The sequence below is a fragment of the Sulfolobus acidocaldarius SUSAZ genome, from assembly GCA_000508305.1.
In the GTDB taxonomy this organism is placed as follows: Archaea; Thermoproteota; Thermoprotei_A; order Sulfolobales; family Sulfolobaceae; genus Sulfolobus; species Sulfolobus acidocaldarius_A.
Genome location: CP006977.1, coordinates 687488 through 802830, shown reverse-complemented (window position 1 = coordinate 802830; position 115343 = coordinate 687488). Strand labels below are relative to the sequence as shown.

The following is a 115343-nucleotide window of genomic DNA, read 5'->3' as shown; positions in this document are numbered from 1 at the left end:
CCACGAGCATTTACAGCGTCCTTCACTGATATTAAAGTTCTCTTTACTATTTCTGGATCCTCATTGAATGAAGTTACAAACGCAGCTATTTTGAAACCCTTGACCTCATCAACCATTTTAAGGCTGTATCTCTTACTCCTTCTTAAAAGTAGGTAAAAATTGAGGAAAATATAAAATGACGTTACTATAGCTAACCATAGACCGAAGTCTATCCAAACTGTCTCGATCCTAACCCAAGTTAAATAAGTTACGATTGCCGATATTATCAAAGGCGATAAAAAGAACAGCACGTTTAATACCTTAGCCATAAAAACTACACTTCTATGACTTTATCAGCATAAGATTTTACCACATCGCACTCATCTTTAATTCTATCACATATGAATACAATTTTCACATTCTTCTTGTTTCTTATTGAGTTTATAAACGCATTCCAAAACTCATCTAAGTAGGCAGTATTGTCCACAGCAGGAGAAATATCATTAGTCCTGTAAAGAATGATTACTGAATTCTCAAAGTCTTGAATTTTGTAGGTAATATCATTTGCCAACCTATGAGCCAACTTAAGCACGTCAGCAATAGTCTTCATCTTGAATCTCTCTTCCCTGTATTTCGGCAGTATCGACATTCCTATAAATTTTACACCATTTGACTTCAATGTTTCTGCAATTCTCTCCTTAGTGTAGACTACCACAATGTACGACCCCTCCTCTATTGCCTTATTTATAGAATTTATTATTGAAAGAACCCCCATTCCCCCTGGTTCCTGTGTTATCAATGTAACACCACTCAAAGCATCTGCCCTTTGTGCAGATATATACACAGTCCTGTTTTGAAATCTCTCATTTATAATATTCTCTGCTAAATAGTTTATTTCATCGACAACGGGCAAGTCTAAGATATTCTCTTGTGATTTCTCCACAATCTCCCTATATAAAGGGATAGCTATTCCATAAACAACGCCTAGTTCAGTAACTATTTCCCGAAGCTTTTGCTTAATTCTATCCACTTCGTCCAATGAGGGGATCATGTTTATTATGAAAGCTAAAGGAACACCTTTGTAATTGACATCACTTTCAAAGGTCTTCAGATAATGAATTGTAGAGTCTATTATATTTCGGGACGCTGATGAAACGAAAATTCTCAGGACTTTAGGATTAGGCATAATCGAGTAAAATAGTTCAAGTTCGACCTTAAGTGTTAAATCATTGTAACTTATTAACGGTGGATTGTCTGTAATATAGTACTCGTATCCGGGTAAGAACTTATTTGCTAGAATATTAAGTTTTTCCCTCAGTGAAGTATCTGACATAACCTTGTTAAGGTCATCCTTCACTCTTTCTCCATCGCCATAAAGTTTTAATAATGCTAATTCCCCATCCCCAAAGGATAATTTTTTAAAACTTTCTCCAAAATTCTCTTCCCCGTCAGATAATTTAGCCAATATGCCCTTTGCTTTAATTCCTAATGCAAAGGAAGCATAACCAACCATATCCCTTTCAATTAACAGAACCCTTTTCCCTTTTAAGGCTAAAGCCTTTCCAAGCGACAACGCTATTGTAGACTTTCCAATTCCTCCCTTAACACCTAGTACGCTTATTCTATATGTCATCCAATGAGACCTTATCCACTACTCAATTCTCTTGTATTTAAAATTTTTCTCAAATACCATAAAAAAAGATAAACCTTGCATTGGGAAATAATTCATGTATTCAAGGAATATGACATGGTCTTGTAGTATATCCTAACTACTCTGCATAAGACATTACTTTCCCATTAAATTAGCTAGTCTATTATTAGTTACTATCAGATAAAGCTTGTTAAAACCGTATACATATCAAATATATCAACCGGGATTAAAAAATCTCAGCTTACAAAATTTTTTTGGTTAGATATCTTTTGATCATATGTATCGACTACAAATCTATAACGGTCATGAAATAATATTAGTATTAGGTTTTTCTTCAAAATATTTATAAATGTGATAACATGAGGGATCTTTGAGCATGAAAAAATTAGCTTATGTAGTGCTCTCACTCCTAATCTGTGCATTTTGCAGTCATTTTTCAGCTGTCCCCGTTGGAATATCAAGTTATCAGGGGACAATACTCACCCCATCCGTACTAGCTTACGCAAATATAACTTCCTTGCTAGCTTATAGTAACTCATCAGAAAATCCTTATGGAGCATCTCTACAATTTAATGTAATGCTACAAGTGAACACTACCACATCTAAAACCTACTACTTCTGGTTGCAAAATGTTGCATCATTTTTAACTAATGATAAAGTAGTTTATTTTTTAGACAATGTATGGAATGTTACGAAGCCCTTTACCCAAATATCTAACGTTAAAGGAAATGGTCAAGTATACACAATATCCAACGGTCCTTATGGACAAAGCTTCTATGTATACAGTTCAGGTAACCCTATTAGCTATAGTTATCCCTTTTCGTTTTACATGTTTATAAATACCTCATATACCCAATCCCTAGTTACAATTGAGTTTGGGTATGTAATTGTTCAAAATTCAACTGTTGTTCCCCCTCTAGTTAAAACTTATGATGAGGTCCAACTTAGAATGAATGGGGTTAAGAGTGCATTTATAGTTATTAATGACTCTTATACTCCTAGTCAGGTGATAGGAAATGTTCCTTATCTAGGAATGATAGAAGATTGCGAACTTGTCTGGGGAGGACTCTCTAACGGAGAAAAAACTAACTTTGAAAATATGTCGAGTCTTTTGGCAATATATTATTTATCAAATCAGGAATGGAAATCTTTCAAAAATGTCTTTGACTACGGATTTGACACGGCTGAAGGAGCTAACAACCTGAATGTGTCATTAAGTAATCAGGGTTATGCCTTAGTAAGAGTTGGCTCAGAGAACTTCCAGCTACTTGATGCTAACTTTACCCCACCTCAGCCTTCATTTACATATGTTACCATATCAAGTAAGGTACCTTTAGTTGTGAACAATAAGTTACTGAACAATTACTCAAGTTATATTAATTCGCCTTTGGTAATAACAATGTTCAATGACTTCTCCATAAACAGGACAGCTATAGCCATGCTAAAAACTAACAATAATACGATAACCATATACCCCTCCTCATGGTTCAAAAATGTAACTATAATACCAGACTATCAGTTCTTGTATTTCGTCACTGTTAACTCCCAAATACCTACAAGTGCTGAAGTGAACGGCGCAAACACAACTTTAACTACAGGTTTGTACCCAGCAGACACAAGAGTTATAATACAAAATCTCACGTATTACGAATCAAATTATGCGAGAATAATAATTTTAAATGTTACACCATCCTTGAATTTTACCGTAAGTAGTCCTTTAAACGTATCAGTACATACTAAGATTCAATATTTAGTTACCATAAATGGAGTTAGCAAATGGGTTAATAATGGTTCGAAAATAGAAGTAAATGGAAATATACCGTTTTATTATTCAGGTGTTTATGTCGGAACATTAAAACTATACCCAGGGGAAAGCATAATAGTTACAGAACCTATAAATGAGAGCTTAAAATTATATCCTAATTACTTAAACATAGGAACGCTCATAGGTTTGATCTTTGTCATCCTTATCTTATATATCTTAATAAAGAGAAAATAAGATTTACTTAACGCCTCCACCACGTCTCATTATCCTTTCTAATTTCTATTACTCTATGAAGAGGAATTATAGTATCATCTTTTAGATAAATGTAATTATTATCTACAGTTAATATGTCAGAAAATGGAACCTCTATTGAACCCTTCTTTCTGTCCCTCAAGATTAGCCTGAACCTACCTAGAGAACTACTTTCTGTCCAAAAAACCTTATTTATTGCATCTTTTATCCTCATCTTAACTCTCTTTATAGTGCTATATAGTGATATATAAACTCAATATAGTAAATGATAATATATAGCTAGTCTATATTCATATTTTCCCGTCGAAAAGATTAAAATATTGGTTTCCTATTATCTTTTATTATGGATGATAATAATAATAACAACAAAATTGCGTTTATAACTAAGGACAAGAAATTTGTAATAGACGGATCTAAGATAAAGGAGGTCAAAAAAATTCCAGAAGGGTACAAGATTAATTTTGCAAAACCTATGTTAGTTTTCAGACTAGATGGAGTTGATCTTTCTCAGTTTATTGAAAGTTGTGGAAGTGTACTAGTTGGGAGAATCACCATAGAAGGACTGGTAAAGAAGATTGATTACGAGAATTTTCTATTATATGTTGACCATAATAAAAAAGACATTATGGTTTTCGTAAATGGAGAGGTTCATAGCCTATCGTATAATAAATTACCATTTTTAAGGTATGTATTAGGTAGTTTACATTCAGGTATATTATTAGAAAGTGCAAGTTTCAATGAAATTCAGATGTACTCTTGCTAATTTTATTATTTAGGATCGCAGAAATTTAGACGTACGAGCGTGGAGTATTGACTATTTGATGAAGGCATGACTCAAAAATTATTATTTAGTACGCAAAGGGAACAGATAATGAGAAAACTTTCACTTGAGGAATATCTAATCAAATATTTACCTAGGCTTGAAGTAAATGAAACCTATCTGTTTTACCTGATATCTCGAGAGAGAGGTATCAAGGAAAAAATAGGCGTAAATATAGATAAAGTATTGTTTAGGCTAAAGTCAAAGGATCCGTTAAAGACTGTGAGTATTTTATCCGCAATACGAGATAATGTTGAGTTTCAGGTAAGGGGAGTTAAGATAGATAAGGATTGGATTAAAATAATGCATGTACTTAATCCCATAAATATGAAGAAAGCGTCAAGAAACACTGTCAGTAGATATGTAAGTAATTGTGATAAAGAGGATGATATAGAGAAAATATATTATTCAGAATTAGCTAAGAACGTCGATTTCAGGATGTTCATGCTTGATATAGACTCTAAAAATCCATCAATAATTCAACAACTTTCAGGAATAAAGGCTAGACTTGTTGTTATAACCAAAAGGGGATTTCACATCCACGTGTGGAAAGATGATTTAGATAATCCGAAAATACTATTTAACTTGAAGGATGTGGAGATTAAGACTAGAAACGCATTAGAGTATGTACCGTTTATAAGTCAGGGAGGCTTCACCCCTGAGGCTTATGAGCTAGACGATGCAATAGAAGTCATGAATTTGATTTAGAGAATCAAGTTCGAAGTTTGTAATAATATGTACTACCTTTTTAGGAGTATCGGTTATGGTATTACGTTAATGCATACTTATTTAACGTTTTTAAATAATCCTGGGATAACGTTAGTTTAGTGGCGAGAAATGAAAGTAAATTTTACAAAAAAGTTATTACCCCATCATATACATTTTCGAATTTTTTATGAATTTACGATAGTTAACTCCTTATAATATTTTCAACATCTATTTAATTATGAAAGTAGAAGTTACTTTGAACCTTGATGACGAGATAGAAAGAAAGGTCGAAATTTACGCGTTAAGTGAAGGGATAAGCTTTGATGAGGCAATGGAGGAGATAATAAGAACTTTATTATACGACGAAATAGTAGGGAAACTAGCCTCATCAACACAGTCTTGAGAGGGAATTTACAGTTCCTCTCTAAAGAGATTAAGTAATTTTAGCTTCTCTTCCTTCAGAGACAAAATCTAATTCTCTGCTCCTTGTCTCAGGTACAAAGAACATAACTATCAAACTCGAAACAAATGCTACAGAGGCGTAAATTCCTACCATTACTCCTAATCCTACTATGTTGACCAGGGAAGGAAATAACGATATTACTGTAGCAGATGCAGCTCTGTCTACAGCTACACTTATAGCTTGGGAAGTTGCCCTCACTTTAGTAAAGGATAATTCAGGAGCTATCATGCCTGAGCCAATTATTGATGCTGGACCTATTGCTGAAAATAGATAGTTAAGCATGTAAAACGAAAAACCTAAAACAGCACCTGTTCCCTCTAATGTACTCGTCTTAGACAAACCAAATATAAATGGGTCAATCAACAAAAGTGAGTACATCACTAACCACAATGCGACGCCGGCATAACCTAAAACTATGAGCTTCCTCCTACCTATTTTATCCACTAGGAAGATGCAAATTAATTGTCCAGGTATTCCGGCGAAGAATTGGGCGACATAAGTGAACATAATTGGCGATAAGCCCAGGTTTTTGGCTATTGTAATTGGACCATATATTGCAAAGGTGGATGAGTAAATGTCATACAGAACCCAAAGAATTGCTGCAATAATAATGAATCTCATTGACTTTATTAATCTCATTAGGAAGGAAGATTCATCAACGTTAACCTTCACATCCACTCCATCAAATTTCAATCTATTCAGTTCGTTACTATCTGGTTTTACCTTGGTGAGAAATAGTAAAGTCTCGCTCAATTTTCTTCTAGCTAAGATTACACTAAGGGCAGGAATTGCACCCAAACCTAACACTAATCTCCAGCCGAGAGAAGACGGTAAGAGATAAGAGAGTTGAGTTACAAAAGCCGCAGCTACTGCACCTAAACCCCACATTACGGCAAATGTTATGACCATTGCTTTTCCTCTTTTGTCTTTATCTGCATTTTCAGCTACAATAACAGGAGATAACACATAATCTGCACCAATCCCCATTCCTAGCAATAACCTTGATAAGAATAACTCTGTGTAGTTCTGAGAGAATGCCTGCAAAATAGCTCCTATTGTCATTAAAGTCACATCAATTCCATACATCCTTTTTCTTCCCTGAAAGTCGGAAATTAGTCCAAATATCAATGCAGATATGGCTGCACCAAAATAACTTCCAGCTACGAGTAAACCAGACGTTACATTATTCAGCTGAATGAAATTTGATATGGAATATATTACCAAGGAAAGTGAGTAAAGATTATAACCATCAGTGAATACTCCCATACCGGCTATTAAGACGCTCCGCCAAGTGAGCTTCATAACAATTAGTAAATACTCATTGTTTAAAACTTTAATCTCTAAAAATCATAACTGTAGAATCAACAGGATTATTAATTAGCACCATAAAAATTACCTGTGCTAATCAAAAAGCCGGTTAGAATGATCTCCGGAGTAACAATAGTGTCAGTAATGACACATCCCCATAGATGCCCTCATGGAAAATGTATATTCTGCCCAGGAGGTGTTGAGTACGGTACACCACAGAGCTATTATGGAAATGAACCTACATTGATGAGGGCAATAGAGAACAATTATGAACCGTTTTACCAAGTCCAATCTCGCCTCAGGCAATATGAGGCTAATGGTCACAACCCAAGCAAGATCGAACTTATAATCATGGGAGGAACATTTCTTGCTACTCCCATAGATTATCAAGATTGGTTTGTTACTCAAGCCCTAGAGGCTATGAATAGATACCCCTCTAGCCAAAAACCAGGTTTTACGTTCTTAGAGGATGCGCAACTGAGAAACGAGACTGCCTCAATAAGATGTGTTGGATTAACTGTTGAAACTAAACCAGACTGGAGTAAAGAGGTTCATGCGAAGCAAATGCTTAGACTTGGGGTAACAAAAGTTGAATTGGGAGTTCAAACAGTATACGACGATCTGTTGACTCGGAGCAACAGGGGTCACACGGTTAAAGACTCAATAGAAGCTACTAAAATTCTAAAAGACAATGGATTTAAAGTAGTATATCACATGATGCTTGGCTTGCCCGGTAGTGACCCTGATAAGGATCTAGAGTCTTTCAAGAGAATATTTTCTGATCCCGATTTTTCACCAGATATGTTGAAGATATATCCAACTCTAGTAGTGGAGACTGCCCCATTAGCTGAACTGTGGAAGAGGGGTCTTTACAAACCCTATGATACTGAAACACTAATTGAACTTATTTCTGAAATCTATAAGTTGATACCACCTTGGGTGAGAGTAATGAGAGTCCAGAGAGACATACCGGCTACCATTATTATTGATGGTAATAAGAAAGGGAACCTCAGAGAACTAGTTGAGAATAGGGCAAAACAGAAGGGCATTAAAATCAATGAAATAAGACACAGAGAAGTGGGAATAAAATGGATACATACAGGAAAGTTACCCACTGGTGAACCAAAATTAAAGAGATATGAGTATGAAGCCAGTGGAGGTATAGAGGTGTTCTTATCTTACGAATATGACGACGATACACTGGTGGGCTATCTCAGGTTAAGAAAGCCAAGTAATAGAGATGACGTCACTATAGTGAGGGAGTTACATATCTACGGACCAGAAACTCCAGTGGGACTTTGGGATGATTTTTCCTTCCAACATAAGGGATATGGAGGAAGACTATTAGCAGAGGCTGAAAGAATATCAGCAGAGGAATTTGATGTGAAAAAGATTCTAGTACTTTCAGGGATTGGTGTTAGAGAATATTACAGAAAGAAGGGATATCACAACGAATATCCTTACGTTGCAAAGGATTTAAAATGAGTGAAGTACAGCTTTTTTCCACTGCTATTAAGCTCATAATTGAAAGAAAGACGTCTCCTGAAAAGGCTTTCGATATAGCTGTAAAAAGTCTAAACCATAAAGTAAATAGGAGGAAACTATTTAACAAATTCTTAAGAGTTCTATGGAACTACTATTATGCGACCTTTCTATACCCTGAAAGGGATATTGAAGACATCATAAGTGTCTCCTTGAATTCAGACTTTCCATTTAAGCCTCCAAAATGGGCTGAGGAAAGACTACAATCAATAATGGGGGACTTAAATGTGAGGACGCGACAGCAATGGATAAGGGTAAATACACTTAAAGCTGATGTGGAAGATGTGAGGAGGAAACTGGAGAGGAAGGGGGTTGTACTTCAAAAAGATTCGTTTGAATTTTTATTTAGAGTGATAAAGACAAAGGGAAGGATTTCAGATCTAGAGGAGTTCAAAAACGGAGAAATTTTAATTCAAGACAAAGCCAGTGTTTACAGTATTATCTTTCTAGATCCGAAACCTAATGAAAAAATACTGGAGATAGGATGCGCCCCTGGTATAAAGACATCTCTAATACAACAGATTACCAATAATAAGTCCTTGGTAATAGGGATCGACATATCCTCAAAGAGGATAAAGGTCCAGCAAGATCTAATGAATAAACTAGGTGTCGAGAATGTTGAATTAGTTATAGGTGATGGTTCAAATGTTCCCATCACTAAGGCAGACAAAGTTCTTATAGATGCACCATGTACTAATAGTGGAACGTTTGTTGCAGATCCCTCAATTTTCTTACGAATAACCAAAAAAGATTTGATGCGATTAAGCAGACTCCAAAGAAATATTCTATGGAATATAAGGAAATTCAAGGTTCCTACAGTCTTCTCCACTTGCTCATTATTTCCGGAAGAAGGCGAAAAGATAGCTGAAAAGTATGAGGCTTTTCTGACGCCCATATCCATAGATACAACTAATTACGGCTATAAGAGGAGTAAGGTGTGGAAAAGAGTAGTCAGATTTTATCCTAACATCCATGGTACAGAAGGCTTTTTCATTGCAAAATTTAATTTCTCTAAAAACATAACATTAGATGATCAGAATTGAACAGGAAATTACTAGTAAGTAGTGCAATAACTCTGGTAATACTTCCTATATTCTATTATGAGTTAAAATTTTCTCCAGCGTATGTAGGAATAATAACGTTGGGAATTATATTATCCTTTATCTCAGCCTTTATAAAAAGGGTCTCAATAATTGCCGGAATTTTCATAGTAGCAATATCACTTGTTTTCAGTGTCCAAGGTCAAACTGGTAATTACTCATTGTTCACTATTCCTTATTTAGGATTACTATTACCCTTCCTGTTAGGGTTACCTGGAATCGTCATACCTGAAGTATGGGGAATAGTCTGCATTATTGGTGGATTTATATCTTCGTTAGTATTTCCCACATTACAATTACCCATTTACCTTGCTACGTTAACGAGCTTAGCTTACTTTAACTTATCAGGAAGAGGGTATCCAACTACAATAGTAGTAAAGGGTTTACCAAAGGGAGCAGAATGGAGCATAGAAATTAATGGAACTCTTCAGAAAGAGAGGGGAAATAGGGTAACTGTGAAGGAAAAATCTGCTGATTACCTCTTGTGTCCACAATTAGTTGAAAACACTTATTATTTGCCAGATGTAGTTAGTGGGAAAATTAGGAAAGGACAAACAATTGTAATAAAATTCAAAAAGAGCGATACTATACCCTTTGACAAATACCCTCACTGTATAAGTGTGTTCAGGATATCAGGTCTACCGACAGGGATAAACTCTAAACTTAATGTTAATGGACAGGAGTATGATATAATTGAGGGACAACAGCTAGTGGTACCAGCACTAAATGAACAATATCTAAAATGGAAAGTTGAAGAGGTTGCAGTGGGAGATGTTATTTTTAAACCAGTTACAGATAGCGGGATAGCTAAGAGAGGCTCTACTGTTACTATAAATTTTAAGAGCTTATACAAGCCTACACTTAAGCAGAAGATATCTTTACCTCCACCTAATAATTGGGATCCAAGAATATGGATAAACAAAGAAATTTATGGGTATAAGGTTATAGATGTAGTAGGACAGGGAGGAAATGGATATGTAGTGAAAGCAGAGAGAGAAAGTAAATATTATGCTATAAAGATTTTGAGTCCTGAAAATTTATCTAAATCCTCTTTTGACACATTGTTTAAGGAATCTGAGAATTTAAAGGAACTATCCAAGAACGATAAAATAGTTAGTATTTATGGTATATACGCTGACAGTAATTATATTAATTCAATTATCAAAGGAAATGCCGAGGCTTATTTCAATTATCCACCGGCTATAATAATGGAGTTCATGGATGGGGGAACGATCGCTGACGTTATAAATGAAATAAGGAGTAGTCCATATTTTCAGTATATAGTGAAAGCAATAATAAGAGAAGTTGGATTAGCCTTAAAGTATTTGCACAAGAGAGGATATGTGCATTTAGACGTTAAGCCGAGAAACATATTTCTTTCTGTAAAGCCTCCAAAAGATCAGAAGTTGTTACTGGACGAGATAAATAGTAGTGGAATTATAAAACTAGGAGACTTAGGTAGTGCAGTAAGAGTAGGAGAGAAGATCTCACAAGCAACACCAGCCTATTCACCTCCAGAGCAAATAGAGGCAGTAATAACAGGAAAAGGGGCACAACCCTCCATGGATAATTATGCCCTAGGCGTCACTGCCTATTACCTACTTACCGGAAATATAAGCCCCGTCACAAAATATATAGAGAGTGCCGTTGATCTTTACCTTCAAAATAAATTAAATAGTGCACTTGCAGAGATAGACAATTCCAAGAAGGTTTTAGAAGGTTTCAAACCTTCTCTACCAATGAATACTCTTCCTGAGCTTACTAGAGTAATACAGGGAACCATATTAAATGATCCAACTAAGAGGCTGACCAGTGACGATATAGTCCAGATTCTCTCGTAAGCTAACTTAACTCTACTTTTAACTTAACATTAGTCGTTCACAATCAATTATGAGTTATCTCCCAGAATTGCCATAATTTCCTTTATGGTCTTTTCTAGTTCTTCACTACTAATTTTCTTTGCCTCAATCTTTCCATCCTTAACAATAGTTAAGGAGCCAGTTCCAATTGAATCAATGTACAAGCTTATACTATAGTCTTTTTTATTTATGTAGAGTTCCTCTTTCTCCACGTAATTATCCCTAGAATATTTTTGTATTATCTCAAAACCGTTTCTCACTCCCCTAACCTCATGAGACTCAATGTAGATATCGTCAAGAATAGATCTAACTCTCTCATGTAAACCCTTAATACTTACCATTTAACTTCTCCACGTGTACTAACTCGTAAAAGAGTTAAAAATTTCTTTCCTCAGCTTCTGAACGAAATTCGATATATCGTCAATGCTCTTGACAGGTAAGTTTAACTCCTCATTCACAGACCTTATTTGGAAGACATCTTGATTTAGCTTTCCTTCAACGACACCAGGCAAAATCAAATCATTTTTAGCCTTCCCTAGTAAGTTCACAAGTCCCTCGATAGAAAAGACTAACTCCTCCATTAATTCCTTTGGGGAGAGTAGTAGATAATGTGAAACGGTTGAGTAATTTATTCTAGACGAATATATTATATTCCCATTGAAGAGTAGGATAACTGTACCATATTCCCTGGAAACGTTTATTATAATCCTGAAGTCTTTAAAGTCCTCTACCCTAGGTAACATGCTACCGAACTTCTTCAAAAATTCTTTATATACCTCATCTTCAAATTCAAATGGTTTCTTCTCTATTATATCTTTAATAACCTTTATAGGCAAAGAATATTTTAAGGAAAGAGCATTAAAGTCAACTGGAAATATTTTCATTTCTGATAATCTGTTAAAGAGGGACTTCACATCGTTGATTATAACTCCCCATGCCCTTAACTTTACCTTGTCGTTCTCTACCTCAACCATATAACCAAGCTTTACATTTAATGGCGGGCTCACAAATAGCGACTTTATGATTTCATGTGCTTCCTGAACTTTTGTTGGTAACTTATTTACTTTCCCCTCAAATTCAGCTTTCAAACCTTGCGATATTTCTATTTTTCCTCTCACTACATTTCTCTCAAATATTGCAGTGTAATTACCTGTGAACACAATCGCTTTATCCTCATGGTTAATAATGTATGTACCACTAGCCATGGTTTTATCATAAAACACTTGTAATTAAATTTATCATTTTATTGCAGATAAGAGTTTATTTGAGTTTACAATATACCCGTACGTAGGATAGAATTTAATAAACCTTAATTTCTCTAACTTCATTTAATAAATTAATGAGATTCTATTCGTTAGAAAGTGGTTTTGATTATTAAAATTTAATCAGAAACCTTTAATTAGTAACATTTATAGCTATTAAATGATCTATTATTTTGATCTAGTCATGAAAAAAACCGGTAAAAGGTCTAAGAGAGGAATTTCTAGAACTATAATAGCAGTAATAGTAGTGGTCGTAATAATTATAGCTGCAGTAGCTGCCTATTTTCTTATGACGAGTAGATCCTCCTCTTCAATACAGGCGGTAGCACTTGCACCAACATCGTTTGTTATACTTCAAGGCACACCGGAAAATTTTACAGTTTATAATACACAGCCGAATGCGATTATTACAGTTAATTTTGGAGACGGGGTGATCAAAAACTTTACAGCTACTGGGACTTCTACTTCATTTTCATATACATATCAATATCCTGGACACTACCTTGTTCTGATTAACGAGTATGTTAACAATAAACTTGTATCAACAACAAACTCATCATTACTTCCAATTACTGTTGAAGCAAATATTCCATCTAACGAAGCAGGTATTGCATCAGTGCCTTTAATAACATTCAACACAACCAAGAATCCCACTGCACCATTCTTTAAAGCAGGGGAGACTGCATACTTCTATGCTGGATTTTTACAGCCACCAACAGGTCAAAACATGACAATCCAGTCTTATACCTGGAGCTTTGGAAATGGGCAAACTCTAACTATTAAGGCTAATAGTAGCACACTACTTCCGACAATTAATCCCGTTAACATTACATATAACTCCCCAGGCATTTATGTGGTGAAACTAACTTTAACAACTCTAAATGTGAGTTCAGGTGAAGCATATAACTTCTCCACATTATATACTGTTGCAGTAGGACCTTATGCTCAATTCAAGTTCTCAGGAAACGTACCAAACCCAGGTACTATAACAGTGGCTGAAAATGTCCCTGGTGGACCTTATTCATTCGATCCTGATATTGATTATGAGAGCGTAGGCTTCGAGGTAATTAGTAACATTATAGGTACATTATTAATATACAACGGTTCAAGCACGACAAGCTTTATTCCATTTATAGCAGCACAAATTCCAACTGTTCAGAATGGAGGTATCAATAGTAATTACACAACTTACACGTTTAAGATAAGGTCTGGACTATACTTCGCGGATGGAAGTCCAATAACAGCATACGATGTCTGGTATTCTATAGTAAGAGCCTTATTAACTGTAGGCGGTACTCCCGGTACAGGAACATGGATATTGGCACAATACTTGATACCTGGTGCTACTATTGGCGTACCAGTTGTATCAAGCTCTAATCCAACTCAAGGTTTCCAGGAGATCATGAACGCTGTAACATATGATAATGCAACTAATACAGTGACATTCCATCTTTACAAATCGACTCCCCCTAACCTATTCTTCACTGCAATAGCAGATCCATTGACTGCTGGTATATTGAGTGCAAAATGGTTAGAGAGTGTAGGTGATGGAATAACATTTACTCCTCAAGGCTTCTTAGCCTATGAGAATACTTCAATTGAGGGACACTATAACACTCAAGTAGAGAATAATCCATTGGCATCTGGTCCTTACATGATAAAGCAATATGTTCCAGGACAGTATGTTGTATTGACTCCAAATCCCTACTTCCCAGGAGTTCCTGGTATACCAAAACCGAATGATACTGTTGTAATAGAATGGGTAAAGGATCCACAAACTGCTTATAACCTTTTCACGAGCGGACAGGCTGATATTGTTACTGGTCTACCCACAAACTATTTTGCCTCATTAAAGCCTTTAGTTGCACAAGGACAAGCCTCTATATACCAGTTCCCAACTCTGTCAGAGTTCTTCTTCGTATTCAACCTCAACATATCTACAAGTGGATTAAAACAGTTAGGTCCAAACTATAATATACCTCCAAACTACTTCGCTAACTTATATGTTAGAGAAGCGTTTGCATATGCGTTTAACTACACAAACTATATAGAGAACATTTTAGGAAACGCTAAATACGGTTTTGACTTCGGAGAGCCTTACGCGGGAGTTATTATCAAAGGATTACCCTATTACACCCCACCATCAGAATTTACAGGTGTACCTACATTTAACTTGACATATGCTAAACAGCTTTTGATTCAATCAGGAGTGTATAATGAATCTGTATACTTCCCCATAATTGTACCCTCAGGAGATACAGTTGACTATGCAGGTGTACAGATGTTTGCTCAAGCCATGCAGCAAATAGACCCTAACATAAAGATAGAACCATTATACGAACCATTCTCGACAATAATAGGACTACAGGTTCCTGGACAGAACCCTATGCCCATGTATTATCTTGGATGGATTGCAGATTATCCATATCCATCTGACTTTGTTGATGCAATGTATAAAGAGAATGGAACTTATCCTGCACCAGATGGCTGGTATGTATCTTACTTACAACAATTAGGGTATACAAATGAGGCTCAAATGTACCAGCAACTTAACAACTTGATAATTCAAGCTGATAGTGCTACAAATTCTACACAAGCTGCATTATTATACAAACAAGTAGAACAGACTGCAATAAACCTCTACATGTACATATATCTTGATCAACCTAATGCGTTCTGGGTTGTAAAACCATATATGAATGGCTACAATGGACAGATATCGTATGAGGAGAATCCACAGATAGGTGGTGCTGGAGACTCACTTTACTTCTGGTGGGTAAAAGGGTAAATTGAAAGGGGGTTTAGTTAAAAGACATGAATTAATTTTTTAATCTCACACTTAAAAGGTGATTTTATATGAAATTATGGTTATTTATAGCCAAGAGAATTATTTTCGCTTTTATAGCCATAATTGGATTGACTTTTATAGTTTTCATATTGCTACACACTGCAGGTAATAACTTATTACTGTCTGAATATATTAATCCAAGATTGACAGGACCGGCAAGAGAACAAGTTATTCAGCAACTTACCCAAAGATTTCACCTTAACGATCCAATATATGTACAATACTTTTATTGGTTGGCAGCTGTATTTTCAGGTGACTTAGGGTATACGAACACTCCTATTTATAGCGGTCCAGTGTCTGGTGCTATAGCGTTGTTTTTACCTAACACTATTTTACTTACAATTATAGCGTCAATACTAATATGGATAATTGGAATTCCAATAGGTGTTAGGTCTGCTGTAAAACGTGATAGTGCGTTTGACCAGAGTGTAAGAGTTATCTCCTTCGCACTATACTCGATGCCAATCTATCTAGTTGCATTTTTATTAATTCTAGTTTTTGGCGTTTATCTAAGAGTGCTGCCTTTTGCGTTCTCTTTAAGTCCTACAATAGCCTCCAATCTCAACTGGTATGTTAATGGTATATCTTATCCTACACATATTGTAATTATTGATGCTTTAATACACGGAAATCTATCAGCTTTTGCAAACGCAATCTTACACGCAATTTTACCGGCATTAACCTTGGCGTTATCTACTATAGCAGGTGTAATGAGAATACTAAGAGCTTCCATGTTAGAGGTGTTGGATCAAGATTACATAAGGCTTGCTAGGGCGAAGGGAGCCCCTGAAAAGGTGGTGATTAACTTACACGCTAGAAGGAATGCATTGATACCAGTTTTAACTCTCTATGGATATACCGTAGCATCACTTTTAGGTGGAGCAGTTGTCATTGAGGATATATTTAGCTATCCAGGCATGGGATATTGGACTACTCAAGCTCTGCTTAACAATGACGTGGGAGGAATTATGGCTTCCACCCTCATATTTGGAATAGTATTCGTAATTGCCTCGCTACTGCTAGATATAATCTACGCACTAATTGATCCTAGAATAAGATATTAGGGTGAAGTAAATGGAAAAGAGGAGTAGTCAAATTAAACTTAGTTTAAAAATATTCTTTTCAAATCCTACTGCAGTTATTGGGCTTATAATCTTCTTAGCATATGTTATTGACGCTATTATAGTCGAAGTTAGCCCAGGATTATTAGGCATACAGAATCCCAATCAATTACAAATGAATTTCATTAATCCAGTCCCTCAGCCTCCATCTCCTCATCACCCTCTAGGTACAACATATCCAGGAATTGATTTGCTAAAGGGAATTTTAGCTGCCATAAGAATCGACTTGTACTATTCTGTAATTATCGTTATTGGAGGTGCGATAATCGGTTCCGTCATAGGAATTATCGCTGGATATAGAGGTGGAATTATGGATGACATATTAATGAGAATAACTGATATATTCTTTGCAATTCCTTACTTAGTTCTAGCATTAGCTATTGGCTTTGTCCTAGGCAGAACCACTGAAAGTATGTCAATTGCCTTAATTATTGTCTGGTGGCCCCTATATGCTAGATACGCGAGAGCACAGACACTCTCAATTAAAAAGATGCCATTTATAGATGCTGCAAAAGTCTCTAATGTAGGTTCACTAAAGATTATGTTTAAACATGTCCTACCTAATGTGCTTCCACCCATATTTGTTCAGATATCATTAGATCTAGGCTCAATAATGGTTATATTTTCGGTTTTATCTTTCATAGGTTTAATTACAAACCCCAACTTACCAGAGTTAGGTTATCTTACAAGCCTAGGATTACAATACATTCAGACTGCTCCTTGGACTGTAATATTTCCAGGATTAGCCATAACTATATTTGCGTTAGCAGTTAACTTAATGGGAGATGGGTTAAGAGATTTGTTAGACCCGAGAAGGAGGAGTAGCATATGACAAATGTGTTAACCATAAGGGAATTATATTTAAGTTTCGTGACGAGAATAGGGGTATATAATGCGTTAAACGGAGTTGACTTAGACGTTAAAGAAGGGGAAGTTCTTGGAGTAGCTGGCGAAAGCGGTTCAGGGAAATCAACATTAGCCCTAACAATCGCTGGTGTATTACCACCAAATGCATGGATAAAGAAAGGGGAAGTAAGGTTTAAGGATATAGACCTTGTCAGAGAGTTAAGAGAGGTCGGTGACAAAGGTTTTAATAAGAAGAGGAATCAGAGGGCGTTTAAAGAGCTGGATAACAGGCTTCAAGCCTTCCGAGGATCTAAGATAGCAATAGTGTTCCAAGACCCTATGACCTCTCTTAATCCTGTTTTGCAAATTGGTTACCAAATTGGAGAAACCATATACTATCACAACCCAGCCCTACTAGCCAAGAGAATATTAGCTAGAAGCAAAGTTACAAAGGATGAGCTAAGAGAGATAATAAGATTACTTGAGCAAAACAAGGAAACCTATGTGGAAAAGCTAAATGAATTTGTTAAATCTAAAGGACTAGAGGGACTAGAAGACCAGATCCTGTTTATATGGGAGAGAAATGACATTTATAAGGCTAAGAAACAAAAACTAATCTTATCCTTAGAAGGTGAAAAACTCTCAGGTTTTGTACGTAATTTCCTTGAGAACGTAGCAGAGACAAATAGGGTAAGGAATATAAGTAGAATTCCTATAATATCCAGGAGACTTAAATCCACTCTAATCAAGGAGGGATATAGAAAAGCTGTCGAGATACTCACAATGTTGAATGTACCTAATCCTGAGAAAGTAGTATACATGTATCCACATGAACTATCTGGAGGAATGAGACAAAGGGTGGCAATTGCAATTGCAATAGTCAACAACCCTGAATTGATTATTATGGACGAGCCGACAAGCGCATTGGATGTAACAGTACAAGCCCAGGTTTTAGAGCTTGTTAGGTCTCTCAAGAAGAAATATAACTCTACATTTATATTTATATCGCACGACTTATCAGTACTGTATGAAATTTCAGATAGGATAGCTGTGATGTATGCTGGTAGGGTAGTTGAAGTAGGGAATGTAGAAGACGTAGTAACCAATCCTCTACATCCTTATACGCAGTCACTACTCAGAGCTGTCCCAACTATTGATTCGCAAGAGGTATCTCCTATACCTGGAGAAGTACCAGATATGAGGACTCCTCCATCAGGATGCATGTTCCACCCAAGATGTCCATTTGTAATGGAGAAATGTAAGAACTCTGTTCCCTTAATGTATCAAGTTAGGAATGGTCATAAGGTAGCATGTTTCCTATATGGTGGTGATAACAAATGATCATGGCTGGGTATGATATTACAAAACATTTCGTTTCAGGAGGAATGTTTGAAAGGAATAAGGCTGTAGTTAAAGCCGTTCAGGACGTTTACATAAAAATCAAGGAAGAGGAAGTCATAGCATTAGTGGGAGAGAGCGGATCTGGTAAAACTACATTGGGAAGGATGTTAGTAGGGCTAGAGAACCCTACAGGCGGTAAAATACTCTTTAACGTTGAAGATAAGGTGTTAGAAGAATACGAGACAACTGACAACCAATCGAGAAAAGCAGAGATAGAAAGTATTCATGATATATTTAAAGGCAAAATAGCTAAGGAATTTAGAAGACATGTAAATATGGTTTTTCAGGATCCCTATGCCTCCCTTGATCCCAGAATGAAGATTATTGATATTATAAAAGAACCCATGATTTCCACTGGATATTTGAGAGGAGAGGAAGCTAATAAGAGAGTTCTGGAGTTATTAGAGGCTGTAGGTTTACCTAAGAGTTTTGCTGACAGATATCCCCATGAACTCTCAGGTGGACAAAGACAGAGAGTAGCAGTTGCCAGAGCAATATCCACTGATCCAAAATTTGTGGTTTTAGATGAGCCAACCAGTGCTTTAGATGTATCTACCCAAGCTCAGATACTTAATCTCCTTAGAAAATTGAAAAGAGAGCTAAAAATATCCATGTTACTGATCACTCACAATATTGCAGTTGCCTCATATCTGAGCGATAGAATATACGTGATGTATGCAGGACATATCGTTGAAACAGGTACAAAGGAACAGATAATGAAAAATCCTAAGCATCCTTATACAATCTCCCTGCTATCTGCTGTTCCAAAGGTCGGTAGTAAGATGAATAGGATTGTACTCAGAGGAGAGCCTCCAAATCTAGTTGACCTACCTAAGGGGTGTAACTTCCACCCAAGATGTCCATATGCTTTTGGTGACTGTGGATGGACTGCTGAAGAAGTGGCAATAGATCTAAAGTATCTTATAGAAAGTAAATACTACGATCTAACTGAGGGTGAAATTGTAATTGACGTAATAAGTGATAAGGAGATGAAAGTAAGAGGAATAAGTGACGAAAAGTTGAAGATGATAACCTCAAAAGAAAATGAAATTAAGAGCTTTAGTTCCATCAAAAGTATAAATGCTGACGGTTCAGGAGATGTTTCCGTAGTATTGAGAGACTATGAAGAACCTAAACTGTATAATATGAGTGATGGAAGACTTGTAAAGTGTCTCTTATTCAAAGGTAAGAATTGAAAGGATTAACGACGAAAAGTTTTTTAAAGTAATTTTTCACATCTTGATTTTGCTTTGGCTTTAAAATATCATAATTTTTACTTCTAAACATTTAAAAGTTATGACTGGATTCATTAATTATGGTGTTTCCTTTAAAGTCTCTTGAGGATCTAAAGTTAGAAATATCTCAGGATCATGAAATCTTAAGACAGACCATAAGGGAGTTCGCTGAAAAAGAGGTTTCAGGTTATGTAGATAAAGGTGAAAGTGAAAGAGATGTACCTAAAGTGTTAAAAGAGAGAGCTAAAGAATTAGGGCTTTATGGACCTGATGTTCCCACTGAACTAGGAGGTCAAGGAAGTGATTACTTATCTTTACTTGTTATTTCTGAAGAATTATCGAGAGTTTGGACATCTTTCTCCACCTTACTCCTTGTTCATTGGATGTTAAATAGAGCAATATATAAGTACGGGAAGGAAGAGGTGAAGAAAAAATATTTACCTCTTACGGCTACGGGGGAGAAAATAGGTGCATTCGCAAATACTGAACCAGAGGCTGGAACAGATGTAGCAGGTATAAGATCTACAGCAAAAAAAGTAAATGATCACTACATAATCAATGCGAGGAAAATCTTCATAACAAATGGAGATATAGCGGACTATTTCGTCTTAACTGCTAGGACGTCTCCTCCTTCTAATAGTGCAAGGTGGAAGGGGATAACCATGTTCCTTGTGGAGAAGGAATGGGGAGTTAAAACATTGAGCAGAATAGAGACAACAGGGCTAAAGGCTTCCCACACTACTGAAATAATACTTGAGGACGTAAAAGTGCCAGCTGAAAACGTTATAGGAGAAGAAGAGATGGGGTTCAAATATGCAGTAGAGTCCTTTGATTATGCTAGGACAATAGTCTCAGCTCAGGCTGTTGGAATTGGACAAAGTGCCTTTGAGAAACTTGTTAATTACTCCCTTCAGAGGAGGGCATTTGATAAACCTATAGCTGAGTTTCAGATAGTTCAGCAAAAAGTAAGCGAATCATTTGCAGATCTACTAACATCCAGGTTCCTAACGTATTGGGCAGGATCATTATATAATAAAGGTAAGAGTAATGAATATATAGTAGCAGCATCATTAGCAAAATTCTATGCCACAGAAGCTGCAGAGAAAATAGTAATGAGAGCAATGACTGCTCATGGTGGATATGGTGTATCAAATTCAGTAGGACTAGAAAGGCTATTGAGAGATTTACAGATTCTGAAAACGTATGAGGGAACTAATGACATTCAAAGAGTATCCGCGGCAAGGCAATTCTTTTACAGATTCATGGGAATTAAAATTTAGATGACCAGAGAGAAGATTAATAAACTTAAGTTCTAAATCTAGTTTTTTAGTCATCTTCGTCTAAAATTTTTCCCATAACAAAGTTTAACAAAACACAATATTTAAATTTTTAAGCTAGCTCTCAATTTATCTCGTAAATGTGTGTTTTTTGTAAAATCGTGAATGGGGAAGAAGAAGGTTATATAGTTTATAGAGATAATTATTATACAGCATTTTTAGATAAGTATCCTATTGCACCCGGTCATACACTACTGGTTACAAATGCCCACTTCGAAAATATATTAGATACGAGCGAGACTCACCTTAATGACTTAGGAAAAACAATAAAGATGTTGGCAAACTCAATAAAGCGAGCTGTAAAAGCGGATGGAATCAGAGTAGTAAGTAATGCAGGAAGAAGCGCAATGCAAATTGTCTTCCACTTTCATGTACACATAATTCCCACATGGGAAAACGGATATCCGGAGGACTTTGCTGACTTTAAACCCAGAACATTACTTCCGAGAGAATATTATGAAAAGGCACGGACATTAATATATAATGAGGTCAATAGGAGTAACCACAATAGTTATCTAATCGAGTAAAACGATACTTTTTATCTCACAGCTTTATTATAAAAAAGCGGATATGATGAGACGCCTGGATGAACGATGGATGAGTTTAACTTGAGTCCTGCGCTGAATCCACTATTCTTTTGAGAGCATTCTTAGCTCCTTGTTCAAAGTGATCTCTTATCCATCGCTCAAACAATAAATAAGGAAAGTTGAGTTTCACATTCCAGTTAGAACATAATTTTGTTTCATTGACTGAAATTTCCTGTGTACCCTCCATAGGTCCAGAAAGGTAAACTAATCTAACTAATGAGTTCTCGATTTCTATCCTAATTTTCCCTAATGCAGGAAATGCAAAATGCACAGACCCCTCATAGAAATCTCCATTTTTGACCACATTAAGTTCTTTGATTCCTCTCCAAAACTCTGTCATTCTCTTGACATCACTCGCAATCTGCCACACCCGGTTTTTAGTATCTGATGGAAAATCTTTACATACCGTAAATCTGATCATTTGACAAACACCAACCCATAATGATACCTTGAAGGAAAGAACTTATCGGTTAATTTGAATGTTTTAAAATACCTGACATAATCTTCCTCTGAAAATCTAATGTTAACAGGAGGTCCTATTTCCGTTTTCTCCTTTTTCCAGTCCACTACTACAACTTTGCCCTTGTCTTTAAGTATCCTCATAATCTCCCTCACCACTTCTTCCTTATTATCCATATCGTGAAATGAGTTAGCAAGCAACACAACGTCTATCTCTGCATCCAGTATTGAGGTTTTATCAGCTGATTCGCACAAAAATACTGCCTTAGTGTCAACTGACAACTTTGCGGCTTCAAGCGCCCCACAGTCTATGTCGACGCAATAGACCTTCTTAGCTAGTTTAACTAGTTTTTTACAGTAGAACCCGCTTCCGCAACCTAATTCAGCTACTATATCGTTTTGGCTAACATACTTAGATAGAAAATCCTCTTCGTCAGGAGGATGATAAGTATGCCTCATATTCATTACACATGATATATTTTATGTTGTGTAGGTATAAAAAAATCTCTTTTTAGATTATAAAACATCAACAAAAATATCATCACACCTAAAGGCTTACCCTATTGGCGATATTAAAACACACTAATCCTTTTTCCAATTTCTCCAATCACCAAATTTAGAGTCGTATTCGGGGCATCCTCTTCTGTAATTAAAACCGTCAATCCAGTCTACATTAACAAATTTCTCAAAGAACCATTTTTCCTCAGGCTCTCCTTTGGCGTATTGCCTCAACTGTGATATGGCTTCTCTCATCTCCTCTTCAGTGGAGAAATATAATATTATTACCCCCTTCGATAAGAGGCTAAGGGGAAAAGAGAACAAAGAGTATTTACCCACGTAGTTTTTCTCATCTAAAATTTTAAGAAACTGCTCCAAATCTACCTTGAGTGACTTTATTGGAATTCCTAGTTTAAAGCAATTTAAGGAATTTCTATGCTGAACATTATTCTCGTACGCAAACCAACACTCTCTGCATTTATCCCAGCCATTACCAAACCCATTCCATCTTATCAACCTCTCACCCTGTTTATTGCAGTTTTTAACTTTGATAATCCAATTTTAGCCTCTTCTTCACTAATAACTAAAGGAGGAATTATTCTAATTGAACTTTTCCCTGCTGATATCACTATTAAGCCTTCTTTGAATGCTTCTGTCACCACTCTATCCCTAACTTTAGGATCTGGTGTCTTATCGCTTTTTACAAACTCAATTCCCCATGCTAAGCCTAGACCTCTACAGTCATCAACCTTCATCTGACATAACTCCTCTCCAAAAATTTTGCCTACTTCGTTTACATGTGACATTAACTCCTTAATTACCTCAATGACCTTGAGACCAATAGACATGGATAGAGCATTACCTCCGAAAGTATTACTATGTATACCTTTCTTCTTAAAATCTAAATCGGAACGGAATATTGTTGCACCTACAGGAACCAGCCCTCCACCTAATGCCTTTGCCAGGGTTATAATATCAGGCTCTATATTAAAATGTTCTATAGCAAACATTTTACCTGTTCTACCTAATCCCATCTGCACCTCATCATCTATCAAGGGAATATTATACTTCTGGGCCAATTTCCTTAGCTCTACGAAAAAGTTATGAGGAGGAACAACATATCCTCCCTCTCCCTGTATTGGTTCAAATATAATTCCTGCAATTTCCTCTGGGTCTACAACGTGCTGAAATAGCCAAAAATCAATGTATTCTATTACTGCATCGATTAATTCATCAGGATTCTCATATCCATTAATTTTCCAAGGGTTCCTAAACGGATTAGGATAGGGAACATGAAAAACTCCTATTGAAAAAGGACCTGCAGAATACCTTTGTACAGGCTTGCTGGCTGTGAGAGCTAAGGAACCTAAAGTCCTGCCATGAAATGAACCTAAGAAGGCTATAAGATATTTCCTGCCCGTACCCTTGACTAATTTTATTGAGGCTTCAACGGACTCTGTCCCACTATTAGAAAAGAATACTTTTTTAGAGAAATTACCTGGAGATAGTTCAACTAGTCTTTTAGCTAATTCCATCTGGGGTATATTATAGAAATCATTAGCAGCTGCATGAGCTAATCTTGTCATTTGAATCTGGGCAACCTTTATAACGTCTGGATGAGAGGGCCAACCTAGATTATTTACCCCTATACCCGATGTGAAATCTAGATATTTGTTTCCTTCAATATCATAGACCCAAACGCCTTCTCCCCTGTCAATTACTAAAGGTTGGGATTCAGGATCTCTTGTTGTATTAGCCAGGTATTTTTCACTTTCTTCTATTACCCATCTAATCTTTTCCATACTTTTTATTTATCGCCCAAGCTTAAATTAATAGTTTTAATTTTTTCGACGAATTAACTACGATGTTAGATTTCAGAAAACGAATCTTTTGAGGTAATAAGAATCAATTTCTCGTCATGTTACAATGGATGAACATTTAAAGATGAAACTATTTTATTCGATTTCATAAAAGAAAATACTTAATTTTAGTCTATGTTTTAACTCAAATTGATTGCAAAATATTGACATTTTAAAAGTATACAGGATCACTTTTTATTTTTTCAAGCTCCTTGATTGTAAAGACCTATTATCTTAAAGAATATTTCCTCCAAGTTGTTGCTTACCTTTCCAATATCATTAACTCCATACTGTGCTAGATCTGAAAACAGACTCTGCATGTCTCCCTTGAAATCAGATATATAAAGTGTGTTTCCTTCTATTCTAGGTATACCATACTTTTCAGCTACCTTTATTACAGTATCGTCAGGTTTCTGTAATATGACCCTGACATTACTTGAGCCTGCATAATTTCTGATTTCATCTATTGTCATCTCTTTCATTATCCTACCTTTATGAATAAAGATAACCCTATCTGCTATGTTCTCTACTTCGGTTAATATATGGGATGAGAAAAGAACACCCTTTCCTTCTTTCTTAAAACGTATGGCTAAATCTCTAAAAAATGCAATACCCTGTGGGTCAAGACCATTTAAGACTTCATCGAATAAAAAGTTCTTAGGATCTGATAACATAGACACGGCAAGAGCAAACCTCTTTTTCATTCCCTGGGAGTAATTCTTCAATTTATCCTTCTCTCTCCCTTCTAACCCGACCATGCTAAACAATTCCTGCGCCTTTCTTCTCGCCTCTTCGGTACTAATACCGTAAAACCCCGCTAAATAAATGAAGTAATCTAAAGCTTTTGCGTCCTGCTCAAAAATAGGTAATTCAGGAACCCATCCTAAATTTTTTGAGGCGACCCTCTTTTCCTTTACAATACTATGTCCATCAATTTCCACATCTCCTTGATCAGGAGACCTCACACCTGATATAATCTCAATGGTCGTTGTCTTACCAGCACCGTTTAAACCTACGTATCCCACAATTTCTCCATCCTTTACCTCAAAGGAAACATCTTGTATGGCTGTAATCCTACCATATTTTTTCGAAATATTTTTAACCTTAATTGTCATTTTGAACAATGATATTAAAGAATATCGTGTATTTATGTTTATTCATTCAGTAGTCTAAAAAGTAATAATTTAAGGGAAGAGTTAATGAAATAACGTAGCCGAAGGGGAGAAAAATATTTGTATTTATTATTTAAATAAATCATGTAGGCTTTTAATTTTTAGACCTATATTCATAGATGACTTAAATAGTTGTTATGTATAAATTCTATCATGCATAGATATACTGTTATAGGAATAGGGATAATAATACTAGCTATCGTAACGTATCTACTAGTACCAGGACTATTATTTTCTAGCTTAACTACAACACAACAGGGAAAAGTAGTTGTTTTACCTGGAAACGAGTTTAATTTAACATATCCACAGAACCTTTTTGTATCTGTTTATTATTCCGCCACCCCTCCGATGAAGGTAACAATACCTTCAAATGCTACCGAGCAATCTAATGTGATAGCAATTGTAAAAAGTGGACCCGAACCCATTACGTTCTATAATAACAATACTGTAAATGCCACAGTTAACTATACACTCGTCTATGGATCTTTTACAGTAGTATTTGCAGTAGCCATAATAGGTGGATTGTTACCTATAGCATTAGGAGTTATAGGAATTGTACTAATTGTCTTAGGTGTTATAAGAGGCAGGAGAAAAGCAACATAGTCTTAACATGGTTACCAAACAAAACATGAGATAAAAGTATTAAAATAAGAAAGAGCGTTTTCTTTAACTTTCTATATGGGCTTATGCTTTCAGCATTTGCTCAATTTTCTTTATAGGTCCTGTACTTTCTATCTGAACAGATAAAAATGATATCCAACTGCCCAGCAGCCAACCTGCAATTACATCTAATGGCCAATGCACTCCCACATAAACTCTAGAGTAAGAAACAAGTACTGCCTCTATTATACCAAGTATCCACATCCACCTTGGAGATGTTAAGAGCAGTGTAACAGCACCTGTACTAACTATGAGTGCATGTCCAGATGGATAACTGTAATCTGTAGGCTTTGGCTCAAGAAGGTACGTGGGATTTATAAAATTGAATGGTCTCAATTGCGCCATCAAATATTTACTTACCTCCCCTAAAATTATTGCAATTACAAAGGATATTACCAGTGTAATTCCAATTTTTCTAGTCCTCTTGAATATGAGTAGTAATGCAGTAACTGGAATCCAGACATACTCTCTACCGTATTTACTTAAGAACACCATGAGACCATTAAGTGCACTTATTTGATTGTAGTTAATAAGCTTGAACAGTTCTACATTAAACCCTATGTTCTGCTCTCCCCCAATTAGTTTAATGTATATTGAAAGAATTAGAAATAGAAGCAATAAAATCCAGTAATAATATTTGCGCATCAACCTCTAATAAAATAAAGGATATAAAAATCTTTAGGAAATCCTAACCATGAATTTGGTTCATGAGAGTTCTATAGGCTCGATGCTCATTTTAAGCTTATTCTTTCCCCTATAAACTCCCAGTTCTACTTGATCTAATCCCTTCTCCTCGATACCGGCAATAATATCTAACTGACTCTTCACCTTCTTACTATTTATCTCGTAAATTACATCTCCTCTCCTAATTCCAGCCTCATAAGCAGGGCTTCTGGGATCAACGTCTATCACTATTACCCCCTCATCTACTGACAAATTAAAATAGACTGCCATAGCTCTATTCAACTTTATTATTCTAACACCAATGTAGGGTCTGATATACCTCCCGTTTTTCTTTATGTTTTCTATGAAACTCATTACAAGTCTAGAAGGTATTGCAAATCCTATTCCCTGAGCGTATGGTATCATAGCAGTTATAACTCCAACTACTTCTCCCTTGGTATTAACCAGAGGACCTCCACTATTCCCTGGGTTTACTGCAGCATCAGTCTGTATAACATACAAGCTACTTCCAATTGGTGACTGAATAGTCCTATCCACACTACTAACTATACCAAATGTTGTACTATCTAGCCCCAAGGGGCTTCCCACTGCCAAAACGCCTTGACCTACCTTTACGTCATCAGTTAGTTTCAGAGGTGTTAAATCAAGGTCAGTCTTTATTAGGGCTAAGTCATTGAATGGGTTTACAGCAATAATTTCAGCCTCACCTCTGAAACCATCCCTCGTAATTATCATACTACTACTAGCCTGACCAATAACATGGTAAGATGTCATTATGAGACCTTTACCTATAGAAAATCCTGAGCCGAGTCCTTGTGCAACAGAGGGTTGAAGAAAATCATCTAAAGTTATTTGCTTAGTCAGAATGGTAACTACAGATTTTGATACATCGTCTACAACTGCTGAGAAGTCCATAGAAGAAATTTACGCCTTCAATCCTATTAAAGCTATTTGAGGTGAATTTAAGTTGGTAAGAAATCTGGCTATTAGTATGGTAAATATTAAATGCTCAAGGTGTGGAAAGGAAAGAGAAAGTTTACATGAAATAAAATGTAAAAAATGCGGTGGAGTATTTGAGGTAGAGATTGATTTTGAATTCAGAAAGGAAAATCTCAAGGATAATTTTCCCTATATAAAGGAATGGGTAACTTTAGGAGAGGGCAATACTCCACTTATTAGAAGGGAAAAAGTCTGGTTCAAACTGGATTTTTTAAACCCTACAGGTTCCTATAAGGACAGGGGAAGTGTCACACTAATCTCTTACTTGGCTTCTAATGGAATAAAGGATATAGTAGAGGACTCCTCAGGAAACGCAGGAGCATCAATTGCAGCTTACGGAAAAGCAGCAGGCATGAATGTAACTATTTTTGTCCCTGAGACAGCCAGGGGAAATAAGGTTAAACAGATAGAAGCTTATGGAGCAAAATTGATGAAAGTGAGCGGAACAAGAGATGACGTAACTAAGGCAGCAGAAAACTCAGGATCCTATTATGCCTCCCATGTATTTCAACCCCATTTCAGAGATGGAATCAGGAGCTTAGCTTATGAAATAGTCAGGGATCTAAATTGGAAAATTCCTGAGAAAGTATTCATACCGGTCTCTGCTGGTACACTCTTAATGGGAGTCTACTCTGGTTTCAAACATCTCATGGAAAGTGGTGTCATAGAAAAGATTCCTACCATAGTAGCTGTCCAGACTAAACAAGTCATGCCAGTTTGCGCTAAACTTAACAATTTGAGCTATACACCGCCAGCTAAAGTGACTTCAATAGCAGATGCGTTAGTCTCCACTAATCCAGCACTATTAGAGGAAATGACAGATGTGTTACAAAAGTATGGTGAGTGCAGAGTAGTAGATGATAACCAAATAATTGAAGCGTGGAATGAGCTTACTAAAATAGGCTTACTCGTTGAATATAGTTCCGCTACAGTTTATGCGTCCTTAAGAAAAGACGACGAAAATTCTGTCTTAGTACTTACAGGAAACGGGCTAAAGGTTTTATAAAGCCAAAGTGCCATTCAGAATATCTATGCATCTAGTAAGTTGAATTTTATTTGGAGGTAGACAACAGTATATCAGCCATAATTCTGGAGAGGAAAGCCATTAACAAATAGTACATAAGCAGAAATTCAAATGTAATACATTACACTCCACTTTGGTTTACATAATTTTTGCACATAACTAATAATTTCTGTTTCATTATTCTTCACATAATTTAGTATCTCGTTATCATCAAAACCTAACAAACGTAAATATTCCACTAAAAGCACACCTAAAACGCAGTCCCTTATTTTATAAGGGTCACCTTGAAATCCTTCTATAAAAATAGGATTTATATAAATTGTATGTCCTTTTGTTTCTACCACTTTATTCTTATTGTTTATCCTAAATGACGCCTTTACTGCAGACAGCTCCTTACCTGTCTTATTCTTCACCTTTTCCTTAATTTCATTTAATATCTCATCTATCATCCCTGTTCACTTAGTGCCTTGGGTATAAAGAAACATTTATCTTCAATTTTTCCCTGTAAAGCGTCCTCAACGAATTTATATGGATTCTTGACTTCTCTCAAGTGCTTAAGACTTCCACCACGTAGCACTAACATGATTTCTGCCAAAATACTTAATGCAATTTCCTCTGCAGTTTTAGAGCCAATATCAATCCCTACAGGTGCATACAGCCTATCCTTAAAGTCCTCCACTTTTAATCCTCTTTTTATTACCTCTGCTATTATCAATGCGCCTCTTTTTGCACTAGATAAAACACCTACATATTTGGCACCTTTTTTAAGGGCAATGTATGTAGCATAAGCATCATATGGTTTTCCTCCCTCATTTGCAACAATAACCATTGAATTACTGTCAACTATCTGTTCCAATGTCTCTATTTGATTTGAAATAAATGAGGTGAATGACTCAAATTCCTTCTCAGGCAAATCACCATTACCAACTACAGCAACATAATAGCCCATAGCACTTCCTAACTTAGCCAAAGACTTGGCAATCATTCCTGATCCAACTATTATTACTCCTGGTCTAGGTTCAATGGGCTCAATCACTACTCTGCCATAATTAGTGTTCACATCCACTTTAACATACTTCTCTAAAGACTCGTTTACAAGTTCACTTATTTCACTAGGTAGGTTACCAAGTAACGGTTTCCCATCAACAAATATCGTTCTCTCCACCTTGTCTTGTTTAAAAATACTTACTAGAGCAAACCGTTTTCCTTCTGCTCCAAGTTTTGCCATTAAAGGGAAGATCTCACATGAACTCATACTATAAAGTTTGCTCTCTAACAATAAAAATATTAATACCAATCTCTAAATACGCAACTTAATTATCAATTGTGATTGTTCTCAAAATAACAGCCGTATCATAAGGAAAAAATGTCATGATTTAAGGGAGAGGCTAATGGTTCACTGTTGACACAGGCAACTAATTTACACTTATCACCCTCACACTCGTACAAACCATATCCTGAAGTACAAGTAAACGTTTTTCTCACAGTATATGTTTTTCTAGGCATAGATAATGATAAAACTTTACCATTATATATATATTTTATTAAAATAAAAAACTCATACTTTAATCATACTGGAATATTTTAAAATTTTAATTTGAAATTTTAACATAGGTCTGAGAACGATATAGGAGTACCATTAAATCTTTTTTTCAATAACTTTTCAAGAGCTATAAATACGCTGGCTAAGGCTCCAGTTGTTCCCTCTTCCCCGACTCCTCTTGCCTTACTATCGTAAACTGTTGGGGTTTCAATTATTTCCAGGAAAACCTTATAGTCGGCATCAAGTGACGTAGGGACTCCTGCCTCAGCTATAGATGAATATATAGGATTACCGTTTTCGTCGAAAGGTGTTCCCTCTAGATATATTTGCGATAAACCTTGTAGAATTCCACCAACTATCTGACCTTCAACCTCGCTAGGAATTATAGCCCTACCCACATCGTCTATAGCGTAGTACTCAAGAACCTTTGGCTTACACATTTCTCTGTCAAAGTCTACAACTGCAATATGAACACCGGGAGAGTAGATATCTTCAGCCTTCGCAAATACCTCATACTCTATATAACCATCTGAATTGATTGCATCGTTCAAACTCATATTCCTTTTTCTTAGATCAGAAAGTAATTCTTTGCACGCCTTTATTACAGCTAGTCCCCCAGCTGAGGCAGACCTACTTCCAAAGCTACCAACTCCCTCCTTCAATGATAGCGTATCGTTAACTTTGACCTCAATCATGTCTGGCGAAATACCTAAAGTCTCTGAGGCTAAAATCGAAAACGTAGTTTTATGAGCCTGACCATGTGGACCGGTCCCCACAAAAATCTCAACTTTTCCCTTTCCTACTCTAACTTTAGCGCCCTCACCAGGGGAGTTCCTCACTACAGTGGAGAAAAATACTAAAGCTACTCCCTTGTCCTTATATTTATTTTTGACCATATTATAAGTCTCCTTTCCCTTGAGAAATAGTTCCTTATATCCTGCCTTGTCAATTTTATAACCTAAAGGCGTAGTGTGATTACCCTCTATTAAGTTCATCTCCCTGATTTCTATAGAATCCTTCCCTATTTTTTCAGCAAACTCTTCAATAAGTGTCTCTGTAATTAATACAGCCTCTGGTCTACCAGCTCCCCTATAAGGACCTGTAGGAGGTTTATTCGTATATACAGCCAGAGCTCTAAATTTGGAGAATCTAGTTCTGTAAACATTGCCTATGAGACCTGCAATAAATGATGGAGTAGTGGTATTTATTGAATATGCATATGCTCCAAGATCTACAGCTATCTCTCCTTCAAATCCCAGTATTGTACCGTCTCTTTTCCCATAGAGTCTGACTTTAGATTTGACTCCTCTGCCTTGAGTGGGATTTGTTAAATGATCCCTTCTAGTCTCTATCCATTTAACGGGTTTTTTAAGAATTATTGAAGCAATTGAAGCCAAGACATATTCTGCGTGTGCAGGAACCTTGTTTCCGAATCCACCGCCTACGTTAGGAGCTGACCTCACAACAATGTTCTCGGGCTGTAAACCAATTACCTCCTGTAAATCACTTTTCACTCTAAAGGATGACTGGAAACTACCTATGAGATTGAGAGTGCTTCCGTCATAATATGCAACTAAGCCTTTAGGTTCCATAGGATTAGCGACTAATCTGTCCTGGTTTAATTCCCTCTCAATAACAACATCAGCATTCAATTTCTGTTCTAAATCTCCTCCCGCAATTTCAGTATCTAAAGCAATATTTCCATCTGGATGAATTTTCACCTCGTTTTTCAATGCGTCTTCTAAAGACAAAACGGGAGTTAACGGGTCGTAATCTATAGAAACCTCTTCAATCTTGTCCTCAATCTCATACCTGTCCTTTACTATAAAGGCGACTATTGGCTGACCTACAAAGTTAACCACGCCATTTGCAAGAACGGGCATTCTCACTATATTCTTAGCCCTTCTATCAGGTCTGGCAGGAATAAATGATTTCACTCTATCCTGAGTAAGAAATAATTCCACCCCTGAGGGCTCTGTGATTCCTTTAATAATCCCTCTTGCATAGGTGGACCTTACCACACCAAGGTAAACCATATCGTTAAGGACTAAATCGTCAATATATCTTGAATTACCACTTATGATCTCATGATGTTCCTTTAGTCGCATGAAAAATTTTCTACGTCCTACTTATTTAAACTTTTATTAAAACCTAATAGAGAGAAATCCTAAACCGGCTAAATATAATATAACTGAGTAAATGCATATTGATAAAGCCTGCACGAGAAAGGCAATTCTCTTCTTAAATCCTATTAGGAACATGAAAATTGAAGTTGCGTAAACGCCTATTATTGGAGTTAAGAAGAGAAAGATGGTAACTCCAAATGACTTAATGTACTTCTCATATGTCTTACCCTTACTAGCAATCCAGTTAAAGAACTTAGGAAATCTCCTAGAGATATACTCAGCAAAACTTAGAAGTATAGGTATCGGTAAAAGATTAAACGTGGAGCACGTTATTATGGCTATCAATGGATCTAATCCAATAGCTAAACCAATGGGATAAGCAACAAGTAATTCACCCACCGGAGACACAGCTGTCAGTCCCACAATCAGTAGCTTCAATAGTTCCATATCATGTATTTGTAAAGCCTCCTAAAAACATATAATGAGAGACAAAGATTTCTGAGAGGAGCAAGTTTTACCACAAAGGACATAATACACAATGATATACTTCACTGTCATAAATAAGAGAAAAAAGTATTGATGAGAGGAGTACAGTCAAGGTCTTTCAGTAAATTTACGGAGTGAAAAAACTCTTATTTGGAACTGCTTATATTTACATTTTCTACTAGAATGAAAGGGGAATAAGTGGGAAGTGTAGCATCCCACCATCTTATACCGTATTTCTCCTTAGATAGCGCTTTAACATTTCTTAATATATTAGGTAATGTATCAGAGATTCTTATCCTATCCGCAACTCCAATAGGCTTCCCGTCTTTATATACGACTACCGCATCCCTACCTACTGTGGAGAAACTTCCCTCGTAGTAGTTTTGGAATCTTGTATACCATACGTTATTAAGAAGTATCACGTTTCCTGAAGTCATACTTTCTACTTTCATATTTCCTTCCTGCAAGTCTATCGCAAAAGCATTTGGACTGATGATCCCTGCATTACCAGTGCTCTTTTGTCCCATGAGCTGACCTAACTCATTATTAAATAGAAGGGACTGGAATATGCCTGAATCTATAATCTTCTTGTCCCTTGTAAATTCAGCTTCATCATCAAATGATCTAATTCCTGCTCTTATTGGTATATCTGAAATAGTAAGTAGATCACTGGCAATCCTGTCGCCTACTTTAAATTTAGCTAAGAATGATGAACCTGTTATTACGCTAAAGGCTGAGGCAAAATCGGCAAAGAACCCCATTAGGTTTGCTACAACTAAAGGTGACATAACAACATCGTATTTTCCGTCGTCTAACTTCACTCTATTAGTTATTGAGGCGAATTCTACAGCTTTCTTTATAGTGTCTTTTAGATCATTAGGGGATTCGGAGAAAAATGCCCATTGACCTGAATATTCTTTATTAAACGCCCTTACATACCCATCAATTTTATATCGTCTTTCTGAACCGTTGAAGCCATATGAGGTAACTAGATTCGTAGTGGTTTCATACACACTAATTACCCCTGATATAGGCAATTCTGCCTTTCCTATCTCAGAAATGATACCATCTATCTTCTCTTTTTCCACAATTTCTCCCAAATTTTCATTGTTTTGATCTATCACAAACTCCCTGTCGTTTTTGGATAAAATTGGGTATAATTGAGCTCCTGATGAGACCTCAAAACCATTCTTAGCCTCTTCTACGTTCAAGTCTGTGCCTGAGTACATAAAATACCTATTTCCTTTTCTCACTATTATTCCGTAATTTACATCAATTAACTTTTGGACAGTTGCCACTTCACTGTCTACAAATTTTATTAACAGTCTCTTAACCTTGTTCTCGCCTACTTCAACCTCATCAAATCCTTTAAGTTTATTGAGAGCTGAAATTAGGTTCTCATTCATTTCCTCTCACCTTTATAACTACGTTTCTTATTCTCATGTTTGGACCTCCTAACCATACAGGAATACCCTGATCAGGGTCGCCTTTACCACACGTTCCTCCGAAAAATTCAAGAGATTTATCAACTGCATCTATTGACATTAATACATCAAATGTTCTTCCCTCGAAGACAGGGAATAGAACTGGTTCACCAATTTCTCCATTCCTTATCTCATAAGTCTCCAATCCTACATATCTCTGACCTATCCTTAAATCGTCTATATTCCATTCCATGTAAGATTTAAAATATATTCCGTCTTTTATGTCCTCAATCAACTCTTGAAATGAGTAGTCACCTGGCTTAAAATAAGTATTAGACATTCTCACTAAAGGTTCCCTATTGAAAGCTGATGCTCTAGCTGAGCCATTACTCTGCACACCAAACTTATTTGCCGAGAATCTATCCTGTAAGAGTTCATTTATAATTCCGTTTTTAATGAGGTGTTTTGGTCGAGCCTTCACTCCCTCATCGTCTATTTTATAGTATCCTAAACCACCATCGACCAGAGGGTTGTCCATAACATTAACTGCCTCACTACCTATTCGTTCTCCGATCTTTCTACCTACAAGGTAGCTTAGTCCTGCCTGTGCTGACTCTCTACCTAATATCCTGTCAGCCTCAAAAGGATGCCCTACAGATTCATGAGCCATAATTCCTGACAACTCATTACTGAAAACCACGTCCTTCCTTCCTGGAGTTACCGATTTTCCCTTTACCAATACGTTGTCTACTGACTTTAATTTATTTTCTAAATGACCATATGGATCTTTTTCTTTGATTAGCTCGTAACCACCACTTCCACCAACTGCCTCTGAGAATATTGTAGCAGATCTATTCTCATATGTCAAGGTTATCGAATAAAATAGTCTAACTCGCGGAATCTTACTGTTTATCTCTGTACCGTCTTCAAAAACTATCTCCTTATCTTCAATGCTATCCATGTAATAGATGGTAGAGGATACTATCTTAGACCTAAGATCTAAAGAGTATATACTCTTAGCCAACTCACTTAACTCCTTCATTTTGTCTTGGACAGGAATATCCAATAGATTGATCTTTTGGGTAACTTCATACTTACCTGCTTCTCTACTTTCTTCACTAATACCTTTCTCCCACCCCTTTACCTTCAGCTTACTGGCAGTTAAGTGCTCTGGTTTATCTGATGATGAAAAGTAAAGGTAGTTTTCATCGAATACCCTTACTGAATATCCCTCATTAACACTTTTAATATATCCAACAGGACTACCATTCAAAATTATTATTTGGGAATGAGAATTTCTCTGTTTTCTTAATTCAACATACTTGAAAGATGAAAACCGTTTTAGTAGATTAGAAAGCATGAATAATTATCCTTTAATTAGAATTTATATTTTCCAGTAATCTCTTAGTATCCTTCTTGCTTGGTACAAAGTATCCTTAAATTTACTCCTTACCGAATCACTGCTAGGATTCTTCTGGTAAGAAACGTTTTCGTTCTCAAGACCATTTACAAAAGCTCTTGAGCCTCTCTCGAGCCCTATAGTATATCCGCCTTCTAACACTGCAAATCTTTTATATCCTCTACTCAAGAGCCCAAGGTTGTAATAAGTCCATTCTGTTGCTCTTAAATTTGCTAAACCGTCATTTTCAAATCCATCAAAACCTGCAGAATATACGATGTAACTGGGTTTGTAGTCATCGATAACTGATTGTATAATTGGAATTAGTTCCTCATAAAGATCGTCGCCACCTAAAGGAGGAATAATGAGGTTTATTTTAGTTCCCCTAGCCTCTCTCCCTCCAATCATATCAGGAAAACCCGTACCAGGATACAATGTTCTAGGATCTTGATGGATGTCAATGTGGACTACATCTGGGTTTTCCCAAAATATTTCCTGCGTACCATTACCGTAATGAACATCAAAATCTATAATTAAAACCCTCTTCAATTTCAGTTTTACAATCGGATATGCAACATTGTTAAATATGCAGAAACCTAATGTAGGTGCTCCCATAGCCCTCCCTGATACACCTGCGTGATGACCAGGAGGCCTTACCAAGGCAAATGCATCATTCTGAAATGCAACATAAGAGCCACCTAATGCCAATAACGCTGAAGACCACGTAAACTCATTGGTGTATGTATCCGCGTCTAATGGCTCTCCCATCTGTGATGCCACTTTTACCAGCTTAACATAATCCTCATTATGGATTAGTCTTACATCTTCCTCACTAACTGGTTTAGGTTTAATGACTGTCCTACCCTCTAATGCCTTAAGAACTATTTTTAGCCTTTCAGGGTTCTCGACATGATACACTGATGATTTATGCTTTAAATATGTTTCATCATAAATGAGTGATATCATGATGTAACCATTTATATACTCTTATTCAATATAAAATTTCTATGAGGAGCAAATTAGAGCGGGTCAGAGACGAGTTAAGAGCTAGAAATATAGACTATCTTATACTTGCCCCAGGTAGTAACATGATGTATTTGACGGGCTTCAATGAGGAACAAATGGAGAGACCTCTATTCTATATCGTGACACAAAATGAGGAGTTCTTTGTTGTACCTAAGTTATATGAGGAGCAACTAAGTAACCATAATTTGATAATTTATACTGACGGGGAGAATCCCTTTAAGAAGATCCCTATACAAAAGGGTAGAGTGGTGGCTATTGATGATACAATGTGGTCCTCCTTCACAATAGATATCCTAAACTATTTCTCGCCATCACAACTAGTTAAATCAAGTGAAGTTTTGAAAGAAATAAGAATGATAAAGAGTCATGAGGAAATAGAGATACTAAGGGAAGGTGTAAAGATAGCAGAGGAGGCATTCTTAGAGACAATTAACTTAATTAGAGAGGGAATGAAGGAAGTTGAGATCACCAACTTGTTAATTCAAAAATTTTCAGAGAGAGGTGTAAAACCATCTTTCGAGCCAATTATAACCTCTGGTCCTAATACGTCGATGCCTCATCTAAGAGCAACAAATAGAAAGGTCGCTAGGAATGAAGTGATCATATTTGATTTTGGAATTAGATATAAGGGGTATGCGACTGATACCACAAGAGTAGTAAGTATAGGAAAGCCGAATGAGGATGTTTTAAAAATCCATGAAATAGTTAGGGAAGCACAGGAGAGAGCTGAGGAGTATGTAAGTGAAAAAGTTGAGACTTCAGAAGTAGATAAGATAGCCAGACAGACTATTTCTAAGTACGGCTTTGGGGCTTATTTTATACATAGAACTGGACATGGAATAGGTATTGATGTACATGAAGACCCATATATTTCGTCAGACTATAAGAGACCAATTAAGAATAACATGATATTCACCATTGAGCCTGGGATATATTTGCCTGGAGAATTTGGAATAAGAATAGAGGATATGGTGTTTGTGAAAGATAAGGGAATATCAATGAACAAACTTGATAAAAATATTTTCACACTCTAATCCATGCATCTCTTAGTCTTTTAACACCTTCCTTTATCTGTTCCTCAGTAGCCACAGAAATGCTGAGTCTAGCCATAGTTTCACCCCCTCTAAGATAAAAGGGCTTTGCAGGAACGAAGCTTAAACCTAGTTTCACTGCTTCGTTGAAGACTTTCCAACTGTCCTTTTTCAAGTCTAGCAGTAAGAAAAATCCGCATTGCGGTTCATTGAAGTCCTTAAAACCTTTGTCATGTAAGGAGTCTATTAGAGTTTTCATTTTCTCCTTATAATGAGAGTGAAGATTTTTCCTTCTCTCCCTTACAATACCTTTCTTCAGTAATCTGGCTATAACAAACTGATTAATTGTAGATGTAGAGAAATCCATTTGCTCTATTAAGGAGATCTTATTACTCACTTCCTCCGAGGACGATACTATAAACCCTACCCTTAAACCTGGTGCTATGATCTTGCTAAAAGAGCTTATGTATATCACTCTTCCGCTCCTATCTAAACTCTTAATAGTCATAGGAGTCACGCCAGCGATGGGCTTATATGGATCGTCCTCCAGTATGTAGAAATCGTATTTATCAGCTAATTCCACCAAGATCTTTCTCCTTTCCTCACACATAGTTACACCAGCAGGATTGTGGCAATTAGGGATAACGTACAGTAGCCTTATCTTACCCACTTTTAATAAAAGTTCTAGTTCGTCAATCTTGATTCCACCCTCGTCTAGGGATACTGGTAAGACTACGTTACTTCTCAACTTTAATGGGGTAAATGTCTCTATGAATGTGGGATTTTCTACTGCTATGGTATCGTCCTCAAGAAAATATTTAGCTAACAACTCAACTGCATGTTGTGCTCCACTAGTAACTACAACATTTCCTTTGATACCTGAGTCAATATATGGGAGAAAATTGTTTTCTATTTCCTTTTTTAGCTCTTCTTGACCTCCTGCACCAGGATAAAATAAAACTTTGGACCCAAATTCCTCTAAAACTTCGTCATAGGCTTGCCTTATCTCCTTTATGGGCATTAATCTAGGATCTGGAGTTCCGCTGGCTAAATTTATCTCAACTTTCTTTGCTATTTGAGAACCCATCTCTACAGGTGATAATTCTATTTCTTTTCCAATTCTTGAGACCATTTTCCCCTAAGATCTATTTCAACTCCTAACCCATATTTCTTTGCTTTTTCATAGAGTAATTTCATGGTAGCTACATCCTCAAGTCCGATACCAGTAGATTTGAAAATTGTTATCTCGTCATCGCTTCTTCTACCCACTTTCCCGTTGATCACATCTGAAATTAAAACCACCTTATTCCAATCGAGCATTTTCATCTTTTCAGCTAGTATCAGATCCCCTGCCTCCTCTTTAGTCTGTTCTAAATCTTCCACCGCGATTAATGATGAAGCTTTTATAACTTCAGGAAAGAGTTCCGCCCTTTCAGGGAGATTTGAACCTAAAGCGTTGATATGGGTACCGTGGTTCAAGAATTCAAGTTTTAAGAAGGGATCTTTAGAACTGGTAATAGTCACAATAACCTCTGATGTGGAGCATAATTCTTTATAGTCCTTTGCTGGAATAACGTTTAATCCTTGTGATTGGAGCCTCTTAATGTTTTTATCGGTTTTCTCCTTGCTGATTGCCCTAATCGTAACCCCTTTCTTCAGTTCATTAAACGACTTTACCTGAAATTCTCCCTGTTTACCTAGACCAATAATACCAACTGAAGTATAATTCCTATTTGCTAAATAATCACTGACTAAAACTGAAAGTATTCCAGTTCTAATCCTACTTAGTAGGTCTGCCTCTACAACAAGGACAATATCGCCGTCTAAACTATATAATACGCCTAAATATGTGCCTTTTATAAATACTTTGAAACCAAGGTAATTATCAAAAGCTCCAGCCTGATAAGTCATAACACTGCCATGAAATATGGTTCTAATCCTTTTTGTGTTGGAGGCGTTCTTGTTAGATAAGTATTTAAAAGCCTTTTCTAGCGAATCGTATATATCTTTGAAGTTCACTAGTTTCTCTACGTCAACTTCTCGCAACAATATAGCCAACTTCTCCCCTATAAATTATGCCTTATGGCTTAAAAGCAAATTTTCTAAAAAGACAGTACATATGGAACTTACCCCAAGATTGCAGGATATAATCTCAATACTCAAAGAAAAGGGAGGTAGTGTTAACATAAGGGATTTAGCACTACAACTGAAAATTTCACCAAAGACTGCAAAAGGATACGCAAGGGAACTTTACCGGTTGGGATATATTGAAATGGATGAAAACGAGAACATGATATTAAAGAGAGAAAACCCAGAGAACATTACTGATCTTAAGAAGACAGTTGAGACCCATACAGCTGAAATTGAAGCTCTAAAGAAAGAGGTGGAATTCCTTAAAGAAGAACTGAGTAGATTTAGAGGAACTAAGAAAGTGAAAGTTTAAGGACATAAGCAAACCACTTGAAAATTTTTTGAGAATCCAATTTACTTTTCCCCTTCTCTCTATCATGAAAACTTATTGGGACCTCAGCGATTTGTAATCCTGATTTAAATATATGATAAACAGAACATATTTGAAACTCATAGCCGTCTGCACTCTTGCAAGGAGATATTGCCTCAACGGCTCTAGGACTGTAAGCTCTATATCCAGATGTTGCATCTCTCACATCAAATCTAAGCAGAAGTCTCGCTATTGAGTTTGCCCCTGAACTGATTAATCTCCTTTGTAGAGGCCAGTTCTCAATTGCCCCTCCCTTTACATATCGGGAACCTATTACCAAGTCAGCCTCTTTAGATACTAGGTCCGGTATATACTTAGGGTCATGGCTCAAATCTGCATCCATTGTTATTAGTCTCTTAAAACCCATCTTAACCCCTTGCTCTAAACCAAATTTCAGGGCACTCCCTATCCCTCTCTCATCCTTTCTGACGAAAACTATTGCCCCCATCTGCTCTGCTATTCCAGAAGTGTTATCAGGACTATTATCGTCAACTATTATTATATTTATGTTCTTGTCTACCTCCTTAATTCTCGGAATTAACTCACGTATGTTTTCAGCTTCGTTGTAAGTTGGGATTACCACGCCCAGCATTACACATCTCCCATATGTTATCAGACACGTAATGTAAGTTTACGCCGAACTTACCCTTTTTATCTTGAATAGCTTTATCTTTATAAAGAATGACTCTTATTATAGCTATTGGTAAGTTGGTTTTTGTCTTAACTAAGACCACATCCCCTTCTTTACATTCACAATTATAACTTACTATGCCTGGTACAAATAAATCCGCGCCGTCTGTCACTCTCTTAACAGCCCCCTCATCGACTACAACATATGGTAAATCGAGCTTATACTTTTGAACAAAACATAAAGTGGGAATAATTTCTTCTGAGAAGAATGAGAGTACACCATTCACAAAGTAATACAACTCTTTCTTTTCCTTTCCTACCTCTATCTGACCCTCTAACTCAATATTATATTTTTGTTTAACTTTTGATAAAAAATCCCTTTTATCTTTATCAGAAAGGAGATGTCTATTCAATTCAACTCACCAGATCCTCAAATCTTACAGGCATTTTCGAAATCCTCTTCTTCACACACTGCTCTACTGCGTTAATCACAGCTGGTGTAGCTGCTATAGCACCAGCCTCACCTATACCTTTACTTCCAGTAGGATGAGATGATTTTCCATATATTACATTATGCCATTCCACATCTGGAGACTCTACAGCAGTAGGTATAGCATAATCCTGGAAATTAGAAGTGAGTAGTTGACCTTGATCATTAAACACAGTACCCTCTAGTAGTCCTTGCGATAACCCCTGAAGGGCGCCTCCTATTACCTGACCTTCAGCCAACAAAGGGTTGATAACTACACCCACATCATCAATTGCAATATACTTTTTAACGATAACCTTCCCTGTCTCATCAACGTCTACTAAAGCTAAATGAACGCCGTATGGGGTAGTAGGTGGTAAATCGACTTTATATACACTAGTCACATCAAGGCTCTCTCCAAAGGAAAAGGCTTTGCGCGCTATCCTGTTCAAGTCCACTGATTCTCCGGTCCTCTTATGAATAACCTTCCCTTGTTTGTACTCAACCTCCTCTACATCAGCCTTTAGCAACTTAGCACCAGCCTCAATTAATTTCTTCTTCAATTGTTGGGTAGCCAAAACTACTGCAGATCCGCCTATAGTAACTGTCCTACTGCCCCATGTTCCAATACCGTCCTCAATAATTTCAGTGTCTCCCCATCTCACCTCAATATTTTCTATTGGTATCTCCAGAATATCTGCGGCAATTTGAGCAAATGCTGTTGCATCACCTTGACCATGAGGACCTGTACCTGTGACTAAAGTTATTTTTCCGTCATATTTTATGAATATTCTTGCCGTCTCCCAAGGCCCAAAACCTGAAATTTCAGTATATGAAGAGACTCCCACACAACCCTGGGATTTTAGGCTTTCATAGAGCTTTCTACCATATTCAAGTAATCCCTTCACATTTCCTGAGTCATATTTTATGCCCAACGGATTTGTGTAAGGTAGTGAATCAATAGCATTTTTCACTCTTATCTCGTATTGGTCAATTCCTAATTCATCAGCAACTATATTCATTATTCTCTCGATAAAGTATGTTGCTTCTGGTCTCCCTGCACCCCTATATGACTGAGTGGGAGGAACATTGGTATTTAATGCTATGGCTTCGATCTCAATACCCTTTATCTTATATATGCCTGGTAACATTTTTGTTGCGCTTTGAACATTTCCCAACTCATCATCATTCGCATCTGGATAGGGTGCGCCCAAATTACCCACTAGTCTTCCTCTAATTCCTAATACATTACCCTCTCTGTCTACTGCTGTCTCAAACTCCAAGAATTTATCCCTTCCATGACCCGCAGACAGAAACTCCTCTGTTCTCGTCGGTATCCACTTCAGCGGTTTTCTAGTTAGCATTGACAACTTAGCTAATGCGTATTCCTCAGGATGAGCTATTATCTTACTTCCAAATGCTCCTCCCACATCAGGCTGAATCACTCGAATATCCTGAAAGCCAAGAAACTCTGCTAAATTTCTCCGTAAATAGTGTGCAGATTGTGTCGAGGAGTAAAAAGTCAACTTACCTCCGTCATAGAAGGCTAATGCACCCCTAGTCTCAAGGGGAGATGCTACTATACGTTGGTTGTAGAGTTTGCCCTTAATTACCTTGTAGGCACTATTGAAGATTTTCTCCACATCTCCCCCTTTGAATACCTCCCTGTAAACTATGTTGCTCTGACTTTTGCTGTAAACTCTTATCTCATCTTTTAAGGCAACTTCAGGATCTATTACGAAATCTAATGGCTCATATTCCACTTCAATGTTTTCCAGTAGGTCATATGCCTCATACCTATCCTTAGCTATAACCATTGCAATCGGTTGACCTACATAAGTTACCTCCTCTGTGGCAATTGGAAAATCTTTTCCAGGATTAATGTCGTTACCAGTAAAGACACCATCAGTCTTTTTCAACTTAATTTTAGCATGAGGGTATTCACTTCTTAAAAAGGCCACGAAATACGTTCCAGGTATTTGTATATCGTCAACATAGGAACCTTTTCCTGTTATTAACCTCACATCTTCGATTCTCTTGACAGGCTTACCTATATACATAATCATAGATAGGGTTAGAAAGTTTAAAAAATCAGCACACGTGCCTTTACATCACCATTCATTCCCGGTCAAGCTCATCATGAACTTAGGTATTTCCAGGATAGGGTTATTCCTATTATTGACAGTATTAGTGCAAAGACTACTAAATATATGAAGTCGATACCTAAATTCCCTGGAATGCCTAATAGTAAATTCCTTATTATGGAGTTTGAGTGTGTGAGTGGGTTGATCTCAGCAACAGGTTTTAACCACCAGGGCATAGAATCGACAGGGTAGAAAGCGTTACTAGTGAACAGTAGGGGTAAATTGAGAAGGTTCATGATAGCCATTTGTGATTGCCACGTTGTAGCCCTTATTGCCACCATCATAAACAATGACGATAAACCAAATGACATTAGAAATAACGCAGCATAAGACCCTAGAAAGTCTAAAGGAGAGATACCCACTCTGAAACTCATGCCCAATAGGACTGCGATAGCTAGTACTATACTTGACTGAACTAAAGACCTAATAACCGATGAAAATACCTTAGCCATCAATATATTGGCTCTTGAAATAGGAGTAGTTAGCAATCTATCTAAAACACCCAATCTTCTATCCCACACTATAGACATACCACTTTGCATTGAGGTGAATAGAGCAATGAATGATAACATGCCCGCAGCTAAAAATGAGAAGTAATCTGATGTTCCAAATGTTTGCGCTAACACTTGTTGAGCTATCTGGTCTAGAACTTGCTTAGGAATATCTAAGCCAGGGATATTAAATGATGTACCGCTAAATATGCTGGCTAGGTTCATAGCTTTCCCAAATAGTCCTATCCAGAGGATGGGTTGTATTATAGATAACAGTAAGACTACAATGTCCTTATACCACTTTTTAAGCTCTCTGTTTAATAAGGTGAATAGACCGTGCAATGGAGACATGTTTACCCTTTCTTCATTACGTTCTAGTGTCTTCATCCTCTCGCCCTCCTTAAAGTTCTTCTCAACGCAAACATCTCTCCTTCACCTGCTTCTTGATCTCTCATTTTCCTTCCAGTATATTCCATATAGACCTCATCTAAAGTTGGCTCAGTAATGTATAATTTACCGACCTTTATTCCTTTCTTTATTAACTCTTCCATAATTTTAGGTGCTATCTCCTCTCCTCTTTCCACCTTAACCCTTATCATACCATCCATGACTTTCAGCTCCTTTACGCCCTCAACTGCTTTGATATACTGTTGGGCTAACTCATTATCACTTGTACTTAGACTGATGATATCACCACCTATTTTGTCCTTGAGCTCTTTAGGACTTCCAATTGCTATAATTTTTCCGTGATCAATAATTGCTATCCTGTCAGCATAATTGTCAGCTTCCTCTAAATAGTGGGTGGTCACAAATATTGTCATACCTTGTTCTTTTTTAAGTTCTAGAATGTATTTCCAAATAGATACCCTTGTTTGAGCATCTAAACCAATTGTAGGCTCATCTAAAAATAGGATTTTAGGTCTACTAATTAGTGACATGGCTATCTCTAATCTCCTCCTCATTCCTCCTGAGTAAGTCTCAACTTTTCTATTAGCAGCGTTGGTAAGTTCAACTAGTTCCAATAATTCCTTACCTCTCTCATTCGCTATGTCCTTTGGAATACCGTATAAACCAGCCATCATCATGATATTCTCCCAACCCGTTAAATCCTCATCAGCTGTGAACTCTTGAGGTACAACTCCTATAGATCTCCTAACCAATGAAGGCTGTTTAACGATATCATACCCATTTACTATTCCAGTGCCTTCTGAGGGTCTAAGGACAGTTGTCAGCATCTTTACTGTAGTAGACTTACCAGCGCCGTTAGGTCCTAAAAAACCAAATATTTCTCCCTCAAGAACCTTAAAACTAACATGGTCTACTGCGGTAAATTTTCCAAACCTTTTGGTTAAGTTGATCGCTTCAATTATGTTCTCACGCATTTCTTATCACCTCTTCTATTTTCTTTAGTATATCTATAATATTCTCCTTATGGAGCGCTAATTCCTCTCTATTTATTTCCTTGAAGAAATTAAGTAAACCCTGTAGTTCCTCTATGGCATCCTCGGTTTTACTTCTGTTTCTAACCAGTATGAAATGCTCTATTTCCTTTATACCTTTATCCGTTATCTGATATCTATCCCCACCTTCTTTTCTTACCGCTCCTTCCTCCAGAAGCTTATTTAATAATGGATAGACAGAACCTGGAGATGGTCTCCACATACCCCAACTCATTTTATATATATCGTCAATGATATCTATCCCTCTTTTAGGGGACTGATATAAGAGCCAGAGAATTAGGAGTCTTAATCTACCTTTCTGTCTTGCCAGTAACTCACTCATAATATCGAAATCGATATCCTAAAATATAAATCTATCGAAATCGAAAAATAGTTGAAAGAATATACACTAATAGAGAATTCGATCCACGATAACAACTTAGATTAAGTCTAAGTACTAACATCAGTATAACTTATGAAAAAGGAGAAATAGAAAAAAATTATCTTGAGTTAAAAATAAAAATGGTAGGTCACATTATTTCTTTTGTCCACCTGATTGTTGACCAGACTGCTGTTGCTCCTTCTTCTTCTTTGCCATATAGGTCTATTTTTAATTGTGAAATAACAAGTTATTAAGCCATACTCACATAAAAATTGATAAATATTTACGCAAAGTTCGTGGTAAATAATTGAATAATATATAATTTTAGGATCGAGTGGTAACAAAAGAGTTAATCACTCATCGTGGAAAAAATGAAAAAAATTTGTATTCATGCAGTATTACCCCTTAAGTGTTACCATATATCTCCTTCGCCCAAGGTTATTCTTTATCTATAGAAGAATTTCAATCACTTGATAATAATTTTTTGTAAATTCACATTAAAGTTAGATAATATTGTTTACAATTAATTCTTTTTTACCCTCAGAATCCATATTCCTTCTTCATCATCTTTATTTTTTTCCAGTATCTTATATCCCTTAAACATATAAGAAACATCAAGTTTGCTTAACAAAATTAACTCATCGTTAACTCTTAACTTTTTCAATATATTGGACAATTTTTCTTTGTTATTTTCAATTTCTCCCTCGGTTAAAGTGACTACTATTAAGTGATTCATATGCCTAAATTTGAGACTACCTTATAAGACTTTTCCAACTTTTATCTGACAACTAATTTAAATCGACGTGAATTTGAGCAGGAAAATTTTGAAAAATATTCACTTTTGACTATTATTCTTCAAACACTTGATTCTAACAAAAAACATTACTGTAATTCTGTTTTCTAAGATTTCAAAGTAGATTTAAACTTATACGATACTAAATTTAAATTTTCTTAGGAATGTATAAGCAGACTAGGAAGAGAAAAATGGAGGCATACAAAATAGCGATTACTTCTATAATCGGCTACGTTATACCAGCCTATTTGATAGTGTCCTCAGCTTACGTTATAGATCAATTCTCTCTACCTACATGGTTATCCTACGTACTCGTTTCCATCCCGTTTCTCGGAAGGCTAATTGGGGCACTAATATACCAAAGAATAATTCGGATAGTAAAATCGGATATGATATTTTCACTTTCCTTAACAATCCTCGGTATCGTTTCTTTGCTTCTAAGTGTAACTAATGTAAATTATATCCTTATAATGTGGCTTAGATTTACATTAGGGATTATTTTTGGAATAGTAGCTTCATTGTCCATAGATCAAGCTGTCAGATCAGGTAACAGAATAGTTATTGGTCTAGCATTGAGCGGATGGGCAATAGGATGGATATTTGCACAGGCGTCTTATAGTTTATTAGATAATTGGCGCTCAATATATGCTGTCGGAGTCATAAGCTTACCACTAGCCCTTCTAGGAAAATATACTCTCAAATTCAAGGCTGAAGATCATAACATACCAGATAACCACATATCGTTGTACACAATTATGATATTTCTCTTGACACTGGAGCCTAGTTTTATATTAACATTAGCACCACAGATACTTGAAAGACAGGGAGAATTAGAACTACTACTCTTAGCCTATGTTCTTTCACTTCCAATGTACATCGTTAATTCAGTGATCAACTACAAAGTAGCGTTCACCCTTTCAGGCATATCAGCAGGTATATTTGGGTTTTTGTTTTTCGTTACAGGGAGCCCTATTTTAATAATACCTCTTGTAATGTTCGGAATAACCATTACGAGTGTTGTACCTAAAGTATTCAACTCTAAGAACACAGGTGCATCAATAAATATTGCGTCCATAGAAGGTGCAGTAGTCCCGGTTGTAGGTACAGTCAGCGATTATGTTGCAGGTGGAATGACATTATTTTCAATGATTACGTTAGTTGCCATGTATTTTGGTGAGAAGAAGATTTTAGGTAACAAGAGTAGAGCTACAGCATAAACTGACTAAAGCTATAATTTACTTTTTATCGACAGACCGTAATCAGCCTAGAACTTACTACTTTTTACCCCTTCTTAATGCCCAAAATATTAAGAAAAAGATACTTACAAGAGCTATCGGGATAACATAGATGATCACACTCCCGGTAATATTGTTCTTCTCTGTTGAAGGATTAGGGACTATTATTATTGTATTCTGTCCCTGTCTTAAATTGCGAGAAAATGCATAACATTGAAAGACTGTACATACTTAACATGTTGCCCGTTTACGAGTATGTTAAATCTATCATATATCGTGTGGAAGTAAAGTGTTGTAGAGTTGTCACTATGCATATATATGTCAATTATAAGTGCAGTCCCGTTCCACTGCATGTTCGTCGTGTAGTTGAAGTTCCCTAGATTCGAGATATAGTATGGGTACAACGTATCATTAATTGCTGATAGGGACTCAATGGTAGCTACTCCCCAAGGCTGAGTCTCTGAATTTATCTGAAAGTCAGATCGCTGATTGTTCCCCACATACAAGGCTAAGAGACCTGAGTAATTGTAGACGGTCCTCCACCACACGTCAGTGAGAGCTAGGGAGGCTATAGTATAGTTGTCCATAGCTAGAGCAAATTCTGCCGTTAATTCGCTCTTATACGTATAAGCATCGGCATCGACTCTTGAGTAGCTAGCATAGACCCATAACCTATTTGCTTGGAAAGTGTTTATTCCTAACACCTGATACCCTGATTCTGGCACAGGTCCATAGTGGATTGAGTTCATTACCAGTTCTGCCCTCTGCAGATATGTTGTGTTTCCAGTAGTTTTGTAGAGACTGACCTCCTTCCCGCCCTAAAGGGTTCCTTTAGAGCGATTCACAGGTTTATGATTTACCGCCTTCACCCTCATCGTCTCATAACTAGTGAGTATCACCCACCCCACTCCACACATCCAGCGGTAAACCAAAGGCTAGGTCTTCAGCCACTTTACCCCTATCCCTCTGGTCAAACCCTCATTCCACCCTCCTTGAGACTCAAGGATATTGTTTTTCAGCATGAGGACACTTAATTGAACTAATAATACCCATTTCCATAGGTTTCCTCACGCACCATTTTAACCAAATTTAACATCTTAACGATACTATAAAAACCTCACCCCGCCTTAAAAGACAAGGCTTGCCGATTCTCTGTCACTAATGCCAATCCGGAAAGAGCTACTACATCCAATAAGTAAGGCTGTGGGTAGTTCTTCACTGCAGGGTTAGGATTTTCTATTTCAGGTAACGTAAACTCACCAAAAAACGGGTTCTTCCATGAGAGGGGGATGGTTATATTTGATGGTCCATTCGTCGAGTCCACTAACACGTATACTGTGTTAGTGCCATTGATGTTTAACCCTACTATAATAGTGCTAGACGGTGGAGCGTCCACTGTAGTTAGAACCGGGAACCGGATTGTCACAGGATAGAAGAGCGGACTCCCCGCCCCTCCTTGGAGCTTTACGTTAGTCAAAGTTCTGGATCCTATTATCTGGAGTACATTTCCGTTATTAGCGATCTGAACTGTTACAGTGATATTAGCTAAAGTCCCTGCAGTCTGCGCGTTCATCCATAGCGTTGCAGTAAAGGTCCCTGAGACGTTTAACGTATTTTGATAAGTGAATGAGAGGTTACCCTTATCTAGCAAGTAAATAGCATAGCTGGTATTAAGCGGAATATCCTCAAAGAAGTTCACCCTTATTTGGGTCCCGCCCATTACATAACCTACTCACACGCTGCTACTCTGATTGATAATAAATCCGTAACTATTGAATCCATTTACGTTTAAGTCTGTATTTATTTTATGGTACCACATTGGAAAATAATAGTAGGCACATCTGCTCGCATTTTGATATTGCAATAGCCATGAGCCTAATTGGTTAAGAGCTGAAGAGTACTCTGAGCTTCCCATGACCTGATATAACACTTTCGTGGCTAGGATAAAGATGGCTAATGAGGATGTGTAGGTTTATCCGTTGTACTGTTGTAATAACGAATAGTATGCACTCCATGCTTGTTCCGCCATTTGTAAAGCCTGAGAATTCCCGTACTCCCCAAGTAATGCTAGAGCGTAAATTATCTCGCCCTCGTAGTATTCCATCCCTAAGTCTGCATATTCATAGTACTTTGTGCAGTTCAACATTAGATTAACGACGCTATTGGGGGTCTGGGATGTAATCGACGCTAGGATAAAGGTCAAATGTAAAGTACCAAGAACTGTTAGGCGCTCTGTAGGCTACCTGAACACACTGATGCATCCCTGGAGGGGTGCTAAATGTTGAGTTAAAGTAAAGCGTGTTTCTAACCTGGTAGGGGTCCCCTGCATACGCTGAATATCCTAGTACATTGATGTACTGACTAGTGGCAGAGGCGCCTGGGAACACAAACAGTAGCTGTAACGACCCGATCCAATTAGGTGCATAGTTAGTAGAAAGCAACATCCTTTTCCCTACGTTGACATTTGTGAAATAAGACCACGAAATGTTACTGATGTTCTGGTAGTTTTTGATAAGTCCTTGGTTCTGTGTAACTAGTTCCGTGTAACCAGTACTTAACGTCGAGAGTTGATTGAAGGGGAAATATATTGTAGCGTTAGCTAATGGAATGTAACCTAGACCGATGAGCGTATTGCTATCATTCAAGATCCATGCATACCAGAAAGTAACACCATAGTAGTCACTCTTCCAAGATTCGTTCTATATAACAGAATCGTCTTCTTGGGTGATGGAAAATTGAGGACTATAGGTCGTTGGTACATTGGTTAACAAATCCGTAATATAAACCCCGCTGGGTTCAGTTCTAGATGGGAAAGTCCCGCTTATCGATGTTCCTGCAGAGCTTGCAGTAAATCCTACTGCCATCAGGTATGGTGGTAGAGTTATCCCCACGCTTGCGGGAACATCTTGCTGTAAGATAGGTATCGTAATTTGGGTCCATGTATTCGAGTTAACATAAACAGGCACGAATGAGGCATATAAAGTATTGCCGGGATACCCTTGGACATTGGGAGCCCAAATAAATGTGAAATAGAATAATCCATATCCTTGAACAAGGATTGTGAAATTAATTGGAACAAATTTTTGCTGGTAGTTATACTGCCCTCCTACCCCGTTCATGAATTGTATAGGGTATGGGGATTGAAGGCGATTGATTACGGGGAAGTTGACGTAGAGGCTCTCGCTGGGAGTCCCGAAAAATGTTGGTCCTGTTAGGTTCAGGTAAGTCTTTGCATTCTTAATAAGTATAACAATAGAACCGTTTGCAACAGTACCATTAAAAGATATCCATGGAGGATTTTGCCCCTCAGACCCACCAAATCCCCCATCAATAACTATGTTTTCCATTCCCTGATTAACGTTAACAAGAACGCCATTGGGCAACTGGATTATTATAGGCGATAGGAATGTTAGGGGTAAGGCGGGATTATAGTAAGTTGAAATAGAGAAATTTCCAGATAAGGGGTGCCCCTAAGGATTTCAAACCCATTAGTCCACGTATCTGTGCCAAGGTTCTGAAGACTTGGATACTCAAACCTCTTTATAAACAATCCATTAATATCACCTTGCTGTAGAAACTGCAATATTGAGCTAACATAAGTGGAATACGACTGCCAATAAGGAGCAATGCTCTGTAGGAACTTAGCTTGATCATCTAACCAGAAATTATTATTTGCTGTTTATGCCTCCTTGAATGCGTAAAGTCCAGTAGGGTATTTTGCCCACAGCTGATTTATCTGGGTATTTACAGCTTGCGCTAACCACTCTGGCGGAGGGGTTGATGAGGAGCCTATCGTGAGGACTGGGGCAATAGTCCCTTTTAATATATGTAATATTAGGAATATAAAGACGGACTTCATTCTTCCCCATCCTCACCCAGAAGGATTTTAATTGTTGTTTTCTCCCACAATACTATGACGAATAATATTGCAGATAAGTTGGATTCCAGTTCCTATTGGTAAGCTATGAGGTACTTGAGATATTGTTATCATGAAAGCGCTGGCTGTTAGAGTTAATGAAGACAGATTAACGATAACGAGAAATATATCTGGTATTAGAACCCGCTTCACTCTCATTACGTTAATAGAAAAAACTTAGAATTTTAAATGAAGCTAGTCAATTTGTAGGTGTTTTCTTTAGAAAGTGCAAGACGTACTAAATATTACTAAACCGCTTTTTGTAAGCGGATCATTTAGCCTCGTTATGCGTACATCTTATGTGTTGTATATAAGCCATATATGAATCATATGCGCAAATCAAAATTCCACAAATATATTGTGACATGGATCTTGTAGCAATCAATTTGAATTTTATTAACAGAAACTCATCATAACTGACCCTTGAATGCTTTCTTGACTTACGAAGTCTTTTATTTAACTATCTATTTTTCTATCTCATCACTCTTTTTTACACTCTCAGCTAAGCCTGAATTAACTCTCTAGTTTATTGAATAAAAATTCTATTGATAATTATATCTAGTAAAACAGATAATATTACTAACTGGAATTTTTATCGTTCATTTTCAACTCTATGATTAATTAGGGTATTTGCCCCATGTACTAAAGCCTTTATCATAAAAACGTCTGGATTAACATATGGCTTATACAACTTTCGTTGCCTGTTAATATAAGATTCGTCAGAGAAAGAACAAGTATTATGTTTACTCTCTAGAGAAGGTCAAGACGTTAAGGTAAAGGAACATTACTTTGATCCTATAGGCAAGATAGTTGAATTTTACATCAGGAATGGGGGAGTTAGAGTGTCCCCACAATGCGGGGGGTGGGACTTGAACCCACGCAGGCCTACACCAGCGGAGCCTCAGTCCGCCCCCTTTGACCTTGCTCGGGCACCCCCGCACTACCATTAATTATTGAATATGGTACTAAAAATGTTTTCCGCGATTACGATTCAGTCAATCTTATTAGTTAATGAAGGTGTAGATAAAAATGATAAGGGATGAGTCTTTGACAGATACGAGATAAACAGATTAGAATTAAAGGCACTAATAAGAGAATTAAAGAAATGGAGTGCCCCTGCGACTGTATTACTATCGTTGTACATACCACCAGGTCGACCCATTCCTGATATACTTAATCTATTGAGACAAGAAGCTTCCATAGCTCAGAACATAAAACTGAAAAGAACAAGAGATGCAGTAACCACTGCCATTCAAGCTGCTATTGATAGGCTAACACAAATTCCTAAGGTAGATGGTAATGGTTTAGCGATATTTTGTGGTGAGAACTTTAATAATGAGGACTTTAAATGTTTTATGTTCTCACCACCAGAGAAAGTGCCACTGTTCTTCTATAGGACAGACAAATTCTTCCATGTGGAGTTCTTGGAAGACATGGTTGAAGAGAATGAGGTTTTCGGGCTAGTAATAGTGGAAAGGGATTACGCTACAATAGGTGTTCTTAAGGGAACTAAGGTAGAAGTCCTTGACGAGTTCGAGGGATTTGTTCCAGGAAAACATATGATGGGAGGACAGTCACAGAGACGTATTGAAAGAATAATAGAGGAAATGTACCATAACTTCCTTAAAGAGGTAGGTGAAAAGGTAAACCAATACTTTCTGCCTTACATAGAAATGAAGAAAATGAAGGGAATATTGATTGGCGGACCGGGATTTGCAAAGAAAGACCTATATGAATCTGATTTACTGGATTATAGGGTTAAAAAACTAGTATTACAACCTTTATTTGATATTCCAGATCAAGGAGAACCGGGATTAAAAGAGCTGATCATGAAAGCGCAAGATATTCTTAAGAACCAGAAGTATATTGAAGTGGAGAACCTTATGGAAGAGATAAAGTATCATTTAGCTAAGGATGATGGTATGGTAGTATATGGCTTAGAGGAAATTAGAAAAGCATTACAGTTAGGTGCCATTGATGCTCTTATAGTGTATGAAGAACCAGGGAGCGAACTTGAAAAGTTGAGCCAAGAAGCTGAAAATTATGGAACTAAGGTTTATGTTATAGGAGACGAATTACCTGACGGAGAATGGGTTAAAAAGACATTTGGAGGAGCAATCGGTAAGCTAAGATTTAAGATATACTAAAGAAAAGTCTACATCATTTTTCTCCTCTTCATTTCGTCCATTATCTTAATCAAAGGTATAGGAGGCACTATGCCATAGCTCTCTTCAAATTTACTCTCAATGTCTTTCACATCAGACCCTCCGTTACTCAGGATCTTCCTCACTAGGTTAATTTCGTCTTCCCAGTAATTCCAAGGATACATGAACCATTTCCATTCTGTTACCACCATGCCTACATAATCTGGTTTATATTTTGAAACTGACTGAATGTATTGCATTGTAGCAGTTTTCACTTCCCGTGGAAGAAAATTATCCTCAACAAACTTTTTGGCTAAAACTACACTATCACCCGTGTCCGCAATATCGTCAACTAAAAGTACCCTTTTACCCTTAAGATCAAGCTTATAGGGGTATTTTACCTTTGCCTCAGGAGTCTGGGAAGCTGTTTCTACCCAATGTTCAACCTTTATAGATAACATATCTAGAACCCCTAATACATCAGCTACAATCCTCGCAGGGACTAAACCCCCTCTGGCAATCGCAATTATAATATCAGGCTGATATCCTTCCTCCTTTATTGAATCCCCCAGTCTAGTAGACCATTCCACTACCTCCTCCCATGTTACCACTTTCACAGGAATTTTTACCAATTTTAAACTCCCATGACAACTATAAGTTAAGATTTATCAATTTTATGGTTTTTATACCCGGTGATTTTAAGAGATGATTGATGATCACAACAAAAGATAAAGCAAAAATAGGAATAATAGGTGGTTCAGGTCTATATGATCCAAAGATTCTTGAAAACACTAGAGAGATTAAGATCTATACCCCTTATGGAGAACCAAGTGACTACATACTTCTGGGAGAATTGGAAGGTAAGAGTGTGGCTTTCCTCCCTAGACACGGAAGGGGTCACAGGATACCACCGCATAAGATTAACTATAGAGCTAACATATGGGCTCTTAAAGAATTAGGGGTAAAATGGCTAATATCAGTCTCAGCAGTAGGGAGCTTGAGAATGGACTATAAGCCAGGTGACTTTGTGATTCCGGACCAATTTATTGATATGACAAAGGGTAGAGATTACACATTTTTTGACGGACCTGTGGTGGCACATGTAAGTATGGCAGATCCCTTCTGTAACAGTCTAAGAAAAATAATTCTAGATATTGCCAGAGAGATGAAAATTCAAACCCATGAGAGAGGAACATATATTTGTATTGAAGGACCTAGGTTTTCCTCTAGAGCTGAAAGTAGAGTATGGAAGGAAGTATTTAAGGCGGATATAATAGGCATGACACTAGTTCCTGAGGTTAATTTAGCATGCGAGGCTCAGATGTGCTATTCAACTATAGCCATGATCACAGACTATGATGTATTTGCAGAATTACCTGTTACCGCTGAGGAAGTGATAAAAGTTATGGCTGAGAACACTGAGAAGGCGCGAAAATTACTTTATGGAGTTATAAAGAGATTACCAGAAGAACCAGATGAAAGAGAGTGTAGCTGTTGTCATTCCCTGAAAACAGCTTTACTTTAAAAAATAAAGTAAAATTTTACGATCCAGAGGTAAGCTTAACTGGTAATGTTAGTCTAGTCTATTCAGAGAACTCAGAATTGGAAGCCTACACAGTACATAGGGCTCTATCCTCCTTAACAGGGAGGACTATAAGGCTCGTTAACCTATATGATTTTCTCTTTTTCGAGAGCCCTTATGTGGATAGTAAGGACTATACCTTAGGAATTATCCATGACAGGAATCAAATAACAGAATTTTTAGACACGGCTTGGGCTCTAGAGAATCATGGGGCACTAATAACATGTCTAAGTAATGTGAAATCAAAGGGAATGATTCAACTTTTTAATTATAATGACGAGTTATGTGAAATCAACATTGCCCTCTCCCTCTTAAGGAAGATTTCTAAACTCTCTAATGACAAGAGAAGTAGAGAGATTAGTAAGGAACTTGAGGAAATAAATTCATTGGAAGATTGGCTCAAAGAAAAGATAAAGGAGAATAAGCTTGGAAGAGAAATAATTCTCTCCCCTGTATTCGCCCCCGCAAGGCATTTAATTAATAAATTCTTAAGTGTAAACGTTTGGCTCTACAACGATGAACATATACCTAATCAACAAAAAGAAGTTCAGTTCATAACAACTTCCGCTGATATTTTAGTTACTAGGAGGAAGGAGAATGAGCTTCGGAGTAAAGGAATAAACGTTAAAGAAACGTTATTAGATGTAGATCCAATTTTGGCGCCAATATATTTAACCCTTCTAACATACTTATTTAAGGAAGTTAAAGGAGGTTTATAGAGTGGACTTCATAGAGTATTGGATTAAAACTAAGCAACTCATTGACGATGTTATTCAGAAATATCTATCACAAATCAAGGATCTTGACATGTTAGAGGTTAGCAAATACATACTGAAAGACGGAAAGAGATACAGAGCAGTGCTAAATATGTTTTTTACTGAAGCTTTAGGTGGTGAACTGAGTAATTCACTAGACGCTGCCTTAGCCATAGAAATACTACACTCTTCCTCCCTGGCATTGGATGATATAGTGGATTATGATACAACGAGAAGGGGTAAATTATCTGCTTGGGCATTATACACAAATAGGAGGGTTGTTTTCATAACAAATTATCTCATTCCATCTGCATTGAATATTATCTCTAGGTATGGAGAAAATGCGCTCAAGGTTAGTCTAGAGTTATGGAAGGACACTGCAATAGGCGCAATCAAAGACATGTTTGGTCCTGCTGCCTCATATCTGAGCACCATTGAACTAAAGACATCAAGTCTGTTTAAATTGTCCACAGCTTTGGCTGCATTTACAGCGGATAGGGAGAAGGACTTAGACTTACTTTTAGATATGGGGAAATATCTTGGAATTATGTATCAACTTATTGACGATTACATTGATTGTATTAATTTTGAAAGTGGTAAAACTAAGGAGCTTGTAGGTAGTGCCAAACAACTGTATGAGTTGTACGGGAAGAAGTATGGGGAATTTGTTAAAAGTGAATACAACAACGCATCAGCCCAGTACATATCTCTTCTTTCAAAACTGGATGTGAGAGAGAAGTTTAATGAGATAGCTATATCAATACCTGACACACTGTCAATGGGGTTACTTACCGAGGCAGGTATTAAAAAACTATAAAAACATTATTTTCGAGTCAAATCTTGGTGATATGATATTAATATTGCTGTCATTCATGAATCTCAGAAAGTTACAGAGGCTGCTAAGCAGCTATTACTTGAAATAAAAAATGCGGGGCATACAGCAATCTATCTAAGAATATCGAGGCTAAACACCATAATAACTAAAGACGGAGTAGAATATGGTTATGCTGGTAACACATTAGAAATTGATGGTGGTTTAATAAGAAATCTGGGATTTATTTCATCAACTGAACAATTGATAAGAAGATATGATACGCTAAGAAGTATGGAGAAAAGTGGGATAACACTAATCAATAGACCTGATGCTATGTTCGTAGCTAGAGATAAATTTTACAGTCTCGTTAAGCTAAAGAGTGCAGGAATTCCTGTTCCTGAGACGGCTGTGGTTGAAGATCCATTTGAGGCTATGAGACTTGTTATGAAATGGAAGGATGTAGTCATAAAGCCCGTTGTGGGCAGTTTGGGTTTGGGCTCAATAAGAGCTGAAGATCCTGATATAGTTTTTAGGGTTTCAAAATCTCTACTATCAATAAATCAGCCCATTTACATTCAGAAATATATTAACAAACCACAGAGAGATATTAGAATATTTGCAGTAGGGGACAGAATATTAGGAGGAATTTACAGGATAAATAAATCTTCGTGGAAAACTAATGTAGCTCAAGGGTCTCTCACCCAGGTAATTACTGTAAACCAGGATCTTGAAGAGATCACACTTAAATCAATGAAAGTTTTAGGCTTAGACTACGCTGGTATCGACATTGTTGAAGATGAAAGTGGGGATTACAAGATCCTTGAAGTGAATGGTTCTCCCCTGTGGGGAGGATTTTATGAGGCTACAAAGATAAATCCTGCAAAGTATATTGTTGAGCATCTCATTAAAAAGATGAAGAAATGAAGACTAAAAAACCGGCTGAGATAAGTGATGACGAGCTCTCGCACTGATCAGTCAAAATCTATAGTTTTAGCCTCTTTTATTGTCCTTAAAACAAACATGGTATAGGTGGAGGTCACTCCCTCCATATTCCCTATTTCATCTAGAATTTTAGCCAATTCTTCCCTACTTTTTACCCTAACTTTTAGTATTGAATAATATTCACCTGTAATATCAAAAACCTCAAATATACTTTTGAAAGATGCTATCTTCTTCAGAATCTGTTCATATCGTTTAGGATCTGCCTTAATCATTATGAAGGCAACTACATTTAACCCTATAGCTTCAGGGCTTATATCGACGTAAAAACCTTTAATAACGCCTTTCTCCTTTAATCTCCTTATTCTCATATGTATAGTTGATTCACTAAGATTCAACATTTTAGCTATCTTAGAGAAAGGAGTCCTTGCGTCCTCCTGGAGAATAGAGAGTATTTTTTTGTCTATATCATCTAGAATATATGTCATGGTAAAAGTGACCTCCCAAATATTTTAATAAGGTCAAGTTTTCCAAAATCACCTATAGCTATCTTGAGAACTAGATCAGGATCAGTTTTAGTTAACATCTTAGATAAAACATCAGTTCCAATCACTTTCTTCTTTACTCCCTCAATTATCTTGGCTTGAGATTGAATAGTGAAGTACAGTTTTGACGATTTAAACTCAGCCTTAAACTCTTTTCCCTTCAAGAGGGAATCTGCAAGCATCTTAGAACTAAGTATTGAGGGTCTTATGCCCTCACCTGTCAAAGGGTAAACTGCACCTATTGCCTCACCAACATATTTACCGTTAAGTCTATCGTCAAGAATTCCTATGTCCGCTACCCTAGCACCATGAAAGAACAATGTCTTACCCTTAATGACTGAGGAAAGTCTTTGTCTTAGAAAGTCTACACTAGCCCATCCGCCTATACCTATCTTACTCCCATATCTGTCTGGAAACACCCAAGCATATCCTAAAAGGTCTGAGTAAAAATAGAATTCTACTATATCAGAGTCTATCTTATAATCCGTAATGTATTGGATGGCTGGAATGGTTTGATCAAATGACAGTGAGTAATGTCCTGTGGAGTTTATTACCATATCACTCTCTAATTTCTGATTACCATTTACGAGATACTCGCCTTTCCTTTCAGTCACCTTTGAATTATACTGAACGTTTACTTTTTCTGCTATATCCCTGAGGAACAAGGGCTTATCGATTATGTATCCAAGTCTCTTCTTTGACTCTATATCATGGACTATTTTTCCGTTTAGATATATTCTAAATCTCTTTATTTCTCCTATAATGGCTTCTTTTGATATTGGAACTAGTTCTTCAACACCGGTTATTAGTCCCCATGCGCAGGGCTTATAACCCACATTATCTAGACCCTCATAGACTGTTGCATTATATTTTGTTCCCCTTAGAAACCAGGCCAAAGATAAACCCGCTGGACCTCCACCTATAATGCTTACATTCATTAATCTTCACTTCCTAAAGTATAAGAAAACTAATAGTGCAACTACTATAATCCCACTGTAAAGTATTATTAACGAGTAAAATGAAGTTAACATTCTTCCTACTAATGCACCTATTATAATCACTATGAGCATTGGTAAGTATCCATTGCTGAAGTAGATGAGATCCTTGTTAACCAGTTTAGGCAGTATGTCCTTAGCTAGCAGGATAAACTGTACTATAAAGGGAAGTACAAATACTAATCCTGCTAATGCAAATTCTCTAGTTGCAGAATATAATTCCAGGAACTCGCCCAAAACCACACCTGTTGCAAATACGCCGCTAAAGTAAGTGCCTACTACCTTGTTTTTGGTATCTGTCCATGTCCTATTAGAGATCATTATGTAAATTACTATTATAAAACCAATTCCAGATGAAATTACAAAGGCTATGAAGTTTAGTAAGTAAGCAGGGATTAATGGTAGTAATATTAAAACTATTGAAAGTAACGCGACTGTTCTTGTATTCAATTTTACTCATTATTATTGCGTATAGTGAATTATAAAATTCTAACGCTAGCTTATTCAACGAAAGTATAAAAACTGCCTGATTGTTATAATACAAGATTGAGGAATATTGAAAATATTGGTGATGGGAAACATTAGATTTCCAGAGCCCCATATAGAGAGCGCTCTTTCCATGATAATAAAGAGGGAAGAGCCAGAGACTATCGTACTTAATGGGGATACTACTCAGTGTTATTGGGACTATGAGTGTCCAAGAGTTATTGATGTATTATACGTTATAAGAAGTATAGCACCCTGGGCTCAAATCGTTTACATTCAGGGTGATATGGATCCTCATGCAATAAAGTGTATTATGGCAGAACCTAGATACAGAGAAGAGATATTAGCTACAACTATGTACATAGCTGAAGTTTCCTCTGTAAAATACTTCATAGTACATGGACATCAGAACGACATAGACCAATTAAGGAGAAGTATGGGTGCAGGTCCCTGGGATTGGATTGTGCTAGGGCAGTACAAAAGGTTAGAGGTAGATAAGTTAGCGAGAGTAATATATATAGGCGGAATCACTAGGGAATTTCCAACAGATTCTAGAGGTTATTTAGTTATAACGGACTCTAATCATTACCTAAAACAACTCAGGAACTAATACCAATATAGCTTTCCCTAATTAAATCATATATTTTAACATCGTATATAGCATCTCTTATATCTTCACTCTCGTCATCTCGCCAGACAAGGTATGAATTTATAAATATAAGATTCCTCTCTCCTTTTACTAAAATTACCTCAATACCCATTCTTTTAAGAACCCTAATTTTACTTAGAATATTTTCATCAAATCTATTATAATAGACCTGGGCAATCACATATCAATTATTGGACGAAATACTATAAAGAGGATATATCGGGAAAATTAGTAATTTTAAATGCTAGCGAAAAACACTAATACCACATTTATGATGGCTAATTTAATGCCTTATTCATTAATAGCTTCCATTGTAAATGTCACATCTGAGAACCTAGATAATTTTTTCAGAAGAGTCCTCACTGATGTTAGGAAACTCGGAAGCAAAAAGGTTGTTGTAAACATAATTACAGACTTAAAGTTCCACGAGGTCGTAGGATACATTAGGGAAGCTATGCTGGACAATATAGACATAGGTTATGAACTTCACTTGTGGAAAAGAGATGAAGTGAATAAGATGTTAGATAAATTACTTGAATATAACGTAAATGGTATTCTCATTTATTGTGATGAAGAAACAAGACCTATCATGATAAAGATATATAATACTTTTCCTGATAAAATAAAGGCGATAATAACAAAGAACTACTGTGTACAACCATAAGACTCTATATAAAGCTTTAAATAATGATTTTAAGATAAGTTATAGCGTGATAATGGTTGAAGGAACTTAAATATGACGTTCTGATAATCGGAGGAGGTTTTGCTGGTTCTTCAGCTGCTTACCAATTATCCCGAAGAGGTCTTAAAATATTATTAGTGGATAGTAAACCTTGGAACAGAATAGGAGACAAACCTTGTGGGGACGCAGTAAGTAAAGCTCATTTTGATAAACTAGGTATGCCTTACCCTAAGGGTGAAGAGTTAGAAAATAAGATAAATGGAATAAAACTTTACAGCCCTGATATGCAGACAGTATGGACAGTAAATGGAGAGGGTTTTGAACTAAATGCTCCGCTGTACAATCAAAGAGTTCTTAAAGAGGCACAGGATAGAGGAGTTGAGATTTGGGACCTAACGACTGCAATGAAACCCATATTTGGAGATGGTTATGTAAAAGGAGCAGTCCTCTTTAATAGAAGAACTAATGAGGAACTTACAGTATACTCGAAGGTAGTTGTTGAGGCTACGGGATATTCGAGAAGTTTCAGGAGTAAATTACCACCCGAACTACCCGTAACAGAAGACCTAGATGATAAGGATGCAGATGTAGCTTATAGAGAGGTTTTACTGACTAAGGACGAGATAGAGGATCATGACTACTTGAGAATATTTATAGATCAAGAGACCTCTCCAGGCGGTTATTGGTGGTACTTCCCTAAAGGGAAGAATAAAGTCAATGTCGGTCTTGGAATTCAGGGTGGTATGGGATATGCAAGCATTCATGAGTATTATAAAAAATATCTAGATAAGTATGCAGCCGATGTGGATAAAAGTAAATTATTGGTTAAAGGAGGTGCATTGGTTCCCACCAGAAGACCGTTGTATACAATGGCATGGAACGGTATAATAGTTATAGGAGATTCAGGATTTACTGTAAACCCTGTTCATGGTGGAGGAAAAGGTTCAGCCATGATATCTGGATATTGTGCAGCTAAAGCTATACTCTCTGCCTTTGAGACAGGAGATTTCTCAGCTTCAGGATTATGGGATATGAATATTTGCTATGTAAATGAGTATGGAGCAAAACAAGCCAGCCTAGACATATTTAGGAGGTTCCTTCAGAAACTTAGTAATGACGACATAAACTATGGAATGAAAAAGAAGATTATAAAAGAAGAGGATCTGCTGGAAGCAAGTGAAAAGGGAGATCTTCACTTATCTGTTGCTGATAAGGCGATGAGAGTAATCTCTGGTTTGGGTAGACCCTCTTTATTATTGAAGCTAAAGGCAGTTGCAGAGTCTATGAAGAAAATAAAGGAATTATATCTGAATTATCCAAGATCCCCTTCATCTTTAGGTAGTTGGAAAAGAGAAGTTGACAATGTTCTAACAGAGTTTAACAAAAGTTTAAGTTAGTACTATAAAAATAATTGAAAGAAATAGTGGTAAGACTAAAGGTATCCAGAATGTTTTCATAACATAACCTCCTATTTCCTCCAGAGCTACTACGAAAGACGAAATTATTTTACCTATTACTTTTACCCCTTTTAAGTCAAGCCTATTGAAGCCAACCTCACAATCCTGAAGTTTATTTAGAGCATCATTCAAAGCTTTCTCGGCTAATGATGGTAACTCAGGAGAGAATTGGGCTGGAGTATAAAGATTTCCCAACTCAGAGCCTGTGCACGAATGATCGTCTGGAGTTATAAGTAGGGGAATACTTACGTATTTTCCCAAACTCTCTCTTAAAGACTTTGTAAGTGAGGGATCAGCATTGTTAGCATATAAATAAACAATACCCACAGTTGTATTTCCATCAGATAGGGCAGCAACTTTAATTTTATTGCTACAAAGACCTTCAGGATTACTTATGGATCTCTCTTCAATTGCAATTTTTAATGCTCTCTCTACTCTTCTCTCCCTTAGAACATTTTTAGCGTAATTAATCCCTTGCATTATACATTCCCTTGAATTTAACGGCAGTTCCTCCTTAAGATATTCGTTATGACAATCTATTATGTAGTCATTATACTTTACTGAGTTCTCCCATAACTTCACAGGAAGATCATCAATTCCCAGACCTGGTCTCTCCAGGAAAGTTAATGTAGAATCTGAGAACACTAAAGTTACTCCCCTGAAACCACAATTATACCATACATGAATCCCATAAAACTTCTGAGATAACCATTTGCCATCCTTAATTTCATTTCCAATAAAATCTGCTACTCTTCTTGACTCAGAGGAGGTAACTAGATCTAGTTCATGGTCACCAGGTCCATGGAAAACAATAACATTTGGAATTATAGATTCAAGTTGATAGATAAATTTGGAACTTCCTATCTCACCATTTAGACCATAGTGGATTTTGGGTATTATAAAATGATGATTACCTATTTTGAACATACCTACATTGGTTACGATCTTAGTACCTACACCATCAAGGAATTTTTCCACCAGTTTATTATCATTCCTCATTACTGACATCAGAAAAGGGCGTAATAGGGTTAGAGATTTGAACCCTGTAATCCTCTCTCCTCTTACATTAACTATATGAATATAAAAATGAAAAACAACTGCGATTATAAGTGAGTATAGTAACACGTAATAATTTAGTCCACTGATAAGGGATGGAAGAAAGGAGGTCACAAAGACTGAGAGAGTAGCTTTCAACTCAGATAATTTTCCCAGCATAAGATATCCGAAGAAAGGAGCGAGAATACCAAATGCAAATACTGTCTGGTAAGTAAATAATGAAAATATGAGATAAACAAACTCAGTTAATAGCCCAAGAAATATTGAAAGTTTAATCTCTCTAATAATCAAAAGCACGCAAAGTAGGTAAATTAAAAACGGTATTATATACAGTATTCCAAACTCTAAACTTCTAATCAAAAGTAATGCAAATTCTATTACAAATATACTGAAAAGTATCCTAAAGCTAGGTAGCCTTTTTAACTTAGAGTAGTACTTTCTAGCAGTAGTTTCAGAATTCACACTCTCTTACGCCAGCAGGTGAAATTTAAATGTTGCTATCAAAAGATGATATAGGTGTCGATAGGCTTGTTAGACATAAAATTAATGATTGTGAAGTCTACATAGCTGAGAAGAAAGGTAAAGTGATTATAATAGCTTTGTATAGAGGAATACATTCACTTTATTTCAAGGTTACACCCTCTTATGCCGGTTCGTGGGACTGTGAGGAACTGGAATATTATCCATTTGGATACTATGGATTTATAAGAGATGAGAAAGAGCTTGTACCAAAACTCCTAGAAAAAATTAGTGAGCTAGAGAAAAATGAGCTTATATAACTATGATCTAATTATAAGTGACATAGATGGTGTCATACTGAGAGAAGGAGAACCGATATGGCCAAACTTTTTAGCAATCAAGAAATTGTCGGAAGCCGGTAAGAAGGTACTTTTATTAACTAATAATTCAGGCTTCAGTAGAGTCTTACTATCACGGCAATTAAGCTATTTAGGCTTGAAGATAAGTCCAGAATATATTGTTACTAGTGGTACAGCAACTGCGATATATATGAAGGAGCAGACAAACATTAAGACAGTTTTTGTGGTTGGCGAAGAAGGATTAATTGAGGAATTGAAAAACTTTGGATTTGAAGTATTGGGTATAAGAGAAGCTAATGAGGAGACACCTGATGCAGTAGTTATTGGTCTTGATAGGTTAAGTACTTATGAAAAATTGTCAACAGCGATGAGATCAGTATATAAAGGGTCTAAGTTCATAGTCACTAACATGGATAGATTATGGCCGTCTAAGGATGGGCTTAAATTAGGAGCAGGCGCAATAGCCTCAACAATAATTTATGCGTTAAAGAGAAATCCTGATTTCATAGCAGGAAAACCCAACATCTGGATGATAAAAGTAGCATTCAAGATTGCTGGATTGACAGATTTTTCTAGAGCAATAATGATTGGGGATCAGTTAGAAACTGATATAAAAATGGGATTAAATGCTAATATAGACACTGTGTTAGTTTTAACTGGTATAAACACAAGGAAGGACTTGGAGGCATCGGATATAAAACCAAAATTTGTGGTTAATACATTAACAGAGTTGGTATAACAAATACTTTTTATCTTTTAACTAGTTTAAATCAAATATGGAAAAGCTAAGTTATGACGCCGTGATTATAGGAGCTGGTCTAGCCGGTTTAATGGCTGCACATGAGATATCTAAGGCTGGCTATTCTGCTGCAGTAATATCTAAAGTATTTCCTACTAGATCTCACTCAGCTGCCGCAGAAGGAGGTATAGCAGCCTACGTAAATGGTAACTCAGATCCTAATGATAGTCCTGACTATATGGCATATGATACAATAAAAGGAGGAGATTATTTAGTAGATCAGGATGCTGCTGAACTGCTAGCCTATAAGTCGGGTGAAATTGTAGAGTTGCTAGAAAAGTGGGGAGCATTATTTAACAGACAGCCAGATGGAAGGATAGCCTTAAGATACTTCGGTGGTCAGACCTATCCAAGAACTAGATTCGTTGGAGACAAAACAGGTATGGCATTACTTCATACTTTGTACGAGAGGACTTCAGGATCTGGAAAAGTAGACTTTTATTTCGAATGGTTTGCTTGGGAGTTAATTAGAGATGAGAGTAGGGTAAGAGGAGTAGTAGCTTTTGATATGAGAAACATGATACCATTCTTCTTTAAGGCTAAGGCAGTTGTCATAGCCGCTGGAGGTATGGGAATGCTGTATAGACACACCACAAATAGCTATATCGGAACAGGTGACGGTTATGCAATGGCTCTAAGAGCTAGAGTAGCACTGAAGGATCCTGAGTTTGTCCAATTCCATCCCACAGCGTTATATCCATCTGATATTCTAATAAGTGAAGCAGCTAGAGGTGAAGGCGCGGTTTTAAAGAACGCTAAAGGAGAAAGATTTATGACTAGATATGCTCCAAAGAAGTTAGACCTAGCACCAAGAGATATAGTTTCAAGAGCTATAATAACTGAGATTAAGGAAGGACGTGGTTTTCCAGGTGGATATGTAGGGTTAGATATATCACATTTAGGTGAAGAGTACATAAAAGAAAGATTAGCCTTAGCTTATGAGGCAGCAAAGACATTCTCTGGAGTGGACGCAACTAAGGAGTTGATTCCCATAAGACCGGCTCATCATTACTATATGGGAGGAATAGATGTTGATATTACAGGTAAGAACCCAGATGTAATAGGGTTGTTTGCAGCTGGAGAGGCAGCCTGTGTATCTGTACACGGAGCTAATAGACTGGGGTCTAATTCTCTTCTAGAAACATTAGTTTTTGGAAGAGAGACAGGAAATGAGGTAGTTAAATTCTTACAGTCCTTTACAGAACCATCATCAGATATAGACAAAGAGGCTGAAAAGGCTGAACAGAGTGCATATGATATTGTAAAGAAAGAATCTGGTGTTCATTTCGGTGATATATTAGAAAAATTGAGAGATTACATGTGGGAGTTCGTAGGAATATACAGGGATGAAAATGGGTTAAAGAACGCTGTCTCAGAAATCCTAAAGCTGAGGGAACAAATGAAGAATATGTACGTATTGGACAAAAGCAAAGTTTACAATACAGAGTTTTATAACGCCCTAGAACTTAAGAATATGATTGACCTAGGTTTGGTAATCGCAAGTACTGCCTTAAACAGAAAGGAATCAAGAGGAGCCCATTACAGAACAGACTATCCAAAGAGAGATGATCAAAACTGGCTCAAACACACCATAGCATATCTATCAGGAAACACTGTAGAAATAACTTATAAGCCAGTTAAAATGACCAAATGGAAACCTGAAGAAAGGGTGTATTAAGATGTCCCTAAAGAATGAAGAAGCAGAGGTTGTAATAAAAGTTAAGAGATACACACAAGAGAAAGGATTCTATTGGCAAGAATATAAGCTAAAGGTAGATAGGTTCACTCAATTTACTGAGGCACTAAGGAGGATAAAAAGCGAGCAGGATCCAACTTTAGCATATAGAGCTTCTTGCCATATGGCGGTTTGCGGAAGCTGTGGAATGAAAATAAATGGAGAACCTAAATTGGCATGTAAGACTCTAGTACTTGATGTCATAAAGAAATATGGTAGTAATGTTATAACCATTGAGCCCATGGATTATTTCAAACCTGTTAAAGATTTAGTGGTAGATTTGGACGACTTTTATAATAGGATGCATAAGGTAAAGCCTAGATTATATCCAAGTAATGAAGTATTAGAAGGTAAGGCTGAACACAGACTGAAGCCAGAAGATCAAAAAGTATTATGGAAATTTGCCCAGTGTATATGGTGTGGATTATGTGTATCAGCGTGCCCAGCAGTTCAAGAGGATCCTGAGTTCTTAGGTCCAGCTGCCCATGCAAAAGGTTTCAGATTCCTGGCAGATCCTAGGGATACTATAACAGAGGAAAGATTGAAGATACTTATAGACAGTGCTTGGAGATGTACTTACTGTTATATGTGCTACAATGTATGTCCTAGAGATATAGAGCCTGTTACAGCAATAAAGAAAACAAGAGCATTTAGTAGGCTTGCAAAGGATAAGACTGAGGTTATAAAGACAGGTGAGAAACACACTGAGGCAGTTCATAGCTCGATATTTGACTCAGGCAAGATAATGGGTTCCAGAGTTTACTTATCCACGTATGGTCTATTAGGCTCTATGAAAGAAATGATATTCCTTATGCAATCAGGAAAACTTAAATATGCTCTAGTGAAAGAGAAGGCAGTGGAAAACATCCAAGAAGTAAGAAAATTATTAAGGGGATAAGTTATGGCATACGCATATTACCCAGGTTGTACGGCACACGGTTTATCTAAAGATATAGATATAGCTACAAAAAAAGTATTCGAAACATTAGGACTTAGATTAGATGAGGTGAAAGACTGGAACTGCTGTGGCGGAGGATTTTATGATGAATATGATGAAGTAGGACATGTAGCATTAAACTTGAGAAACCTCTCAATAGTCGAAAAGATGGGCTATCAAAAGATGGTTACACCATGCAGTGTTTGTCTACAAAGTCATAGATTAGCCACACATAAGTACAAAGAAAACAAGGACTTGAAAAAGGAAGTAGATGACAGGATAAAAGGAACCAGTGTAAGTTATTCTGGTAGCGCTCAGGCAGAACATATAGTGTGGGTATTAGTAAGAGATGTAGGATTACAAAAGATAAGGGAAAGGATAAAGAGACAACTGACAGGTCTTAAAGTAGGAGCTTACTACGGATGCCAAATGCTCAGACCAGAAGAAATAATGGGTTTCGAGCCTGCATTTAACCCTCATAGTATGGAAGACCTTATCAGAGTGACAGGAGCAACACCAGTCTCCTTTAAAGCAGCAAAATCATGCTGTGGTTTTCCCCTAATGGGTAGCAATCCTAAAGTTGGTTTAAGGTTAGCCTATGGCGTACTTAAGAGTGCAAAGGAGGAGCAAGCAGATATAATAATTCACCCTTGTTCCCTATGTCATTTACAGCTAGACAACTTACAGCTGAGAATAAAAGCTGAATTCAATGTGAATTGGGTGGTTCCAGCAATATATGTAACCCAGTTATTAGGATTAGCATTTGGATTTAGCCCCGAAGAACTAGGAATATCTAAACTAGCCCAAGAGGTTCTTGCATCAAGGGGTATAGTATAATGAGTGTTGAAGAAAATATATCCAATGTAATCACAAAAATTGGCGGAAATGTGAAGAGGAACTGGTACCCAGTAAGTGAAAGACCAGGTAAAGAACCTTTTGCAAAAGAAATTGAATATACGGTTGGAGATCTATATTCAGGAAAGATACACCTAAGAAATGAGGGCGATATTTACGTCTTCGTCGTTTCTAAATATGTTTTTAATTGGAAAGAAAAAACTAAGGACTTGAAAATAAAGGGTGAACTTGTAGATGCTGCAGGAGGATTAATGTGGATTAAAGAAGAAAATGAAAAAAGCTTAGAGGAAGATATGAAGTTTTTACGAGATTACGTTAATTCAGCAAAAAGTTCTTCATCACAACACTAACTCAGTGTTCGGATCGTTCAACATCAATAAATTTTTATCCCATCCCTTTATAAAAATATTATTAACGGCCATACTCAGTTGACACCGTATTAACGGAGAATGATACTGAGGCCTCCTCTAATTTTAAGTTTCAACAACTCTCAATAAATCGTCATGATCAAGTTTGTAAACTACTAGATATTTATCCGCAATCCTACGTAGGTCAGCATTATCTCCCCTAATCATAACGCTTATTAAAACAGAGTTAGCCTCTCTTAATGACCTTCTGACTGTGGTTTCAGCTATCTTATCTTCACCGTCTGTTAGTAATATCACCTCACTAACACCCTTAACATGCCCTTCTTTTATGTCCTCGCATGCTGAAATTATGGATCTACTTATATCAGTACCTCCCCCACCTCTTATTTTGCCTATATATTCAATCATTTTTATTACATCCTTACTCTTAGCGTTCTTCATAACTTTTATCAATGGATATGGTATATTATCAAAAAACCTAATGTAAAAATCTCTATTCTCCCTCCTTGCCCTATTATATAAGGATAGGGCAACGGCTTTTGCCCAAATGATCTTCTCGCCATCCATACTTCCAGATTTATCCAAAAGTAAATATATAGGACCTAACGCTTCCTTAATCTTCTTCTGATATAATAGTAAGTCCGAGTCAGCAAATTTCACATAAAATAACTCGTCAGGTAACGCTAACTCTGAATAAACGATTCTTTCTAAATCGGAACCCTTCTCATAACCGTGTAATTCTCCCCTAGCATATCTTACAGTCCTCTTCTTAGTGTAGCTACCTAACCTTGGCATTCCATTTAGGAACTCCAATATCTTCTTAATCTCGGTGTTTCTCGCCAACCTCAAGACCTCGTGAATCTCTCCTTCAAAGTTAAGTATAGAACCAGTACCTGCACCATTTCCTCCTACTATTCTTTGCATGTTCTTTACTGCCTCAGCGTCTTCCACTGCTTTACTCAACGCTTTTTCATGTACTTGTTTCATTAGTCTCTCCATCTTTTGATTCTCCTCATTATTTTTGGTATTGCTCTCTTTTCCGCCACTCCCCTTCATTAGACCGTTTAATATTTGTTCTGCCATTTCCCTCTCTTCTTGGGATTGCGATGTTCTTTTGATTCTCTCTAGCTCCTCAATCAAATTTTGAATGTAACTTACAGATAGAGCCATACTAACTGCTGAGTTAGCAATGGAGTAGTTTCTATTCTTTATAACCAACTCAGAATCCAACATCATGTTAATGAAGTTATACATTACCTCTTTTCCTTTGTTTACTTCTTCTTTTGTAACTGGAATTGGCATAGGTAAATAGTGAATGTAATAAGTATCTACTAAAAATCCATCTTCTAGTTGAAGATCTTTACCAGTGAGTTTCTTAAGAGTGTAACCTAACCTTTCTCCTCTATATTTAACTAAGGGATCTAAATAATCGACTCCTCTTAAAAAACCATCCTCGCTCAAGGATATATCCCCAGCTTTCTTGCAACTTTTTCTAATAACTTATCTATTTCATTTATTACATCTTTCGAGAATTCTTCCACTTTTTCATCTCCGCTTTCCTTACCTAAAGCGATTACCCTATCCCTCGTAGCTCTTAGGCTCCTTATTAACTCCACTAACCTGGGATCAGACTCATTAGCAGCATCCACATATTTTGTTGCCTCTTTTATGTTAGAGTAGATTTCATTAAGTTCTTTCATGTACTTAATTGGTGTTTTTAATTCCTCTGATAATAGGGCGGACACCTTTTCAAAATCATCAATCTCTTTGGGTGCAATATACTTCAGAACAATCAAGTCCTCTTCTATAGCCTTCAACCTACCATTTAGTAAAGCATGAGATGCAGCTATCTTCAAAACTTTTCCCTTTCTTCTATCCGTTAAATGTATACCTTTTTCCTCTAACATTGCGTAAAGCTTTAGTAGTTTCGATTTTACAGCAGACAGATCTACTTGAGGTATTAGAGAGTATAATTCGTCTAATTGAGATATGGTCATGATTGTTTGACTTATATGCCATTTGTCTGAAAACTCATAGTCCCATGCTGAATTTATAAGGTCCTTCCACTGATCTTCACTTACTGGTCTTGCGTAGTGCCTTAACAACAGTCTATCATATAATGCGTCTAATTCTGGTTCATCTGGAACCCTGTTACTTGCGCTTATTAGTGTTCGTAGAGGAACTTTTATAACGTTATAACCGTCATATATAACTCTCTCATTTAATAAGGATAATAGCGCGTTTAATATAGCAGAATTTGCATTAAAAATCTCATCGAGAAAGGCAATTTCTGATTCTGGTAATCTGTCTTTGGTAATCCTTTTGTATATGCCTTGCTTCAGCGCATTAACATCTAATGCTCCGAATAATTCTGCAGGCTCCGTATACTTGGTTAACAAATACATGAAGAACTTCGCACTCATTAGATCTGCCGCTCTTCTAGCTAAAGCTGATTTGGCAGTTCCTGGCTCACCAATTAGTATTACGTGCTCTTTGGAAAGCAATGCTAATGTTAATACTCTTGCTTCCTCTTCTCTGCCTACAAACGGGGCAGATAGCATTTCTAAAAATTTCTTTGGATAATCTAATAGATGATTGGCATTAACACTATTACTCACAGACTATCCCAATTTAATCTTATAATCTACTAGCTTAAAAACAAATGTTAGTAACTCTCAATAGGATTATAACACAGATTTTTATACCTGAATAGAGAGATATTATTTACAAAATTCGTGAGTCGAGAATAAATGGTAGACAAGGTAAATAGTTTAAAACCTGGAATGGAAAATGTAAATATAACTGTTAGAGTAATAGAAGCAAGCGAGCCAAGAGTTATACAAACAAAGAATGGGACAAGAACTATAAGCGAAGCAGTTGTCGGAGATGAAACAGGTAGAATAAAACTAACTTTATGGGGAAATCTTGCTGGAACTATTAAATCTGGTTCTGTGATAAAAATTGCAAATGCATGGACTACGGCTTATAAGGGTAAAGTACAGTTAAATGCAGGAAGCAAATCTAATGTTTCTGAGGCTGAGGATAACAATATACCCGAGGCTGAATCCATACCTGAAACAACACCTTCTGCAGGAGAATACAGAGGAGGAGGAAGAGGAGGCAGAAGATTCGGAGGAAGAAGAGGTGGATTTAGGCCGCGGAGAGAGAGCGAAGGAGAGGAAGATGAATGAATTTTGATGAAGTAAAAGATCTTAAGCCACAAAAGGTAGGAGAACTGATTGATGTAACTAAAAGTGGAGAAGAAGAAGGCTACGTGATAAAGTTATCCGAAGAGAAGGTTTATGAGCTTGCACCTATAGCTTATTATGTTTGGGAATTATGTGATGGTAATCGAACTGTGACCGAGATTGTTGACAGAGCGAGTAATGATACAAATCTTCCGTCTGATCAAGTTCGAGAGCCAATTTTAACTGTATTGGACGAGTTGAAAAAAGCCGCATTAATCGTTATGTAAGTAAAGATATTATGTAGTTTTTTGAATATATTTTTATGAGAGCGATTCTTAAGGATTCAGAACTACTTTATCCTCAGGATGCTCTAGCTAAATTCCTAAACGAATTTGGAGTAAAGCAATTAGAAGTGGAAAGGATAAATCTTGAAGACTCGTTAAACAGGATTGTAGCTGAGGACATAATATCTGACATACCTTTACCCCCTTTCTCTCGATCCACAGTTGATGGATTTGCGATAAAGCATGACCATTGCCCTGGGGAATTTACAGTAATAGATAAGATTAGAATTGGCGAATATAAGGAGATCAGGATAGGCAATGGAGAAGCAGTCGAAGTGGACACTGGTTCACCAATTCCTGAAGGGGCAACAGCAGTCGTTAAGGTTGAAAATACAGTAATTGAGGGGAACAAGGTAAAGGTAAGTAAGAAATTAAGTTTTGGTGAAAACATAGGTTGGATCGGTACAGACATACCTAAGGGAACATTGGTGGTAAGAAGAGGTGAGAGATTAAACCCTTATAAGATAGCCCTTTTAGCATCAATTGGAATAAGGCAAGTTTTAGTTTACAAAAGACCAAGGATATATATTATTATTACTGGAGATGAATTAGTAGAACCAGGTAAAGACCTTGATCCAGGAAAGATTTATGAGAGTAACTCGTACTACTTGCAAGCTTATTACTTATCTAAAGGCTATGAGGTTATAAAAAGGACACATGTAAACGATGATAAAGAATTAATTAGAAGAGAGATACTGGAAGGCATAGAAAAAGCAGACATCGTCATAGTAACAGGGGGGTCAAGTGCAGGAGAAAAAGATTATGTACATCAAGTGATCAAAGAGGAAGGTAAAATTATAGTTCATGGCTTAAAAATAAAACCAGGAAAGCCTGCAATACTAGCAGAAATTAAGGGTAAACCTGTTTTCGGATTACCAGGAAATATAACATCTACAATGGTGATAAATGAAGAAGTAGTTGATAAATATATAGATATAATGTATAACATTTCTTCCTATAGATATACCATAAAGGCAACTATAATAAATGAAGTAAAATCAGATTATAATAGGACCACATATATTCCAGTCTATTTAATTAAAAAAGATGGAAAATATTATGCTATAGGGATGCCTTTTGACAGCTACATGATAGGAGTTTTTTCTACTGCAGACGGTTACATTATTGTAAACCCAGGCGAAAATATAGAAGAGGGAAGTGAGGTAAGTGTTTACCTTAGATCATTAGATGAGAGACCCGTATACATAGGTGAAGAAGAGCCTACGCTATATCCAAGAGGATTTAGAGTGCTACCCTTTGGATCTTATATAGGACTTAAGGCAATCAAATACGGTATAGGGGATGTTATCGTAATAAGTAATTTATATGATTCTAACTTTAAGGGAGATTTAAGTAAGGAGAGAAACATTATAGAGACAGGCGAAGGTAATGAGTACGTGGGCTACCTAGAGTGGGTAGGATTAAGTAAATTAGTAAAAGACCCTGTAGTCAAATTAAGATATCCTTCAGTTGCCCTACAACTAATGGATAAGGCAAAAATTATTATCCCAGCTACGTTCCATAAGGACGGTAAAGTAATAGGTAAGGAAAAATTAGAAATTATTGTAAGGAATCAAGATATTAAGAAATATTTTAGGGGTTAAACATTTTTAATCTGAAAAGACAGAATCATCAACATGTTAATTAAAGCATACTCCTCTTCAGCTAATCTTGGAGCAGGATTCGACATATTGGCATTAGCACATGACGCCTTCGAAGACAGTGTTGAAATGGAAGCGATTCCAAACTCAACTTTACAAGTTCTCGTCACTGGTGATGGTGTTCCCAATGAGGTAGATAAGAACTCAGCTTCGTATGCAGTATACAAGTTATTGAACGAACTTGATGTGAAAGTCAAAGTTAAAATAAAAGTTATTAAAGGAATACCTGCAGGCTTAGGGCTAGGAAGCAGCGGAGCTTCTGCTGTCGCAGCTGTAGTTGGTGTAAATAATTTGCTTAAATTAGGTTTAGATAAGCAAGAGTTAGTGAGAGCCTCAATGATCGGAGAAATAGCATCCTCAGGCTCTGCTCACCCTGATAATGTTGCGGCAAGTGTTTATGGAGGGGTAGTAGCTGTATTAAATACTGAACCAGTTACAGTTTCGCCCATCCCAGTTAACTTAAATTTCTCCTTATTACTATTCATTCCAGTTTTACAGCTTAAGGATAAAACTAAGAAGGCACGTGAAATGCTTCCCCGTAATGTGGAATTAAGTAAGATGGTTAGAAATTCAAGATATCTTTCCTCTACAATTTTAGGACTTATTAAAGGTGATAGGGACTTATTAAGATTGGGTTTGAATGACGAGATAGTAGAAGTAGCGAGGAGTCCACTTTTCCCACACTATGAAAAACTTAAGAGAATTTCAATAGAGAATAACGCAATTGGTGCATGTGTAAGTGGGGCTGGTCCTACAATTGCAGTGTTCGTTGATGAATATACTGATAAAAACAAAATTAAAAAGGATGGACTTGAAATCTGTGAAACATACTCTCAGAAGTGTTTAGTCAAGGAAGCTAAGATAGCAGGGGGTGCATGGGTTGAGAGATGGAACTAAAGCTACATTTGAAGGAACAGACGAAAAAACTGGCGCTATTACCACTCCAATATATCAGACCACGTCCTTTGAATTTCCTGTTGGAGAGAAATTTAGATATACAAGAGAGGCAAATCCAACTGTACTAAAGTTGGCAGAGATGGTTGCTAATTTAGAAGAAGCAGAAATGGGTGTAGTATTTTCCTCAGGTATGGGAGCAATATCTACGGTAGCTTTTACCCTGTTAAAACCAAATTCATCAGTCCTCATTCATAGGGACATGTTCGGTAGATCGTACAAATTCTTCACTGAATTTATGAAAAATTGGGGTGTAAGAGCTGAAGTTGCTGAACCTGGAGAAGTCATAGAGAAAGCTAAGGAGAAAAAATACGATATGGTATTTGTGGAGAGTATTTCAAACCCCACATTAAGGGTTGTAGATTTGCCTGAGTTGGCTAAAATATGTAAAGAAAATAATATGCTATTGGTTGTAGACGGAACGTTCGCTACGCCAATAAACCAGAAACCTATTGTCCAAGGAGCAAATATTGTAGTACATAGTGGATCAAAGTTCATTGCAGGACATAATGATGTAATAATAGGAGTGGCTTGTGGTAACAACGAATTAATGAATAAAATTGATCTTACCAGAAGGAGTTTAGGTACATCTGCAGATCCACATGCATCATATCTCACTATACGAGGAATGAAGACACTGAAGGTAAGAATGGATGTTATAAATTCTAATGCACAAAAGATAGCGGAGTTTCTCCAAGAGCATCCGAAAGTATCCAGAGTATATTATCCCGGAATAAAGGTGCATCCTGATTATAATACAGCCAGGAAAGTTTTGAAGGCAAACGGGGGAGTTGTGAGCTTCGAAATCAAAGGTTCTCAAGAAGACTCCATAAAATTAATGAATAGACTTAATGTAATACTTTCTGCCCAAACATTAGGGGGTGTGAACTCCACTATATCTCATCCTGCAACAATGAGCCACAGGAGTTTAACACCAGAAGAAAGGAAATTGGCTGGAATTACGCCTAATATGTTGAGACTTTCTGTAGGTATAGAGGAAATAGAAGATTTAATTGAAGACCTGGATAGAGCATTATCAAACCTATAAGATAGCCTTTATCTCATGTTTTAATTCATCTTCTATCAAGGCTTTAATCTCGTCTTTATGAAGACGAAGTAAGTGTAAATAGAGACCCTTCTTAGTAAATGGACCCTTGTTACACAATTTACAGTAAAGTAAATTACCCCTTTCCTCTACTAGCCAAAAAGACACCCTTTGTACTGAGGTTTTTGCAATATTTCTCATTGAAATTCCTACAAGTCTCTCTATCTCCTCGTCCTTAACAGAGATCTTACTAGCATACTTTGTGGTTACCTCAACTAACTTTTCCGCTGTTATTGATATTCCGCTATCCATTTCTGATCCCAAATACTTGCTATCCCTATAGCTAACACAAATATTGAGATAAGCCTCAATAATCGTTTATTAAGATCTCCAGTTATAAATTTTTGAATGTAAGATAAATCTACACCAAGAGCACGCAGGACTTTTTCGGTCCTCACTTCCACCTCCTGATAATTGAAAGGTACTTGACCTTCTTCCAGTTTCCTTTTAGCCTCTATAACAATTTCAAATGTTTCTCCTAGCTCGTCTTCAGATATGTCTGGAAATATCTTAGTCAGTTTCTTATTAATCTTACTCCCTACGACCTCAGCCATGCCGGGGACATAATCTAATGGTGCTACTGCCACTATCCACGCATCAGTATATTTTCTCACCGTCTCTTTTACTTCCTCACTCTCTCCCTCAAGCTCTTCAACTATTGAGGCTGCTGCTACAATATGTGCCAACGCTTCTCCTATTTTTAGGTCAGGTTCATAGGTATAGTAACTTGATACTTCATTTGAATTTAAATCAATTACATCGCTCATTGTATATACGCTATGTACTACATAAAGATTAAAAGTAAGCATCAGATAATACACGAAGAGTAAATCTATTACTATGCTAACTTCTCATTAGCTATACCAAAGTATAAAATGGGATAAGAGTTAAAAATCATGTGAAAGCCTTTATCTTTGGTCTGGGAGGAGGGGGAGATGTAGTATCAGCGTACATCGCTTATGAGTATTACAAACGCCTAGGTTACGATACTATACTTGGAGCAGTTACATGGGAAAGGTATATTGAGGATCCCTTACCTGGACCTATATGCGAGTTCATGAACGCAGATAACTTGAATGATGTAATTACTAAATTGAACAGGAACTCTTATTCTATCAGAAATGGTAGAGTAGTTATCCCTCAGATCGTGAAAGTACTCAAAGTCCTTAATATAAGTGAGGGGTACTCAATTTGTATTCGTGAAGGAATTAGAAAGATAGCTCGAATGATTGATGAATTCGCGTTAAAGGAAGGAATAGATGTAATAGTAGGAGTAGATGCGGGAGGAGACGTAATGGCAAAAGGTTGTGAGGAAACGTTAGGAAGTCCATTGATTGATTTCATCATGCTTAATGTTTTAACCGAAACTAAAACCAAATCTGTTTTAGCCACAATTGGTGCTGGTAGTGATGGTGAACTACAACAAGATTATATCTTAAGGCGAATAGCAGAGATAGCGAGCAGAGGTGGTTTAAAGGATATAAAGGGAATAGACGAGGAAATATCACGAAAGCTAGACGAGATATTAAACGTTGTTACAACTGAAGCTTCTAAGATACCCTTGGAAGCTTTCAGAGGACTATACGGGGAAGTTAGCATAAGAAACAATACTAGACGAGTCTTTGTTACACCCATCTCCGCAGTGATGTTTTTCATGGAACCCAAAATAGTTTATGAGACTTCTCCTATAGCTAAAGTCATCAAAGATTCTGAATCACTAGAGGATGCTAATGAAAAACTAAATAAAATGGGAGTTTACACTGAATATAATTTTGAGCTTGATTTGTTCTCGAGATTCGGAAATGATGCGATAAATGTTAAAGGCGATGAAATATCTAAAATTAGATCTGAAGGAAAAAGAAAACTAGGAGAGACTAAAATTAAATGCTAATACTAAAACTTTTAAATGATTATTAAAAATATATCATGTGAGAATATTAGAAGAGTTAAGACAAGAATATGATTTGACTGATGATGAAATTGAGTACGCGATTGATAAGGCGAGGGGAATAATTCTCGGGTTCGCTATGGAAATGAAAGCAATGAAAGTTTTACAGGATATGAATTTTATGAATGTCAAGTATGTTGATCTACCAACACATGATATAGAAGCAGAAAAAGATGGAAGTAAATATTATGTGGAAGTAAAGGCGACAAAAAAATCACCTACCAGGGAATATAGCGCACATAAGATAGCAATGATAGCCAGATTGGACGGAACCCACTTGACATTGGTCATGACTCCGAGCCCCCATTTATTTAATACGGAAGAGGTCTTGAGCGAACCTAAAAGATTACTGTTTAATGTTTTTAGGTATATTTACAGTAACAATGTAGAAAAACTAAAGGAAATAACTTCTGATGATAAATACAAGACAATTCTTAGCAGCTATGAAAAAGTAATAAAAATCTATACTACAAGATATAACAGGGACGCACTAAGCCTTTTAGAGACCTTCCTTTAAATTTCTATTAGCGTTAGATAACATAGCGTAGCTTTCTGCCTTATCCAAGTACTTGTACACAGTATTGTGCTCTTTACCCTCAATAAGTAATTCGATAGCCCTTTTAGCAATACTTAATTGCTCTATGTTTCCCAAAAGTCCGATCTCATGGTCCTTTACCAGGACAATAACACCTGTGTATTCTTCTATTGTCCTCTTAGTTTTACCTTTTTCACCTATCACCCTACCTTTTATCCTCCTCAAAGAATTTACTGAATTAGTGAATTCCTTTAAGTTTATGATTTCAAGTCCATAATCATCACTCATTAGTCTCATAGCATCATTTGGTTCGAAACCAAAACCTAAGGCGTTTATTACCGATATAACTTTCATGGCGTTATATGAATTATTATCCTTTGGAATAACTCTGATCTGTTTAGTCACCTCGTCAAAATTAATGGTAGTATTACTTATTTCTTCAATACGTTTTGATAAAGTTTTAATTAAATCAAGCCTCTCATCTGGTACAGTCACATACATCATAGTTACTCATATTAAATTTTGATAAAGCGAGTTAATATTTCCGCCTCGCTCATCACATTTATACCATTACTCATAAAGAAAGAATTAATATTTCGAATATCTCTGACTAAAAATTCCCTCGCGTTAGGATGAATCAAATCTATGGCTTGGCTAACATCTATTATATACGGTTTACCATCAAAAACCATAATGTTATATTCACTTAGATCCCCATGAACTAATTCTGCTTTATTCGCCATTATGACAATTTGATCTATTATAGTTTTATACAAGTCCTCATTGACGTCTTCAGAACGTAGTTCCTTCAATAATGGTGCTCTAACACCGTTATCACCTATGAATTCCATAATTAAAATGTTCTTGTGAACGTATATCGGCTTAGGTACTGAGACATGTGAATCATACATTTTAGAGAGATTTTTGAACTCTTTCTTAGCCCATACTTCTATAAGTTTTAATGTATTTGAAGCCCTTACACCTTCAAACCTCGGATCACCAAAAGTATACCTCTCTATGGCTCTTTTGCTTGATGCAGTAGAAACATAATAAATTTTTACTGCATACCACTCTTCATTCTCAGTTAGGGCTGGATATATTTTTGCCTCTTTACCAGCTGAAACTGCACCATAAATAGTTTTTATATTTAATTTTCTTGAAATATAATATAAATCGGAATAAGTTCTTGTATCTAGAGTGGAATCAACCACTTTAAATAAATCAGCATCTTTGATTCTTTTTTCCTCTTTTCTCCTTTTGTTTCGTGACAAAGAATTATCCTCTGAGCTGTTCTATCACATCCTGGCTGATGACCTTGTCTTCCACTAATCTTCTTACTTCACTTTCCGTATACCTATATACTATGTCACACTTATTAGGCTGAAAGTCCCAAGGGGCAGCCAAAACCACATCTCCTTCTCTTATCCAGACTTTCTTTTTGAGTTTGCCTGGAATTCTACCTAGTCTCTCTTTTCCATCAGTACATATGACCTGTACATGTTCTCCTCCAAAAAGCTTCTTTACAACACATATTACCTCGCCTTCTATAGGCTTGACAACCTCTCTTGTAGGTTGCTCTGTATTCGACTTTTTCTTTGCCAAACTAGTCTACCACCAATCATAATTAAAACACAAAACCTAAAAAGCTATAGTAGTTCTACTGCTATTGCTGTGGAACCACCTATTCCGTGACATATACTCGCAATACCGTATTTTCCATTCATTTTCTTCAGAACGTTCAGTAATGTGACAAGTATTCTTGACCCACTGGCACCTATAGGGTGACCCAGTGCTATCGCTCCCCCATAAACGTTCAACTTATCATAAGATACACCTAAATATCTGTTAAACAACACATTATTCACGGCAAAGGCTTCATTGTTTTCAAAATAATCAAACTTAGATAATGGAATGTTAATTTTATCCAGGAGCTTCTTAACTGAATATATTGGCGCCACAGGGAATTTCCAGCTTTCAATACCTATCCAACTATATCCCACTACTCTGGCTATCGGCTCTAACTTGAATTTCCTGACTGCACTTTCGCTCACGAAAACCAGAGCAGCAGCACCATCACTTATTTGCGACGAGTTACCTGCTGTATGAAGTCCGTCAGAACCAAAAGCAGGCTTGAGTTGAAGAAGCTTTTCAGGTGTAGTGTCCGCCCTAATTCCTTCATCCTTATCTACAATACGACCATCCACATTAAGGGGCACTATTTCGTCTTTAAAGTATCCCTTTTCTGTGGCTATGGATGCCCTCTTGTGACTTTCATAAGCAACCTCATCGAGCTCTCTTCTGGTGATTTCATGTTCTCTTGCTACCATATCAGCCTCTTGACCCATAACCTTAAAATTAAAAGGATCAGTAAGACCATCTATTATCATTGTATCGATAATGTCTAATGACTTGTTCATGAGCATTTTCGTTCCCCATCTTATTTCACTACCTATTGCGAATGAAGCTCTACTCATACTTTCCATTCCGCCCGCAACAACGATGTCTGCATCTTCACTTTTTATCATTTGGACTGCATTTATTGTACTTATCATACCTGATGAACAAACCATATCTACACAATAAGCGTCTGTTTTTGCAGGTATACTGGCTTTTATAGATGCCTGCCTGGCTAAATCTTGACCATGACCAGCTCTAAGAACATTTCCCATTATAACTATGTCAATTAGTTTAGGATCAACTTTAGCCCTGTTAACAGCCTCTCGAATTACAACTGACCCTAATTCTGATGGAGAAATATCCTTAAGTAATCCTCCGAATTTCCCCAAAGGAGTTCTAACTGCAGATAATATATATACATTATTCATGTGATGTAGTTTATTTCAATAGTTTAAAATCTTTTAAGAAATAGGTTCGCCTCTTAAATCGTAGAAGGAAGCTTCATTTATTCTCACATTAATTCTTTTTCCTAATTCAACATTTTGCCTTATGACTACAGGAATGTAATTCAGTGTTCTACCAATCACAGAACCCTTTCTTCCATACTCTGTTGTAATTACTGAGGCTATTGAATTTAAATAGTCTGAGTGCACTTCATACGCCAATTCCTCATAAAGCTTATTTGCAATTTGAATTCTCTCTTTTTTCACTGGATCAGGAACTTGTTTCATGGAAGCACTTCTAGTATTAGGGCGTATAGAATACATTGCTAAATGAACACGTTCAAATTTGATATCTCTCATTAGCTCTAAAGTGTTTCTAAAAGCGTTCTCGTCTTCACCAGGGTGTCCAATGATAATATCTGTGGTTATGTTCACAATAGGTACCTTTTTACGTATTTCCTTAACTAAGTCTTTGTACTCATCTACTGTGTACTTTCTATTCATAAGTTTTAAGACATTGTCGTCTCCACTCTGAACGGGCAAATGAATGAACTTGTACACCTTGGTTTCTTTCATCACCTCTATAATTCCATCTATATTTCTCATAGCCTGTTCAGGTGTCATCATACCAATCCTAATCATGAAGTCTCCTTCTACCTCAGTTACTTTCCCCACCAAATCCGAAAGTTTAATCTGACCCAGATCTAGCCCGTAAGCTGCAGTGTCTTGACCAGATAGTTCTATTTCAACTGCTCCTTTCTTAACTGCATCTCTCACACTCTCGACTATCAAATGTGGTGGATAACTCCTTAACTTTCTCCTTGCTAATTTTGTTATACAGAAATTACAATCCCCTGCGCAACCATCAGCTATAGGTAATATAGCAATCTTACCGTCAAATACCTTGGGTGTAATAAGTGGCTTATCCTCATTCAGATAAACTTGACGTTGCTTACTGTTCTCCACTACATCTACTATCTTTTGCACGCTTTGTGGTCCTATAACAGATGCCTCAGGAGCTAAGCTCACTACGACAGCAGGTTCAGCACTTGCTAAACAGCCTGCCACAACCAGTCTTTTGTCATTATATTTTTTCAACTCTTTGATTCGTTGTTTCATTCTTTCCTCAGTCTCTAACCTCACAGCACAAGTGTTTATTACCAAGATTTCGGCATCTTGTATATTGTCAACTATCTCGTGCCCCTTGTCCTTAAGTAAAGTCATCATAATGTAGCTGTCTCCTTTGTTTAGAGCACACCCATAAGTTTCAATGTACACTCGCATAGATTAAGTATTTTAAACTTCAAACTCTTAAGATTAGTTGTGACAATCAAAGTCGATAAGAATTACGAGCAGTTGTTAGATAGATTATATGATAGGCTACCAGACAAGGCACAAAAATCAGGGCAACAAAACTTACCTAACCTAATCGTACTACAAGTGGGAAATACAACGATAATCAGAAACTTCAGCGAATATTGTGATAGGATAAGGAGAGAGGATAAATTATGTATGAGATATTTACTTAAGGAACTAGCTGCACCTGGGAGCTTAGGAGAAAATGGTCAACTTGTGATTCAAGGAAAATTTTCGTCTCAGGTAGTGACTATGCTTATGGAAAGGTTTTTGAAAATGTACGTACAGTGCAGTACATGCAGAAGTTTTGATACTATATTAAAGAGAGATAAGAAGGTTTGGATTATATCTTGCTTAGCCTGTGGAGCTCAAACACCGGTGAAACAGTTTTGAACGATAGAGTAATACTGAACGTCATAAAGAGAGACAATTACACTCTTGTTAACATCTGTGAAAGAGAAACCTTAGGTAAGACATTTGAGGAGAACAATCTTAGACTAGTGGTTAATGAGGAGTTCTTTGGTGGTCAAGAAGTAGGGTTAGAATATGCTTTTTCCCTGATAAATAGTGCTACAGCTGTAAGTATAGTTGGTAATAAAGTTGTGGAGGAAGCTATAAAAAGGGGATTTGTGGCAAAGGAAGGAGTTATTGAAGTGAAAGGAATTAAATTTGCGCAAATATATAACTTAGAATCGTGAGTAGACACTTTTGTGTATCATGCGGAAAAGAAAACGTGGAATTAATTGATAGATTATGCATAGACTGTTACATGAAAATCAAGGAATTAATAACAGTACCAACTGAAATTCAAGGAAAATACTGTAAGGTTTGTGGATCTGAATGGGTCTCAGGAAGGTGGATAAAAAGTACAGATCAAGACCCTTTAACTTCCATAGTTTATCGTGAAATCGATAGGAATATCAAAACAGATCCAAACGTAACTGATGTGGAATATACAATAGTGAAACAATGGTTAGATTATAATGACCATCCATTCATAGATGTAGACATACGAGGAAAAATAGGTAATAGAGATTTTAGACTTACAAGGACCATAAGTTTAAAGGTTGATAGAGTTTTATGCCCTTCATGCCTCAGAAGGAAGTCACGATATTATGAGGCTATAATACAACTGAGAACTAAAACTGGGGAATTCACACAAAGTAAGAGGACTGTATTTGAATCCTTTTTCAATGAGGAAGTCATTACCAATCTGTCAGATGTGATTGAAGGTAGAGAGGGAATAGATTACTATTTCATAAATAAAGGAGTTGCAAAAAGACTAGTGTCCTCTTTAATGTCTACAATAAAGGATATTAAGATTACAGAGAGTTTTCAAGATGAAAGGATGAAAAATGGAAAAAAGAGTGCTAAATTAGTAATATCAGTAAGAATATGATTTTAGTCGGAATCGATGAGGCGGGAAGAGGATCCCTTATAGGACCTATGGTCGTAGCAGGCGTCGCAATAGATAGTAATTTTTTAAAATTTCTGAGTGAAATAGGTGTAAAAGATAGTAAAAAATTAACCAGGAAGAAAAGGGAATATCTTTTCGGCGTGATTTTAGAGTACAGTTATGCTATTTCCGTGGTGAAAGCGTATCCTGAAGAGATAGATTCCGAAAATCTCAATGAAATTACCTATAGGGCTATGATACAGATAATTCACTCCATGTCTGTCTACAATCCTTCCATAGTGACTGTCGATAAAGTTGGTAATGCTAATGCTGTGGAAAGAGAGATCATTAATATCAATTCTTCCCCTAGAGTGGAAAATAATGCTGATGTAAAATATGTAGAGGTAAGTGCAGCGAGTATAATAGCAAAAGTAGTAAGAGACAGCATAATAAATGAGCTAAAGAAGACGTATGGTGACTTTGGAAGCGGATATCCTGGGGATAAAAAAACAGTAGAATGGATTAAAGACCTATATTCGAAACAACCCACATGTGCTTTACCCATAATAAGGAGAAGTTGGAAAATTTTACAAGACATTGCACCTAATTATTATATTAGAAAAAGAGATGGTAACTAACTTACCAGCTGAGGCTAAGGCTAAATGGATAAAATATATGGACGCTAAAACCCCAGAGGAGAAAATCAGGGCTCTTCAAGAGTTCCTTAGTGCAATACCTAAGCACAAAGGGACAGAAAATCTAGTTTACTGGGCGAAAAGAAGACTAGCAGAGCTCAAGGACGAGGCTGAATTAGAGAGGAGGAAGAGCTCCTCAGTAAAAAGGGGTCTCCAATTCTTCATTGAAAAAGAGGGAGCTGGACAGGTTGTGTTATTGGGAGACTACGAGCTTAAAAATAGGTTAATGAGAGAACTCACAAATGTAAAAATAGATCCTCGGGATTTACCAGTACCGGGTATGATGAAGTACCTTGATGTGCAGATTCAATTGCTAAATACCCCTCCGCTAATATTTGAGGCAAAAAGTCTAATAGGAAGAGTTCTAGGACTGACAAAAAATAGCGATGGAATATTAATAGTTGTTAAGGACAAGGAAGAATATAAATCAATAAGAGACAACCTAGAAAACAACGGTATTTTTCTTAGAAAACCAAAGGGGAAGGTAATCATAGATAGAACTAGGTATGGGAGATTAGGGATAAGAATAGTTAATATGGGTAAATTAGTTAACACTAATGAGGACGACGTAAGAAGGTATTTAGAGGGCTTTGGTATTAGAAATGCTTTAGTGAAAATAATAGGCGAGGTAACTCTTGATGATATTGAAAGAGAAGTTTTCGGCACTAGCCTATATAAACCTGCAATAATAGTATCCAACGAAGAATTTACCACAGAAGAGGGGATACTCGTAATAAGAATAAACGATACAGATAGATTAAGAGAGGCAATATTCAAAATACTTGATGTAATAAGGGTTTACACTAAAGAACCAAAGGATAAACCCTCCATGGAACCCTTAATAGTAAAGAGGGGAACCACAGTTGTTGAGGTTGCTAGAAAACTGCATAATGAATTAGCTGAAGGATTTGGGTATGCAAGAGTTTGGGGGAAATCGGTGAAATTCCCTGGTCAGAAAGTAGGTGCGGATCACGTTTTGGAAGACGGAGATATAGTTGAAATTCATTCAGCATGACTAGAAAGATTCAATGAGTGCAACTAATAGAATTACTATACTTGAAAGTACAAAACCCATAGATGCATCGAAAAAGGATATTAAATAAAACGGTATGCTTATTAACGGAATACTGTTATCTTCGATTAATCTACCCCCTTTATCTAATATTTTTGGAGTTACTCTCCACTTATACTTTAAACCGAATAGTCCTTTAAGATATCCAGTCATGGAGGCGTCTAGTATAGTCTTCAATATTTTAATATCAACCCTTTTCTGGTTTAGTACCTGAGAGTAAAAAACAACAGAGATACCATATATAAGGATGAGGAGCAGGAGGTATGTTTGAGTTATATTAAACACGGGTGTAAGTATTCCGTAAACACCAAGAACTGTGAAAAACAGAGGATAAATGACCCATTGTTGGGAATATAGTAAGCCTTCAAATCCTTTGATACCTTTTGTCAGAAGTTTCAATGATGATTTGAGAAGTTGTGAGGAACCATATGACCACCTCTGTATTTGATTATAAAGATCCATTAGTGTATAGGGCGATTTCAAAAATACGACAATATCGTCACAAAATAGGTTCCTAAGGTTGTTCAAATACATTCTTATTCCAAGTTCAAGATCTTCAGCTATCGCGTTTTCCTTCCATCCTCCTATACTCAATAGAGTGTCCCTTCTGATAGAGAAGGCTGAGCCATTTGGAAATATAGGTAGACCTAATTTACTACGCCCTTTAAACATCATATCCATAACCTTCTCTGTAAATTCCGCATAATATGACTGGATACTGGTTGAGATATCATAAATTATTATTTTTAATGAACATGCAACATAGTCTTTATTGTTTAAACGCTCAAGAAAATCTTCCTTAACTCTCGCATCTGCGTCCATAAACACTAGGTAATCTCCTTTAGATATTCTTGAGGCAAAATTAAGTGCTCCAGCTTTACCTCCGCTATTACTCTCTCTCCTTATTAATCTAAAATTTTCTGGAAACTTAATCTCAAGATACTCCCTGAATTTTGACTCATCATCATCAGAAACTATTATAACCTCATATCTTTCATATTTAATTCTCTTTAAATTTTCCACTAATGACTCTATAACTTGTTTACTTTCATCCTTTATAGCAACTATGATACTAAACGTTTTTTTATGTTTATTAAAGGTTGTTTTATGGTCATCCTTCTGCGATTTGCCCAATAAATAGTATATACCTTGCAAAAAATTCCATAAGGATAATATCCCTACAATTACTAACCCAGGGATAAGTAAAAAAAATGTATTCATTGTCCTCCTGAAACTCTCTTTATTGCTAATTGTATACGATTCTTAGCCTCGGTAGCCGATCCCCACCCAGATATCTTAACGTACTTTCCGGGTTCAAGTTCTTTATAATGCTCGAAGAAGTGGACAATCTTATTCTTCGTAGCCTGTGGTAGGTCATTAATATCCTTAATGTTTGAAAAGCTTGGGTCTGTCTTATCTTTAGGCACTGCAACAATCTTAGCGTCCTCTCCCTCTTCATCCTTCATGTATAAAATACCTATGGGTCTTACCTCGATTACGCTTCCTGGATATAACTGATAGTTTGTTATCACTAATACGTCTAATGGATCGCCATCTTCCTCTAGCGTACCTGGGATAAATCCGTAATTGAAAGGATAATTCATGGAAGTGTACAGTACTCTATCAACTTTTATAACTCCTTCCTCATCGTCGTATTCGTACTTTATATTGGAACCCTGAGGAATTTCAACTAGAACGTTAACCACATCTGGTGCATTTTTACCTGGTGAAAGCTTCATAATTATCGCATTTAATATGACTAACGCTAAATTAAATTATTTACTATAGCGTAAATATGATCTTTAACAATTTTGAATGGTTCCTCATTAACTATTCTCTCTAGCTCAGTCTTGTAATTTTCTACGATTTCTTTGACATTATATCCCTGCTTAGAGTATCTTAGGGCTTGAAGATAAGTGGAAAGCTTATCACACAATTTAGCTAACCTACCTTCTACTGTGTTAGAATTATATTCATTAAAGAGTTCCTCACCTATTCCAAGGATTCTGATAGCTTCACTTTCCAACTCTTTCTTATTTCCTATTTTTTCAGTAGCCCATTTTGGCAGATCTCCAAGCAAGGTTTCACCAATATCATGAAATACAGCTATAGTTACTGCTTTTTCGGCATTCACATACACTCCATTTTCCTTAAGTTTGGAGGCAATGTAGTATGCTAGTACACCTGCCTCCCAACTGTGTTGGGATATAGTCTCGCCAACTCCCCCAGGAACTCCCCTTTGCATCCAACCAGTTCTCACTAGATTCTTTCCTCCTGAAAGAACTCTCTCTAAATCCATATCTCATAAATTTTTGGCGAGATATTTTAATGTATCAATCATCTCATCAATCGATGATGTCCAAAATCTAATCATTGCCTCCTTACCCTTAACACCTCTATCGAAAATTACGTTTGGTATTCTCCCATAATTTTCGTGGATATAAGATGCAATCCACTGCATGCTTTTTCCCTCTACATTACTCATTGGCTCTAATTCTCTGTTTATCTCCAACGTATTGTACCCTACCTCTTTGAGAAGATTTACTATCTTATCTTCAAATCTTATGTTCATTAAAACTGATGCCTTGGTCTCATAAGGTAAAATTGATAGCAATAACCTAGCAGTATGCGTAGGTTTTCCAAAAACTGCAGGCAAGCCAACTTTAACTCGGTTATCCCAATTCTTAACAATTCTATCCCTAAATGTTGCAATATCCTCTAATCCACGTACATATTGTGAAGGTATGGAGTGAGCCAAATTAGACTGGACTTCAGGAATTAATTTGTAGAAGCCATCAACTGACTCTACTTCCTGCGAAAACCTAGTCATCTCTTGAATAACATCAAACTTCATACTCTTCTTTACAATAGGAACCATGGGATCTATCGGACCTATACCATGACCGATTTCAAGACCGTAATATATCGAGTCTTGTAATAATGATCTAGCCTGCCTCAATGCGGTAAGAATATCGTTACCTTTTGATAATTCTGCTGAGACTGCAGTAGCAAATACGCTTCCTGTACCATGCGTATGCTTCTGGTTTAATCTCTTATATCCGATACCGTAGTATAAATCCCTGTTAGAATCATATAATACATCAATACTGTAATCGTCCTCAGCATGACCGCCCTTTATTACAACATATGGTATGTTAAAGTCCTTAGATATTGTCTTACATGCCAATTTTACTTCTTCTATAGATGATATTTTCATACTAGAGAGATATGAAGCCTCTGGAATGTTAGGTGTCAGTACAGTCGTATTACGGAGAATATTTCTCTTATACTCTTCTAAATCCTTTATAAGCTGAGTTCCATCTTTAGCAAAGAGTACAGGATCAGTAACTACTCTTTTATCCCTTAAATAATCTCTAACTATAGCAAACTGGTCCTTATTGTAAATCATACCTATCTTTACATCTTTTATTTCAAAATCATCAAATAGAGTGTCTAATTGTGTTTTCAGGAATTCAGGTGGAGTGGGTAACACAGCTCTTATTCCTGTAGTTGATTGAGCAGTTAACGCTGTAACTGCAATAACTCCGTGAACCCCTAAAATTTCATATACTTTTAGATCACTTTCAGCGCCAGCTCCATTACCAGTATCAATCCCTGCAATACTAAGAGCTACTGGCTTTCTCATCCCTTTTCACCCTAGTATTTCCTGCAACCACCCAATATTCTCCATCATCTCTGATTTCTAGCTTCCAAATACCTGTTGTATGTTTAACTAGCTCTACAGCCTCTTCAACTGCTTTAAGTGTGTCTCCTCTCCCACGTCCTAATGCCATAACCAAGAAAACATCGTCACCTGGCTTAAGATCATCTACAACATGTAGAATCTTCATCTTGACTAAATCCTTATATTTGGTTTGCAAATTCTCTATTATTTCATTTAACCTCTTTTCTGTATACTCTTTATATGCCTCATATCTTAGCTCATAAACCTTATGCCCCTCAATTGCCCCTTTAACTATTCCTAGATATATAACCATAGATCCCACTTCCTCTGTTGCCTCTGCCCTAAATTTTCTAATCTCCTCTAATAGATTAAAGCGGGAATTCACAAATAATTCGCCTCCCGCTGGAGGTGGCAAAAGAGCAACTTCATCACCCTCTCTTATTTCATTATTGACCTTACCATTAACTAATATGACAATCCTAACTGGACCAAAACCCTCTCTAACCACCCTGCCAAACTCTTTTCCATATACTTTTTCAAGCTGGCTTACAAGGCATGCAACATCTTTACACTCAGTTTCAATAATTTCTTCATTCTTTTTGGTGTAGTCTCTCAGGAGAGCAAAGTACCTCACTTTAATTTTCATTTACCTCTTCCTCCGTTATAACTCAATAAAAGTAATATGGATGATGACTTTTTAAGTTATTTACTAGCAGGTGAAAATAAGGTAGTAAGAAGATACGCTACGAACGATGATTTAATCCTGAAACGATTAGACGAAATTGAAAGACTAATCAGAGGCTTAAATATGTCGAAATCACCTCAAAAACAGAGTCTTTGCGAACAAATTCTTGAGAAAGGTTATATAGTGACAGACGAGCATATTAGATCAACTACTCATCCTCAGCTATTCATCCTTCCAGTGGGCGACAATAGTTCCCTTATTACGTTTAAGGACACGATGGATTTACTCTTGGTATACTTTAGATTGTACAAGAACGAGGTGGACAATAAACTTCCTAAAAGGTTACTGAACATTTACTCCTTCCTCAAGAAAAATGGTCTAATATACCTCGATCATGAGGACATGATGTATAAATTAATATAATATACCAAATCCTTTTTATAGCGTGGATGTAGAGGTATTGGTCCCGCTAAACATCTCTGGTGTCTGGTATCCAGTGTACACTAATAATCCTTTAACTACAGGTTCTATAGGTATAGGATTAGTAGTTGAACCTAGGATAGTTGTTAGAGGAAAGAGATCAAACAAACCTGAGGTGGAATTTAACGGAAAAATAATTGAATTCCCAAATCTAGCAATTCTCAAGAGACTTGGTGAACTAAAAATTTCAGTTCAGAGTCAAGTTCCATTGGGCTTCGGATATGGTCTAAGTGGTTCGATCAGTTTAGGCTATTCTTACCTGGCATATGAACTAGGACTAACAAGTTTGAAAGAAGCACTTTACACCGCCCATGAAAGTGAGGTTATCAACAAGAATGGTCTAGGAGATGTAATTGCCGAATACATTGGAGGAGGGATAGTGTATAGGAAAGTTCCAGGAGCACCAGGGATAGGTAAAGCAGAAAAAATCAACGTATCGTGGAGTGAACAAGTGTGTAGTAAACCAGAGATGGCATTACCTACTACAGTTTTGTTGAGGAAAAATGAGAACGCATTAACATACATTCAGGAATTTCTTAAGAATCCTGATCTAGCTAAGTTTTTCGAAGTCTCTAGGAAGTTTACAGAAGAATTAGGTTTCATTTCAAACATACCGAACTCATTTAAGAAGAAAGGCTTAATAATCAAGCATGGTGATTGTAACAAGGAATGGATACAACACACTCCAGCGACAAATGGAGTGTTAATTCATTGATACCAGAGAATCATCCCAGAAGAGAGTCACTTATTATCAGAGAGAAAGTTGTAAAAGCATTAGAAGACGGTTACCTAGCACCGCAGGGTCTAATAGCACACGGACGAGGAGAGTGTTTTGACTACTTAATTGGAGAGAGAACCCAAGAATTTGCTTTAAAGGCTATGAAAGCAGCAGTCGCCATGCTCTTACTTGCTAAGAATCCAGTTATATCCGTGAACGGAAATATGGCAGCATTGGTACCAGATGATATAGTGAGATTAGCAGAAGAGATAAACGCCAAAATCGAGGTAAATCTATTCTATAGAACATTAGATAGGGAGAAGAAAATCGAGGAAGTTTTAAAGAGAGCAGGGGCTAAGGAAGTATTGGGAGTAGGAGATGACGCTTCTGCAGTTATTCCTGAACTATTCAGTGAAAGGAGAAGGGTGAGCAAAAAGGGAATTTATATAGCAGACGTTGTTTTAGTTGGGCTAGAGGATGGGGATAGAACTGAAGCGTTAGTTAAGATGGGAAAGAAAGTTATAGCTATAGATATTAATCCGCTCTCAAGAACCTCACAAATGGCGTCATTGACAATAGTAGACAATATAATCAGAGTCTTTCCTAAAATGATTAGTTTAGCTAAAGAGATGAAAAAGAGCGATAGAGATGAACTGCAAAAGATAGTAAACCAGTACAATAACAAGGAAATTTTAAAAGAATCCTTAAGATTCATATCGGATAGAATGAATCAACTTTCCCTCTCCTTATAATTTTCTTTCAGAGGGAACTTACTCTCCCTTACTTCTTCAACATATTTATTAACAGCCTTTTGAATTTCCTCTTTCAAATTAGTATATGCTTTAGCAAAATATGGGGTAAACTCGCTCAGTCCCAGAACGTCATGAATAACTAATATCTGACCATCACAATAGGAACCTGCTCCAATGCAAATAGTTGGTACTTTAAGCTTTTCAGTAATCTTCTTTGCTACATCTGCGTAAGTGTTCTCTATGACTAAAGAAAAGATACCTGCCTCCTCCAGTACCTCAGCATCCCTCAAGAGTTGCTCTTCCTCATGTTTACTTTTTCCTAAAACCCTAAATCCCCCGATCCTCAAAAACCTTTGAGGAGTAAGCCCTATATGCCCCATGACTGGGATCCCCGCCCTCACAATCTTTCTCACTACATCTGCCATCTCTTCGCCTCCCTCAAGTTTTACAGAATCCGCCCCATGTCTTACAAATAATCCCGCATTCTTAACTGCTCTATTGACCGAAACCTCATAAGACAGAAATGGCATATCAGCGACTACTAACTGTCTAGGTTTCGCCCTAACCACAGAATCTAAGTGAACTAGCATTTCTTTCATAGAAACTTTTAGAGTATTTTCATATCCTAAAACGACCATCGATAAGGAATCGCCAACCAGGATTCCATCAAGATTCGTCGTCGACATTATTTTTGCCGTTGGGTAATCGTAGGCTGTAAGCATAGTTATTTTCTCTTTCCCCTTCTTTTTCAGAAAGTCCCTTATTGATATTTTCCCTGCTGACATATATTTTTCTACCGATAGTATATGCCAAAGTTAATATTTTTTGAATACGTTTAGCAACCTCTTGAGTCTCTTCATACTGTAGAGCGTCCTCATATAACTCGGTTAGTTGTGAAATTTGGTCAAATATCAATGTCCTGAACATTTTCTTATCTATATCACTGAGCTTAACTTTCCGATTAATGAACTCTAGTTTCTTTTCTATTTCTTTAGGATCCAAGGAATAAAATTTAAGAAATATAAGTCTAATTTTTGGATCCTCTACCTCCTCTTGATCCTTCACTACTTCTAAAACCTGATCTTTATCAATAAATCTCCACCAATGTTGATTGGTACTTTTGTAACTAGTTTCAATAATACCGTACTCCTTTTCTAAGCTTCTTAGAATCATCTTTGGATCAAAGTAAAACCCCTTAGATTGTAGCCTCTCCACTAGAGCTTTATAGCTGAAATCACCAAGCTCTAAATTCTCGTTCTCTTCCGTTATCTCTATCGCATTTGAGATTACTAATCTGCCCTTGTCAGCAAACTTCAGTAGGAACTCGATAGTTCTATCTCTAACACTCCCTGTTACCACAACTGTATATCTGAAAACTATTTAATATAACATCCCAAAAAGAATCATGGTATAATGACTGACGAAATAGCTGTCAGTGTTACTAACCTTGTTAAGAAGTATAAAAACGTAGAAGTTCTAAATGGGATCTCTCTGCAGGTGTACAAAGGAGAAGTGTTTGGGTTAATTGGACCCAACGGGGCAGGAAAGACAACTACCTTAAGAGCTATTTCAGGAATTCTGAAAAAATACGAAGGTGACATAACTATATTCGGATACACTCCCGAGGAAGCTAAAAAACTAGGATATATTTCTTATATGCCCGAGGATGCATTTCCATATGAGAAGTTATCAGGAATAGAAAATTTAGAGGTATTTGCACAGATATATGCAAAAGGAGATAAGGAACTGGAGAAAGAATTCTTAGAGTTAGGAGCGAAAATAGCTGATCTAGGAAATAAGATATATGAACAGACCTCAATTTACAGTAGAGGAATGAAAAGGAGGCTCATGATAGCAAGAGCTCTTATGGTGAAACCAAAATTAGCTATTCTCGATGAGCCAACAACTGGGCTTGATGTCGAGTCCACAGTTAGAATAAGGAGAATTATAAGAGAACTTCCCCGCTCAATCAACACCACAATACTCTTTTCCTCACATAATATGTTGGAGGTAGATTTTATGTGTGATAGAATAGCCTTAATAAACAAAGGAAAGATTGTGGAGATTGGAATGCCTAAGCAAATAACAGAGAAGTATAACTCAAAAAACTTAGAGGAGGCTTTTCTGAAGGCGATTGGGAATGATAAGAGTGTTTCTTAGAAAGGAATTAATGGAAATCAGAAGGGACAAGAGGTTACTGGTTTCGATCATAATATTACCATTTATCCTCTTGCCAATAATTGGTTTGATTTTATTTGCCACATTGAATGCTCAACAACCTGTTATCGAAATAATAAATCAAAATCCGAAAAATATTCCTTACGTAAATTTCGTGCAGAAGAATATTGAATCTAGTGGTGCAATTGTTATAATGAATTCGAGTCCTGGGACTACTCCTAATGCAATAATAGTTTTCCCTAAGGACTTCTACGATAATGTGACCAACATAAGTAGGCAAGCATATGTAGTACTGTACGTTATAATATCCTCAAACCAACAGGCAATTAATATTGTGAATAATGCTCTATATAATCTTCTAGTCAATATTTCAAGTCAAAGGATAGCTCAACTTGAGAAACTTGCCAACACATCGGTTTCAGTAGACGATATAAGGAATCCAATATACTTAGTATTAGGTTATAAGACGTCATCTGGTTCAACTACAACATCATCAGCAAATCAATTAGCCCAATTAAGTAGACTAGTAGCTTTGATATTGTTTCCCAGCGTGACACCAGTAGTCTTCTACTTGCTAGAGGGAATAACAGGAGAAAGAGAGAGAAGAACCTTAGAGGCTTTACTATCCACACCTCTAACTGTACGTTCTTTCATAATATCTAAACTTCTGACTGCCTCGTTACTGGGCTTTTTGTCTTCCATTGGTGATGTTTTAGGAACTATTATCTTTGTTTCTGTAAGCGGTATTGGTTTGGCTATAAATCTTACAGAGATGATCCAACTATTATCCCTTATAGTCATAACCTATTTAATTTCTATACTTTTAACTGGATCATTAAGTTTAGCTCTTCTTTATATATTCGGTGGATCTATACGAAATATTCAAATAATTAACTTCTTAATATTGTCTTTTGGAATGGCTTCCTCCTTCATATCATTATTTATAAACACTGCACAACTGTCCTTTCCTCTATCTCTAATATATATCATACCTTATGTTCAATTGAGTCTTGGGTTTCTCTCATATGTATTCGGATCAATACAAGAATCCATATTCTCTTTATTAGTAACAACAATTATATCTGTAGTTCTAATAATACTTGTTATTAGATCTTTCGATTCAGAGAGACTTCTCTTGAAATAAAAAAGATTTTATATTCTTATGATATAAAATTATACTATGCCAGTAAAGGCGTATGTTCTTCTCGTAACCGCTGTAGGAAAAGAAGTGGATGTCTCTAATGAACTAAGAAAAATAAACGGAGTAAAAGAAGCAAACCCGGTATACGGAGAGTATGATGTAGTTGCTGAAATTGTAGCAGATAATCTAGATGAATTAAATAAAGTAATATTTCAGGTAAGAAGGAATACCTCTATTTTGAGAACTGTAACTTTAATTGTTATGTAATTCAGTACGAGGAATCAAGTCATCATAATATAGTTTTTCAGTTCGTCCCTGTAACATCATTATAATAATCAATTTTTCCTAAAATTAGGACCCTCCTGCGCTCATAAGCCCTCGGAACACGAGGACATTTCACGCAGGCCCAATATAATTATTTCTTAATGTCCCTATTTATAATTTCCACTTCCTCTTCTTCGTCCTCTTCTTCAAATTTTTTGATCAGCTCGCCCACTAAAGTTTCCAGCTGTGCCATTCTCGCTTCCAAATAAATAATATTTTCCTCCAGTTTAGCATACTTATCATCTTTCTTCTCTTCTTCACCCTGTTTACTCTCAAAAGATCCCTCTATACCCATCTTTATAAAGAATTTTACAAGGTCAGTAATCTGGACACCCATATCATCAGCTTTCCTCTTAAGCTCCTCATATATCCACTCCGGTAGTGATAAGTGTATAGTGGGCAATATGTATTCTCCTCATGATAAAAATATATGAACGGGAATATATTAATCTTTATCATAATGGATTCCTCTTTAAAATAAGAGACTGAAATACCACTCCAGAAAATACTTAAACCATACAAATGAGAAGTATAATATCGGGATAACAAAGATGAGAGTAGTTACATTTAAGGTGGAAGAAGATTTGTTGGAATTGTTAGATAGATATGCAATAAAAACAGGTTTAAACAGATCAGAAGCAATAAGGAAAGCAATTGAGAAATTAGTGAGGGATGAGATAAGCAAGGAGACAGTACCGGTTGCAAGGGTAGAAAAAGTTAAACTTTAAAGATAATTACAGTGTTTTCTTGTAATGTATTTTCGTCAAATTCTTTTTCATCTAATTCCACTATTTTTCTGTTATCTTTTATGATCCCAAGAAATTCCTCTAGCGGATTAAGAGGCATGTAATGACCCTTAATCCAATAATGCATAGGGATAACAATTCTAGGACGTAAAATGTTTACTATATCGTTAGCCTCTTTAGCATTTACAGTTATGACGCCTCCTACTGGTAATAATAAAACATCTGAATTCTCTATTTCCTCAATATTCTCTGGTATATGACCAATATCTCCCAAATGAACTATGGAGCAGCCATTTGGAGTTACAATTTTATATATCGCAGTTTCTCCTCTTCTCCTGCCTTTTTCTTTATCGTGATAAACTTTAAAGCCCTTTATAGTATAGTTTCTGAAGGTAAATTCTCCATATTCCTTTAGCTTAACTGTGTCATGGGGTATTATCTCATATGCATTGTGATCATAATGATCATGAGTGACAAGTACTAAAGGGGCTTTGGTCTCAGGTTTAGGTAGACCAATACTTGCACCATCATGTGGATCTATTAGAATTAACCTATCTATAAGAAAACACGAATGTAAGAAAAATCTAATCATGCGGTTATCTTTTTATTAATTACTTTAATAGCTATCGCTTTGGCATCAGCTGATGTTACTTTGTTACCAGCTTCTGCTAAACTTTTTATCTCTTTTAGAACCTCTCTCAATTGAGTATCATCTAGAAATATCCCTTGTTCCTCCAGTAATCTCTTTAATCCATGTATTCCACTATGCTTTCCTAAAGCGATCCTTCTAAAGTTTCCTACCTCTTCTGGGGAGATTGGCTCATATGTCATAGGATTTTCAATAACTCCATGAACATGTATTCCTGCCTCATGTCCAAATGCATTCTCGCCTACTATAGCCTTAAAGTAAGGCACTGGAACACCGGTAAGCTCTGCAACATATCTGCTCACTTCGTATAGTAAGTAAGTTCTTACGCCCACATCATAACCTAATAGTTTCTTTAGTGACATTACGACTTCTTCCAACGAGGCATTTCCTGCTCTTTCACCAATTCCGTTTACTGTAACATGGACTTGCCGAGCTCCAGCCATAACACCTGCTATAGAATTCGCAGTAGCCAAACCGAAATCGTTATGACAATGAACACTGACTATCTTATCTCCAGTTACCTTAACTATCTTACTTATCAGATCATAAAACTTGAAGGGGTGCATTACACCTACTGTATCGGGAATGTTAATCCTATCTGCTCCTGCCTCTATTGCCGTTTTAACTGCCTTCAATAAGAACTCTTCATCACTTCTAGTTGCATCTTCAGGTGAATATTCAACTATTAATCCGTGATCCTTAGCGTACCTTACTGACTCATAAATTCTATTTAAGACCTCTTCTCTTGTCATTTTTAATTTATATTTCAGATGGATATCTGATGTAGCTATGAAGATATGAATACTTGATAATCCTGTATCAATTGTTCTATCTATATCCTGTTTTACAGACCTTGATAACCCAGTTACTTCTACTTGATCTCCTACCTCAGACAAGATTTTTTTAGTTGCTTCGAATTCTCCGTCAGAAGATGCTGGAAAACCAGCCTCTATGACATCAACTCCTAGCTCAGCTAATCTCTTTGCCACCCTTATTTTTTGATCAACTGTCAGGTCTATTCCTGGAGCCTGCTCTCCATCTCTTAGAGTTGTATCAAATATCCTGACTTTTTTCGAATTAACCGAGAATAGACATCCCACAATAAAGTTAACTGAGAACTTAAAAATCTTTACTTAAAAATTTTTCGATTATCCACTTAGCTATTTTTAATTTTTTTTGTTTAACCCAACTAGAATATATATTGTTTTTATAATAGGGCTTAGAATACTTTCCTACAATACCTGAATCGAAGTCCATACCGTATAGAGTAACAGATTTTGCATTGAAAAGCCTAGCTAGGACTACTGCTCTATCACCATCAGTAAATCCGCCGAATAATCTTAGTCTTCCAAAAGGCATAACTTGACAGGTGCCAATTAGTCTTTTCATCCTTTTGGCTTTATCTAATAGTTTTAAGTTGTCACCATGAGCCAAAACCACATATAGAGAATCAGGGAACACTGTAATGCCATCTAAGTCTGTTACTACTATATCAGGGGTTATGCCTTTACTCACTAGATAGTTTGTGGCACCATCAGCACTAATAATGACATCTTCCTCGATCTCTGTGACTTCTTCTAAGTTTGGTCCTGCTCCGACAACAGCAACTTTTTTACCTCTTATTAAACTATTTAGTTCCTCGATATAGTCATCACTGTTAATCATGATATTTAATATACTTGCAGAAACATAATCGTCTCTCTCACTAAAACCGAAGATCCTTCTCAATACCGAGTAAAAGTTTAACCAGTAGAACGTATTCTGAAGTATATTTTATTCCCCTCTTCTCTTATTATCTCGATCTTATACTTTTCCATAACCGACTTGAAATACGGGTTTTTTCTACTTATTCTATAGATTATATCCAATGAGTAATATCCTAGTGCCTCTATTATATCACTACTACATGTTGCATTGTCAAGATCAACTATGGAACTCATCAAAAACTGTATTAGCCAGCTCAAATAAATCTTCAACTTTTTTAATGAGTGCTTTTACATCTATGTTTCTTGCTAATATAGAGTACATTTTCAGTGAGGACTCTTCTACCAAGAGAAGGGCATAAAGTCTTTGCTCCAATAATTCTAACTCATCAATTAGTTTATTCTCCTTTTCACTTGCTTTACTCCTTAAAAGCTCAAGAAATTGAGCCTTATGTGGTCCTCTGTAATAAAAGCCATATAATACTAACATGCTGAAGCTAATATTTTCTATTAATTCATACATCCGTCTTAAAGAACCTAATAGATCTCCTTCTTCAAAAGCCTTCTTACAATCTGATAGATCCCTAAATGACCTGGTAAGAAATTCCGATGCTAACGAACTGTTGTTCATAGATCAACCACCTTACCCTTATCTATGTCTTCAACTTTCATTACACTCTTTCCAATTATACTAATTTTTTCAGGAAGTAAATTCTTTATCTTATTATCTGTATCTAATAATATCTTACCTCTTGTTATAGCATACAATACTATAGACATATTATAGTCTAGCTCATCAGGATCAATAAGTATTGAGTAGATCAATGGTCTATGACCATAAGATAGTATATACTCTTTATATAGCGGATTATTTTTCAACTTGTTTATAAAATACTCTATTATCTCTTGCCTAGCCAAAAACGATACTCTTCTCAATTTACTTATCACCGCTATAATGTAAATCTCCAAATCCTCATCCATCTTTTCTAATGCGTCTCCTGCGATAAGTATGCCCTTGACATCCTTTCCATAATGGTCAATTATACTTGAACAAAGATCTCTAACCAGACTTAAGAGTGAATTCATACTTATTACTTGCATGAATTATTATTACATATGAATAATATAATTAGCGACTATCTTAATGCTCAACCAAAAGAGAAGTTAAAAATAGTAGAAATAGATATACCTTGTGGAACTGAGTGCCTTAAAAACTCCAAATACAGTAATCTTCTGAACATAGAATCTTTCAAAGAACAGATAGAAATACTTGATTCGCTTAAGTCCCTAATTGAAGAGAAAATCGATACATTAGAAAGGGAGATACATGATAAGGTAAATGGCTTTAATGTTAACATAGAAGAATTAACTTATTCAATATATGAATCTATGCAAAATGGTAAAGATTATATTATTGGTCAAGATTCATTAAAATTTGAAGATAAAGTTTTAGCAAGAGGAAAGTTTCAAGAAATTATTTCACTTTCTCAGGTTATAGATAGTATAAAGAAAGATAGGAACATAATATCTTTATGCGACGAGATCAGATATTTAAGTGAGTCTTTATGGGAACATTTTAATAAAAACATCAGGAGGGTTTTAAATGAAAGTAATAATAGGAGTTGAAGGCTTTTCATTTGACTCGGCACATTATACACTTTCATCCAAAGGTAATGATCAAATTCACGGGCATACATATAAATTGTCAGTGGAGATTGAAGGACAGGACGTAGATAAAAGTTCAGGATTCGTTATTGATTTTATGATTCTAAGTAACCTAATTCATGAAGTAATTAAGGAATGGGATCATAAACTCATTATCCCTTCTAGAGATGCTAAGAAGATAGAGTTAAAGGGACCCTTTAAAGTGGAATACAAGATCATAGAAGAGGATTTCCCCACAGTGGAATATATTGGCTCAGAAATCGCTAAAGATATTTATGAGAAATTAGAGAGAAAATTCAAAGTAAGAGTAAAGATTTACGAGGGAGAAAATAGCTATGCACTAATAGAATACCCCTAATCAATAATATATCTTAAACCAATATTATCTATAAACTTAGAGGAACCAAATGGCTTAGATGAGGAGAAACACAACACATCCTCGTTAAAGGCGTAGCATGAGTATGGATTCTCCAAAAACTTATTCAAAGTAAAGACATCCCCATTACTACCATTGCTAACAAAACCCTCAACTGTGATGTGAGTAAATTCTCCGTTCTTAAACTCAACAACAATACCACCATATAGCATACAATAACACATTGCTTTAGAATAGCCCTTACATGCATCTTGAATATCCATTGAACTACTTAGTTTTTGAATAATCTCCCCATGAGTGATTAAAGGGGGAATGACCGCAATATACACAACATAATTGTCAGTGTTTCTTTTTATTACTGTAGGCATTGATATAAGCATGTTTAAATAAGGGTTTATCCTGAATATAATTTTTACCTAGGTTCAAGGCTATCTCCGCTTTAGCTAGCTCATAGCCTATATATAGGGCGTGCTCAGTGTTGACATTAGCTTTTTCAATAAATTTTCTTCCTATACTTAAGCCACTAGTTCCCACTACGCTGAATTTTTCTTTGCCATAATAGGTTAGTACTATCTCTTCATCATTCTTATCTATCTTTACATATCCTTTATCCATATTCTTTGGTTCTAAATATTCATAAACTCTAATGATTTCCACAGAATTCTCATTCAAACTTGTAGATATTTTTTTCTTGTCCTTTAAAATTAGTAAATCTAACCCCAAGTCTTTAGGATTTTTACGTTTATTAAGTGCTATAGATATCATTTTGGTAGCAGTGTTAATTTCATACGAAGACCCTCTAGTTTTTCCTCTCTCCATCGTTAGAAGATTAGCGACACCTAATTCTCCTGCAATCGATGTTAAAATCCCATTTATTCCAACACTATCAACATCTATAAGTTCTGTAACATTAAGTAACCCCATAAGCATAGGCTCATTGGAGTTTTCTCTTACCGTTTTATATTCGCATAGACTTTCCACTAATCCAGTTATGGGAGGAGAGAGGATAGGATCAAGGATTAACTTATCAAATCCTAGTTGCTTTGCCTTATCTCTAATTTTCAATGTTGTAGTAGCTTTATTTTCCACGCTAAAAGGAGCTACGATAAATACTGCATCCCTCTTGATGTCAGAAAGATCAGATATATTTTCCTCATTTAGATTGAATACAAAACTTGCTCCAGCCTTTACTCCCTCTATTAACTCTTTAGGGGAGCCAGAATCAATTCCAGTAAGCTTCATAGATGAAAGCTTACTTACCTTATTTTTTACTTCACTTATATCCTCATGACCAGATGGGAACCCGATGACTATGACATCCACTAGTTTATCCACCCTCTCTATCTCATTTTCTAATAATTCTAGGGGTTTCGTCCCATCCACCTCGAGAAATATCCTAAATGGTGGTGGTCTCCTGGGAATCTTCAATCCATTTACCTCAAATGCGTAATCACCATTCTCCTCTAGTCTTTTTAATTCCAAAGAGACCTCTTTCTCTCTTTCTATACTGATTAGTTTGTCTGCTGGAATAGTTGTAGAAAAACTAAGACCATTTTTTAGGGCTTTAATCATAAGAGGTAAATCGTTAATGTCTTCAGTACCCTTATAGGTCTTTATGCCCGTAACTTCCTCTATTTTTTTAGCGTCTCCGTTTACAAGTCCGGGAATAATTATACAATCATATTTGTCTAGCTTGAGACCCTTTAAATTTTCTACAATATAATCAACTGTCATTAATGAAGCTATTGGATAATTGAGCATTAGTATATCCGTGTCTACTCCTAATGAGGAGGATACTTTTTTTACATTGTTATAGGCTAATTTAGCGGTTATCAATAATACTCGCATTGATTCTTAATCTTGCAGGTAGAATAAAAATCAAATCTAGGAAAACTTAAAATTCATTAGAAGTAGATTATACATATGAGTCTATTACCAAAGGTATTTAACGTTAAAGAAGGCGAAAAGTACGATACTATAATTATTGGTCTAGGACCTGCTGCTTATAGTGCTGCATTATATGCTGCTAGATTTATGTTAAAAACACTTGTTATAGGAGAAACTCCAGGTGGACAATTAACAGAAGCTGGTGAGGTAGACGATTATCTAGGCTTGATAGGAATAAACGCACAAGATATGATAAAAGTATTCAACAAGCATATTGAGAAATACGAGGTACCAGTACTTTTAGATATTGTGGAAGGTTTTAAGAGAGAAGGAGACGAATTTGTGGTTAAGACAAAGAGAAAAGGAGAATATAAAGCAGATACTTTAATTTTAGCAATAGGAGTCAAGAGAAGAAAATTAAATGTGCCTGGAGAAAATGAATTTGCAGGCAGAGGAGTGTCTTATTGCTCAATATGTGACGCACCGTTGTTTAAAAATAGGACTACTGTAATTGTGGGTGGAGGAGATTCTGCGCTTGAGGGCGCTGAAATACTTTCAAGATACTCCAATAAGGTTTATCTAGTCCATAGGAGAGATCAATTTAAAGCACAACCTATTTATGTTGAATTGGTTAAGAAAAAACCGAACGTTGAAATAATTCTAAACTCCGTAGTAAAGGAAATCAAGGGAGAGAAATTAGTAAAATCGGTTATAATACAGAATATAAACACTGGAGAGACTAGAGAGATACAAACTAATGGTGTTTTCGTGGAAATAGGCTTTGAACCGCCTACCGAGTTCGCCAGAGCACATGGAATAGAAGTAGATAACAACGGATATATTAAAGTCGACGAGTGGATGAGAACTAACGTAGAAGGAGTATTTGCAGCAGGAGATTGTACAGGAATGTGGCTTGGCTTTAGACAAATTATTACCGCGACAGCTCAGGGTGCAGTTGCTGCTCATGCAGCATTTAATTATTTAAACCAGAGGAAGAAGAAAAAATGAAAAAAGAAGACGTAGAGAAGGTAGCTAGTGAGGCTTCTAAATACATTTATGAAGAAAGAGAAAACAAGGATGTCGACAGAGTAATTAATGTACATGGTAATGACGTAACCAGAATTATAGATAAGAAATCTGAAGACTTTATTGTGGACAGGTTAAAAAGTCTAGGATATAATATGCTCATAGTTACAGAAGAATCAGGTGTAATTGACATTTATGGGAAAAATTACGATTACATTGCAATTGTAGATCCTCTAGATGGAAGTACTAATTTTGTATCAGGAATACCATGGTCTTCAGTATCTATTGCTATATACAATAGGGAGGAAGAAGATATACTCAGTTCAAATGTAGGTGCTGTAAGCAGTATTTTCACTCCTTACACATTTTCTTACGATGAAGAAAGTGCTTACATAAATGGCGTAAAGACAGCACAGATAAAAAAGCCTGAAAAAATACTATTATTAGCCTATTTCTCCAGGTCAAAACTACCTAATCTGAAATCATTTTTTGAGAAAATTGGTCAAGGTTATAAAATAAGAAGTTTAGGAAGTGCATCCCTAGATATGATATTAGTATGTACAGGCAGGGCAACAATGTTTTTTGATATAAGGGGAAAACTGAGAAATGTAGATATTGCAGCCTCATCTAACTTCTGTTCCAGATTAGGGGTAATCCCATATGACGTAGGTTTAAGAAAAATAAAAAGTAGTTTGACAGAAGTGAGTGTTGTAAAAGATTTAGTTATAAGTCTTGACGAAAGTCTTCTAAGATCTTTCTCTCTTGCTTTACAGACGGCTTAATCTTACTAGCTGCCTCAATTAAATCCTCATAGCTCAACTTTCTATCCACATTCCCTCTTATTATCTCCCTTAGAACCTTTAACTTAGCCTCTCTAGCTATAGCTGCAAGATCAGCGCCGCTATAACCTTCAGTGACTTTCGCAATCTGATCACATTTAACCATTTTACACTCCTCAAGTCCAATATACTTTTGAAGAATATCTTCCCTCTCCTCAGAATTAGGTAGGGGCATGTACACTATTCTATCAAATCTACCAGGTCTTTTTAGTGCAGGATCTACATCCTCCATTCTGTTTGTCGTTGCAATAACTACTACCTCCTTTAAGCTCCTTATACCATCCATTTCTGTTAACAACTGATTTACCACCTTAGAGGAGTCGGTTTTTTGATTTTCTCTTCTAGGTGCTATTGCATCTATCTCATCCAGTAAAACGATAGCAGGCTTATTCTCCCTTGCCCTGTTAAAGACTTCTTTGATTGTGCTAACTGCACCTTCATATCCCTTGTATAGGATCTCTGCCCCACTAATCATTATAAACTTAACACCTAGTGTCTTAGACAATGCTTTTGCCATCATAGTCTTCCCTACACCTGGTGGACCATGTAATAGAATTCCCCTTATTGGGGGTATCCTCATCTGCTCCATCAGCTTGGAATATCGAAGTTGTATTTCTAATAGCTCATATAACTCCTTCTTTATTGAATTATACCCACCTATGTCATCTAAGGTTATTTTTTCATTATCAGAACTTGTAATTTCTGGACCCCTGAACTTCCTCTCATAATCTAACCTAAACTTTTCATATTCTTCCAACATTTGAAGTGTTACGCTCGGCTTATATCTCTTTATAACATCGTTAAAATCTTGCATACCTATTTTTCTCTCTACATTTCTTTCTAAAGCTTCTATTGCTGCCCTTCTTGCTACTTCCTGACACAAGTTAGCCAAATCTGCACCGGTAAACCTTTCAGTCATTTCGGCAAGTTTATCAAAATCTACATCACTCTCTAATGGTTTAGCTTTACAATGTATTTCCAGTATTTCTCTTCTTGATCTCTTGTCAGGTAACCCTATGTAAATCAATTTATCGAATCTTCCTGCTCTTAATAAAGCTTTATCTAATAAATGGGGTACGTTTGTGGAACCTACTAAAATTATACCATCATTTCCTTGCAAGCCATCTATTTCAGATAACATGAGGGATAGTAGTCTAGGAGTAACAGAATCTCCCGTATGACTTTCCCTTCTAACCCCTATTGTATCAATTTCATCAAAGAAAAGTATACATGGGGAATTCTTCCTTGCATTTGCGAAAAGTTCTCTAAGTCTAGCCTCGCTTTCACCGTACCATTTACTCATAATATCGCTTACGTTCACATAAATGAAGTTAATTTTAGCTTCATTTGCTAATGCTCTCATCATTAGTGTTTTTCCACATCCCGGTGGTCCAAATAATAGAATACCTTTTGGAGGTTTAATACCATATTTCCTTGATAACTCTTTATACTTTAGCGGGAATTCTATGTACTCCTTAATTTCCTTCTTAACATCCTCATATCCACCTATCATTTCCCAATTAATCCTATCAAGGATGTCATTTTTACGTTGATTTTTTTGTTGAATTTGTGTCGCTTTATCTGAGACAATGAATTTTTGTGTCTGTTTTTTAAACAATAGGGATAAGATCACTACTATAAATATGATTACCCCCAAGAGTGATATGATTATCGGTACTTCATCAATGGTCATAACTAATCTGAATATCTATTTCCCGATATTTAAGTCATTGTAATACACCAATGTCCTTGAGAATCTGAACCGCAGAATTATATCCAGGAGCTCCGGTTACGCCACCACCTGGATGAGTACCAGAGCCACAAAGGTATAGGTTCTTTATTGGCGTCTTATACCTGGAGTAACCTATAGCAGGTCTAAAAACGTATAATTGATCAGGTGTCATATCTATATGAAATATATTGCCACCCATCATCCCAAATCTGGCTTCTATGTCCTTAGGTGTTAAAAACTCTAGTTCTATAGGCTTAAAGTTAGGTGCAAATTCTTTTAGAGTATCTAAGACATTCTGCAATAGTTCCTGTTTTTTACCTTCATCGTCATAGCCATAAACAATGTATTGCCCAAATATGTTAAAGACATATTTTCCAGAAGGAGCTAATGTTGGGTCTAAGGTTGAAGGAATGTTAAGGGATAGCCATGGTCTTTTGGAATAGCCCATAGATCTTGCATCAGTATATGCTTTTTCGATATAGTCAATGGACGGCATAATCAATTGAGACGCGACATGTATAGGTTTAAAATCCTTTCCAGATCCGTAATCTGGAAGCTCTTCTGTGTACCCGTTTATCTTGAACGAGACCCCCGTTGATTTTAGCGCCTTTATCTTACGCAGAAAATTTTCGTCCAATTCAGCATCCCTTAGTAGTTTAAGAAAAGTAGTTTTAGGATCTGCATTAGAGACTACAATCTTAGAATTAATAATTTTACCATCTTTCAGCTCAATGCCAGCTGCAACACCATCCTTAACAAGTATTTTATCGACCTGAGAGTTCATGTAAATTTCGACTCCATGATCTATTGCGTATTTTGCTATGGCTGTACTTATAGCTCCCATTCCTCCTTCAACATATCCCCATGCCCCCTTTACACCATTAACTTCCCCTATATTATGATGCAGAAGGACATATGCTGTTCCTGGGGTTGAAGGAGATGCAAAAGTACCTACAACAGCATCTTCGATAAGAGCAGCTTTCAACTCCTCACTTTCGAAAAACTCATCCAAGAAAGACTTTCCGTCTTGGAAAAACATCCTGGCTATTGTTAAGGCATCATTTTCGTTGATGTTAAATGACTTCACAAGTTTGAACAGATCTTCTATTTCTGTCATTTCAGGAGGTGGACTGAGCATTACAAGATCTATAATTTCACTCATATTGTCTAGGAGTTTAACGAACTTCTCATAATTTATAGAATCTTTCTTAGAAAATTTTTCTATTTCTTTCATTGTTCTCTTTAAGCTTAGCCATATTGTTATACTCTTTCCGTTTTCAAATGGTACAAATAAACCAGGATCTTTCAGATAGACTTTCAGTCCATATCGTTCTAACTCTAGATCTTTAATGATTTTCTTCCTTAATAAACTCAAAACGTAAGAACCAGTCGAGACCCTTATACCTGGCCATAGTTCTTCGGTAGCTGCAGCACCACCTATAATACTCCTTCTCTCAAGTACTGCTACTTTAAGACCATATTTAGCCAAATAGGAGGCGGTAACTAAGCCATTATGTCCTCCGCCTATGATTACAACGTCATACATTACTAAGTTTTTCTTAACCTAAATATTAAAGCTAAGACAGCTCCTAGTGCAGACAGACCGATACCGACATAAACTAGCATTGAAACTAAACTACTATAAGATTCCGGATTTCCGAAAGCTCCAGCCGTTGCTGCATATACAATTAGATCTAAAATCATACCATCTCTTCTTATTAACTTAAATAAAACTTTATTGGTATGGAATTTGTATATCCCGATTACTACTCAAATAGTGTTTATAATTTAGCCTGTGCGATTGCTGATTTTTTAGGAGTAAATAGGGAATGCAAAGGCAAGAAACTAGAGATAAGTGGTAGGAGGATTGCTTTAACACTCCTGGATGGTCTTGGCTACACAATGCTAAGTAATGCAGGCTTCACTGTAGATAGAACTATAACAACAGTTTTTCCTTCTACTACAGCTACTACTTTAACCACCTTATTTACTGCTCAATTACCAGCTGAACATGGTATATTAGGTTATACTACTTATTCGAAAAGACTTGGAGGAATAATCAACACTCTCAAGTACACTTACCCTTTAGTGGACACTAGAGACATTATTTCAGAGGAAGGTATTCAATATGAGAATGCGTTTCCAAATGTAAGAAATTATCTAAAAGAAGTTAAGGACAAAAAGACAGCAGAAGTGACTCCCAAGGGATTAGAAAATACACAGTTTACTAAGTTAACACACGGTAGGACAAACATCACAAAGACTTATATAAATTATTGGGATGCTTTCACAGAAGCTTCAAATGTCCTTCAGATGAAAGAGTATGATTTCGTATATGTCTACATTCCTGATGTCGATAGTTTGGCACACAAACATGGTCCAAATCACCCAGTTGTAAAAGAATGTATACGAGATCTTTACAACAGTCTAATGAAACTGGCTGAGAGATTCAAGGATTACACTTTTGTGGTTACAGCAGATCACGGACATGTTGAGGTTAATGAACATATTGCCCTCAACCATGATTCAGACTTATTAAAACTTCTAGATGTTGTTCCTTATGGAGACTCTAGGGCTGTATTCTTACACAGTAGATATGACGTAAAGACATATATAAAAACAAAATATCCCAACCTCGAAGTGTTTGGTAGAAATGAGTTTGAAAAATTAATAGGTGGTAATACCTCTTATGCAGACTATATAGCCGTTCCTACAGACTCCAATGCGTATGTATATTTATTTAAGGAAGAGGGAAACGAATACAATAAACTTAAAGGTCATCACGGAGGCTTATCAGTTAATGAGATGAAAGTACCTTTGGTGATCTGGAATGGTTGAATACTATGTGCCGAGTTGGAATGAGATAGAAGAAGGCGTACTAACGATAGCAGAAAAAATGTTAGACGATAATTTTGTTCCTGATATGATAGTGAGTATTTTAACTGGAGGCGTGATACCAGCAAAACTCATATCAGATGCTTTGGGGATAAAGAATCTGAAGTACGTAGATATTAGGTTTTATAAGGGAGTAAAGGATAGGGAGAACAAACCTATAGTAAGAGCTATTTATGTGAACGACGTAGAGGCTAAGAAGGTGTTGGTAATAGACGACGTATCAGACACTGGAGAAACATTAGATTTTGCAGGTAATATTATTGCAATGTTTAATCCATCAGTTGTAAGAACTGCCACATTGTTTGTTAAACCTTGGTCCAGAAAATATCCAGATTATTACTACAAGATAATTGATAAATGGATTATATTCCCATGGGATAAGTGGGAGATAGTTAGAGAAAATAATGAAGTTGAAGTTGAGAAAAAAGAGAGATTTTTGGAAATATTGAAGAAATTAAAGGTGCAAAAACAAGATTAAAATAAGGAAGGTTCTTTATATTCTCCCCATAATTCTCTCAAAACTGAGCTCACTTCTCCTACAGTAGCTCCTGACTTTATTGCATCGAGAATATAAGGAAATATATTTACTTTCTCCTTATCTGCAGCATTTCTTAATCTTGAAAGGGAACCCTCAACCTTAGAGTTATCTCTCTCCTTTTTGTATTTTGCAAGCCTTTGCAATATCCTATCCCTAACCAGCGGATTAACCTTAAAAACCTCTGTTGTGCCTATCCAGTCAGGCTCATAATACATGTTTACGCCCACTCTCACTAAATCATTTTGTTCTAATCTCTTTTGAATTCTATACGAACTCTCTGCAATCTGTGCCTGTGGATATCCTACCTCTATTGCTTTCATCATTCCGCCCATTCTTTCAACGTCATAAAGAATTTTCCAAGCATGTTCCTCAATCTCGTCAGTCAACCACTCAACATAATATGAACCTGCAATTGGGTCTATTGTATCAGTAGCTCCACTTTCATGGGCAATAACCTGTTGAACCCTGATGGCTATTTTAGCTGCTTTCTCAGTAGGTAAACCTAATGCTTCATCATAAGAATTTACATGAAGACTTTGAGTACCGCCTAATATTGCAGCTAAAGCTTGTAACGTAGTTCTTATGATATTTATTTCAGGTTGTTGGGCAGTAAGTTCAGCCCCACCAGTTTGGGTATGAAACCTAAGCATCATCGACTCAGGCTTTTTAGCATTGAACATTTCTTTCATAATCTTTGCCCACATTCTTCTCGCCGCTCTAAATTTTGCTATTTCCTCGAATATGTTGGTGTAAGCTGCGAAGAAGAAGGATAATTTGGGTGCAAAATCGTCAACTGATATACCTCTCTCAATAGTTTTCCTAACATACTCGATGCCGTCAGCTAGGGTAAAAGCCACCTCTAAGATTGCATCAGCTCCAGCCTCTCGTATGTGATAACCACTAATGCTAATTGGATGCCAATTTGGAATGTTTTTAGACGAATATTCAATTAGATCAACTGCATATTTTATTCCAAATTCTGGTGGATAAATGTAATTTTTTCTAGCTATATACTCTTTTAATATATCATTTTGCACAGTACCATCTAACTCTGAGGTAGATATACCACGTGACTCAGCAGTGGCGATGTACATGGAAAGTAATTCAATGGCTGTAGCGTTTATAGTCATCGATGTGGTCACTTTCTGAATTGGTATATCTGACATTACCAAATCCATTTCCTTCCAATGAAAAAGAGATACACCAACAACTCCCACTTCGGTAAAAGCTAACTTGTGATCAGGGTCAAGACCTAATTGAGTTGGCAAGTCAAATGCCATGCTTAATCCTGTTTGACCAGCTTCTAGAAGTTTTCTGAACCTATAATTAGTATCTTCAGCAGAACCGTATCCGGCATATTGCCGTATAGTCCACAGTCTTCCCCTATACATGTTAGGATATATACCGCGAGTATATGGATACTCTCCTGGAAAGCCTAATTTACTTAAATAGTCTCCCTTTTGATCTAAAGGGGTGTAAAGTCTTTTAACTAATATACCAGATGGTGTGAGAAAATTGCTCTTCCTTTCTGGCCTTTTACTAATCCATGGCTTAAGGATCTTCTCTTCCCATTCCCTTGATTTCTCCAAAATCTTATCATCAGTGTCCATTGTCATCTGATATATATTTGCTTAAACAGTTTAAAATCCTTTCTTTTTAATCAAACTTATAAACTAAATGGAAAAAATATACTTAATGATAACAGATACAATAGACCATATCGGTATAGCAGTGGAAAATTTAGATAATGCAGTAGATCTCTATACAAATAAACTGGGATTTAGAGTTGTTCACAGAGAAACACTACCAGACAGGGGTATAAAAGTAGTCTTTCTAGCTGGAAGTAGTGGAGAGACGACTGTAGAGTTAATTGAACCAATAAATCATGATGACGAGACTAATACAGTTGTTAAGTTTTTAAAAAACAGAGGTCCTGGACTTCATCATTTAGCCATAAAAGTAAGCGACATAAGGCAGTCTCTAAGCGAATTAAATATCCTTGGTATTCAGTTAGTGGATAAGACACCAAGAATAGGTGCTAGAGGACATTTGGTTGCCTTTGTTCATCCTAAAAGTACAATTGGGGTTTTAATAGAATTAGTTCAAGTTAAAGATAGTTGATTTTTTATTTTTGAATGCAAAAATCTTACCGGTGACCAACTAATGTCAAGAAGATATAGAGATCCATTTGACCTTTTTGATGAACTAATAAAAGAAATCGAGGAAGAATTCGAGAGATTTGAAAGAGAATTTGAAAGGTATGGAACTGAAGAAGGAGGAAAGAGATTTGGACCTTATATTTACGGATTTAGAGTAACTGTAGGTCCTGATGGAAAACCAATAATAGAGCAATTCGGAAATGTGAAGTCCTATAAGGGAAAACCACTTATAAGCGAGGAAAGGGAACCGTTAATTGACGTTATAGAGAGAGGCGAGGAAGTTAGAGTTATAGCCGAGCTACCAGGAGTTGATAAGAACAATATAAAGATAAAAATAATAGAAGGAGGAAAGAAACTGATCATACAAGCCAGTGGGGAAGATAGAAAATACTACAAAGAGATAGATTTACCTACCGAAGTGGATGATAAAAGTGCAAAAGCCTCGTACAATAATGGGGTACTTCAAGTAGTACTCAAGAAACTTAAAGGTAAAGAGGAGAAGGGTACAGAAATTAAAGTTGAATGACATTAGCTTTTTTAGATTCCACATAACTTAGTCCGCTCTGATCTTCTATGATTAAAGTGAAAGGAAGCTCACCTTTTTTAGCCTTTTCAATATCCTGACAACCATTATTTTCACATAATTCCCCCATATTGTCAAGTAATATTTCAAGTAATCCTTCCACTGTAGTTATTACACCTTGATATGCTTCTTTAGAAAGAGCCTCTACTCCCAGTTCAGGAATTATTACATTTGCATAAGGTGAACGGTATAGAATAGACCTTAAATCTTCTTCAGTTTCTACCTTTAATATAATCTTAATAGGCTTACCGTCCTCAAATGGTTTCACATCTCTAATTCTATATCCACAACTCTCGCACTCAAAGATCATGAGCAATAATACTCCAGCCCTTGGAGCTTCATATGAGTATTGTCTTATCCACATTGAGTTATTGGAACATACAGGGCATATGTGCTTGCCTTCGTATAATAGTTTAAGATCTGAAGTCACATGTAAAAATATAACGGTCAAGAAAAAATAATTATTTGGAAATAGTGGTGAAATGAAATATCCTAAGGAGAGTGAAACTGGAAAGATAGAATACAAACTGTTGATAATAAATGATGATGAAACAAGACTACAGAGTCTAGCAACTCAAATGAAATATAGATTAGAGGAAGGTGGGGGAGAGGCATTCTACATAATAGGTGTAGGAGATAATGGAGAGATTATAGGTATCGAAAAGGATCAGTTAGACAAAAGTATAGTCACAATAGAGAAAATAGCATCTACAATAAACGCTAAGATTGTTCATAAGAGGATAGTTGAAGTAAAAAGCAGGAAATTCATTGCGGAACTATTAATAAGGATATTTAAAGAAAGAATGCCAGTTCAAGTTAACATAGCTGTAATGGGACATGTAAATGCAGGTAAGAGCACACTCACAGGTGCATTAATCCTAGGAAAACTGGATGACGGAAATGGTACCCTAAGAGCTTTAATAGCACGTCATATGCATGAAATTCTCTCTGGGCGAACCTCTTCAGTAACACTAAGATTGTTAGGTCTCGATAGTAATGGTAATATAATAAATTGGACCTTGAGGGATCCTTTAGATGAGGCTGAGATAACTCTCAAAAGTTCCAAAATAATAAGGCTTATAGATCTAGGGGGGCACGAAAGATATTTGAGAACTACATTAAAAGGACTTTTAGGATATGAGGTTGATTATGTTATGCTCGTTGTAGGTGCTGATGACGGACTATCTGCAATGGGAAAAGAACATCTGGCAGTAGCTTCGATTTTAAAATTTCCAATATTTATAGTAGTCACGAAGGTTGATAAATATAGCAAAGAGAAGACTAATGGAATAGTAAATGATATCAAAAGTATCCTAAAGATACCTGGAATAAACAGATTAGTAATAGAGGTAGAGAATGAAGAGGACTTATTAAATTCTATACTAGCAATGAAAACTAA

The 115343-nt window shown here is 36.5% G+C and carries 133 protein-coding genes and 1 tRNA gene (2 of these 134 running past the window's edge); 61 read left to right on the top strand and 73 right to left on the bottom strand.

The window, feature by feature from the left end; genetic code table 11:
• Both SUSAZ_04875 and SUSAZ_04870 read right to left on the bottom strand, forming a co-directional pair.
• Positions 1–308, bottom strand: partial view of a cellulose biosynthesis protein CelA gene (locus SUSAZ_04875; protein AHC51367.1) — the start only. The gene continues 1195 nt to the left of window position 1, outside the view; 308 of the gene's 1503 nt are visible here — the first part of the coding sequence; its start codon is at positions 306–308; its stop codon lies off the left edge, out of view.
• A 5-nt stretch (positions 309–313) separates the two neighbouring features.
• Positions 314–1612, bottom strand: coding sequence for a hypothetical protein (locus tag SUSAZ_04870; GenBank protein AHC52475.1), 1299 nt, complete (start codon positions 1610–1612; stop codon positions 314–316).
• A gap of 493 nt (positions 1613–2105) precedes the next feature.
• Here SUSAZ_04870 and SUSAZ_04865 point away from each other — a divergent pair, with 493 nt between their 5' ends.
• A complete protein-coding gene (locus tag SUSAZ_04865) occupies positions 2106–3629 on the top strand; it encodes a thermopsin (protein AHC51366.1) in 1524 nt (507 codons plus the stop codon).
• 7 nt (positions 3630–3636) lie between these two features.
• Here SUSAZ_04865 and SUSAZ_04860 read toward each other — a convergent pair whose 3' ends face one another.
• On the bottom strand, positions 3637–3861 hold the full coding sequence (locus SUSAZ_04860) for a hypothetical protein (protein ID AHC51365.1): 225 nt from the start codon (positions 3859–3861) through the stop codon (positions 3637–3639).
• 129 nt (positions 3862–3990) lie between these two features.
• Between SUSAZ_04860 and SUSAZ_04855 the strand changes: the two genes are divergently transcribed.
• From SUSAZ_04855 to SUSAZ_04845, 3 genes are all read left to right on the top strand, one after another.
• On the top strand, positions 3991–4410 hold the full coding sequence (locus SUSAZ_04855; GenBank protein ID AHC52474.1) for a hypothetical protein: 420 nt from the start codon (positions 3991–3993) through the stop codon (positions 4408–4410).
• Between the two features lie 108 nt (positions 4411–4518).
• Complete coding sequence (locus SUSAZ_04850; protein AHC51364.1) at positions 4519–5175, top strand: hypothetical protein; 657 nt, start codon at positions 4519–4521, stop codon at positions 5173–5175.
• Between the two features lie 238 nt (positions 5176–5413).
• The gene (locus SUSAZ_04845) at positions 5414–5578 is read left to right on the top strand and encodes a hypothetical protein (protein AHC52473.1); all 165 of its coding nucleotides are present in this window, start codon (positions 5414–5416) and stop codon (positions 5576–5578) included.
• 30 nt (positions 5579–5608) lie between these two features.
• Here the strand turns inward: SUSAZ_04845 and SUSAZ_04840 are convergent, their stop codons facing one another.
• Positions 5609–6940 (bottom strand): MFS transporter, encoded by a 1332-nt coding sequence (locus tag SUSAZ_04840; GenBank protein ID AHC51363.1) that lies wholly within the window; start codon positions 6938–6940, stop codon positions 5609–5611.
• Between the two features lie 120 nt (positions 6941–7060).
• Here SUSAZ_04840 and SUSAZ_04835 point away from each other — a divergent pair, with 120 nt between their 5' ends.
• Genes SUSAZ_04835 through SUSAZ_04825 form a run of 3 tightly spaced genes read left to right on the top strand, consistent with a single transcriptional unit; the run spans position 7061 to position 11429 of the window.
• Positions 7061–8431 carry a hypothetical protein gene (locus tag SUSAZ_04835; GenBank protein ID AHC51362.1) on the top strand — a complete coding sequence of 457 codons (1371 nt, stop codon included), beginning with the start codon at positions 7061–7063 and terminating at the stop codon, positions 8429–8431.
• Positions 8428–9531 carry an Fmu (Sun) domain-containing protein gene (locus SUSAZ_04830; GenBank protein ID AHC51361.1) on the top strand — a complete coding sequence of 368 codons (1104 nt, stop codon included), beginning with the start codon at positions 8428–8430 and terminating at the stop codon, positions 9529–9531. Before SUSAZ_04835 ends, SUSAZ_04830 begins: the two co-directional genes overlap by 4 nt.
• Positions 9528–11429, top strand: coding sequence for a hypothetical protein (locus tag SUSAZ_04825; protein AHC52472.1), 1902 nt, complete (start codon positions 9528–9530; stop codon positions 11427–11429). The genes SUSAZ_04830 and SUSAZ_04825 overlap by 4 nt, the downstream gene beginning before the upstream one ends.
• 47 nt (positions 11430–11476) lie before the next feature.
• Here the strand turns inward: SUSAZ_04825 and SUSAZ_04820 are convergent, their stop codons facing one another.
• Both SUSAZ_04820 and SUSAZ_04815 read right to left on the bottom strand, forming a co-directional pair.
• Positions 11477–11788 carry a hypothetical protein gene (locus tag SUSAZ_04820; protein ID AHC52471.1) on the bottom strand — a complete coding sequence of 104 codons (312 nt, stop codon included), beginning with the start codon at positions 11786–11788 and terminating at the stop codon, positions 11477–11479.
• 18 nt (positions 11789–11806) lie between these two features.
• The gene (locus SUSAZ_04815; GenBank protein ID AHC52470.1) at positions 11807–12652 is read right to left on the bottom strand and encodes a hypothetical protein; all 846 of its coding nucleotides are present in this window, start codon (positions 12650–12652) and stop codon (positions 11807–11809) included.
• Between the two features lie 241 nt (positions 12653–12893).
• Between SUSAZ_04815 and SUSAZ_04810 the strand changes: the two genes are divergently transcribed.
• The 7 genes from SUSAZ_04810 to SUSAZ_04780 all read left to right on the top strand — a co-directional run bounded on the left by SUSAZ_04810 (position 12894) and on the right by SUSAZ_04780 (position 22024).
• Positions 12894–15497: an ABC transporter substrate-binding protein gene (locus tag SUSAZ_04810; protein AHC51360.1), complete on the top strand. Its 2604-nt coding sequence runs from the start codon at positions 12894–12896 to the stop codon at positions 15495–15497.
• A 68-nt stretch (positions 15498–15565) separates the two neighbouring features.
• The gene (locus tag SUSAZ_04805) at positions 15566–16621 is read left to right on the top strand and encodes a peptide ABC transporter permease (GenBank protein ID AHC51359.1); all 1056 of its coding nucleotides are present in this window, start codon (positions 15566–15568) and stop codon (positions 16619–16621) included.
• Between the two features lie 10 nt (positions 16622–16631).
• Positions 16632–17510: a peptide ABC transporter permease gene (locus SUSAZ_04800; protein AHC51358.1), complete on the top strand. Its 879-nt coding sequence runs from the start codon at positions 16632–16634 to the stop codon at positions 17508–17510.
• Positions 17507–18865 carry an ABC transporter gene (locus SUSAZ_04795; GenBank protein AHC51357.1) on the top strand — a complete coding sequence of 453 codons (1359 nt, stop codon included), beginning with the start codon at positions 17507–17509 and terminating at the stop codon, positions 18863–18865. Before SUSAZ_04800 ends, SUSAZ_04795 begins: the two co-directional genes overlap by 4 nt.
• Positions 18862–20121, top strand: a complete 1260-nt coding sequence (locus SUSAZ_04790) for an ABC transporter (GenBank protein AHC51356.1) — start codon at positions 18862–18864, stop codon at positions 20119–20121. The genes SUSAZ_04795 and SUSAZ_04790 overlap by 4 nt, the downstream gene beginning before the upstream one ends.
• Before the next feature lie 119 nt (positions 20122–20240).
• Entirely contained in the window at positions 20241–21440 is a 1200-nt protein-coding gene (locus SUSAZ_04785) for an acyl-CoA dehydrogenase (protein AHC51355.1), read from the top strand.
• A 137-nt stretch (positions 21441–21577) separates the two neighbouring features.
• Entirely contained in the window at positions 21578–22024 is a 447-nt protein-coding gene (locus tag SUSAZ_04780; protein ID AHC51354.1) for an HIT family hydrolase, read from the top strand.
• A 76-nt stretch (positions 22025–22100) separates the two neighbouring features.
• Here SUSAZ_04780 and SUSAZ_04775 read toward each other — a convergent pair whose 3' ends face one another.
• The 5 genes from SUSAZ_04775 to SUSAZ_04755 all read right to left on the bottom strand — a co-directional run bounded on the left by SUSAZ_04775 (position 22101) and on the right by SUSAZ_04755 (position 26009).
• Positions 22101–22505, bottom strand: coding sequence for a hypothetical protein (locus tag SUSAZ_04775; GenBank protein AHC51353.1), 405 nt, complete (start codon positions 22503–22505; stop codon positions 22101–22103).
• A complete protein-coding gene (locus SUSAZ_04770) occupies positions 22502–23008 on the bottom strand; it encodes a methyltransferase type 11 (protein ID AHC51352.1) in 507 nt (168 codons plus the stop codon). Before SUSAZ_04770 ends, SUSAZ_04775 begins: the two co-directional genes overlap by 4 nt.
• A 117-nt stretch (positions 23009–23125) precedes the next feature.
• Positions 23126–23557: a hypothetical protein gene (locus tag SUSAZ_04765; protein AHC51351.1), complete on the bottom strand. Its 432-nt coding sequence runs from the start codon at positions 23555–23557 to the stop codon at positions 23126–23128.
• Positions 23554–24843, bottom strand: coding sequence for a 4-aminobutyrate aminotransferase (locus tag SUSAZ_04760; protein AHC51350.1), 1290 nt, complete (start codon positions 24841–24843; stop codon positions 23554–23556). The genes SUSAZ_04765 and SUSAZ_04760 overlap by 4 nt, the downstream gene beginning before the upstream one ends.
• 260 nt (positions 24844–25103) lie before the next feature.
• Complete coding sequence (locus tag SUSAZ_04755; protein AHC51349.1) at positions 25104–26009, bottom strand: ABC transporter ATP-binding protein; 906 nt, start codon at positions 26007–26009, stop codon at positions 25104–25106.
• Positions 26010–26225: 216 nt separating this feature from the next.
• Between SUSAZ_04755 and SUSAZ_04750 the strand changes: the two genes are divergently transcribed.
• Complete coding sequence (locus tag SUSAZ_04750; protein AHC52469.1) at positions 26226–26675, top strand: hypothetical protein; 450 nt, start codon at positions 26226–26228, stop codon at positions 26673–26675.
• A gap of 81 nt (positions 26676–26756) precedes the next feature.
• Here the strand turns inward: SUSAZ_04750 and SUSAZ_04745 are convergent, their stop codons facing one another.
• Entirely contained in the window at positions 26757–27377 is a 621-nt protein-coding gene (locus tag SUSAZ_04745) for a UDP-diphosphatase (protein AHC51348.1), read from the bottom strand.
• Positions 27378–27437: 60 nt separating this feature from the next.
• The gene (locus SUSAZ_04740; protein AHC51347.1) at positions 27438–28331 is read right to left on the bottom strand and encodes a 2-alkenal reductase; all 894 of its coding nucleotides are present in this window, start codon (positions 28329–28331) and stop codon (positions 27438–27440) included.
• 76 nt (positions 28332–28407) lie between these two features.
• On the opposite strand from SUSAZ_04740, the gene SUSAZ_04735 reads away from it, so the two are divergent.
• Complete coding sequence (locus tag SUSAZ_04735) at positions 28408–29421, top strand: threonine synthase (GenBank protein AHC51346.1); 1014 nt, start codon at positions 28408–28410, stop codon at positions 29419–29421.
• A gap of 125 nt (positions 29422–29546) precedes the next feature.
• On the opposite strand, the gene SUSAZ_04730 is transcribed toward SUSAZ_04735, so the two are convergent.
• The 8 genes from SUSAZ_04730 to SUSAZ_04695 form a co-directional block, all read right to left on the bottom strand.
• On the bottom strand, positions 29547–29888 hold the full coding sequence (locus SUSAZ_04730) for a hypothetical protein (protein AHC52468.1): 342 nt from the start codon (positions 29886–29888) through the stop codon (positions 29547–29549).
• Positions 29885–30694: a xanthine dehydrogenase accessory factor gene (locus SUSAZ_04725; GenBank protein ID AHC51345.1), complete on the bottom strand. Its 810-nt coding sequence runs from the start codon at positions 30692–30694 to the stop codon at positions 29885–29887. The genes SUSAZ_04730 and SUSAZ_04725 overlap by 4 nt, the downstream gene beginning before the upstream one ends.
• A 98-nt stretch (positions 30695–30792) precedes the next feature.
• A complete protein-coding gene (locus SUSAZ_04720; GenBank protein ID AHC52467.1) occupies positions 30793–30945 on the bottom strand; it encodes a hypothetical protein in 153 nt (50 codons plus the stop codon).
• A gap of 99 nt (positions 30946–31044) precedes the next feature.
• Positions 31045–33090, bottom strand: coding sequence for an aldehyde oxidase (locus SUSAZ_04715; GenBank protein ID AHC51344.1), 2046 nt, complete (start codon positions 33088–33090; stop codon positions 31045–31047).
• 36 nt (positions 33091–33126) lie between these two features.
• Positions 33127–33555: a hypothetical protein gene (locus tag SUSAZ_04710; protein AHC52466.1), complete on the bottom strand. Its 429-nt coding sequence runs from the start codon at positions 33553–33555 to the stop codon at positions 33127–33129.
• Positions 33556–33740: 185 nt separating this feature from the next.
• On the bottom strand, positions 33741–35000 hold the full coding sequence (locus SUSAZ_04705) for a hypothetical protein (GenBank protein AHC51343.1): 1260 nt from the start codon (positions 34998–35000) through the stop codon (positions 33741–33743).
• On the bottom strand, positions 34993–36378 hold the full coding sequence (locus SUSAZ_04700) for a peptidase U62 modulator of DNA gyrase (protein ID AHC51342.1): 1386 nt from the start codon (positions 36376–36378) through the stop codon (positions 34993–34995). Before SUSAZ_04700 ends, SUSAZ_04705 begins: the two co-directional genes overlap by 8 nt.
• Before the next feature lie 24 nt (positions 36379–36402).
• On the bottom strand, positions 36403–37383 hold the full coding sequence (locus SUSAZ_04695) for a deacetylase (protein AHC51341.1): 981 nt from the start codon (positions 37381–37383) through the stop codon (positions 36403–36405).
• Positions 37384–37418: 35 nt separating this feature from the next.
• Between SUSAZ_04695 and SUSAZ_04690 the strand changes: the two genes are divergently transcribed.
• Positions 37419–38477, top strand: coding sequence for an X-pro aminopeptidase (locus SUSAZ_04690; GenBank protein AHC51340.1), 1059 nt, complete (start codon positions 37419–37421; stop codon positions 38475–38477).
• Here the strand turns inward: SUSAZ_04690 and SUSAZ_04685 are convergent.
• The gene (locus tag SUSAZ_04685) at positions 38467–39606 is read right to left on the bottom strand and encodes a GntR family transcriptional regulator (GenBank protein ID AHC51339.1); all 1140 of its coding nucleotides are present in this window, start codon (positions 39604–39606) and stop codon (positions 38467–38469) included. The genes SUSAZ_04690 and SUSAZ_04685 overlap by 11 nt on opposite strands.
• Positions 39579–40532, bottom strand: a complete 954-nt coding sequence (locus tag SUSAZ_04680; GenBank protein ID AHC51338.1) for an ornithine cyclodeaminase — start codon at positions 40530–40532, stop codon at positions 39579–39581. Before SUSAZ_04680 ends, SUSAZ_04685 begins: the two co-directional genes overlap by 28 nt.
• A 61-nt stretch (positions 40533–40593) precedes the next feature.
• Between SUSAZ_04680 and SUSAZ_04675 the strand changes: the two genes are divergently transcribed.
• Positions 40594–40917 (top strand): regulatory protein DeoR, encoded by a 324-nt coding sequence (locus tag SUSAZ_04675; GenBank protein ID AHC51337.1) that lies wholly within the window; start codon positions 40594–40596, stop codon positions 40915–40917.
• Here SUSAZ_04675 and SUSAZ_04670 read toward each other — a convergent pair.
• From SUSAZ_04670 to SUSAZ_04640, 7 genes are all read right to left on the bottom strand, one after another.
• The gene (locus tag SUSAZ_04670; GenBank protein ID AHC51336.1) at positions 40898–41566 is read right to left on the bottom strand and encodes a dolichol-phosphate mannosyltransferase; all 669 of its coding nucleotides are present in this window, start codon (positions 41564–41566) and stop codon (positions 40898–40900) included. The two genes, SUSAZ_04675 and SUSAZ_04670, sit on opposite strands and share 20 nt — an antisense overlap.
• On the bottom strand, positions 41529–42017 hold the full coding sequence (locus tag SUSAZ_04665) for an RNA-binding protein (protein AHC51335.1): 489 nt from the start codon (positions 42015–42017) through the stop codon (positions 41529–41531). The genes SUSAZ_04670 and SUSAZ_04665 overlap by 38 nt, the downstream gene beginning before the upstream one ends.
• A gap of 1 nt (position 42018) precedes the next feature.
• Complete coding sequence (locus tag SUSAZ_04660) at positions 42019–44133, bottom strand: carbon monoxide dehydrogenase (protein ID AHC51334.1); 2115 nt, start codon at positions 44131–44133, stop codon at positions 42019–42021.
• Between the two features lie 77 nt (positions 44134–44210).
• Positions 44211–45059 (bottom strand): multidrug ABC transporter permease, encoded by an 849-nt coding sequence (locus tag SUSAZ_04655; protein ID AHC51333.1) that lies wholly within the window; start codon positions 45057–45059, stop codon positions 44211–44213.
• Between the two features lie 32 nt (positions 45060–45091).
• Complete coding sequence (locus SUSAZ_04650; protein AHC51332.1) at positions 45092–46090, bottom strand: ABC transporter ATP-binding protein; 999 nt, start codon at positions 46088–46090, stop codon at positions 45092–45094.
• On the bottom strand, positions 46083–46490 hold the full coding sequence (locus SUSAZ_04645) for a PadR family transcriptional regulator (protein ID AHC51331.1): 408 nt from the start codon (positions 46488–46490) through the stop codon (positions 46083–46085). The genes SUSAZ_04650 and SUSAZ_04645 overlap by 8 nt, the downstream gene beginning before the upstream one ends.
• Before the next feature lie 562 nt (positions 46491–47052).
• A complete protein-coding gene (locus SUSAZ_04640) occupies positions 47053–47265 on the bottom strand; it encodes a hypothetical protein (protein AHC52465.1) in 213 nt (70 codons plus the stop codon).
• A gap of 221 nt (positions 47266–47486) precedes the next feature.
• On the opposite strand from SUSAZ_04640, the gene SUSAZ_04635 reads away from it, so the two are divergent.
• Positions 47487–48539 (top strand): hypothetical protein, encoded by a 1053-nt coding sequence (locus tag SUSAZ_04635; protein AHC52464.1) that lies wholly within the window; start codon positions 47487–47489, stop codon positions 48537–48539.
• 206 nt (positions 48540–48745) lie between these two features.
• Here the strand turns inward: SUSAZ_04635 and SUSAZ_04630 are convergent, their stop codons facing one another.
• The 7 genes from SUSAZ_04630 to SUSAZ_04600 all read right to left on the bottom strand — a co-directional run bounded on the left by SUSAZ_04630 (position 48746) and on the right by SUSAZ_04600 (position 53412).
• Positions 48746–49306 (bottom strand): hypothetical protein, encoded by a 561-nt coding sequence (locus tag SUSAZ_04630; GenBank protein ID AHC52463.1) that lies wholly within the window; start codon positions 49304–49306, stop codon positions 48746–48748.
• 368 nt (positions 49307–49674) lie between these two features.
• On the bottom strand, positions 49675–50277 hold the full coding sequence (locus SUSAZ_04625; protein ID AHC52462.1) for a hypothetical protein: 603 nt from the start codon (positions 50275–50277) through the stop codon (positions 49675–49677).
• A gap of 252 nt (positions 50278–50529) precedes the next feature.
• Positions 50530–50703, bottom strand: coding sequence for a hypothetical protein (locus SUSAZ_04620; protein AHC52461.1), 174 nt, complete (start codon positions 50701–50703; stop codon positions 50530–50532).
• Positions 50704–50716: 13 nt separating this feature from the next.
• Entirely contained in the window at positions 50717–51001 is a 285-nt protein-coding gene (locus SUSAZ_04615) for a hypothetical protein (protein AHC52460.1), read from the bottom strand.
• 255 nt (positions 51002–51256) lie between these two features.
• Positions 51257–51940, bottom strand: coding sequence for a hypothetical protein (locus SUSAZ_04610; protein ID AHC52459.1), 684 nt, complete (start codon positions 51938–51940; stop codon positions 51257–51259).
• Positions 51941–52236: 296 nt separating this feature from the next.
• Entirely contained in the window at positions 52237–52416 is a 180-nt protein-coding gene (locus SUSAZ_04605; GenBank protein ID AHC52458.1) for a hypothetical protein, read from the bottom strand.
• A gap of 911 nt (positions 52417–53327) precedes the next feature.
• Positions 53328–53412 (bottom strand) — tRNA-Leu (locus SUSAZ_04600).
• A 197-nt stretch (positions 53413–53609) separates the two neighbouring features.
• Here SUSAZ_04600 and SUSAZ_04595 point away from each other — a divergent pair.
• On the top strand, positions 53610–54620 hold the full coding sequence (locus SUSAZ_04595) for a peptide chain release factor 1 (GenBank protein ID AHC51330.1): 1011 nt from the start codon (positions 53610–53612) through the stop codon (positions 54618–54620).
• Positions 54621–54628: 8 nt separating this feature from the next.
• On the opposite strand, the gene SUSAZ_04590 is transcribed toward SUSAZ_04595, so the two are convergent.
• Positions 54629–55249 carry a phosphoribosyltransferase gene (locus SUSAZ_04590; GenBank protein AHC51329.1) on the bottom strand — a complete coding sequence of 207 codons (621 nt, stop codon included), beginning with the start codon at positions 55247–55249 and terminating at the stop codon, positions 54629–54631.
• Positions 55250–55329: 80 nt separating this feature from the next.
• Between SUSAZ_04590 and SUSAZ_04585 the strand changes: the two genes are divergently transcribed.
• The 4 genes from SUSAZ_04585 (at position 55330) to SUSAZ_04570 (ending at position 58692) form a co-directional block, all read left to right on the top strand.
• Positions 55330–56142 carry a 5'-methylthioadenosine phosphorylase gene (locus tag SUSAZ_04585; GenBank protein AHC51328.1) on the top strand — a complete coding sequence of 271 codons (813 nt, stop codon included), beginning with the start codon at positions 55330–55332 and terminating at the stop codon, positions 56140–56142.
• Positions 56112–56918, top strand: a complete 807-nt coding sequence (locus SUSAZ_04580; GenBank protein ID AHC52457.1) for a hypothetical protein — start codon at positions 56112–56114, stop codon at positions 56916–56918. Before SUSAZ_04585 ends, SUSAZ_04580 begins: the two co-directional genes overlap by 31 nt.
• 1 nt (position 56919) lies before the next feature.
• The gene (locus SUSAZ_04575; GenBank protein ID AHC51327.1) at positions 56920–57771 is read left to right on the top strand and encodes a geranylgeranyl pyrophosphate synthase; all 852 of its coding nucleotides are present in this window, start codon (positions 56920–56922) and stop codon (positions 57769–57771) included.
• 288 nt (positions 57772–58059) lie between these two features.
• On the top strand, positions 58060–58692 hold the full coding sequence (locus tag SUSAZ_04570) for a 30S ribosomal protein S6 modification protein (GenBank protein AHC51326.1): 633 nt from the start codon (positions 58060–58062) through the stop codon (positions 58690–58692).
• A 47-nt stretch (positions 58693–58739) separates the two neighbouring features.
• On the opposite strand, the gene SUSAZ_04565 is transcribed toward SUSAZ_04570, so the two are convergent.
• From SUSAZ_04565 to SUSAZ_04555, 3 genes are read right to left on the bottom strand one after another with little or no spacing between them, the layout of a single operon-like run.
• Complete coding sequence (locus SUSAZ_04565) at positions 58740–59195, bottom strand: AsnC family transcriptional regulator (GenBank protein ID AHC51325.1); 456 nt, start codon at positions 59193–59195, stop codon at positions 58740–58742.
• Complete coding sequence (locus SUSAZ_04560) at positions 59192–60190, bottom strand: FAD-dependent oxidoreductase (protein AHC51324.1); 999 nt, start codon at positions 60188–60190, stop codon at positions 59192–59194. Before SUSAZ_04560 ends, SUSAZ_04565 begins: the two co-directional genes overlap by 4 nt.
• Before the next feature lie 6 nt (positions 60191–60196).
• Positions 60197–60697 carry a hypothetical protein gene (locus tag SUSAZ_04555; GenBank protein AHC51323.1) on the bottom strand — a complete coding sequence of 167 codons (501 nt, stop codon included), beginning with the start codon at positions 60695–60697 and terminating at the stop codon, positions 60197–60199.
• A gap of 106 nt (positions 60698–60803) precedes the next feature.
• On the opposite strand from SUSAZ_04555, the gene SUSAZ_04550 reads away from it, so the two are divergent.
• Entirely contained in the window at positions 60804–61343 is a 540-nt protein-coding gene (locus SUSAZ_04550; protein ID AHC51322.1) for a phosphoesterase, read from the top strand.
• Here the strand turns inward: SUSAZ_04550 and SUSAZ_04545 are convergent.
• On the bottom strand, positions 61333–61563 hold the full coding sequence (locus SUSAZ_04545; protein AHC51321.1) for a hypothetical protein: 231 nt from the start codon (positions 61561–61563) through the stop codon (positions 61333–61335). The genes SUSAZ_04550 and SUSAZ_04545 overlap by 11 nt on opposite strands.
• Before the next feature lie 60 nt (positions 61564–61623).
• Here SUSAZ_04545 and SUSAZ_04540 point away from each other — a divergent pair, with 60 nt between their 5' ends.
• The gene (locus tag SUSAZ_04540) at positions 61624–62046 is read left to right on the top strand and encodes a hypothetical protein (protein AHC51320.1); all 423 of its coding nucleotides are present in this window, start codon (positions 61624–61626) and stop codon (positions 62044–62046) included.
• Positions 62047–62102: 56 nt separating this feature from the next.
• Positions 62103–63461, top strand: coding sequence for a geranylgeranyl hydrogenase (locus SUSAZ_04535; protein ID AHC51319.1), 1359 nt, complete (start codon positions 62103–62105; stop codon positions 63459–63461).
• Here the strand turns inward: SUSAZ_04535 and SUSAZ_04530 are convergent.
• Positions 63453–65039: a hypothetical protein gene (locus tag SUSAZ_04530; protein AHC52456.1), complete on the bottom strand. Its 1587-nt coding sequence runs from the start codon at positions 65037–65039 to the stop codon at positions 63453–63455. The two genes, SUSAZ_04535 and SUSAZ_04530, sit on opposite strands and share 9 nt — an antisense overlap.
• A 32-nt stretch (positions 65040–65071) precedes the next feature.
• Here SUSAZ_04530 and SUSAZ_04525 point away from each other — a divergent pair, with 32 nt between their 5' ends.
• Genes SUSAZ_04525 through SUSAZ_04500 form a run of 6 tightly spaced genes read left to right on the top strand, consistent with a single transcriptional unit; the run spans position 65072 to position 70071 of the window.
• A complete protein-coding gene (locus tag SUSAZ_04525; protein ID AHC52455.1) occupies positions 65072–65356 on the top strand; it encodes a hypothetical protein in 285 nt (94 codons plus the stop codon).
• Entirely contained in the window at positions 65343–66134 is a 792-nt protein-coding gene (locus SUSAZ_04520; protein AHC51318.1) for an HAD family hydrolase, read from the top strand. The genes SUSAZ_04525 and SUSAZ_04520 overlap by 14 nt, the downstream gene beginning before the upstream one ends.
• Before the next feature lie 37 nt (positions 66135–66171).
• Positions 66172–67872: a succinate dehydrogenase gene (sdhA, locus tag SUSAZ_04515; protein ID AHC51317.1), complete on the top strand. Its 1701-nt coding sequence runs from the start codon at positions 66172–66174 to the stop codon at positions 67870–67872.
• A gap of 1 nt (position 67873) precedes the next feature.
• Positions 67874–68827: a succinate dehydrogenase gene (locus tag SUSAZ_04510; protein ID AHC51316.1), complete on the top strand. Its 954-nt coding sequence runs from the start codon at positions 67874–67876 to the stop codon at positions 68825–68827.
• A 3-nt stretch (positions 68828–68830) separates the two neighbouring features.
• Complete coding sequence (locus SUSAZ_04505) at positions 68831–69703, top strand: disulfide reductase (GenBank protein AHC51315.1); 873 nt, start codon at positions 68831–68833, stop codon at positions 69701–69703.
• On the top strand, positions 69703–70071 hold the full coding sequence (locus tag SUSAZ_04500; GenBank protein AHC51314.1) for a succinate dehydrogenase: 369 nt from the start codon (positions 69703–69705) through the stop codon (positions 70069–70071). Before SUSAZ_04505 ends, SUSAZ_04500 begins: the two co-directional genes overlap by 1 nt.
• Before the next feature lie 123 nt (positions 70072–70194).
• Here SUSAZ_04500 and SUSAZ_04495 read toward each other — a convergent pair whose 3' ends face one another.
• Together SUSAZ_04495 and SUSAZ_04490 are read right to left on the bottom strand one after the other, a co-directional pair.
• Positions 70195–71550, bottom strand: coding sequence for a von Willebrand factor A (locus SUSAZ_04495; protein ID AHC51313.1), 1356 nt, complete (start codon positions 71548–71550; stop codon positions 70195–70197).
• Positions 71547–72707, bottom strand: coding sequence for an ATPase AAA (locus tag SUSAZ_04490; protein ID AHC51312.1), 1161 nt, complete (start codon positions 72705–72707; stop codon positions 71547–71549). The genes SUSAZ_04495 and SUSAZ_04490 overlap by 4 nt, the downstream gene beginning before the upstream one ends.
• 132 nt (positions 72708–72839) lie before the next feature.
• Between SUSAZ_04490 and SUSAZ_04485 the strand changes: the two genes are divergently transcribed.
• Genes SUSAZ_04485 through SUSAZ_04465 form a run of 5 tightly spaced genes read left to right on the top strand, consistent with a single transcriptional unit; the run spans position 72840 to position 77284 of the window.
• A complete protein-coding gene (locus tag SUSAZ_04485) occupies positions 72840–73280 on the top strand; it encodes a single-stranded DNA-binding protein (protein AHC51311.1) in 441 nt (146 codons plus the stop codon).
• On the top strand, positions 73277–73564 hold the full coding sequence (locus SUSAZ_04480) for a coenzyme PQQ synthesis protein (GenBank protein AHC51310.1): 288 nt from the start codon (positions 73277–73279) through the stop codon (positions 73562–73564). Before SUSAZ_04485 ends, SUSAZ_04480 begins: the two co-directional genes overlap by 4 nt.
• A gap of 35 nt (positions 73565–73599) precedes the next feature.
• Positions 73600–75225: a molybdopterin biosynthesis protein MoeA gene (locus SUSAZ_04475; GenBank protein AHC51309.1), complete on the top strand. Its 1626-nt coding sequence runs from the start codon at positions 73600–73602 to the stop codon at positions 75223–75225.
• 33 nt (positions 75226–75258) lie between these two features.
• On the top strand, positions 75259–76179 hold the full coding sequence (locus SUSAZ_04470) for a homoserine kinase (protein AHC51308.1): 921 nt from the start codon (positions 75259–75261) through the stop codon (positions 76177–76179).
• Entirely contained in the window at positions 76163–77284 is a 1122-nt protein-coding gene (locus SUSAZ_04465; GenBank protein ID AHC51307.1) for a hypothetical protein, read from the top strand. Before SUSAZ_04470 ends, SUSAZ_04465 begins: the two co-directional genes overlap by 17 nt.
• On the opposite strand, the gene SUSAZ_04460 is transcribed toward SUSAZ_04465, so the two are convergent.
• Positions 77279–77593, bottom strand: coding sequence for a hypothetical protein (locus SUSAZ_04460; protein AHC51306.1), 315 nt, complete (start codon positions 77591–77593; stop codon positions 77279–77281). The genes SUSAZ_04465 and SUSAZ_04460 overlap by 6 nt on opposite strands.
• Entirely contained in the window at positions 77572–78108 is a 537-nt protein-coding gene (locus SUSAZ_04455) for a hypothetical protein (protein AHC51305.1), read from the bottom strand. Before SUSAZ_04455 ends, SUSAZ_04460 begins: the two co-directional genes overlap by 22 nt.
• A 131-nt stretch (positions 78109–78239) precedes the next feature.
• Here SUSAZ_04455 and SUSAZ_04450 point away from each other — a divergent pair, with 131 nt between their 5' ends.
• Positions 78240–79232, top strand: coding sequence for a hypothetical protein (locus SUSAZ_04450; protein AHC51304.1), 993 nt, complete (start codon positions 78240–78242; stop codon positions 79230–79232).
• A 37-nt stretch (positions 79233–79269) separates the two neighbouring features.
• Positions 79270–79806, top strand: a complete 537-nt coding sequence (locus SUSAZ_04445) for a hypothetical protein (GenBank protein AHC51303.1) — start codon at positions 79270–79272, stop codon at positions 79804–79806.
• On the opposite strand, the gene SUSAZ_04440 is transcribed toward SUSAZ_04445, so the two are convergent.
• The 5 genes from SUSAZ_04440 to SUSAZ_04420 are packed head-to-tail and all read right to left on the bottom strand — an operon-like array spanning position 79789 to position 83948.
• Positions 79789–80325: an RNA-processing protein gene (locus SUSAZ_04440; protein ID AHC51302.1), complete on the bottom strand. Its 537-nt coding sequence runs from the start codon at positions 80323–80325 to the stop codon at positions 79789–79791. The two genes, SUSAZ_04445 and SUSAZ_04440, sit on opposite strands and share 18 nt — an antisense overlap.
• Positions 80326–80339: 14 nt before the next feature.
• Entirely contained in the window at positions 80340–81095 is a 756-nt protein-coding gene (locus tag SUSAZ_04435; GenBank protein AHC51301.1) for a serine/threonine protein kinase, read from the bottom strand.
• Between the two features lie 4 nt (positions 81096–81099).
• Complete coding sequence (locus SUSAZ_04430; protein ID AHC51300.1) at positions 81100–81426, bottom strand: translation initiation factor IF-1A; 327 nt, start codon at positions 81424–81426, stop codon at positions 81100–81102.
• 44 nt (positions 81427–81470) lie between these two features.
• On the bottom strand, positions 81471–82649 hold the full coding sequence (locus tag SUSAZ_04425) for an acetyl-CoA acetyltransferase (GenBank protein AHC51299.1): 1179 nt from the start codon (positions 82647–82649) through the stop codon (positions 81471–81473).
• Positions 82650–82682: 33 nt separating this feature from the next.
• Positions 82683–83948 carry a 2-methylthioadenine synthetase gene (locus SUSAZ_04420; GenBank protein AHC51298.1) on the bottom strand — a complete coding sequence of 422 codons (1266 nt, stop codon included), beginning with the start codon at positions 83946–83948 and terminating at the stop codon, positions 82683–82685.
• A gap of 39 nt (positions 83949–83987) precedes the next feature.
• Between SUSAZ_04420 and SUSAZ_04415 the strand changes: the two genes are divergently transcribed.
• From SUSAZ_04415 to SUSAZ_04395, 5 genes are read left to right on the top strand one after another with little or no spacing between them, the layout of a single operon-like run.
• Positions 83988–84413, top strand: a complete 426-nt coding sequence (locus SUSAZ_04415) for a translation initiation factor IF-2 subunit beta (GenBank protein ID AHC51297.1) — start codon at positions 83988–83990, stop codon at positions 84411–84413.
• Positions 84410–84718 carry a hypothetical protein gene (locus SUSAZ_04410; protein ID AHC51296.1) on the top strand — a complete coding sequence of 103 codons (309 nt, stop codon included), beginning with the start codon at positions 84410–84412 and terminating at the stop codon, positions 84716–84718. The genes SUSAZ_04415 and SUSAZ_04410 overlap by 4 nt, the downstream gene beginning before the upstream one ends.
• On the top strand, positions 84715–85419 hold the full coding sequence (locus SUSAZ_04405; protein AHC51295.1) for a hypothetical protein: 705 nt from the start codon (positions 84715–84717) through the stop codon (positions 85417–85419). Before SUSAZ_04410 ends, SUSAZ_04405 begins: the two co-directional genes overlap by 4 nt.
• On the top strand, positions 85419–86054 hold the full coding sequence (locus SUSAZ_04400) for a ribonuclease HII (GenBank protein AHC51294.1): 636 nt from the start codon (positions 85419–85421) through the stop codon (positions 86052–86054). Before SUSAZ_04405 ends, SUSAZ_04400 begins: the two co-directional genes overlap by 1 nt.
• On the top strand, positions 86044–87126 hold the full coding sequence (locus tag SUSAZ_04395) for a TGS domain-containing protein (protein AHC51293.1): 1083 nt from the start codon (positions 86044–86046) through the stop codon (positions 87124–87126). Before SUSAZ_04400 ends, SUSAZ_04395 begins: the two co-directional genes overlap by 11 nt.
• Here the strand turns inward: SUSAZ_04395 and SUSAZ_04390 are convergent, their stop codons facing one another.
• From SUSAZ_04390 to SUSAZ_04370, 5 genes are all read right to left on the bottom strand, one after another.
• Positions 87127–88254, bottom strand: a complete 1128-nt coding sequence (locus SUSAZ_04390; protein AHC51292.1) for a glycosyl transferase family 2 — start codon at positions 88252–88254, stop codon at positions 87127–87129.
• 146 nt (positions 88255–88400) lie between these two features.
• Complete coding sequence (locus tag SUSAZ_04385; protein ID AHC51291.1) at positions 88401–88922, bottom strand: inorganic pyrophosphatase; 522 nt, start codon at positions 88920–88922, stop codon at positions 88401–88403.
• Positions 88923–88948: 26 nt separating this feature from the next.
• Complete coding sequence (locus SUSAZ_04380; GenBank protein AHC51290.1) at positions 88949–89482, bottom strand: phosphohydrolase; 534 nt, start codon at positions 89480–89482, stop codon at positions 88949–88951.
• A 3-nt stretch (positions 89483–89485) separates the two neighbouring features.
• The gene (locus tag SUSAZ_04375; GenBank protein AHC51289.1) at positions 89486–90829 is read right to left on the bottom strand and encodes a phosphomethylpyrimidine kinase; all 1344 of its coding nucleotides are present in this window, start codon (positions 90827–90829) and stop codon (positions 89486–89488) included.
• Positions 90807–91514: a molybdenum biosynthesis protein MoaD gene (locus tag SUSAZ_04370; GenBank protein AHC51288.1), complete on the bottom strand. Its 708-nt coding sequence runs from the start codon at positions 91512–91514 to the stop codon at positions 90807–90809. Before SUSAZ_04370 ends, SUSAZ_04375 begins: the two co-directional genes overlap by 23 nt.
• Before the next feature lie 36 nt (positions 91515–91550).
• Between SUSAZ_04370 and SUSAZ_04365 the strand changes: the two genes are divergently transcribed.
• From SUSAZ_04365 to SUSAZ_04355, 3 genes are read left to right on the top strand one after another with little or no spacing between them, the layout of a single operon-like run.
• Positions 91551–91976, top strand: coding sequence for a hypothetical protein (locus SUSAZ_04365; protein ID AHC52454.1), 426 nt, complete (start codon positions 91551–91553; stop codon positions 91974–91976).
• Positions 91977–91998: 22 nt separating this feature from the next.
• Positions 91999–92748, top strand: a complete 750-nt coding sequence (locus tag SUSAZ_04360) for a GHMP kinase (protein AHC51287.1) — start codon at positions 91999–92001, stop codon at positions 92746–92748.
• Positions 92703–93503, top strand: coding sequence for a hypothetical protein (locus SUSAZ_04355; protein ID AHC51286.1), 801 nt, complete (start codon positions 92703–92705; stop codon positions 93501–93503). The genes SUSAZ_04360 and SUSAZ_04355 overlap by 46 nt, the downstream gene beginning before the upstream one ends.
• Here the strand turns inward: SUSAZ_04355 and SUSAZ_04350 are convergent.
• Positions 93482–94288: a 3-methyl-2-oxobutanoate hydroxymethyltransferase gene (locus tag SUSAZ_04350; GenBank protein AHC51285.1), complete on the bottom strand. Its 807-nt coding sequence runs from the start codon at positions 94286–94288 to the stop codon at positions 93482–93484. The two genes, SUSAZ_04355 and SUSAZ_04350, sit on opposite strands and share 22 nt — an antisense overlap.
• The gene (locus SUSAZ_04345) at positions 94170–94862 is read right to left on the bottom strand and encodes a hypothetical protein (protein AHC51284.1); all 693 of its coding nucleotides are present in this window, start codon (positions 94860–94862) and stop codon (positions 94170–94172) included. The genes SUSAZ_04350 and SUSAZ_04345 overlap by 119 nt, the downstream gene beginning before the upstream one ends.
• 54 nt (positions 94863–94916) lie before the next feature.
• Here SUSAZ_04345 and SUSAZ_04340 point away from each other — a divergent pair, with 54 nt between their 5' ends.
• From SUSAZ_04340 to SUSAZ_04330, 3 genes are read left to right on the top strand one after another with little or no spacing between them, the layout of a single operon-like run.
• Complete coding sequence (locus tag SUSAZ_04340) at positions 94917–95663, top strand: multidrug ABC transporter ATP-binding protein (protein ID AHC51283.1); 747 nt, start codon at positions 94917–94919, stop codon at positions 95661–95663.
• Positions 95644–96825 carry a sodium ABC transporter permease gene (locus SUSAZ_04335; GenBank protein AHC51282.1) on the top strand — a complete coding sequence of 394 codons (1182 nt, stop codon included), beginning with the start codon at positions 95644–95646 and terminating at the stop codon, positions 96823–96825. The genes SUSAZ_04340 and SUSAZ_04335 overlap by 20 nt, the downstream gene beginning before the upstream one ends.
• 36 nt (positions 96826–96861) lie before the next feature.
• The gene (locus tag SUSAZ_04330; protein ID AHC51281.1) at positions 96862–97089 is read left to right on the top strand and encodes an AsnC family transcriptional regulator; all 228 of its coding nucleotides are present in this window, start codon (positions 96862–96864) and stop codon (positions 97087–97089) included.
• Between the two features lie 148 nt (positions 97090–97237).
• On the opposite strand, the gene SUSAZ_04325 is transcribed toward SUSAZ_04330, so the two are convergent.
• Entirely contained in the window at positions 97238–97549 is a 312-nt protein-coding gene (locus SUSAZ_04325; protein AHC51280.1) for a hypothetical protein, read from the bottom strand.
• A 148-nt stretch (positions 97550–97697) separates the two neighbouring features.
• Here SUSAZ_04325 and SUSAZ_04320 point away from each other — a divergent pair, with 148 nt between their 5' ends.
• Positions 97698–97874, top strand: a complete 177-nt coding sequence (locus SUSAZ_04320; GenBank protein AHC51279.1) for a CopG family transcripitonal regulator — start codon at positions 97698–97700, stop codon at positions 97872–97874.
• Here SUSAZ_04320 and SUSAZ_04315 read toward each other — a convergent pair.
• The 6 genes from SUSAZ_04315 to SUSAZ_04290 are packed head-to-tail and all read right to left on the bottom strand — an operon-like array spanning position 97864 to position 101345.
• Positions 97864–98484: a hydrolase gene (locus tag SUSAZ_04315; GenBank protein AHC51278.1), complete on the bottom strand. Its 621-nt coding sequence runs from the start codon at positions 98482–98484 to the stop codon at positions 97864–97866. The genes SUSAZ_04320 and SUSAZ_04315 overlap by 11 nt on opposite strands.
• Positions 98481–99641: a trans-homoaconitate synthase gene (locus SUSAZ_04310; GenBank protein ID AHC51277.1), complete on the bottom strand. Its 1161-nt coding sequence runs from the start codon at positions 99639–99641 to the stop codon at positions 98481–98483. Before SUSAZ_04310 ends, SUSAZ_04315 begins: the two co-directional genes overlap by 4 nt.
• Positions 99642–99660: 19 nt before the next feature.
• Positions 99661–100269: a hypothetical protein gene (locus tag SUSAZ_04305; GenBank protein ID AHC51276.1), complete on the bottom strand. Its 609-nt coding sequence runs from the start codon at positions 100267–100269 to the stop codon at positions 99661–99663.
• 14 nt (positions 100270–100283) lie between these two features.
• A complete protein-coding gene (locus SUSAZ_04300) occupies positions 100284–100481 on the bottom strand; it encodes a hypothetical protein (protein AHC51275.1) in 198 nt (65 codons plus the stop codon).
• On the bottom strand, positions 100465–100875 hold the full coding sequence (locus SUSAZ_04295) for a hypothetical protein (protein ID AHC51274.1): 411 nt from the start codon (positions 100873–100875) through the stop codon (positions 100465–100467). Before SUSAZ_04295 ends, SUSAZ_04300 begins: the two co-directional genes overlap by 17 nt.
• Entirely contained in the window at positions 100872–101345 is a 474-nt protein-coding gene (locus SUSAZ_04290; protein ID AHC52453.1) for a hypothetical protein, read from the bottom strand. Before SUSAZ_04290 ends, SUSAZ_04295 begins: the two co-directional genes overlap by 4 nt.
• A gap of 15 nt (positions 101346–101360) precedes the next feature.
• On the opposite strand from SUSAZ_04290, the gene SUSAZ_04285 reads away from it, so the two are divergent.
• Complete coding sequence (locus SUSAZ_04285) at positions 101361–101870, top strand: hypothetical protein (GenBank protein ID AHC51273.1); 510 nt, start codon at positions 101361–101363, stop codon at positions 101868–101870.
• Positions 101848–102267, top strand: a complete 420-nt coding sequence (locus SUSAZ_04280; GenBank protein AHC51272.1) for a 6-pyruvoyl tetrahydrobiopterin synthase — start codon at positions 101848–101850, stop codon at positions 102265–102267. The genes SUSAZ_04285 and SUSAZ_04280 overlap by 23 nt, the downstream gene beginning before the upstream one ends.
• Here SUSAZ_04280 and SUSAZ_04275 read toward each other — a convergent pair.
• Positions 102264–102653 (bottom strand): hypothetical protein, encoded by a 390-nt coding sequence (locus SUSAZ_04275; protein ID AHC52452.1) that lies wholly within the window; start codon positions 102651–102653, stop codon positions 102264–102266. The two genes, SUSAZ_04280 and SUSAZ_04275, sit on opposite strands and share 4 nt — an antisense overlap.
• Positions 102625–104133 (bottom strand): dihydropteroate synthase, encoded by a 1509-nt coding sequence (locus SUSAZ_04270; protein ID AHC51271.1) that lies wholly within the window; start codon positions 104131–104133, stop codon positions 102625–102627. The genes SUSAZ_04275 and SUSAZ_04270 overlap by 29 nt, the downstream gene beginning before the upstream one ends.
• A 75-nt stretch (positions 104134–104208) precedes the next feature.
• On the opposite strand from SUSAZ_04270, the gene SUSAZ_04265 reads away from it, so the two are divergent.
• Both SUSAZ_04265 and SUSAZ_04260 read left to right on the top strand, forming a co-directional pair.
• A complete protein-coding gene (locus tag SUSAZ_04265; protein ID AHC51270.1) occupies positions 104209–105180 on the top strand; it encodes a thioredoxin reductase in 972 nt (323 codons plus the stop codon).
• Positions 105177–105980 carry an inositol-1-monophosphatase gene (locus tag SUSAZ_04260; protein AHC51269.1) on the top strand — a complete coding sequence of 268 codons (804 nt, stop codon included), beginning with the start codon at positions 105177–105179 and terminating at the stop codon, positions 105978–105980. The genes SUSAZ_04265 and SUSAZ_04260 overlap by 4 nt, the downstream gene beginning before the upstream one ends.
• On the opposite strand, the gene SUSAZ_04255 is transcribed toward SUSAZ_04260, so the two are convergent.
• The 3 genes from SUSAZ_04255 to SUSAZ_04245 are packed head-to-tail and all read right to left on the bottom strand — an operon-like array spanning position 105922 to position 109473.
• A complete protein-coding gene (locus SUSAZ_04255; GenBank protein ID AHC51268.1) occupies positions 105922–107730 on the bottom strand; it encodes an ATPase AAA in 1809 nt (602 codons plus the stop codon). The two genes, SUSAZ_04260 and SUSAZ_04255, sit on opposite strands and share 59 nt — an antisense overlap.
• A 34-nt stretch (positions 107731–107764) precedes the next feature.
• Complete coding sequence (locus SUSAZ_04250; GenBank protein ID AHC51267.1) at positions 107765–109315, bottom strand: FAD-dependent oxidoreductase; 1551 nt, start codon at positions 109313–109315, stop codon at positions 107765–107767.
• A gap of 2 nt (positions 109316–109317) precedes the next feature.
• Positions 109318–109473 carry a hypothetical protein gene (locus tag SUSAZ_04245; GenBank protein AHC52451.1) on the bottom strand — a complete coding sequence of 52 codons (156 nt, stop codon included), beginning with the start codon at positions 109471–109473 and terminating at the stop codon, positions 109318–109320.
• Positions 109474–109512: 39 nt separating this feature from the next.
• On the opposite strand from SUSAZ_04245, the gene SUSAZ_04240 reads away from it, so the two are divergent.
• Together SUSAZ_04240 and SUSAZ_04235 are read left to right on the top strand one after the other, a co-directional pair.
• Positions 109513–110607 (top strand): nucleotide pyrophosphatase, encoded by a 1095-nt coding sequence (locus tag SUSAZ_04240; GenBank protein AHC51266.1) that lies wholly within the window; start codon positions 109513–109515, stop codon positions 110605–110607.
• Positions 110600–111142, top strand: a complete 543-nt coding sequence (locus SUSAZ_04235; protein ID AHC51265.1) for a phosphoribosyltransferase — start codon at positions 110600–110602, stop codon at positions 111140–111142. Before SUSAZ_04240 ends, SUSAZ_04235 begins: the two co-directional genes overlap by 8 nt.
• On the opposite strand, the gene SUSAZ_04230 is transcribed toward SUSAZ_04235, so the two are convergent.
• On the bottom strand, positions 111139–112812 hold the full coding sequence (locus SUSAZ_04230) for a methylmalonyl-CoA mutase (GenBank protein AHC51264.1): 1674 nt from the start codon (positions 112810–112812) through the stop codon (positions 111139–111141). The genes SUSAZ_04235 and SUSAZ_04230 overlap by 4 nt on opposite strands.
• A gap of 85 nt (positions 112813–112897) precedes the next feature.
• Here SUSAZ_04230 and SUSAZ_04225 point away from each other — a divergent pair, with 85 nt between their 5' ends.
• Positions 112898–113323: a hypothetical protein gene (locus tag SUSAZ_04225; protein ID AHC51263.1), complete on the top strand. Its 426-nt coding sequence runs from the start codon at positions 112898–112900 to the stop codon at positions 113321–113323.
• Positions 113324–113365: 42 nt separating this feature from the next.
• Positions 113366–113887: a heat shock protein Hsp20 gene (locus tag SUSAZ_04220; GenBank protein AHC51262.1), complete on the top strand. Its 522-nt coding sequence runs from the start codon at positions 113366–113368 to the stop codon at positions 113885–113887.
• On the opposite strand, the gene SUSAZ_04215 is transcribed toward SUSAZ_04220, so the two are convergent.
• Entirely contained in the window at positions 113874–114374 is a 501-nt protein-coding gene (locus SUSAZ_04215) for a hypothetical protein (GenBank protein AHC51261.1), read from the bottom strand. The genes SUSAZ_04220 and SUSAZ_04215 overlap by 14 nt on opposite strands.
• Before the next feature lie 52 nt (positions 114375–114426).
• Between SUSAZ_04215 and SUSAZ_04210 the strand changes: the two genes are divergently transcribed.
• Positions 114427–115343: the 5' portion of an elongation factor 1-alpha gene (locus SUSAZ_04210; protein ID AHC51260.1), read on the top strand. Its footprint extends 664 nt past the window's final position; only the first 917 of its 1581 coding nucleotides appear in the window; its start codon is at positions 114427–114429; its stop codon lies beyond the right edge, outside the window.

What these genes read in the sequence shown, in the direction of transcription:
- SUSAZ_04605 (AHC52458.1), bottom strand. Translation starts at nt 52,416, where the DNA reads ATGAAGTCCGTCTTTATATTCCTAATATTACATATATTAAAAGGGACT.
- SUSAZ_04740 (AHC51347.1), bottom strand. Translation starts at nt 28,331, where the DNA reads ATGGACTTCTCAGCAGTTGTAGACGATGTATCAAAATCTGTAGTTACC.
- SUSAZ_04330 (AHC51281.1), top strand. Translation starts at nt 96,862, where the DNA reads ATGCCAGTAAAGGCGTATGTTCTTCTCGTAACCGCTGTAGGAAAAGAA.
- SUSAZ_04565 (AHC51325.1), bottom strand. Translation starts at nt 59,195, where the DNA reads ATGACATATATTCTAGATGATATAGACAAAAAAATACTCTCTATTCTC.
- SUSAZ_04440 (AHC51302.1), bottom strand. Translation starts at nt 80,325, where the DNA reads ATGTATGTGACTGTACCAGATGAGAGGCTTGATTTAATTAAAACTTTA.
- SUSAZ_04795 (AHC51357.1), top strand. Translation starts at nt 17,507, where the DNA reads ATGACAAATGTGTTAACCATAAGGGAATTATATTTAAGTTTCGTGACG.
- SUSAZ_04365 (AHC52454.1), top strand. Translation starts at nt 91,551, where the DNA reads ATGGATGATGACTTTTTAAGTTATTTACTAGCAGGTGAAAATAAGGTA.
- SUSAZ_04395 (AHC51293.1), top strand. Translation starts at nt 86,044, where the DNA reads ATGGTAACTAACTTACCAGCTGAGGCTAAGGCTAAATGGATAAAATAT.
- SUSAZ_04350 (AHC51285.1), bottom strand. Translation starts at nt 94,288, where the DNA reads ATGTCAGCAGGGAAAATATCAATAAGGGACTTTCTGAAAAAGAAGGGG.
- SUSAZ_04275 (AHC52452.1), bottom strand. Translation starts at nt 102,653, where the DNA reads ATGCCTACAGTAATAAAAAGAAACACTGACAATTATGTTGTGTATATT.
- SUSAZ_04220 (AHC51262.1), top strand. Translation starts at nt 113,366, where the DNA reads ATGTCAAGAAGATATAGAGATCCATTTGACCTTTTTGATGAACTAATA.
- SUSAZ_04830 (AHC51361.1), top strand. Translation starts at nt 8,428, where the DNA reads ATGAGTGAAGTACAGCTTTTTTCCACTGCTATTAAGCTCATAATTGAA.
- SUSAZ_04675 (AHC51337.1), top strand. Translation starts at nt 40,594, where the DNA reads ATGGAACTTACCCCAAGATTGCAGGATATAATCTCAATACTCAAAGAA.
- SUSAZ_04510 (AHC51316.1), top strand. Translation starts at nt 67,874, where the DNA reads ATGTCCCTAAAGAATGAAGAAGCAGAGGTTGTAATAAAAGTTAAGAGA.
- SUSAZ_04715 (AHC51344.1), bottom strand. Translation starts at nt 33,090, where the DNA reads ATGCGACTAAAGGAACATCATGAGATCATAAGTGGTAATTCAAGATAT.
- SUSAZ_04285 (AHC51273.1), top strand. Translation starts at nt 101,361, where the DNA reads ATGAATAATATAATTAGCGACTATCTTAATGCTCAACCAAAAGAGAAG.
- SUSAZ_04260 (AHC51269.1), top strand. Translation starts at nt 105,177, where the DNA reads ATGAAAAAAGAAGACGTAGAGAAGGTAGCTAGTGAGGCTTCTAAATAC.
- SUSAZ_04380 (AHC51290.1), bottom strand. Translation starts at nt 89,482, where the DNA reads ATGGATTTAGAGAGAGTTCTTTCAGGAGGAAAGAATCTAGTGAGAACT.
- SUSAZ_04785 (AHC51355.1), top strand. Translation starts at nt 20,241, where the DNA reads ATGGTGTTTCCTTTAAAGTCTCTTGAGGATCTAAAGTTAGAAATATCT.
- SUSAZ_04280 (AHC51272.1), top strand. Translation starts at nt 101,848, where the DNA reads ATGAAAGTAATAATAGGAGTTGAAGGCTTTTCATTTGACTCGGCACAT.
- SUSAZ_04640 (AHC52465.1), bottom strand. Translation starts at nt 47,265, where the DNA reads ATGAATCACTTAATAGTAGTCACTTTAACCGAGGGAGAAATTGAAAAT.
- SUSAZ_04750 (AHC52469.1), top strand. Translation starts at nt 26,226, where the DNA reads ATGCATAGATATACTGTTATAGGAATAGGGATAATAATACTAGCTATC.
- SUSAZ_04805 (AHC51359.1), top strand. Translation starts at nt 15,566, where the DNA reads ATGAAATTATGGTTATTTATAGCCAAGAGAATTATTTTCGCTTTTATA.
- SUSAZ_04670 (AHC51336.1), bottom strand. Translation starts at nt 41,566, where the DNA reads ATGCTGGGCGTGGTAATCCCAACTTACAACGAAGCTGAAAACATACGT.
- SUSAZ_04420 (AHC51298.1), bottom strand. Translation starts at nt 83,948, where the DNA reads ATGCGAGTGTACATTGAAACTTATGGGTGTGCTCTAAACAAAGGAGAC.
- SUSAZ_04385 (AHC51291.1), bottom strand. Translation starts at nt 88,922, where the DNA reads ATGAAGCTTTCACCAGGTAAAAATGCACCAGATGTGGTTAACGTTCTA.
- SUSAZ_04540 (AHC51320.1), top strand. Translation starts at nt 61,624, where the DNA reads ATGCTAGCGAAAAACACTAATACCACATTTATGATGGCTAATTTAATG.
- SUSAZ_04820 (AHC52471.1), bottom strand. Translation starts at nt 11,788, where the DNA reads ATGGTAAGTATTAAGGGTTTACATGAGAGAGTTAGATCTATTCTTGAC.
- SUSAZ_04720 (AHC52467.1), bottom strand. Translation starts at nt 30,945, where the DNA reads ATGCCTAGAAAAACATATACTGTGAGAAAAACGTTTACTTGTACTTCA.
- SUSAZ_04240 (AHC51266.1), top strand. Translation starts at nt 109,513, where the DNA reads ATGGAATTTGTATATCCCGATTACTACTCAAATAGTGTTTATAATTTA.
- SUSAZ_04460 (AHC51306.1), bottom strand. Translation starts at nt 77,593, where the DNA reads ATGGATAGCGGAATATCAATAACAGCGGAAAAGTTAGTTGAGGTAACC.
- SUSAZ_04725 (AHC51345.1), bottom strand. Translation starts at nt 30,694, where the DNA reads ATGAGTTCATGTGAGATCTTCCCTTTAATGGCAAAACTTGGAGCAGAA.
- SUSAZ_04780 (AHC51354.1), top strand. Translation starts at nt 21,578, where the DNA reads ATGTGTGTTTTTTGTAAAATCGTGAATGGGGAAGAAGAAGGTTATATA.
- SUSAZ_04635 (AHC52464.1), top strand. Translation starts at nt 47,487, where the DNA reads ATGTATAAGCAGACTAGGAAGAGAAAAATGGAGGCATACAAAATAGCG.
- SUSAZ_04710 (AHC52466.1), bottom strand. Translation starts at nt 33,555, where the DNA reads ATGGAACTATTGAAGCTACTGATTGTGGGACTGACAGCTGTGTCTCCG.
- SUSAZ_04355 (AHC51286.1), top strand. Translation starts at nt 92,703, where the DNA reads ATGGATACAACACACTCCAGCGACAAATGGAGTGTTAATTCATTGATA.
- SUSAZ_04370 (AHC51288.1), bottom strand. Translation starts at nt 91,514, where the DNA reads ATGAAAATTAAAGTGAGGTACTTTGCTCTCCTGAGAGACTACACCAAA.
- SUSAZ_04840 (AHC51363.1), bottom strand. Translation starts at nt 6,940, where the DNA reads ATGAAGCTCACTTGGCGGAGCGTCTTAATAGCCGGTATGGGAGTATTC.
- SUSAZ_04480 (AHC51310.1), top strand. Translation starts at nt 73,277, where the DNA reads ATGAATTTTGATGAAGTAAAAGATCTTAAGCCACAAAAGGTAGGAGAA.
- SUSAZ_04745 (AHC51348.1), bottom strand. Translation starts at nt 27,377, where the DNA reads ATGCGCAAATATTATTACTGGATTTTATTGCTTCTATTTCTAATTCTT.
- SUSAZ_04470 (AHC51308.1), top strand. Translation starts at nt 75,259, where the DNA reads ATGTTAATTAAAGCATACTCCTCTTCAGCTAATCTTGGAGCAGGATTC.
- SUSAZ_04300 (AHC51275.1), bottom strand. Translation starts at nt 100,481, where the DNA reads ATGAGTTCCATAGTTGATCTTGACAATGCAACATGTAGTAGTGATATA.
- SUSAZ_04455 (AHC51305.1), bottom strand. Translation starts at nt 78,108, where the DNA reads ATGAGCGATGTAATTGATTTAAATTCAAATGAAGTATCAAGTTACTAT.
- SUSAZ_04290 (AHC52453.1), bottom strand. Translation starts at nt 101,345, where the DNA reads ATGCAAGTAATAAGTATGAATTCACTCTTAAGTCTGGTTAGAGATCTT.
- SUSAZ_04735 (AHC51346.1), top strand. Translation starts at nt 28,408, where the DNA reads ATGGTAAATATTAAATGCTCAAGGTGTGGAAAGGAAAGAGAAAGTTTA.
- sdhA (AHC51317.1), top strand. Translation starts at nt 66,172, where the DNA reads ATGGAAAAGCTAAGTTATGACGCCGTGATTATAGGAGCTGGTCTAGCC.
- SUSAZ_04295 (AHC51274.1), bottom strand. Translation starts at nt 100,875, where the DNA reads ATGAACAACAGTTCGTTAGCATCGGAATTTCTTACCAGGTCATTTAGG.
- SUSAZ_04225 (AHC51263.1), top strand. Translation starts at nt 112,898, where the DNA reads ATGATAACAGATACAATAGACCATATCGGTATAGCAGTGGAAAATTTA.
- SUSAZ_04250 (AHC51267.1), bottom strand. Translation starts at nt 109,315, where the DNA reads ATGTATGACGTTGTAATCATAGGCGGAGGACATAATGGCTTAGTTACC.
- SUSAZ_04560 (AHC51324.1), bottom strand. Translation starts at nt 60,190, where the DNA reads ATGAATGTAAGCATTATAGGTGGAGGTCCAGCGGGTTTATCTTTGGCC.
- SUSAZ_04850 (AHC51364.1), top strand. Translation starts at nt 4,519, where the DNA reads ATGAGAAAACTTTCACTTGAGGAATATCTAATCAAATATTTACCTAGG.
- SUSAZ_04245 (AHC52451.1), bottom strand. Translation starts at nt 109,473, where the DNA reads ATGATTTTAGATCTAATTGTATATGCAGCAACGGCTGGAGCTTTCGGA.
- SUSAZ_04485 (AHC51311.1), top strand. Translation starts at nt 72,840, where the DNA reads ATGGTAGACAAGGTAAATAGTTTAAAACCTGGAATGGAAAATGTAAAT.
- SUSAZ_04265 (AHC51270.1), top strand. Translation starts at nt 104,209, where the DNA reads ATGAGTCTATTACCAAAGGTATTTAACGTTAAAGAAGGCGAAAAGTAC.
- SUSAZ_04320 (AHC51279.1), top strand. Translation starts at nt 97,698, where the DNA reads ATGAGAGTAGTTACATTTAAGGTGGAAGAAGATTTGTTGGAATTGTTA.
- SUSAZ_04645 (AHC51331.1), bottom strand. Translation starts at nt 46,490, where the DNA reads ATGAGTGAGTTACTGGCAAGACAGAAAGGTAGATTAAGACTCCTAATT.
- SUSAZ_04335 (AHC51282.1), top strand. Translation starts at nt 95,644, where the DNA reads ATGATAAGAGTGTTTCTTAGAAAGGAATTAATGGAAATCAGAAGGGAC.
- SUSAZ_04770 (AHC51352.1), bottom strand. Translation starts at nt 23,008, where the DNA reads ATGAATATGAGGCATACTTATCATCCTCCTGACGAAGAGGATTTTCTA.
- SUSAZ_04760 (AHC51350.1), bottom strand. Translation starts at nt 24,843, where the DNA reads ATGGAAAAGATTAGATGGGTAATAGAAGAAAGTGAAAAATACCTGGCT.
- SUSAZ_04790 (AHC51356.1), top strand. Translation starts at nt 18,862, where the DNA reads ATGATCATGGCTGGGTATGATATTACAAAACATTTCGTTTCAGGAGGA.
- SUSAZ_04375 (AHC51289.1), bottom strand. Translation starts at nt 90,829, where the DNA reads ATGAGAAAGCCAGTAGCTCTTAGTATTGCAGGGATTGATACTGGTAAT.
- SUSAZ_04700 (AHC51342.1), bottom strand. Translation starts at nt 36,378, where the DNA reads ATGCTTTCTAATCTACTAAAACGGTTTTCATCTTTCAAGTATGTTGAA.
- SUSAZ_04630 (AHC52463.1), bottom strand. Translation starts at nt 49,306, where the DNA reads ATGAACTCAATCCACTATGGACCTGTGCCAGAATCAGGGTATCAGGTG.
- SUSAZ_04705 (AHC51343.1), bottom strand. Translation starts at nt 35,000, where the DNA reads ATGAATGAGAACCTAATTTCAGCTCTCAATAAACTTAAAGGATTTGAT.
- SUSAZ_04870 (AHC52475.1), bottom strand. Translation starts at nt 1,612, where the DNA reads ATGACATATAGAATAAGCGTACTAGGTGTTAAGGGAGGAATTGGAAAG.
- SUSAZ_04815 (AHC52470.1), bottom strand. Translation starts at nt 12,652, where the DNA reads ATGGCTAGTGGTACATACATTATTAACCATGAGGATAAAGCGATTGTG.
- SUSAZ_04625 (AHC52462.1), bottom strand. Translation starts at nt 50,277, where the DNA reads ATGGGCGGGACCCAAATAAGGGTGAACTTCTTTGAGGATATTCCGCTT.
- SUSAZ_04685 (AHC51339.1), bottom strand. Translation starts at nt 39,606, where the DNA reads ATGGTCTCAAGAATTGGAAAAGAAATAGAATTATCACCTGTAGAGATG.
- SUSAZ_04730 (AHC52468.1), bottom strand. Translation starts at nt 29,888, where the DNA reads ATGATAGATGAGATATTAAATGAAATTAAGGAAAAGGTGAAGAATAAG.
- SUSAZ_04860 (AHC51365.1), bottom strand. Translation starts at nt 3,861, where the DNA reads ATGAGGATAAAAGATGCAATAAATAAGGTTTTTTGGACAGAAAGTAGT.
- SUSAZ_04775 (AHC51353.1), bottom strand. Translation starts at nt 22,505, where the DNA reads ATGATCAGATTTACGGTATGTAAAGATTTTCCATCAGATACTAAAAAC.
- SUSAZ_04425 (AHC51299.1), bottom strand. Translation starts at nt 82,649, where the DNA reads ATGAATAATGTATATATATTATCTGCAGTTAGAACTCCTTTGGGGAAA.
- SUSAZ_04800 (AHC51358.1), top strand. Translation starts at nt 16,632, where the DNA reads ATGGAAAAGAGGAGTAGTCAAATTAAACTTAGTTTAAAAATATTCTTT.
- SUSAZ_04655 (AHC51333.1), bottom strand. Translation starts at nt 45,059, where the DNA reads ATGTCTCCATTGCACGGTCTATTCACCTTATTAAACAGAGAGCTTAAA.
- SUSAZ_04845 (AHC52473.1), top strand. Translation starts at nt 5,414, where the DNA reads ATGAAAGTAGAAGTTACTTTGAACCTTGATGACGAGATAGAAAGAAAG.
- SUSAZ_04315 (AHC51278.1), bottom strand. Translation starts at nt 98,484, where the DNA reads ATGATTAGATTTTTCTTACATTCGTGTTTTCTTATAGATAGGTTAATT.
- SUSAZ_04500 (AHC51314.1), top strand. Translation starts at nt 69,703, where the DNA reads ATGAGTGTTGAAGAAAATATATCCAATGTAATCACAAAAATTGGCGGA.
- SUSAZ_04835 (AHC51362.1), top strand. Translation starts at nt 7,061, where the DNA reads ATGATCTCCGGAGTAACAATAGTGTCAGTAATGACACATCCCCATAGA.
- SUSAZ_04235 (AHC51265.1), top strand. Translation starts at nt 110,600, where the DNA reads ATGGTTGAATACTATGTGCCGAGTTGGAATGAGATAGAAGAAGGCGTA.
- SUSAZ_04230 (AHC51264.1), bottom strand. Translation starts at nt 112,812, where the DNA reads ATGGACACTGATGATAAGATTTTGGAGAAATCAAGGGAATGGGAAGAG.
- SUSAZ_04810 (AHC51360.1), top strand. Translation starts at nt 12,894, where the DNA reads ATGAAAAAAACCGGTAAAAGGTCTAAGAGAGGAATTTCTAGAACTATA.
- SUSAZ_04620 (AHC52461.1), bottom strand. Translation starts at nt 50,703, where the DNA reads ATGTTGAACTGCACAAAGTACTATGAATATGCAGACTTAGGGATGGAA.
- SUSAZ_04660 (AHC51334.1), bottom strand. Translation starts at nt 44,133, where the DNA reads ATGTATATAGGTAAGCCTGTCAAGAGAATCGAAGATGTGAGGTTAATA.
- SUSAZ_04615 (AHC52460.1), bottom strand. Translation starts at nt 51,001, where the DNA reads ATGTTGCTTTCTACTAACTATGCACCTAATTGGATCGGGTCGTTACAG.
- SUSAZ_04585 (AHC51328.1), top strand. Translation starts at nt 55,330, where the DNA reads ATGATCACAACAAAAGATAAAGCAAAAATAGGAATAATAGGTGGTTCA.
- SUSAZ_04475 (AHC51309.1), top strand. Translation starts at nt 73,600, where the DNA reads ATGAGAGCGATTCTTAAGGATTCAGAACTACTTTATCCTCAGGATGCT.
- SUSAZ_04695 (AHC51341.1), bottom strand. Translation starts at nt 37,383, where the DNA reads ATGATATCACTCATTTATGATGAAACATATTTAAAGCATAAATCATCA.
- SUSAZ_04340 (AHC51283.1), top strand. Translation starts at nt 94,917, where the DNA reads ATGACTGACGAAATAGCTGTCAGTGTTACTAACCTTGTTAAGAAGTAT.
- SUSAZ_04650 (AHC51332.1), bottom strand. Translation starts at nt 46,090, where the DNA reads ATGCGTGAGAACATAATTGAAGCGATCAACTTAACCAAAAGGTTTGGA.
- SUSAZ_04855 (AHC52474.1), top strand. Translation starts at nt 3,991, where the DNA reads ATGGATGATAATAATAATAACAACAAAATTGCGTTTATAACTAAGGAC.
- SUSAZ_04570 (AHC51326.1), top strand. Translation starts at nt 58,060, where the DNA reads ATGGAGAAAAGTGGGATAACACTAATCAATAGACCTGATGCTATGTTC.
- SUSAZ_04255 (AHC51268.1), bottom strand. Translation starts at nt 107,730, where the DNA reads ATGACCATTGATGAAGTACCGATAATCATATCACTCTTGGGGGTAATC.
- SUSAZ_04505 (AHC51315.1), top strand. Translation starts at nt 68,831, where the DNA reads ATGGCATACGCATATTACCCAGGTTGTACGGCACACGGTTTATCTAAA.
- SUSAZ_04270 (AHC51271.1), bottom strand. Translation starts at nt 104,133, where the DNA reads ATGCGAGTATTATTGATAACCGCTAAATTAGCCTATAACAATGTAAAA.
- SUSAZ_04520 (AHC51318.1), top strand. Translation starts at nt 65,343, where the DNA reads ATGAGCTTATATAACTATGATCTAATTATAAGTGACATAGATGGTGTC.